Consider the following 113,908-nt stretch of genomic DNA (forward strand, 5'->3'; position numbering starts at 1 on the left):
CTCCATGTGATGAATGACAGGGAGCTGATCAGCTTTAAGGTACGTGAAGAGGACTATGGGTTTCAGGAAAAGGAAATGATCCCTTTCTGGGAGAGACGTTCCATCCGGCACCGGATACTGGAAAAAATGACTCCGGAGTGGAAGAAAGCCTATAGATGTGGTATTTTTACTGAATTTATGGAACAGAGAGGTCCGGGGCATACCGTGGGTTCCGAAAACATTTATAAGCGGGGGATTCTGGACTATAAGGAGAAGATACGGGAAGCGCTTGGACATCTGGACTACAGCCGGGACCCGGAGGCGCTGGATAAAGAGAATGAGCTTCGTGCCATGGATATTGCTTGTGATGCGGTGATCCTTCTGGGAAAACGGTATCATGACTATGCCCTTAAGCTTGCCCAAAAAGAAGAAAATCCGGTACGCAGAGAGGAACTTCTGCAGATTGCCGAAAACTGCAAGGTTGTGCCGGCACATAAGCCGGAGACATACTGGCAGGCACTTCAGATGTATTGGTTTGTGCATCTGGCTGTGACAAGTGAGTTAAACCCGTGGGATGCCTACAGCCCCGGAAGACTGGATCAGCATCTGATATCTTTTTACAGACACGATGTCAAGGAAGGGATTCTTAACCGGGAGCAGGCAAAAGAACTGCTGGAGTGTCTGTGGGTAAAATTCAACAATCAGCCGGCACCTCCAAAGGTGGGGATTACACTGAAGGAAAGCGGCACATACACAGACTTTGCCAACATCAATACCGGCGGAGTGACACCGGAGGGACATGACGGTGTCAATGAGGTGAGCTATCTGATCCTGGAGTGTATGGATGAAATGAAACTTCTGCAGCCCAGCTCAAATGTGCAGATCAGTAAAAAGACTCCTCAGGAGTTTCTCATAAAAGCCTGCGAGATATCCAGAAAGGGATGGGGACAGCCTGCTTTTTACAACACAGAGAGTATAATTCAGGAGCTTTTAAACGCAGGGAAATCCATTGCAGATGCAAGAAAAGGCGGCACCAGTGGATGTGTGGAGACGGGCGCTTTTGGAAACGAGGCATATATTCTGACCGGTTATTTTAATCTGCCCAAAATCCTTGAGATCACCCTTCACAACGGATATGACCCGGCCGCCGGGGAACCGCTTGGCCTGGCGCTTGGAAAAGCGGAGGATTTTAAATCTTATGAGGAGCTTTTTGAAGCCTATAAAAAGCAGATTTTGTATTTCCTGGATATCAAAATGCGCGGCAATCATGTCATTGAGGGGATTTATGCCCGCTATATGCCGGTACCGTTTCTCTCCGTGATCACCAATGACTGTATTGCCAAGGGAAAGGACTACAATGCCGGGGGAGCCAGATATAACACCAACTATCTGCAGGGCGTGGGAATCGGAACCATTACAGACAGTCTTGCTGCCATAAAATACAATGTTTTTGACAAACAGAAATTTACCATGTCTGAGCTGATGCAGGCGCTGAATGACAATTTTGAGGGACATGGGCGAATCTGGAATCTTGTCAGCAATAAGACGCCGAAATACGGCAATGACGATGACTATGCAGATGATATTATGAAGGATGTATTTTCATTCTACTATGAGAGCGTGACCGGACGGCCGAATATGAAAGGCGGAAAGTACCGCATCAATATGCTGCCAACCACCTGTCATGTCTATTTCGGGGAAGTGATGATGGCAAGCCCCAACGGACGTCTGGCCCATAAGCCTGTATCCGAAGGGATATCCCCGGAGAAAGGGGCAGATGTGCACGGCCCTACAGCGGTAGTGAAATCCTGCTCCAAGATGGATCATCTGAATACAGGGGGAACTCTGCTGAACCAGAAGTTTACGCCTCAGGTGGTATCCGGTGAAAACGGACTGATACAGATGGCAAATCTGGTCCGGACATATTTTAACCTGGACGGGCACCACATTCAGTTTAATGTGATTGACCGCCAGACACTTTTAGACGCGCAGGCACGTCCCGAGGAATACAAGGATTTGATCGTGCGTGTGGCTGGATACAGCGACCATTTCCGCAATTTAAGCAAAGCGCTGCAAGATGAGATCATCGATAGAACAGAGCAGTCCTTTGGATGATTTTGAACGCCCCGGAAGGGCAGGAACGGTACATTTTCTGCAGGAACCTTCCGGGGCGGACTTTTTGTCTGCCCAGATATTTCCACACCTTCAGCCTGAAAACACCTGGAAATACAGTGGTATAGGGACGGCAGAGGACAGATTCAAAAAACATAAAACTTTTATAAAGTCATTGCATCCGCCGGAAAATAAGAATATAATAAGTCTGCATTTGTTGTTTACATGTAACGATTCAGTGAATACCTGTTGCTGGTACTCTTATGCTCGGTCAGCGAAGCAAATGGGCCGACTTAACTGAACAGTTACATATACATTTCTAAATACAAGTTTCTATTTATCAATGGCGTTTCAGCCAAAAGTTCAGTGTGAAACATATGGAAGGCAGATAGGAAAAACAGAATTGAAATGCAATGTTATATATTGTATAATAAAAGAAAAAAACTGCATGATTTTCGCTGTGTCATATCAGCACAAAAACTGTCTGCTTTCCTGAAGGAGGCCGGATGGAAAAACAAAGGTTAGCTGCATCAGTATTAAATGCAAAGGATGAAGATGTTTACAACTGTCTGTCAGATAATGAAGTATTTGCGGATTTGTTTAACGGTGCAGTCTTTCAGGGAGAGCAGGTGATCAAACCTGAATATCTGGAAGAAATGAATGAGAAAAAACAAATGAAAGTACCGGGGAAAGACGGACAGCCGGCAGTGATCAAAAAGCTGCGCGATGTACAAAAAGGAAGCGGACTGGAAGAGAGCATTCTCGGTATTGAGCTTGCTGTTGAAGGGCAGCGAAAGGTTCATTATGGAATGCCGGTCAGACATATGCTCTACGATGCGGTTGATTACACGAAACAAATACAAAACCTGGAGAAAAAGCACAGAAGCAGCAGGGATTTGTCACCCGGCGCGGAATTTCTGTCAGGATTAAAAAAGGAAGACAAGCTGCGCCCCATAATAACACTGGGATTATTCTACGGAGAAGATCAGTTGTGGGACGGCCCTATGTGCCTTCATGATATGCTGGAATTTCCCAAGGTATTGGAACCCTGGAAACATTACATTCCAAATTATCCGCTGAATCTGGTGTACAGCGGAAATGTCAATCCCGGGAACTTTAGAACCGGTCTGCAGGAAGTCTTCGAGCTGTTGCGGGTGGCAAAAGATAAAGATGCCATGGAAGAATTCCTTAAGAAAAACCAGGAGCATTACAAAAACTTAGAGTGGAAAAGGGGCAGGCTGGTCGGGAATTTTTTGGATATTCCATTGATCAAAGAAAATGCAGAGGTCATACGAACAGAAGAAGGAGGGATAAATATGTGTACAGCGTTTCAGCAGATGCGTATGGAAGGAGTACGGGAAGGAATCATTGAAGGGGAACGAAGAGGCAGAAATTTTGGAGAAGAAAAATTAACAAGGCTAATACAGCTTCTTTTTCATGATAACAGAATAGATGATTTACAGAGGGCTTCTTTTGATACAGAATACAGAGAAAAGTTATATAAAGAGTATGGACTGGAAAATGAGAATTTATAACCGTTCAGAAAAGCTGAATCGTTACGAGAATTTGCTGAATCAGGACATTAAAATGCAAGATAAAGTATACAAATATTCCTTCCTGCGTTATGATATAAAAGTTAAGAATAAATGAGAAAAGGAATATGATGTAACAATGAAGAAGGATCTGACAACAGGAAATATTATTAAAACCATGCTCATATTTGCAGGCCCCATGATTATAGGAAATCTCCTGCAGCAATTTTACAATATAGCGGATACGCTGATCGTGGGCAGATTTGTAGGAGCCGATGCCATGGCATCTGTGGGGGCGGCCTATACACTTATGACATTTCTGACTTCTATCCTGATCGGATTATGTATGGGCAGCGGTTCTCTGGTTTCCTTTTATTTCGGAAAACAGGATAAAGAAAAGATGGAAGTATGTGTGCAGGGATCTTTTCTGCTGATAGGCGGAGTTACGGTAGTCATAAATGTTCTGGTGTTTGTATTTATAAATCAGATTTTACGGATACTGCAGATACCGGCAGAAATATTAGAGATGTCACATGAGTATGTAAAAATAATATTTGCCGGAATATTTTTTGTGTTCTTATATAATTATTATGCCTATCTTTTGAGGTCTATCGGAAATTCTGTGATACCGCTGGTCTTTTTGGGAACAACATCCGTTCTGAATGTTGTGCTTGATATTATTTTTGTTGTAACTTTTGGCTGGGGTATCGGCGGTGCTGCGCAGGCCACTGTCATATCCCAGGCTATATCCGGGGTTGGTATATCCATCTATGTGTGGATCAAGGAACCCGTATTCAGGCTCCGGCTGTTTGGAAAGAACCGGATATTCCTGACCAGGGAATCTATGCAGGAAATAACAAGATTTTCATTTGCAGCATCTATACAGCAGTCTGTAATGAATCTGGGTATCCTCATGATTCAGGGGCTGGTAAACAGCTTTGGCGTTGCCGTTATGGCTGCCTTTACAGCCGCAGTCAAGATTGATTCTTTTGCCTATATGCCTGCACAGGAATTCGGCAATGCCTTTTCCCTGTTTATTTCCCAAAATCACGGTGCCGGAAAAGAAAACAGGATCCGGAAAGGAACAAGACAGGCATTTGTTGTTTCAGCACTGTTTTGCGGGGTGATTTCTGTATTGGTATTTTTGCTTGCAAAAAATCTTATGTTGTTTTTTGTATCCCCCTCTGATACGGAAATCATACAGATCGGTGCGGGATATCTGCGGATTGAGGGCGCATTCTACATAGGCATCGGCATTTTGTTTTTATTGTACGGTTATTACAGGGGAATAAATATTCCTGAGATGTCCCTGGTTTTAACCATCATTTCCCTGGGTACCAGAGTGATTCTGGCTTATATACTGGCACCGATAGAAGCAGTCGGTGTTGTGGGAATCTGGTGGGCGATACCCATCGGATGGTTTTTAGCAGATATTACGGGGATTATTTATATGCGGCACAGAGAACGTAAAAAACTTCTGAACTGAGGATGGAAATCCTGGGGTTAGTTATACAATTGCGTAAATCAGACACAGAACAAAAACAGGCACACCAATTTATCCATCAATGGTGTGCCTGTCCAAGTTATCCTTTGACCCGTTTAAAACATACACTTCCCTTAGCCTTTTCTCCCGTTATCGTTATGTTATAAGTTCCGCTTTCTTCAATAGGAACCTGAAACGTAGTGGAGAGATCAATCTTTTCTTTTTCATATATGGGTGTTTCATCATCTTTTTGTATTTTGACAGAAAGCCTGCCGGAATCACACACGATTTCGGCGTCAATGACATCCCCTTTTTCAAGTTTCAGCGGCTGTGAATCCGTAGTATTGAATATGCGGTATTCCATAATGAGATGATTCTCATTTCCGAGTCTGCTGCCTTCATAAGCCGAGCCAGTACAGGATGTCAAAGCAAAAGTACATAACAGTGTGAAAAAAACGATTATAATTTTTTTCATATCCTCACCCCCATTATGAAAGCATATCCTGATTTCTTAAAAAACCGCATCATATAAATCTAAAGTTTTCCTAAAGAAAGACAGTAAAATTGAATATTTATTAAAATACACAAAAACAATGTTTTTGTGAGAAAAAATATGATTTCTGCAATAATTTTATGGACATCGGAAAATATAATGTTATAATTAATACAAGAAAATGAATGAAAATGCATGGCTTATTCAGAAATGGGGTGTAATTGGAATATGGCAGAATACAGGAATGATATAATGAAAAACGATGATTTTATTTGCCGCTATAAATCTGATGACTTCGCTTACTGGAATTGCAATTACATCTGCAGGGAAGCCTTCCTTTCAAGACAGCAGGCTTTTTTACTTACCCAGCTTCAGGAAACGAAATGGCTGCCGGTATTTCGCCTTGTAGTCTTGTATGAGACAAGCCATATACATGTGCAGGAATATAAAAATGTTTTTTATATGTCCAGCGGAATGGAGACGGAGGAGGAGATAAAGGAGTCAGGGGATAATCTGAATTATTTGTTTCAACTGGGGCTTTTAAAAGCTGATTTTTCAGAGCGGAACCGGTTATACATATATCACTTTCTGGAACAGGGAGATATTTTCCGGACATTTTACTCTAAATATAAGGGAATCCCGGATACGCGTCCCATAGTGGAACGAGGTACGGTTATACTGACAGAAGCGGGGAAAACGGCTGTCTTAGTTGGCAGAGAATAAACGGTGCCGCATAAAAATCCGATTATAAAAATCCGATATCGGTGGATCATAACCGATATCGGATGCATTTTACAAGTCTGAACTCTTTTTCTATTCAGTGAATTCTTTTAGAGCTTTGCCCATACGCATAATTCCATCAGATATTTTGTCCTCCGGCATATTAGAAAAGTTTATCCGAAGGGTATTGCGCTTTTTCGTGTTGGGGAAAAAGGAGTTTCCGGGGACAAAGGCCACGTTGTGTTCAAGACATTTTTCGAGCAGCTTTACAGTGTCTGTTTTTTCATTCAGCTCAATCCAGAGAAACAGTCCGCCCTCGGGCCTGGTGAATTTAATATCTGAGGGAAAAGCGCGGTGTATGGCTTCTATGGCTGTGTCGCGCCGTTTCCGGTATACTTCACGTATTTTATCAATATGAGCGTCAATATCATATTTTTCCAGATAGGCAGAGATGACCATCTGGGCTATGGTGTTGCACTGTAAATCCACACCCTGTTTTACCAGGACATATTTGCGGATGACCTCTTTTTCTCCTGCAATCCATCCAATTCGATAACCGGGGCAGAAGATTTTTGAAAAGGTACCGGTGCACAGGACATTGCCTGTTCGGTCAAAGGATTTGATGGAGGGCAGGAATTCACCTTCATATCTCAGCTCACCATAGGGATTATCCTCTACAACTGCCACATTGTATTTTGCGGAGATTTCAGCAAGCTGCTGTCTGCGCTTGAGACTCCAGGTCCTTCCTGTGGGATTTTGGAAATCAGGGACCACATAGATCAGCTTTGCGGTGGGGTTTTCCTTCAAAGCTTTTTCCAGTTCAGATATGATCATTCCGCTGTCATCTGTGGGAACCTCCGCAAAGCTGCATCCATATGCCTTGAACGCACTGATGGCGGCAAGATATGTAGGACTTTCGCACAGTACCACATCTCCTTCATCCAAAAATACCTTTCCCGAAAGATCCAGGGCCTGCTGGGAACCGTGCGTGATCAGTATGTTTTCATGGCAGAAGGAAGTGCCAAGCTGTGCGTTCATACGTGCGGCGATCCACTCCCGGAGGGGCTGATATCCTTCTGTGGTCGCATACTGCAGAGCGTGTTCTCCGTTGTGGTCCAGCACATAATTGTTGGCAGCTTTGATCTCCTCAATGGGAAACAGTTCAGGAGCCGGCAGGCCTCCTGCAAATGAAATGACTTCCGGCTGTTCTGTGAGTTTTAAAAGCTCCCTGATCTCGGAAGCGGTTACATATGACATTCTTCTTGCGTATTTATATTCCATGGAAATACTCCTTTAAAAATAATTATAATATTGGGTTTATTTCGTTTTCTGTTAAGGGATCACTCTCTGCGTGGGCTGTGATCAGTTCCCTCATCACATCACATAAAATTTTTACGCCGCGGACGATCCTGTCCCTGGGAGGAAAGGTATAGTTTAACCGGATATAGCTTTCCCCTTTCTGTTTGGTCAGGTATGCAGGCATGCCGGGCAGAATGGCAACACCGTTTTTGGCAGCCTGTGAAGCCAGCTGGTCGGCTGACAGGCCATCCGGAAGTCTGCACCACAGATAGTATCCGCCGTTTGGTATATTCCAGGAAAGCCCGCGGGGAGCATATCGGTTCAGGGCCTCCACCATCATATCCCTTCTATCCCTATATTCCTTTCGTATGAATTCCACATACTTTGCCATCTCCCCATTGACAATAAAACGCTCCACGATCTGTTGTGAAATGCAGCAGGAATGTAAATCTATAAGCTGACGGATACCGGAAAAATGGTGGATCAATTTCCTGTCTGCACAGATCCAGCCCAGACGCAGCCCGGGATAGATGGTTTTGGAAAAAGAACTGAGATAAATCACATTTCCGTTGGTGTCCATGGATTTTAAGGGGGCTGTGGTCTGGCCTTCAAAACTCAGTTCACTGTAGGGGTCATCCTCCAGAACGGGCACAGAATATTTGGCAGCCAGCTCCAGCAGCCGGACTCTCTTGGCAGTGCTCATGGTCACGCCGCAGGGGTTATGATAAGTGGGCATGGTGTAGATCAATTTCGGATGGTAGCGCATTAAGAGCTGTTCCAGAATCCTTACATCCATTCCGTCATGCTCCATGGGGACTGCCATAAGCCTGGCACCCATGGAACGGAAGCTCTGAATCGCCGGGAAAAAGGACGGTTCTTCAATCAGCACAATATCGCCGGGATTCAGAAAGGCACGTGCCGCAAGGTCGATACCTTCCTGGGCACCGGAAACGAGCATGATCTCGGAGGGATGGCAGAAACAGGAGCGCTTCTGCATGTATGAGGCCATGACCTTGCGCAGGGATGAAAAACCTGTCACAGGAGAGACCAGCATTCCCTTCGGGTTGGATAACAGCTCATGTTCAATTCCTTTGAAAGCCCGGACAGGCGGATTTTCAAAAGAGGCAATACCGGCGGCAAAGGATATGACATCCTTTTGATTCGCCATTTCCAGATATTTGTTGACATCAAAGGTGTCGCGGTTTTTTAGATAGTCGCTGAACAAATACTCCCACATGGGTTCTCTGCGGGAATCCGTTTTGCGGATTTTTTGGTCAGTTCCTCTGACGGCTGTGGTGCCCCTTCCCACATGGGAGGCCAGCAGACCATCCGCTTTTAATTCTTTATACGCGTTCAGTACAGTTGTCCGGTTCACGCCCAGTGTATCCGCTAACTGACGTTCCGATGGGAACTGAAAGCCATCCGGGATCTCACCGGAAATGATCTGGGCCTGAATTTGTTCTGTGATCTGTCTGTATAAAGGTGTCTTTTTTGATTTGTCTATTTGAATTTGCATGGGTTCCTCCAATTGGTTTGGTCCAATTTGTATTATATACAAGGATTGGTGGGGCATCAACCACCAATTGAACTTAATTTTTTACAACCAATTTGAAAGATGGGAGGGGGACTTTTGTTTTATATGCCGCCTTTATGCAAAAGCAGGACCATATTTTCGCTGAAGAAAGTAAATCCGGACCGGAGTATGACCAGCGTTCTTCAGGGGATTGTTTTATTGCAGACAGAAAATATGTATGCTATATTTTATATAATCCTAAGGATCGTAAATGTAATATATACAGCATGATTTTTTATCCGAAATATGAGTGAAAGGAGTGTATTACCGTTCTCTATGCCGCTGCCGGAATGCAAAGTGCGCTGGTGTATGCGGGGTGAACGGTAACAGTGGTATTTTATTATGTATGAACTGATACAGATCGGAGAGCGGAGTTATTATATCCAGAGTCCGGCAAAAATCGGGATCTATCTGGCAAATGATCAGGAGGTTTATCTGATCGACAGCGGCAATGACAAGGATGCAGGGAGAAAAATCCGTAAAATTCTGGAGCAGAACGGCTGGTCATTGAAAGCTATCCTAAACACACATTCCAATGCAGACCATATCGGCGGCAACCGTTATCTTCAGCAGCAGTACGGCTGTGACATATTTGCAAATGGGATGGAGGCTGCCTTCACAAAATACCCGCAGCTGGAGCCGGCGCTTCTGTATGGCGGATATCCCTTTCAGGATTTAAGGCATAAATTTTTGATGGCAGCTCCCAGCGAAGCGAAAGAGCTGACAGACAGCGGCTTTCCAAAGGAGATAGAAGTGATTCCTCTGCCGGGGCATTTCCTTGATATGGTAGGGTTCAGAACTCCGGACCAGACAGTGTTTCTCGCTGACTGCCTAAGCAGTGCAGCTGCTCTGGAGAAATATCAGCTCACTTTTATTTATGATGTGGAAGCGTACTTAAATACACTGGAACGAGTAGCGGCTATGCAGGCGGAGATATTTGTTCCGTCTCATGCAGAGCCTGTAAAAGATATCCGTCCGCTGGCAGAATGCAACAGGAAGAAGGTTCTGGAGATTGCAGATCATATCACAGAGATCTGCCGGGAGCCAATCACATTTGAAGCATTGCTGCAAAGGCTCTTTTCCGATTATCAGATTACCATGACCTATGAGCAGTATGTGCTGGTAGGAAGTACAGTCCGTTCTTATTTATCTTATTTGAAAGACAGCGGAAAAATAGAGGGATACATTGAGAACAACAGTCTGTTGTGGAAAAAAATTCGGGAGGAAGGGTAACCATGTCGGAAAAACATCTGAAGTTCAGATACGCGGAAAGAAAAGACACAGCTCTTATACTGAAGTTTATAAAAGAGCTTGCCGCTTATGAAAAGATGGAACATGAGGTGATCGCCACAGAAGCGGTTTTGGAGGAGTGGATATTTGATAAAAAGAAAGCGGAAGTGATTTTTGCAGTGGTAGATAAGGAAGAGATAGGATTTGCGCTGTTCTTTCATAATTTTTCCACCTTTTTGGGGCGTGCGGGGCTTTATCTGGAAGATTTATATGTAAAGCCAAAATACCGGGGAAATGGATATGGAAAGGGCATATTGAAAAAACTGGCTCAAATTGCAGTGGAGAGAGGCTGCGGGCGCCTGGAATGGTGGTGCCTGGACTGGAATAAACCAAGCATCGACTTCTATTTATCATTGGGAGCGGAGCCAATGGAAGACTGGACCGTTTACCGTATTGCCGGTGATACGCTGAAGCAGTTATCCGTAAAATAGAAAAACAGTTACTTTTATCATGGCCCAGAGGGCTGCCGTACCACCACGGCAGTCCTTTTTGTTTTCATAAATCATAAGCACGTCGAAAAAATGTCGAAAAACGTCGGAAAAGTGATTGACAATATTGAATACAAGAAATATAATAACTGTATACAGGTGATATGCGGGAGGAGGAATATTATGGAGTTAACGCAGGAACAACAGAATATGCTGGACGGTAAGTATGGGGAAGGTACAGCATACGCAATGAAAATCCAGGTGGCAATCGGAGAATCCTTTGATGCGCCCCGGATGGTGCCTATAACAAGGGCACATGTAGCTCTGTCCAATCAGGACGCAGATTTGTGGTTCGCGGAGAAGCTGCTGAATGCGGGAGCATACTGCAGAGTCTCACCGACAGTGAACCCGGGGTTCTGTATTTCGTTCTTTCAGGAGCGGAATATGGTGTCAGAGGAGGATGCTGATTTTATGCAGAGGACACATAACGCATACAAGGGGTTAGGTGCGACTCTGACATATAACTGCACTCCCTATGTTGCAACGAATGTCCCTAATTTCGGAGAGATTGTAGCTTTCTCGGAATCCAGTGCGACACCCTATGTGAATTCCGTGTGGGGAGCTAGAAGCAACCGGGAAGGAGCAAACAGTGCGTTATGCGCAGCCATCACGGGCTTTGTGCCGGAGTACGGCCTGCTTCTTGATGAGAACAGAAAGGGAAATATTCTGGTGGAAGTTAAGGCAGACATGAAATCTGATTTTGAGTATCATCTTCTCGGATACTGCGGACGAAAGATTGGAAGCGGGATTCCCGTATTTACCGGGCTTCCGAAACACATAGGGAAGGAAGCACTGACCAATCTGGGAGCCCAGCTCAATACTTCCGGTGCTTATGGCATGTACCATATTGTCGGCTGTACACCGGAAGCCCGGACTTTGGAACAGGCTTTTGGGGGAAAGGAACCGGAGCGCACAGTGACTATTACCAATGAAGATTTAGAGGAGATTTTGGAGGAAATTTCAGCAGAAGGAAACAGGGAAATTGATTTCGCAATGTTCGGATGTCCCCATTTTACATTGGAACAGGCGAAGCATATCGCCGGAAGATTACAGGGAAAGAAACTGAAAAAAGAGATGTGGATTCTCACATCCTATCATGTAAAGGAATTGGCTGACAGGATGGGTATTACAGAGGTGATCGAGAACGCCGGTGGGTATATCGTACCGGATTCCTGTCCTGATCAGCCCTGCTGGAAACATTTACAGGGAAAGACAGGCGTTACGGAATCACCAAAGTGTGCTTATTATCCCAAACGCAGAGGAATCAATTTCGTTATACGTGATTTGGACACATGTATTGATGCAGCACTGAACGGGGAGGTGGTCTGATGGAAAAGAAATTCAGATGTCATAAAATTTCAGAGGGGATTGTAGAAGGGGAAGCCTTGGTATCAGGTGATAATATCATGTTTTATCTCATCGAGCCGGACACGGGTAAAGTCATTGAGCCGGCCCATGCACTGGAAGGGCAGAGTATAGCGAAAAAGATCTTGATCTTCCCAAGTGGTAAAGGCAGCTCCGTAGTTCAGGCAGACGGTCTTTTTCAGCTTAACAAAAAGGACAATGCGCCGAAAGGGATGATCATCAGATACCCGGAAACCGTTCTTGTTTCCAGCGCCATCATTATGGATATCCCCATGGTGGATAAGGTGGATGAAGCGTTCTATGAAACAGTAAAATCAGGGGATCACATTCGGATCAATGCCGATGCAGGTGTAATAGAAATCTTAGATTAATGTTTCCGCGCGGGATGCGCAAGGAGGATAAAGAATGAAAAGATTAGCGGTTTTATTGGCTTGTGCACTTTGTGTTACCACTCTCTACGGATGCGGCAGCTCCGGCAGTGATGAGAAGAAAGAGGGGGCATCTGACACAAAACAGGAGCAAAAAGAAGAAGGCCGGCAGGAGGAGAGCCAGGAGGCGGATGCAGAGCTTGACGGGCTGGACCCTATCACCATAAAGTTTGCCAGTATAGGACCCGAAAGCGGTACCACACAGGCGGACGGGGAAGCTAAGTTTATAGAATATGTGGAGAAAGCGTCAGGGGGAAAGATTAAAGTGGACCATTATCCCAACGGAGCGCTGGGAGGAGATACGGAGATGCTGGAGGGCTGTGCCATGAATACGATCCAGGTCTGTAATCCTGCTATCTCTGTACTGACCACATATGATGAGAAATTTGGTATTCTGGATATGCCGTTTTTGTTTGATGACTATGAGTCCGAATTAAAGGCAGTGAACGAAGGTAAGCTGGGTGATGAATTTGACAAAATGCTGCAGGGCACTGGAATCCGCATCGGCGATACTTATTATTTTGGAGGTTACAGAGGGTTAAGCAACAGTGTGCGCCCGGTAGAATCGCCGGATGATATGAAAGGTCTTAAAATCCGTGTTATGGAGAGCCCTGTATATATTACAGCCTTTACGCTTATGGGAGCAAATCCCACACCGATGAGTTTCTCAGAGCTGTTTACAGCACTTCAGAACAAGACCGTGGACGGACAGGACAATGACCCGTCACTGACTTATACTTCACAATATTATGAGGTGCAGAAATATTACAGCAATCTGGAACATACCATATCCATCGGCTGCCTTGCCATGAGCGAAGAGTGGTACAACGGTCTGCCGGATGCCTATAAGAAAATTATTGACGAAGGGATTAAACAGCAGTCTGAGCTTGTCACAAAAGAGAGCCTCGAAATGTATGAATCCTACCTGAAACAGCTTGAGGATGCAGGCATGGAGGTGACAAAGATCACAGATGAAAACCGTGAAAAATTCAAAGAAGCGGTAGAGCCCATGTATGAAGAATATAAAGAAAAACTGGGGAACGAAATTTTTGACATTGCACAGGAGTTTAACAAGTAGACCGGACGGCAGCAAAAGGGGGAAGTTTTTTGAAGAAGGCTAAAGTTCTTGTTACCATATGGAATAAAATCGAAGAATACTTTCTCGTTTATTCCTTGATCCTGATGGTGGCGCTTGTTTTTATTCAGGTCATTATGAGGTACATATTTAATAATTCCCTGAGCTGGAGCGAGGAGCTGGTCCGCTATATTTTTATCTGGCAGATCTGGCTTGGCGCCAGCGTGGGGGCAAAAAACAATGACCACATCAGGATTGAAATATTCAGTAATAAATTAAAGCAAAAACCAAGAGAGGCACTGGAGATTGTCATTAACCTTATGATCTTTGTATTCTACCTGTTTCTCATATGGCAGGGGATTCAGTATCTAAAGACCGTGATCTCTACAAGTATGACTTCCACAGGACTGCAGATACCGTTATGGATCGTGTATATTTCACTGCCGGTTGGGTCAGCGGCTGTGGCAGTCCGTCTTGCCTGCAGGGTGGTATATGAAATCACACATTTCGGACATCTTCCTGTGCAGGAGACATCACAGGCAAAGGGGGTGGAGTAGAGTATGGAAATAGCAGTATTGTTCGGCAGTTTCTTTATCCTGCTTCTTTTAAGCGTTCCGGTGGGACATGCCATCGGAATCTCGGGTTTACTGAGTTTTCTTTTATGTACAGATTACTCACCTATGGTATTTATTAAAAGTTCCCTGTCAGGTACAGATTCCTTTACGCTTCTGGCTGTTCCGTTTTTTATGCTTGCCGGAAATCTTATGGCAACAGGCGGAATTGCCAAAAGAATCGTGAACTTTGCCGACAGCCTTCTCGGCTGGATGACAGGAGGTCTCTCTATTGTGACCACGATTGCCTGCATGTTTTTCGGCGCTGTTTCCGGTTCTGCCGTTGCGACAACCTCTGCCATCGGCTCTTTCATGATACCGGAGATGGAGAAAAAAGGATATGACAAAGACTTTTCAGCAGCATTAGCGGCAGCGGCGGGTTCTGTAGGCGTTATCATTCCGCCCTCTGTGCCTCTTGTCATTTACGGTGTGGCTGTCAATGCATCTGTCAAAGACCTGTTTACAGCAGGTATCTTGCCGGGCATCATGATGGGCATTGCCATGATTATCGTCTGTGTCATCACCTCCAAAAAACATGGATGGAAAGGTGACGCAAAACGCCCGGAACTGAAGAAGGTGTGGAAGGCATTCAGGGAAGGGTTCTGGGCACTGCTGATGCCGGTTATTATCCTGGGTGGAATCTACAAGGGTATCTTTACTCCCACAGAGGCATCTGTGGTATCGGTTGTCTACTGTATCTTTGTCAGTATGTTTGTGTATAAAGAAATGGACCTGAAGGGCCTGTATAAAGGATTTCTGGGAATCGTGAATCTTTGCGGCATTACCCTGTTTATGATGGGGTTTGCCAATGCTTTTTCCTATTTCCTTACCATTGAGCAGATCCCTAACAGACTGACGGAACTGTTCCTGGGAATCAGTCATAATAAATTCGTGATCCTGCTTATGATCAATATTCTGCTTTTGATCGTGGGATGTGTGATTGACAATATTCCGGCTACAATCATTCTGGCCCCTATTCTTCTGCCGGTCGTAGAAGCGATTGGGATGAGCCCTATTACATTTGGTGTAATGCTCACCATGAACCTGGCGATCGGATTCATTACCCCGCCGTACGGCATCAATCTTTTTATGGCAACTGCCGTTTCGGGGGTTCCCATGGATGCCATGATGAAGAGGATAGGCGGTCTGCTGGTATCGCTTCTGGTGGTATTGATGCTGATCACCTATGTGCCATGGTTTACAATGGGATTCCTGGGATAGGAGAAGCCTAAAGGAAAGCGAGGTTGGAAATGCCGCTATTATTGCCTGAAGATTATGATATAAAAATCCCCCCTCTTTACAAAGTACGCCAGGTGTTCGGCAGAGATACTCTGCCGGACATCAAGGCGGCAGTGCAAAAGGAGTTTCAAAGGGAAGAGATACGTGATAAAATAAAACCGGGAATGCGTGCAGCAGTTGCTGTAGGCAGCCGTGGTATCCGCAATTTGCCGCTGATCATAAAAACGATTCTGGAGGAACTGAAAATACTTGGCGCAAAGCCCTATATTGTCTCCGCCATGGGCAGCCATGGAGGGGGAACCGAGGAGGGACAGAGAGAAGTTCTGTATGGCTATGGGATTACGGAGGAAGCCATGCAGGTACCGATCATCACTACTACAGAGGTGGTATGTCTGGGAGAGATTTCAGGCGGAAGAAAGGTATATTTTGACAAATCCTCTTTGGAAGCGGACGTGATCATTCCGGCCAACAGAGTGAAGCTGCATACGGATTTTGTGTCCGACATACAGAGCGGCCTCTGTAAAATGCTTGTCATCGGTCTGGGTAACCACAGGGGATGTACGGAGATTCATGAGGCTGATTTTTCCATATTTGGGGAAGTGATAAAAGAGGCAGCATCCTTGATATTGGAGAAGGCACCGGTTGTTTTTGGGGTTGCCGTTTTGGAAAATGCCTATGATGAGACTTGTCGGATCGAAGCTGTCCCGGCGGAGATTCTGATCAGACGGGAAAAAGAGCTGGTGAGGGAAGCAAGAAAAAATATGCCGGTTCTGATGATTCCGAAGATTGATATCCTCATAGTTGAGGCTATCGGAAAAGACATATCAGGAGCCGGATTTGACCCCAATATCCTTGGGAAAAGTTATATTCTTAAAGAATTTGTCCTGCCGGTTCCAAGGATAGACAAGATGATACTTCTGGATATATCCCCGGCCTCCCATGGTAACGGAATCGGTCTCGGGATATTTGATATCATCACACGGAAAGTCTTTGAGCAGCTTGATTATGAAGCTATGTATGCAAATGCGATTGCGGTAAAATGTGTGGACGACTGTAAAATCCCACTCATTGCCGAGGATGAGGAAGAGGCGGTGAAAATCGCAGTAAAAATCCTGAGAAATGCGGATAAAGAGAATCTCAGAATCGTAAAGATAAAAAATACCATCGAGCTGGAAGAAATTATGGTATCCCATGCGCTTCTGGGGGAAGTGGAAAAAAATCCCTGCCTGGTTCTGGAAAATAAGTCGTGAGATGAGGAGGCCGAGATGAAGGTCAAAGAAAATTTGTGGGAAACGATCCGATATGGAAAGCCGGATGCCCTGATCAATGAATGGGAGGCATTCTCTTTTATATCGGATCCTGTTACAGCATATATGTCTGTAGCTGAGAGGGGAAAAACGAAAGTAAATCCATGGGGAGTGACCGTATACTGGGGGGAAGACGAACCGGGCTCCATGCCTCTGATCAATGATAAGACAAAGGTATGTAAAGATATCTGCAGATGGAGGGAATATGTGAAGGTACCGGATATCAGAAAGGTTCCCATGGACTGGAGTAGAGCGGTGGAAGATACCCGGAAGATACGCGGGGAAGGCAGGCTTTCTATAGCTATGATGGCCTCCGGTTTGTTTGAACAGACCCATGCGTTAATGGGATTTGAAGACGTTTTTATTGCCATGCTGGAGGAACCGGAGGCCATGCATGAACTTCTGGACTGCATTTTGGATTTTAAATTGAACTGGTGCCGGATGTTGGTAGAAAACTGCAGGCCTGATGCCGTTCTCTTTCATGATGATTGGGGTTCTAAGAAAAGTCTTTTTGTAAGCCGGGATACATGGGTTGCATTTTTTAAAGAGAGATACAGAAAAATATATGGTTATCTCAGAGAAAACGGGGTACTTGTCATCCACCACGCGGACTGTTACTGTGAGACGATCGCAGAAGATATGGCAGAGATCGGTGTGGATGTATGGCAGGGTGTTACTCCTGAGAATAATATTCCGAAAATGCAGAAACGCCTCAGAGGGAAAATGGCTTTCATGGGCGGACTGGATGCATCCGTGATCGATGTGCCGGATCACAAGGAGGATATCATAAGGGGGGAGGTAAGAAGGGCCTGTGAGGAATACGTGCCTGGAGGAGGATTCATTCCCTGTCTGACATACGGAGGTGATGACGGCAGTATTTATCCGGAAGTGGATGAGATTGTCAAAGATGAGATTGCAAAGTGGAGCCGGGCATATTTCCACAGTTAATGACCGGGATTTACAAAATGCGTCAGGAATGCGGCTTGACGGAGCAGTATAAATGATGCTAAACTAATCCTAGTCTAAAAGCAGGTGGTAAAATATGGAAGTCAGTAATTTTGTAAAGAAAGGAAGTACCAGAAATCGTACGGAGATTGCCTATGATAAGATAAAGGATTCCATATGCAGTGGTGCGATTAAGCCGGGGGAGATTCTCAGTGAATCCCAGATTGCGGCAGAGCTGGAAATGAGTCGGACGCCTGTCCGGGAAGCGCTGCGCATACTGGCCAGTGAAGATTTGGTAGTGATTAAAAACGGCATTGGAGCCTATGTGACAGAGATATCGGAGAAAGGAACGAAAGATTTGTTCGCCGTCCGTAAGCCTCTTGAGATATTGGCATCCAAGTCTGCCATCCATAACATAACAAAAGAGGAAATCCGGCAGATGGAAGAAATCTTCCAGAAGCTGCGGGTACTGGATGAGTCAGGGGCCCGGGTGGACAAAAAGATGTTCACGGATATGGACTGGGCTCTTCATGATTTGATCATTGACAAGTGTGACAATCAATATGTAAAAAATATTATGGCAAACATCAATGCCAATATTAAAAGGCTCCAGATATCGTCCTTCTATGCATTAAATGATATGCAGGAAAGTACGGCCCAGCATCTGAGGATTTTGCGTCTTCTTGAAAAAAAAGAAGAGGACGCGCTTGAGAAGGCGCTGGCGGATCATGTGGAGTGGTCTATGCGGGCGCTTCTCAGAAGCTGAACATAAGAGCTGTTGTAAATAAGGCTGTCTATGATAAGGAATTTATCATAGACAGCCTTATTGTATACCGCATTGTTCATTTTACAGGGAACCGGTATCAAAAACCGGCTCAATATATTCTTTGATCAATCCAATCCTGTCTTTTGCCTTTGGTGTAAAAAGAGCGGCGATGGAAACCACCAAGTTTTTCTCTTTGTTCACATAGATCGTATTTCCCCCGTCTCCCATGGCAGCAAAAGTATTCGCATTCTCATCGCATAGCCACCATAAATATCCATAGGGAAGATCCTGTTTTTTCCATCGGCTGTGTTCTTTTGTACTCTCGTCTATCCAGCTTTTGGATACGATTTCCCGGCCCTCCCACATGCCGCCGTTTAAATATAATTGTCCTATTTTTGCCATATCAGCCGGTGACAGGGTAAGCCCCCAGCCCGCTGCGTTGTTGCCGGCTTCATCCGAGACCCAGCCGCTTATATCCGTGGCGCTGTTGAACGCCATCTGTTCCTCTTTGCTGTGAAAAATAATATTTTTTTCAACAGTGATTCCCAGAGGAGAGAATAAATGTTCGGATGCAAAGGCAAAGACAGAGCAGCCCGAGGTCTTTGCGAGGATACCGGATAAAAGGTCCGGCCCGATGAGCGGTGCATAACGGAATTTACCGATCTGTCCTTTGCCGCCCAATTGCTCAAGGCTGAATTTCACCCAGTCATCGCTGGTAAAATATTTTAGGTAGGGGGCAAATTTGTATTTGTAGGGTGCAGTCATTGTGAGCAGGTTTTCAAGGGTAATGTTCCGGATGGAGTCCATAGTATTCTTCACAGTGTATTCCGGGAAAAAATCCAATACCTTCTGATGAATGCTTTTGATATATCCCCGGTCCAGCGCGATTCCGATCAATATGGACAGAATGCTTTTGGTGACTGAGTAAACATGAATGCGGCAGTTGGATGTGCAGCCGTTAAAGTAGTTTTCATATTCTGTTCTGCCGTTTTTTAAAACAACGATGCCTGCAGTATTGCTGTAATCCCTGCAGATGGTTTTTTCAAGTTCTGTAATCTTTTCCTGATTCATTTTTTCTCCTTACTGTTTGGGTGAAGTGATGCCTTTTTCTTAACGGGATAATAAATTTCCGTGGTCAGTTCGCTTTCCGATGAGACCTGGGAGGGGTCGGTGATGTACACTTCGCAGAGCGGGCCGTTTCCCTCGTATCCTTCCATCTCTGCCCATCTCCGCTGCTTTGCATAGACAGAGGGCAGCGCGGAGTAGGGACCGTGCAGGACAGTTTTTAGGCAGAGACCGGGAGTGTGGTCCCTTGTCCCTGTGACATATTCTTTAACCGGAATGGCAAATTCGGTATCCAGGCCAAAGGGACTGAATTCCTCACTGTGGAACAGTACCATTGGGGGCGCGGTGACTGTCAGTTTATTCTCCCGGATCACTTTGAATAATCTTCCGTAGCATTTTGCATATTCCTGTGGATACTCGCCTTCCCGTACCATCTTCCGGACAGACAGAAGATACATTTGGGGAACCTCCGTGAGCTGGATCTCAATGGTATCCAGATAGGACATAATGGATTTTCCCTGCTTTAGGTTTTCTATATCCTGATTCATCTGTTCCAGGGTTTTTTCATATTCCAGGAGCTGTTTTTTCATGTCCTGCTCCTTTTTTATAAGCGCGAGGCAGAGAGCTTCCTCCGGCAGTTCTTCGGAATGAAGAATGGATTTGATCTCATCCAGAGAAAAGCGGTAGGATTTCAGACGGTTGATGAAGAGCATGGTTTCCAGCTGGCTGATAGAATAATACCGATATCCGTTTTCCGGATCGATTTCTTCCGGATGGATCAATCCGATTTCCGCGTAGTAGCGGAGTGTCTTGGCAGACACCTTGCAGATGGATGAAAATTCACCTATTGATAACAAAGCATATCCTCCTTGCGGCGTGTTTCTGATCACCCTTATGTTACACCTTGCCCTAAGGGCAAAGTCAACAGGGAATATAAAAGAAAAGATGTAAATTTCTGTCAATATTTGTTATAATGAATCTGTTACAAATTATGTGGTAAAGTAGATGAGAAGATGGGATTATTAAAGTTTGAATCAGAACCGGAGTTTGGGAAACTGGCGGAATATGTATCTGCCTGTCAGCCCTGCGGCGCATTAGAGGCAGAAGGGTACTGTGCGCCGGAGAAAAGGCTTTTTCGGGAATATACCGGGTTTACTGTGGATTTTCTGTATGCATCTGTGCAGTTGGATGACAAAAAGATATTTGAGGACTACGTTTTGTGGTTTTATGAGCTTCTCTGTCCTGTTATGGCAGATATGCCGAAACATAGAGTGCGTGCCCTTCTTCTGCGCCACTTTTCAGTAGTCGAAAACGGCGCGGAGCAGATTTTTGCCGGGGCAGGGCTTAAAAAACTGAAAAGGTTTATCGGGTACGGGAAGAGGGCTGCAGCAGACGCCGAAGTGACAGAGAAATCTCCGGAGCCGTTAAGGTACGGGAAATACGAAAAAGAGCGGCAGCGGTACTTAGATGCGCTTATGCGGTCAGATACAAAAAGTGCAGTCGCTGTGGCAGCGGAGTTTTTACAGACCGGAATTCCTGTTGAGGATATTCTGGTGGAAATCCTGGGGGAAACCATGAGAGGGGTGGGAGAGCTATGGCACAGCCATCAGATTTCCGTGGACATGGAACATTATTGTACATCCACCACCCAGCTTGCGTCAGCGCAGCTGTATCCTGTTATTTTTCGGCAGAGGCGGAAGAAGAAAAAGGTACTGGCAGCATGCGTGGGAAGTGAGCTGCATGAAATGGGAGCCCGCATGACAGCGGATCTTTTTGAATACAATGGATGGGACAGTATCTATCTGGGAGCGGGGGCAGATATTTCTTATGTCCTGAAACAGATACAAGACCACAGGCCTGATCTGGCGGCGTTTTCAGTGACTATGCCTCAGTATTTGGTTCAGTGCCAGGAGATGGTTGACAGGCTGAAAGCATGTTATCCTGACCTGAAGATCGCAGTGGGAGGCAATGCGTTTCAGAGTTTGAGTAAAATACAGGGGAACTGGAGGATAGATGTATATGCCCGGGATGCAAGGGAACTTGTGCGGTGGGCGGATGATACATTTGCAGATGAGATATGATTGGTTATCTTGCATTATGTGATTTGCACTGGAAGATTACGAAAGTAATCCGCAGCATTCCTGTAAGCCTGGCAGAGCCGGGACAGGATGCAAGGGAGATTTTTGCGGACAGGGAGGTTCTGGACAGGCTTTTGGAGCAGGATACAGAACAGATGGTTTCTGCCCGCAGGCAGCTTCGTGGAAAAGAGCACCTATCTGTGTTTGTCACAGTAAAGCCTGTCAGGGAACAGGTACTTCTGTCTGTATACGATATGGAAAATGCAGACTGGCTGCCCCGGATGGCAGAGCTGCAGCTTTCTGCCCTGGATGAATTGGCTTCTCTTGGAACAGGACCTTACGGGGAGTCATATTTTGAAATCCAAAAGGTAAACAACCGGCTCATCAATTCCCAGAGAGCGCTTGCAAAAGCAAATGTACTGCTGAAAGAGACGCTTGAGGAGATGCGCAGGGCGGAAAACACCATTGAGATCCTTAAAAGAGATCCGGTTACCAATCTTCTCACGGAGAAGATATTTTATGAACGGGCACAGGTAATGCTTGAGGAGAATCCGGGACAGGCGTTTGATATAATCGCAGTAGATATAGAGCGGTTTAAAATTATCAATGATGCATTCGGAACGGCTGCGGGAAACCAGCTCCTCAGCGATCTTTCCGTCTGCTTACTGGATATCAGAGTGGACGAAAAGTCTCTGTTTGCAAGGATAAGGGCAGACCTTTTTGCGGTGCTGGTTCCCCGTGAAGAAGGGGGGTATGGAAGGCTGGAACACAGTCTTAACTGTTTTTTGAAAACTTATCCGCTGCCTATGCGCCTCACTGTAAAAATCGGCGTTTACCAGATTGAAGAGCGGGATATTCCTGTGGAAAGAATGTGTGACAGGGCATTTATCGCAGCAGGCAGCATTAAGGGAATGTATGCGGAAAAGATAGTCTTCTACAATAATGCCATGCGGGAAAAAATGCTTTTTGAACAGAAGATTTTAGATACCATGGTTGAGGCGCTTGAACAGGGACAATTTCAGATCCATCTGCAGCCAAAGGTCAGAGTAAACACAGAGGAAGTAGTTGGCGCTGAGGCTCTGGTGCGATGGGAACATCCGGAGCTGGGGCTGCTGTCACCGGCTGACTTTTTGCCTGTTTTTGAAAGGAATGGATTTATCTATTCCCTGGATCTGTATGTCTGGCATAAGGTCTGCTCTGCCATGCAGCGGTGGAGGCAGATGGGAGGAGCGGATATTCCTGTGGCCGTAAATGTTTCACGCATGGACATCTATCATGGAGACCTTCCGTCCCTCTTTACTGAACTGGTAAAGGATTACGGCCTGGAGCCGAAAAACCTTCATCTTGAGATAACGGAATCCGCATACATATCAGATTCCAGGCAGCTTCTTTTGGTAGTGGAACAGCTCAGAAAAACAGGATTTGTGGTTGAGATGGATGATTTCGGAAGCGGATACTCGTCCTTGAATATGCTGTCAGAGCTGCCGGTTGACGTGTTGAAGCTGGATCTTAAATTTCTGCGCACAGGGACAGATGCCGGTCGAAGACACCGGATCATGCAGGCGGTCATTGACTTGGCCCATACGCTCCATCTTCTGGTCATAGCGGAAGGTGTGGAGACAAAAGAAGAATCTCTGCTCTTGGAAGAGATGGGCTGTCAGTATGCACAGGGATATTATTATGGGAGGCCTGTGCCGGAAAATGAATTTGAGAAACGTTTTCTTCATTTGGAGTGCCAAAAGAAAGAGTATTAAATCCCGGAAGGTATATAATAAGAATATGGATTTATTAAGGTACCCTGAATAAAAATGGAGGAAACAATGAGTAAGAAGCTTAAAATAACAATACGTTTGGTTTTACTGTTTTTCATATTAGCGGTGGGAGCGGTCATTCTGTATATAAAAAAGACAGCGCCGCCCGGTGAGGAATGGATCGCATACAACAATGATAAGGTCATAGAAGCCATTGACAGACAGCTTCAGGCCATAGATACGGATTCCCTGATCAGAGAAAAAGAGCAGTATGTGGTAGGAAAAAGTATTGAGGAGATCCAGAAGGCTGTAAAAGAAGGGCAGATCACCTATGAGGAGCTTACAGCGGTGTGCTTATACCGTATAAAAACGCTGGATCAAAAGGAAAAGGGGTATAATTCGGTCATATCCATCAATGAACATGCTATGGAGGAGGCAGTAAAAAGAGACTCCGGTATCAGGGAAACAGGGAAAGAGACCTCCGGAATTTACGGTATCCCTGTCATGCTTAAGGATAACATCAATACTTCTGACATGCCGACCAGTGCCGGAGCGGAGGCATTTTCCGCTTTCTGCCCGTCTGAGGATGCCGAACTGGTAAGAAAGCTGAAGGAAAATGGTGCGGTTATTTTAGGGAAAAACAATCTGTCTGAGTTTGCAAACTATGTATCCAGTGTTATGCCATCCGGATACAGCGGAAATAAAGGGCAGACGGTCAATCCATTCGGGCCGCTGAAAATATCTCCCTCCGGTTCAAGCAGCGGCAGCGCGGTGGCGGTTACAGCGGATCTGGTTCCGGTTTCCGTAGGTACAGAGACGGATGGCTCGATTGTGGCCCCGTCCTCCGCTAACTCAGTGGTAGGATTCAAGCCCACCAGAGACAGCATATCAGGGGAGGGAATCTTGCCGCTGATCAGGAAAATAGATACAGCCGGGCCCATTGCAAAAAGTGTGAAGGATGCCGCCATCGCTTACGAGGGGGCGACAGGTGCACAGATATCCCAGGATTTTGACAAAGATGCTTTGTCAGGAAAAACCATCGGCATTGTCTCATATGAATATAACGATGCCGGGATGCTGTCAGAATTAAAAAAGAAACTGCAGGAACTGGGGGCAGACACTGTTGACGTGGAATTAGATGCCGGTAAGGTTACTGTTTTTAATCTCATCCATCTTACCTTCCGAAAAGATTATGAGGATTACGCGGCAGAGTATGGCCTTCCCATGAAGACTTTAAAGGATTTGCTGAGATACAATGAAGAAGAACCAAAGAGAAGAATCAAATACGGGCAGGACTGGCTGGAAGAAGCGGAAAATGCTCCGGGTACGGATGATGAGATCAGCAAATCCATTCAGACTGCAGATCAGGTATTAGACACACTGTTCCGGGAAAAAAATCTGGACGGAATCGCCTTTTTGAACAGTACGGCTTCCACATACCCCGCAGCGGCCGGATATCCGGAATTGACGGTACCGTTTGGTGCGGATAAGAACAACGTACCGCAGGGAATAACCTTTGCGGCTCGGCCGGGAGAGGATGAAAAGCTGTTAAATTTGGGGTATAGTTTTGAGAGCCATGTAAATGGACGTTTAACACTTTAGGGAAGAAAGCCGCCGCGGGGAAGTAAAACATGTCCCCATGGCGGCTGTTTTCATACTGTTTTATCCACGTTCCAGAGATTTTCTGAGGTATCTGGCGGTGATGGTATCGGCGTTTTGGACCATTTCCTGAGGTGTTCCGGTAAATACCACTCGGCCTCCGCCTGTTCCGCCGTCAGGCCCCACATCAATAATATAATCTGCCTGTTTCATCACGTCCAGATTGTGCTCGATCACAATGACTGTGCTGCCGCGCTTTACAAAGCTGTCCAGAAGTCTCATGATATTCTTCACGTCTGAGGCATGCAGACCTGTGGTGGGTTCGTCCAGCAGATAGATGTTTCCCTTTTTATCCAGGTGTTTTGCCAGCTTTACCCTCTGACGTTCTCCTCCTGAGAGGGTGGACAGGGGCTGGCCGAGGGTCAGATAGGACAGTCCTGCCTCTATCATGGCCCGGAGCTGTTTATGGATTTTTTTGTTGTCCCAAAAGAACTCTGCAGCCTCCTCAGCGGTCATATTTAAAATGTCCAGTATGTTCTTTCCCCTGAAGCGGTAGGACAATGCCTCGTCGCTGTACCGGCTTCCCTCGCAGACCTCGCAAACAGTGGTGACAGGGTCCATGAAGACCAGTTCTGTTACAACCACACCTTTGCCCTTGCAGGCAGGGCAGGCTCCCTTGCTGTTAAAGGAGAAGAGGGCGGCATCTACTCCGTTTTCGGCAGCCAGCAGTTTGCGGATATCGTCAAAAAATCCCAAAAAAGTGGCGGGAGCGGAGCGGCCCGTGGCAGTGATGGGAGACTGGTCCACCAGTACCACACGGTCTTCGTACTGCTTTGCGAATACATCCCGGATAAGACTGGATTTGCCGGAGCCGGCCACGCCTGTGACCACGGTCAGTACATTGGTTGGAATGTCAACAGATACATGCTTCAGGTTGTGGATATCCGCGTTCCTTACGGGAAGGAACTCTTTTGCTGTTCTCGGATTTTGTTTGACGGGAATGTATTCTGACATGGCGTTTCCCGTCAGGGTTTTTGACCGGAGCAGTCCTTCATAACTGCCCTGGTAGAGAATCTGTCCGCCGTTTCTGCCTGCCAGAGGGCCTACATCAATGACCTCATCGGCTATGGAGATCACATCCTTGTCGTGCTCCACCACGAGGACCGTGTTGCCTTTGTTCCGCAGGCTCTGCAGAAGTTTGGTCATGCGGTGGACATCCCGCGGATGCATTCCGGTGCTTGGCTCGTCAAAAATGTAGGTCATGCCTGTAAGAGAACTTCCCATATAGCGCACCAGCTTCAGACGCTGTGCCTCACCGCCGGAGAGCGTTGTGGATTCCCGGTTCATGCTCAAATAGGGAAGTCCGATCTCAATCATGCGTGTCAGGGAAGCAGTCAGGGTATTGACAATGGTTTCGCCTCTGGGGTCTTTGATCTCCTGCAGGACGGTGCAGAGTCTGGTAAATTCCATATCACACATTTCATCAATGCTGTACCCGTTTATGCGGCAGGAAAGCGCTGCGGGATTCAGGCGCTTTCCACGGCAGACAGGGCATTCACGTTCTTTTACCAGCCTCTTCAGACGGAGGAGGGAGCGGTCACTGGAGTTTGACAGGTCACGTTTGATGAGCAGACGGTTCAGGTGGTTGTAGATGCCTTCTATCTTTTTGTTTACCTGTGTTCCGCCTTTTTCATATGCTCCGTACAGCAGCAGGTTTTTCTCTTCTTCGGAATAATCCCCCCACTTTTTATCAAGATCAAACAATCCGCTCTGTGTGTATTGCTTCCAGTACCAGTTGCCGGAATGGAAGGCAGGCAGTTCCACCATACTTTCATTCCAGCTCTTATCCGGATTCAATACCTGGTCCATGTCCAGATCCAGGATCTTTCCGATACCGGAACATTCCGGGCACATACCGTTGGGGTCATTAAAGGAAAAATAAGATGCCGTCCCCACGTAAGGTTCTCCGATACGTGAAAAGAGCAGGCGCAGCGCAGAATACATATCACTGATGGTACCCACTGTGGAACGCGCGTTCCCGCCCAGCCTCGTCTGGTCTATGATAACAGAGGCAGTGAGATTGTCTATAAAATCCACTCGCGGTTTTTTGTATTTGGGCAGCCTGCCCCGGATAAATGCCGTGTAGGTTTCATTCATCTGCCTTTGGCTTTCCGCGGCTATGGTGTCAAATACAATGCTGGATTTGCCGGAACCGGAAACACCGGTAAAGACAACTATCTTTTCTTTTGGTATTTCTAAAGATACGTTTTTTAAGTTATTCTGCTTTAATCCCTGGATGATGATCTTATCCTTATGAGACATATCGTTCCTCACTTTCATTTAGACATATGATCCATTATAACAGCATAAGAAATAAATATCCTGACTTTTTTTGCTGTTTTATGACAAGAGCAGAATAAGCCTCCGGTCAGACAAGGATTCCGTCCTGTACGGTTATGATCCGGCTGCTGCTTTTGGCTGCTTCGGGCGAATGGGTCACCATAAGGATCGTCTGCCCGCTTCTGCGGTTGATATCACGAAGCAGGTCCATGATTTCCGCTCCGGTTTTGCTGTCCAGATTTCCTGTGGGTTCATCCGCAAAGAGGATTTCAGGGTTTCCGATCAAAGCGCGGGCGATGGCCACACGCTGCTGCTGGCCTCCGGATAATTCCCGGGGCGTATGCCTGCGCCGGTCCGTCAGACCTGTGACCTCCAGAATCCGGGAGAGCTGTTCTTGGTGATTCGCTGTCTTTTGGCCGTCCAGAAGCAGGGGGAGCATAATGTTCTCTTCCACATTCAGATTGGGGATGAGATTGTAGAACTGAAAGACAAATCCAATTTTCCGCCTTCGTATCCGGCTCATCTTTTCATCATCAAAGCCTGAAATATCGGTTCCGTTCAGATATACATGGCCGCTGGTAGGCGTGTCCAGCCCGCCGAGAATATAGAGCAGTGTGCTTTTCCCGGAACCGGATGGTCCCATAATGGAAACAAATTCACCGCGTGTCACCTGCAGGGAAATATCTCTCAGCACTTTTGTGACCGCATTTCCCATGGGAAATTCTTTTATGAGATGTCTGCCCTCAATGGCAGTTTCGCTGACTGTATGTTTCATGTTATATCCTCCCGTTAATATATTATTCACTTTTGATCTCCTCCACCAGTTTCATCCGCCTGCTTTTGATGATGGGCACAACTGAGCCCAGCAGTGTGATTACAATTCCCATTGCTGCGGAAAAAAAGAAAGTGCCGGCATTTAGTCTGGGAACCATTGAGATTTTGGGGCCGGCTACCAAAAAGATGGTTTGTATTTCAAGATAAGAGACAAAGACAGCTATGGCAGCACCGATCAGTCCGGAAGAAAAGCCTTCTGTCAGTGTCATTTTTATATTCTGGCGGCTGCTTAACCCTACAGATTTATACATGGCAGTAATTCGCCGCTTTTGGATATAGTTGATCAGCAGATTATTGATGATACCTACGGCGGCCAGCAGTAAAATAAAATAAGTCATGCTGTGCATGGGCTGTAAGAAGGTGCCCACAGTGGAAAGGGCGTCGGTGTTGAATTCCTTCACCGTCCGGCTCCAGTTTGCCGTTTCACCAAACAGACTGCGGATCTGTACCATGACTGCATCCGGGTCAGCGGCAGTGTAGGCGAGAAAGTCATATGCCTGAGCTCCAAAATCCGAAACTGCGCAGACAGAGGGAATGACTGCCTCCGCATCGGTAGCCCTTGATTTGAAACTGCCGATCACCAGATAATGATACCGGTTTGTGCCGTTTGACAGAACAAGGGTATCTCCCTTTGAAAATCCGGTCTGCTTCATACAGTCTTCGCTGAGAAGGATGACGCGTTCAGACCCAAAAGCAGCGGCAGCCCGGGACTGCTCTGTATTTTTCGTATAATGGATGGCAAGCATGGAGCTGTACAGGTCCAGGTCATCCGCCGCCTCCACACGTCCCAGGGCGATACCTTCTGCCTGCAGCCGGTTATCCAGGATATGGAGCGGGAGCACTTTTTCAACCCCATCCATCCCTTTTACCTGTTCTACAAATGCCGGTTCCATATGCCCGTCAGCAAATCCCTGAAGTTCGGCGCCCCTGAATACATCGCTGACGTAAGTGGTTACAAAATCCCCCACAACGGATATGGCAATCACAGCGGAAATGCTGATGAACAGAAGTGTGATATTTTGTATCACATTTTTATTGCCGCGCATATTGCGGGCAGCCAGTTTCCCTTCGTTTCCCAGAATGATTCCGTAAATACGCTCCAAAACCACGGCAGTCCGATCTGTGAGCAGGGGTATAAGGATAATGGCAGCCGCGATCAGTCCCAGAAGGGATATGCCTCCCATGAGGTACAGCATATTTCCGGAGACAGTCCTTGGAAGTATGACAGAGAACAGGAATAACAGGATGCCGGCCGCGGCAGTCAGGCGTCCGGATATCTGCTTTTCCTCCGTAATACCCAGAACCACTTCTTTTACAGGCAGGCGGCTTGTCCGGTGTATGGGCAGCCACGCAGATAAAAGAGAGGCGCTTACAGCCACAGCAAATGAGAAAATAACGCTGAAAGGGGTGATGACAGCCGGAATCTCAATGCCTTGTGAGAGGGAGCGGCTCATGCCCTGCAGAATGCATTTCAGGACCAGTATCCCTGTCGGAATGCCGAGCAGTCCGCCGATACATCCGTACAGGCTGCTTTCCAGCATGAGAATGCCTGTGAGGGTTTTTTTTGCTGCCCCGATGCTGCGGAAGGTTCCGATTATGGGGAGTCGTTCCAGGGTTATCACTTTGTAGCTGCTGTAAATGATGAATATACTCATGGTCAGCGAGAAAAAGCTGATGAGGAAAAAGGGCATGGACTTTTGCCGTGCATCGGCGGTTACCTGGTCTTCGCTGAACGTTTCGGTTATCAGGTATGTTTCAGCCGGCAGGGCTGTTTCCAGATCTTTTTTCAAAGTCTCTGCGGAAACTCCCTGGGAGGGCTTAATGAGAATCTCACTGTATCCGTCTGTATAACCCAGGAGGCTGTGCAGAAAGGAGAGGGGAAGCAGCGCGGTGGCCCCTCTTGTATGCCGCAGGAAGAAGGTGTCATAGGCGGCAATCTCAGCTACATCCAGTTTTATGGATTCCCCGTTTATCTGCAGGGTTATGGCATCTCCTTTTTGAATGCCGTATTTTGAGGTGAATCGGTCCGGCAGAATGATTCGGCTGCCGGAAAAATCCGAGATATCTTTCCCGTCAGCGAGCCGCGGGGGATTGATCTTTTTAAGTTCTGAAAGCTCGGCGGCTGCCAGGTCAATGGTCTCGTAATAACCGTTTTCGTGGTACAGAGCACTGCCCTTTAGTATACCGGCTTTCGCGTCAATGGACAAAAGATCGGGAATCTCATCGGTATGGATGAGACCTTCTTTTGCGGACACGGAAACCGCCGCGCTTCCCGCCATTCCCCGTGCCATTTTTTGCTGGGCACTTTCATAGGAAGCGCCAATGGAGAAGGAAACAAACAGCAGAGTGGACGACAGGAGTATGGACAGGATCATAACGCCTGTCCTCATCTTTTTTTCTTTCACATTTGTCAGAATGTATTTTATAATAATCTTCAAGATACACCTACTTTCTGCCGGAGGAATCCTTTGATTCCTTCAGAGCGTTTAGAATTGTTGTATGTAGTTTCCAGATGCATACGGCGGTCTTTTTCCATTTCACTTTCTCACCTCCCGGTATTAATGAAAAAGGCTGACAGTTATCATAGATACATGATAAACTGTCAACCTTAACGGGAGTTGCAGATAACCTTAATTAACCTTAATGCAGAGGAAATGCGATCGTAAATACAGTTCCCGTGCCGGGAGAACTGGAGACGGAAATCCTTCCGCCGTGGAGTTCCACAATATCTTTTGCTATGGCAAGGCCAAGCCCGGTTCCTTCTCTTTTCTGGTCTGTGGAGGTTCCACGGTAATACCGCCGGAAGATCTGTTTCGTTTCCGCGGCGGTCATCCCTTTTCCGTTGTCACTTACAGTTATCTGCAGTGTGGAATCGGGGACAGAGACGGAAATGGCAGCTTCCGTATCCGATGTTCCGTGGGCAAAAGCATTGAGAATCAGGTTTTGGAATGCTCTTGTGAAAAGTGTCCGGTCAAAGGAATAGGGAATCGTCTCCGCGGCAGCTTCAAAGCGGATCGTGCGCTGTTCATATTCCGGGGAGTTGAGAAGATCGATCACCAGCTCTTTTAAAAAGCGCACAATATTTTCTTCCCGGGGGTCCATGGGAACCATATTGTTTGTCAGCTGATAAGTGAGCTTCAGGTCATTGATCAGTGTTTCCATGTAGGCGGAGTTTTTCAGTATGATGTCTGCATACTGCCTGCACTGTTCTTGGTTTATACTGCCGGAGTCCAGAAGCAGTTCCGCATAACCTTTTATCGGTGAGAGGGGTGTTTTCAAATCGTGGGTGATATTGGCGATCCATTCCTCCCTCATCCGGTCCGTTTCAGCCTGCAGGCGGTCGCTCTCCCTGATTTCTTGGTCCATCCGGTTCAGGCTGTCATAAATCTCGAAAAAAGTTCCCTTTCCCTGAACGGGAAGATAGCTGCGCACAGCGATCTCCCGGATGGAGTCAGTGAGCTGCTTCACGGCCTCAGCGGTCCGAAAGCCGTAGAGCATGCCGGATATAGAGAGGACGAGAAAGAGTATGGCTGTCACCGGCAGGATCACAGCCTTACCGGCAGTAAAATGCTCTCCGTTCAAATACATGGTGACTTTAGAAACTTTCACAGGAAAGAAAAGGATGTAACTGTATTCTCTGTCCTTAAGTGACAGGGTTTTTATAACTGCTGTAAGGCTGCTGCTTTTGAGCCTGCCTGTCTTGGAGATGGAAAGCAGGCTGGCAGCAGAGTAGGATTGCTCAGCCTGACTCGGTTTTTGATAATGAAAAAGCTCAAAACCGGTGGAGTCGAGAATCTGAATGCCGATTTCATTTTCCCGAAGAAGTTCTAAGCCGTTTTGCTTAACCCCGGGGCCATCCTCTTTAAAAATGATCTGCTCCTGGAAGCTGTCGGAAAACTTCACGGGCCAATCACTCCGCACAAAGGTACCGTCGGGTTTTCGTAAGGTGATAAGCCAGCAGATGAGCGCTGCCGCTGCAAGAAGGGTTCCCAGCAGAGACAGGAAAAAAATGAGATACATATGAAACATGGTGCGGCATCCTGATTTTTTCATCTAATCAGTCCTTTTCCTGAGCTTGTATCCCAGGCCTTTCACTGTGATCAGTTGTCTGGGTCTGGAAGGGGCATCCTCTATTTTTTCCCGCAGATGGCGGATGTGTACCATAATGGTATTGTCACAGATGCTGCTGTACTCCCCCCATACCTGTTCATAGAGACGCTCTTTGCTGATAATTTTATCCGTATTTTCCATAAAATAGGCGAGGAGAAGAAATTCCCTTCCTGTCAAGGGGAGCTCCGCACCGGATTTGTATGCCCGTCCGCTCTCCCTGTCAATGGTAAGAGGACCCGCACTCAGAACAGCGGTGCTGCAGGAGAGACCGGCCGCATATTTCTGCCGGCGCAGCTGAGCCTTGATTCGGAAAACCACTTCCCGGGGGCTGAAGGGCTTGGTGATATAGTCATCACCGCCGCAGGAGAGCCCTAATATTTTATCAATTTCATCGTTCTTTGAGGAGAGGAACAGGATGGAACAATAGGAGAATTCCCGGATCTTCCTGCAAACCTCCAGTCCGTCAAGGTCCGGAAGCATAATGTCCAGAATCATCACATCGGGCTGAAATTCCCGGCAGACTGCCAGCGCATCCATTCCGGTACAGGCCTTCCGGATGTTTCGGAAACCGTCCTGTATCAACACCTCTTCCAGCAAATCAGCGATATCTTTTTCGTCATCTACCAATAGGATCTTTTCGTCCATAATTTCCACCTGTTCTTTCTGCGTAGGGATTTGTGCTGCTGTTATGCAATATTATATTTCGTAAATGAAAAAGATACAAGACTAAAGATGCGCGGGACGTAAGACCTGCGGATTAAGCAGAAATTATGCCATAAATCAGGGTATCCGAAGCAGCACGTCTCACGGACTTTCCATGATATAAGTCCGTTTATATCGCGGTGGAATGTCAGGAGAGACTGGATATGAGCTGTTTGGAGACAGCGCGGACGGTTCTGTCATCTGGCATGAGGTGGCAGAAGCAGGAAAAGAATTTGGCCTTCGCCAGCTGGGAATGCGCAGTCTGATGCTGAATCATCTGCAGGCGTATTTTCCGACTATCTGGGTAGATTTTATTCCGGCGGTTGTTCCTGGCGCAGAAGCACTCCATCGCTCTCCTGTGGACTTTGGCTGGGAACATCTGGTGGATAAAACCCGGGATTTTCCGGGTAAGGATGCTGTTTTAGAGGAAGCGGCTGATCCGAAAACAAAATGTGTGACCCTGGAATGGAATACAGAGGACTGTATAACTATCTTCACATCTCTTTTTGATGAAGACGAGGAACCTTTTGAACAGATGGGGCTGCCAGTAAATACCTCTGATTTTTCAAGTGCAATCCCTCAGTTTATTCCGGCATTTAATAAGAAACATGAAATGATAGGTCTTGTATCCAACCGGGGATACAGCTGCCAGTTCAGAAAGGTAATCTCCTTGGCAGACCTTGACATCCGTTATACTCAGGAAGGAACCGAAGTTTATGTACTGTACGGTTCTGAGGGCTGCCGTCAGATGATGGTCCGCGCAGTAGTTACCCGCACACCGTACAAAAAGGATAATCGAAAATAAAGAATGCAGGATGGGACAGAAAGGCGGATGGTTTGCATCCGCCTTATATGATTTGTAAATGATCAGAGCCCCGTTACTTTTTCCGTCTTTTGCCAGCTTAAGAATCAGCTATGTATCCATCTCAGAACGAATTCCCCAATCGTCATAACCAATAGAGTCTATGCACACTGTTACTGCACATGACTTAACCCGGCATGCTCTGCTGGGTTTTTAGGGGCTTTTTGCTGTTATATCTGCAGAACCATTTCTGCCGGAGCGCCTCATGAACTTGCAGGAGAAAAGCAGAGCATAAAGAAGCCCATAGTATTTCCTACCCCGTTTTGGTATAATAAATACACTTACATAAAACTAGTTCAGTTAGCTGAACAGTCAGATAATACCAATGAAATATGAAAGTGAGAGCAGAGAAATGATAGATCTGTATTACGCGGAAGATGACGAGACTGTTGCACAGGCGGTAAAAGAATATCTTGAGCAGGAAAACTTCCGGGTAACGGTTTTTTCCATGCTTGCGGGCATGAAACAGGCATTGAGAAGCAGGCAGCCGGACCTGGTCCTTTTAGACTGGAACATGCCGGATGGGCAGGGGAACGAATTGTGCGGCTGGCTCCGCGCGAGATGGCCCTGGCTGCCTGTGATCTTCCTGACTGTCCGCGGCGATTCCCATGACGTGGTTGGCGGATTTCAAAAAGGTGCCGATGATTATGTTGTCAAACCCTTTGAACTGGAGGTGCTGCACTCGCGTATCCTTGCTTTGCTGCGCCGTACAGGCCAGGTGAAAGTGAACTGTTATCATTGCGATTCCCTGACACTGGATATGGATAAGATGTCTGTTTTCTGTGATGGCGAGGAACTTGTTTTAAGCCAGCCGGAATACCAGATTCTTCTTCTTTTGATGGAAAACAAAGGAAAGACCGTAACAAGGAAACAGCTTCTGGAAAAAGTATGGGATAGCAACGGTAATTATGTGAATGATAACACACTGACGGTGACCATAAAACGTTTACGGGAAAAACTGCATCAGCCTGCATGTCTGAAAACCATAAGGAGTTTTGGCTACCGTATGGAGGATACGCTATGACACAACAAAAGAAACAGATGCTGATGACCATACTCCCCATAGTGGTCTGCGCAGCAGGAATCCTGTTTTTGAACAATATGTGGCAGTGCCGGTATGAGAGGGATTCTTACAGGGGTATTTCAGCGCTTTGCCAGACCATACTGGAAAATGACCCGGGAGCAGAAGAGCTTTTACTTTCTTCTCTGAAAGAATATCAGTCACAGGAAGAGTGGAAAACCGGCGGAAATGTATTCCTGGAGCAGTTCGGATACACGGAGGAGGATTTTTCCGGCAGTAAAGGCTGCGGTGTATTATTTGCAGTCAATGCTGCTGTTTTAATATCGGCAGCATTTTTTCTGTCCTCCCGGTCTGCAAAAAAGCACATTGAGGCGAGGGTATCCGGGCTTACGAAATATCTGGAACAGGTTAATGCGGGAAAAACAGGGACCATTGTTCAAACTATAGAAGATGAATTTTCTCATCTGCAGGATGAAATTTATAAAACCGTCACCAGCTTGTATGTAACAAGAGAAAATGCATTAAAAGCAAAAGAACGTTTTGCGGATAATCTGGCCAACATTGCTCATCAGCTTAAAACACCGCTTACAGCGGCACTTCTATCCCTGCAGCTGATGGAGAAAACAGCTCCGAATACTTATACAAAACCTATCAAGAATCAGTTAGAGTGTCTGAACCGGCTGGAAGAATCCCTGCTGACTCTGTCTAAGATTGATTCCGGGGCACTGCTGCTGGAGCATTCACCTGTGGATGTTTACACTGTACTGAATCTGGCTGTCGAAAATCTGGAAGAGCTGATGCGCAGGGAAAAGGTCATGGCAGACATTCCGGACAAAGGATGCGTGGAATTTCAGGGGGATATGGAATGGACCATGGAGGCTTTGATGAATCTGATAAAAAACTGTGCGGAGCATTCTCCAGAGGGAGGCAGGATTCACTGTGATTATTCCAAAAATCCACTTTATACGGAAATTTTAATCTGGGATGAGGGGCAGGGGTTTGCCCCGGAAGATATTCCCCATCTTTTTGAACGGTTTTACCGGGGGAAGAGAGCCGTTAAGGGCGGAATCGGAATCGGGCTGGCGCTCGCCTGCTCTTTATTTGAACTGCAGGGCGGCACCCTTTCAGCCAGGAATCTGCCGGCAGGAGGCGCTTGTTTTGAAATCCGGTTTTACAGTCACTGAGATGTCATCTTTCTTTGTTATAATATAGCTGCGGGGCAATACAACTGCTTTCCCGCAGTTCGCAGACATATTTTACAGAAGGGAGAGATGAACTTTGGAAGTGTTAAATTGTATTGGAGTAAGGAAAATATACGGCAAGGGCAGCAGTCAGACAGCGGCTCTTAACGGGATTGATCTGTCAGTGGAAAAAGGAGAATTCGCAGCTATCGTGGGGGCCTCCGGTTCCGGAAAATCCACTCTGCTGCATATTCTTGGCAGTGTGGACCGGCCCACAGAAGGGAAGGTCATAGTGGAGGGAACGGATATCTCTTCCATGAATCCCACGCAGGCCGCCATTTTCCGGCGGAGAAAAGTGGGGCTGGTCTATCAGTTTTATAATCTGATTCCAACGCTTACGGTCGAAAAGAATATTCTTATGCCGCTTTTGCTGGATAAAAGAACTGTGGACAGGGAGTATTTTAAACAGGTCATTACCTCACTGGGGATTCAGGACAAACTGGATGCCCTGCCCAGCCAGCTGTCCGGCGGGCAGCAGCAGAGAACGGCCATAGCAAGGGCGTTGATTTACCGTCCGGCTATCCTTTTAGCTGATGAACCAACCGGAAGTCTGGATCGGAAAAACTCCAGGGAGATCATTGATCTGCTGAAATTATCCAACCGGAATCTGGAACAGACGATTCTGCTGATTACCCATGATGAAAAAATAGCACTGGAAGCAGACCGTATCATTGCCATTGAAGATGGCCGCATTGTCAGCGACCGGAAGCGGGGGTAAAAGGTTATGTGGAAAGAATATTCCAGGAGTTACATAAAAAACAACCGGTCATCCGGTATCTCCGTCATGGTGGCTGCTTTTATATCCGCGTTGTTTCTGTCACTGCTCTGCAGCCTGTTTTATAACCTTTGGAAATATGAGGTCGAGAGGATTCAGATAGAGGAAGGAAGCTGGCAGGGGCGTATAGAAGGGAGTTTCGATGAGGATACGCTGGCTGCTGTGAAGAATTTTCCCAATATAGAAAAAGTGGTCATAAATCAGGAAGGGACAGAAGGGGAGAAGGCTGCAGTTGATCTTTATTTTGAAGATATGGGAACGATTCTTGAAGATCTTCCAAAAATCGCCAAATTAGCAGAGGTACCGCCGGAGGCAGTTTCCTGCCATCATTCCCTTTTGGCCATGTATCTCATTCGGGACCCGCAGGATACTGCTCCCAGACTGATCTTTCCGCTTTTTCTGGCGATAACCGCTATGGCCTGTATATCTCTGGTCATGATCATACACAATTCCTTCGCTGTGACTATGAATGCCAGGGTGCATCAGTTTGGTATATTTTCCAGTATAGGAGCTACACCGGGACAGATTCGGACCTGTCTGCTGCAGGAGGCTGCCGCATTGTGTGCAGTACCGGTAGTGTCCGGTAATTTACTGGGTATTATGATTGCAATGGGGCTATTGAAACTGGCAAATATCATGGCGGGAAATCTGGCAGAAGGACGCCATGAAGCAGAATGGGGATATCATCCTCTGGTATTTATATGTACATTTGCTGTTACTGTTTTTACTGTCTGGCTCTCGGCCTGGTATCCTGCAAGAAAACTGAGCCGGCTGACACCACTGGAAGCCATCAAAAATACCGGTGAACTTCCTCTGTACAAGCGGAAGAATTCACGATTATTGTCCTTTTTCTTCGGGTTGGAGGGCGAACTTGCCTCCAATGCGCTGAAGGCACAGAAAAAAGCATGGCGTACTGCTACTTTATCTTTGACCTTTTCTTTTATGGCTTTTACGTTAATGCAGTGTTTCTTTACCCTTACTGATATCAGCACGCGAATGACGTATTTTGAAAAATACCAGAATGTCTGGGATGTGATGGTCACGGTAAAGGATACAGAGATGGATACATTTGGCGGGACAAAACAAATGCAGGAGCTTTTGGATGTGAGAAGCTGTACCGTATACCAGAAAGCGGAAGCAAAACGGTTGATCACAGAGGAAGAAATAAGCGGGCAGTTCCGTGCTGCGGGCGGTTTTGAAAACGCAGATCAGACCTTTGTGTCAGATACAGACAGCGGATGGATGATCCATGCGCCTGTGGTCATATTAGATGATGCCAGTTTTCTTTCGTATTGTGAACAGATTGGTGCAGAACCAAGACTGGATGGCGCTGTGATCTTGAATCGGATCCGGGACAGCAGGAATCCCAATTTCCGCGATCCTGATTACATTCCGTACCTGAAAGAAGACCGGGGAATTACTGTCCTGAGAAGTACAGCAGATGATAAGATGGCAGCAAAGATCCCTGTGATCACCTATACACAGGAGGTTCCTGTTCTGCGGGAGGAGTACGGTACATTGGATTATTATGAACTGGTACATTTCCTTCCGGTTTCCCTGTGGAAGCAGATAAAAACGCCGATTGGCGGAGCAGAGGAAGATTTTTATATCCGGGTACTTGCCGGGGAAAATGCGGCGATGGATGAACTGGACAGATTGGAAAAGGAGGTCACCCGGCTTGTGGGCAGCGGATATACAATAGTAAGCGAAAACCGCATACAGGAAAAGCTTTCCGATGATAAGATGAAAGATGGCATGATGTTGATCTTTGGCGGCTTTTGTGTACTGCTTGCTTTCATTGGAATCGGCAATGTGTTTTCCAATACGCTGGGGTTTGTGCGCCAGCGAAGACGGGAATTTGCCCGTTATATGTCCGTGGGGCTGACACCCGGAGGGATAAAAAAGATGTTCTGTGTTGAGGCTCTGATCATTGCCGGACGCCCGGTATTGGTGACCCTGCCTCTTACCATCCTTCTGGCTGCGCTTATGCTGAAGGCAAGTTACCTGGAGCCCATGATTTTTATAAGAGAAGCTCCGTTCATACCTGTGCTGGCATTTATAATCGCTGTTTTTGCTTTTGTGGCGCTGGCTTATTATATTGGCGGGAAAAAAGTTCTGCGGTATAAGCTGGCTGATATTTTGCGGGACGATACCATGAACTGAACCGGCAGAGTGTTCACATGATCCCTGTCATGGGAATGCTGTACAAAATGACCCGCATGGGCACAGCTAAAAAAGTTACCTCTGTTTTTGAGGATATCATGGGGAAAAAGCCGCAGAGTTTTTGACAGTTTGTAAAAAAGAATCTATCAGCCTGGAAACAGTGAGGAACATATGGGAGTATCGCACATAAAACTAGTTAAGCTTCCGAAACCCCAAAGGCGTGACCCCGGTTATTTTCCTGAAGATAGAGATAAAATGGCTCGCATCCGCAAACCCCACCTTATGCGCAATATCCTGCACTTCCGTACGCGGATTTGTGAGCAGATACTCCTTTGCCTTGTTGATCCTGTAAATAGTCAGGTATTCATAAGCGGAGCATCCCAGAAAACGGTGGAACAGCCGTGACAGGTACTGGGGCGAGATGTATACCTGGCGGCTGAGTTTCTGTACGGTCAGCTCGGAATGATAATTTGTTTCGATTTCCCGTATCACCGGGGCCACATACCTCTGATACAGGGAATCTTCCAGTAGATCATGGGTATAGATACCGTCTGCAAGAAACATCAGGAGCCGATAGCAGTCTGCAGATAAGGCTTTGACATCCATGGGCGGGTTCTCATATTTCTTTACTATGCCGGAAATAAAAGACGCTATCTCGGCACCCTGCTCCTTTCCTATAAAGATAAACGGCCTGTTTCCTAAAAGTCTGGGAATGCTGCTTTCAATAGTCCCTGTAAAGGTGGCAAACAGGGTGAGCCATTCCTCTGTCTCCTTTCCATAGGAATGCTGGATGAACGGCGTGATCAATACACCTTCTCCCTCCAGCAGAAGGTATTCCTTTCCCTGTATGGTGATTCTGCCGCTTCCCTTTTCGGACTGGAGATAGTGGCAGAGCGGATAGCCCTTGGGACGGGAAGTGTGTTCCTGTACCCAGTGGTTTCCTATGGAATCAAAAGTAAACGGTTCGCTGACCGGTGTATTTCTAAAATGGATCGGCATTGTTCTCACCTGTTTCAAAATGTTATATTATTTAGCTTAACATATTACACAATCCTTTGTCTATCTATAATATAATTAAACTAACCGTAAGAGAAAGCAGAAGTAACGGTTCAGCTTGTCTGAATTGTTACAAGCAGAAATAAGGAGACAGGTGACATGAAAGGTAAATTTAAAAGAATTTTATACGGCGGGGATTATAATCCAAACCAGTGGCCAAAGGATATCTGGCAGGAGGATATGAGGATATTTAGGGATGCGCGGATCAACAGCGCCACCATCAATGTATTTTCCTGGGCAAAGATCCAGCCCTCAGAGGAAGTCTATGACTTCAGTGAACTGGACGAGATTGTGGAGATGCTGAGCCGGGAGAATTATGACATTGTGCTTGCCACATCCACGGCTGCGCTTCCCGCATGGATGGTGAAGCGGTATCCTGAAGTTGCAAGAACAGACTATGAGGGAAGGCATCACAAATTCGGACAGAGGCACAATGCGTGCCCGAATTCTCCGGTCTATCAGAAGTATGCGGAGGCGCTTGCAAAAGAACTGGCAAAGAGATACGGAAGCAATGAACATATTGCGTGCTGGCATATTAATAATGAATACGGCGGCGAATGCTACTGCGAGAATTGTGAAAAGGCATTCCGCATCTGGCTGAGGAAAAAGTATGGAACCATAGAAGCTCTGAATAAAGCGTGGAATCTGGAATTCTGGGGACATACCATTTATGACTGGGATGAGATCGTACTGCCTAATGCGCTGAGTGAAGGGCTGGGGAGCGATAAGACGGCATTTGCGGGGATCTCTGTGGATTACCGCAGATTTATGTCAGACAGCATGCTGGGTAATTATGTGATGGAGCGGGATGCGGTCCGCTGTTATGATAAAGAGACTCCGATCACCACGAATCTCATGGGAACCTACAAGGGGCTGGACTATTTCAAATGGGCAAAAGAGATGGATGTCGTGTCCTGGGACAATTATCCCAGCTATGACACACCGTGGAGTCAGACCGCTATGTGCCATGATCTCATGCGCGGTCTGAAGGATGAATCTTTTATGCTGATGGAGCAGACACCGAGCCAGCAGAACTGGCAGCCATATAATTCTCTGAAAAGGCCGGGACAGATGCGGGCCCAGAGTTATCAGACCATTGCTCATGGTGCGGATACCATCCAGTTTTTCCAGCTTCGCAGAAGCGTTGGCGGATGTGAAAAGTTCCACGGGGCAGTCATTGCCCATGTGGGTACAGAGGATACGAGAGTGTTCAGAGAGGTACAGCAGCTCGGACAGGAACTGGAGATGCTGGGAGACCGGACACTGGATTCCGTCAATGAGGCAGAGGTGGGCATTGTCTTTGACTGGGATAACTACTGGGCATTGGAATATACCAGCGGACCGAATGTGGATCTGACATATGTAGACCAGATCCACCAGTATTACCGGTATTTTTATGAGCGCAATATTCCTGTCAATATGATACCCTTTGACGCGGATTTTAGCAGGTATAAAATGGTTGTAGCGCCTGTTCTTTACATGGTGAAAGCCGGTATGCAGGAAGCCCTGGAGGATTTCGTAAGCAAAGGCGGCGTTCTGGTCACTACATATATGAGCGGAATCGTGGACCAGTCGGATAATGTATATCTCGGCGGCTATCCCGGAGTTCTGAGCAAAATGGCCGGAGTGTGGGTGGAAGAGATTGACGCCCTGGCACCGGAGCAGGAAAATACGGTGATTTTTGACGATGGTGTCAGTGTGCCCGGCAGATTGGTATGTGATATCATACATCTGAGAGGGGCAGAATGCATCGGCCGTTACGGAAAAGATTTCTATGCAGAGAGCCCGGCAGTGACCAGGAATCTGTTCGGGGACGGATCCGTATATTACATCGGAACAGAAATGGACTGCCGGGGGCTTGCGAAGGTCCTTGACATGGCAGCAGAAGATGTAAGCGTTAAACCGGTTGTGGAAGAGAAGACAGGTCTTGAGATCACCTGTAGGAAGAAAGACGGACAGAGATATTATTTTGTGATCAATTTTAAGGATGAAGATTTTGAAATTCCCTCCTGCTTTGTGGGAAACACAGATGTGCTGACAGGGGAATGTGTGAAAAGCGGCGAGATGCTTTCAAAATATGATGTAAAGATTATCTGCACAGAAGATTAGATATTAGAATTATCATAAAGTTTCTGCTAAAAGAGGACAGTGGCACTGAGAAGTGTGCGCAGTCCTCTTTTGGCATAGACGATGTATGGCCTATATGGATTGACAAAACCGAAAGATGGGATATAATGAAAATAGATTGAAACATAAACGGATTTATATAAATACATTTTTAGAGAAGGTGAGATATTGCCGCGGACACAAATCCCAAAAGAAGCCATATTGAAAGCCGCCCTGAGGAAACTGATCCGGGATGGGTATTCCAGCTTGAACATCAAAAGTATTGCGGAGGAGATTGGCTGTTCCACACAGCCCATTTCCTGGCATTTTGGCAATATGGAGACACTGCGCAGAGCGCTGGCAGAATTTGCTTTGAACTATGCCAATGAGAAAATGTACAGAGGCGGGAAACAGGGGATGGATGCCTTCTTTCATGTGGGCAGGGCTTACATAGAGATGGCATTTGATGAACCTAATCTTTTCCAGTATCTGTTTATGAACGGCGGAAGCGGAAACCGTGGAATCGGATTTAGACAACTTGTAAATACGGATGAGAAAAAAGAGATGATACAGCAGATCACAGTTGATCTGCAGATACCGGAAGAAAAGACCAGCCAGTTTTTTCATAATATGATAATCTACACACACGGTCTGGCCTCTTATATTGCCACAGGACAAATCACAGCACCCAAAGAAGAGGTGTGGGATATGCTCAAAAAAGCCGTCTTTTTGTTTCATGAGGAACAGGCGCAGTCAGAGAAGGGAAAAGAAGGATGAAAAAAACAATTTTATTTGTAATACTGGAGCAGTATGCGGATTGGGAATCAGCCTACCTGGCATCAGCGCTCTATATGCTGGGACAGGGAAAATATGAGGCAAAGACAGTATCCCTGACAACAGACAGGGTGGCATCCATCGGCGGTTTTCATGTGGTACCGGATTATGATATCTACTCAGTGCCGGAGGATTATGAAGCTGTCATTCTGGTTGGAGGCATGTCCTGGAGAAATGCAGAGGCCGGGAAAATCGCACCTCTGGCAAAACAGTGCTTTGAAAAGGGAAAGGTTCTTGGTGCAATATGTGACGCATCAGCTTTTCTGGGAACCATTGGCCTTTTGAACCACGTTGAACACACAAGCAATGATTTAAATGACTTAAAACAATGGGCAGGTGAGGCATATACAGGGGATGCTAATTACATTGCAAAACAAGCTGTGAGCCATAAAAATGTGGTTACCGCCAACGGCACAGCAGCGCTGGAGTTTGCAAAAGAGGTACTGCTCGCTTTAGAAGCGGCACCGGAGGAGAAGATAGTGGAATGGTTCCAGTTTCACAAACTGGGATATTATGCTTCCGCAGTGCCTAAGGACGCCAATAGCTGGAACGACTAGAGAAGAGGTGAGGTGCGGTGAAACGTTGTATTGCAGCAGCCGGAATAGCTGATAAACCAAATTGTGATTACAGGAGGATTTTTTATGACTATTCCGGAGAAAGAAATTTATCCCAGAACAGGCGATAAACAGACGATTTATTTAAAGAACGTGATCCATGATCCCAATATAACGGTTGGGGAATACACGATGTATAACGATTTTGTCAATGACCCGGTGCTGTTTGAGAAAAATAACGTATTATACCATTATCCCATCAACAGGGATAAGCTTATCATCGGGAAATTCTGTTCCATTGCCTGCGGCGCAAAATTTTTGTTTAACAGTGCTAACCACACATTCCGTTCGTTGTCCACATACCCGTTTCCTCTTTTCTTTGAGGAGTGGGAGCTGGATAAAAAGAATGTAACGGATTCCTGGGACAACAAGGGAGATATTGTGATCGGCAGTGATGTGTGGATTGGTTACGAGGCTGTTGTAATGGCCGGCGTAACTATCGGTGACGGGGCAATCATAGGGACCAGGGCAGTGGTGACAAAGGACGTTCCGCCCTATACAATCGTAGGGGGGATACCTGCGAAACCTATACGAAAACGTTTCTCGGAGGAAACCGTTCAGGCACTGCTTGACTTAAGGTGGTGGGACTGGCCGAAAGAAAGGATCATGCAGAATCTGCAGGCCATTCAGTCCGGCTGTATAGAGAAGCTTTGAAAGTGGGGCCCTTCGGGGCCCTGCATGAATATCTCTGCCTGCCGGGGTATGGAACCGGCTGCCAGGGAAATATCAGCGAACGGCAGAGCTGTCCGCAGCGTTTTGCAGATATGGAGTGACTATGGAAAATGAGAGAAGAAACAGACTGACGGATCATCTGGATAAACTGCATACAACAGAGTTAGGGGCAATGCGGATCAGAAGGAATCTTGCCCTGGATACGGATCAGGTGACAGCATGGTGCAAAGAAAAAATAAGGTCGCCCCATGCTGTTATCACCAGAAAAGGAAAGAACTGGTATGTAAGCGCTGATGGCTGCGTCATTACGGTTAACGCCGGCAGTTGGACGATCATTACAGCACATCGGGAAAAACATAGAGCGGATACATCCGTAAATTATATCAGCGGAAATAAAGCGGCATGGGAGGAAGCCTTTGAGCACAGGCATCCCGGCTGGGGAGAGGAAAACCATGTAAAATTAATGCATGAGAGGCTGCCGTTTTTCTGTCCGGATGTTATAAAAGAACTGGAACAAATAGATTTTAAAGAGAAAACCATATCCCAGTTTTGCTGCAACAACGGACGGGAACTGCTGTCCCTGATGCAGCTTGGGGCCAAAAATGCGGTGGGGTTTGATATTGCGGAAAATATTATAGAGCAGGCAAGAGACACCGCGGAGAAGGCCGGCATGGACAACTGCCGTTTTGTCTCATGCAATATACTGGAGATTCCTGAAACATATAACGGTCAGTTTGATTTTATTTTGTTTACCATTGGAGCGCTGACGTGGTTTGAGGACCTAAAACCGCTTTTTCGGAAAGTGTCAGACTGCTTAAAGACAGGGGGAATCCTGTTAGTCCATGATTTTCATCCGGTGATGAACATGCTGCCATTGCCGGGGGAACCGGAATTTGACGAGAAACATTTGAATAAAACAGCGTATTCTTATTTCAGAAAAGAGCCATGGAAAGAGAATGAAGGGATGGGATATATGTCAGAGACATACGAATCCAAAACCTTCACCAGCTTTTCCCATACAATGGCTGATATTATCAGTGGGGTAAGCTGTGCAGGGATGCGCGTGCTGAAGCTGGAGGAGTTCGATTATGATGTGGGCTTGACTGAGGCATATGATAAAAAAGGATTACCGCTGTCTTTTCTTCTGACCGCGGAAAAATAACGGCAGGAGTGGAGCAATGCAGGAAAATAAAGAAGCAGAACGAAACAGGATCATATATTTGATATGGATCATAGTGACCATGATACTCGGCCTTTCATCAAGAAAATTCGGTCCTTATCTACCGGCATTTGTCAGGGATTATGCGGGGGATACTCTCTGGGCATTGATGGTATTCTGGGGGATTGGATTTCTATTTGTAAAAATGTCCACAGGAAAGGTGATGGCCGCAGCGCTTCTGCTTTCCTACGCCATAGAATTTTCTCAGTTATACCAGGCAGATTGGATCAACGCACTGCGCCATACCACTTTGGGCGGTCTGGTATTGGGGTTTGGTTTTTTATGGAGTGATCTAGTGTGTTATACTGTCGGAGTCCTGGCAGGCGGGCTGATGGAATATCTGATAAAAAGGGACAGGTGAAAATGGAAGCTAATGGCCTTGACCCTGTATTTGAAGCATATTTCCTGCGAGTGAACGGGTTTATCAGGAAACCATCCGGACATTGAGAGCGTCGCCAATCACAAGTCTGCTGCAAGTGGGCATCATTGCGCCTGTGATTGAAGAAATCTGGTGTCATATATCGCTATTATGACAGATTCTGGGCAAATACTGTATTTTATTCCGAAGCAATTTTTCTGACAGCATCAATGGCTGCCTGCACTTCCTCCTCTGTGTTGTAATAGGAAAAACTGAACCGTACAGCGCCCTGTTCGACTGTTCCCAGTGCCTGATGCAGTCTGGGGGCACAGTGTGCTCCGGGCCTGGTGGCAATATCATAGACCTGGGACAGTTCATCACTGACTTCTGACGAATCATAATCCCAAATATTCAGAGCTACAATAGGAGCGCGCATCCACGTGGAAAAGTCCCCGTATATCGTTACGCCATCTATATCCTTTACCCCCTCATAAAAGGTTCGGGTAAGTCTCTGCTCATGTCTGAAAATACGGTCCATCCCGGTTTTTTCAATAAATGCGGCGCCGGCGCCTAAACCGGCGATCCCATGTCCGTTCAGAGTACCCGCCTCAAGGCCTGTCGGCAGTTCTTTCGGATGTATCCTGTCAAAGGTCCGGATTCCGCTTCCTCCCACTTTTAAAGGTCTGATCTCCAAGTCACCGCACACAGCCAGTCCGCCTGTCCCCTGAGGGCCGAAGAGACTCTTATGTCCGGTAAAACACAACACATCAATGTGCATTTCCTGCATGTCAATGGGGAACACACCTGCAGTCTGGGAAGCGTCCAAAATAAAAAGTGCGCCGTATGTATCTGCGATTTTACCGACTCTGGCAATATCGACTAAATTACCTGTAAGATTTGAGCCGTGTGTACAGACGATAGCTTTTGCGTTATCTTTTACAAGAAGCTCCAAACGGTCATAGTCAATACATCCCCTTGTGTCTGATTCTGCAAAAGAAAGCCGGATACCCTTTTCCTGTTCCAGCCGATAGAGGGGTCTGAGAACAGAATTATGCTCCAAATCTGTCGTGACAACATGCTCTCCGGGTCCGATCAAACCCTGTATTGCAGTATTTAATGCCTCTGTAGAGTTTAGGGTAAATACAACATTCTGAGCCTGCGGACAGTGAAACATCCCTGCCAGGATCTCCCTGGTTTCATAAATCCTTCTGGAAGCTGTGAGTGCCTCCTCATGGGCGCCCCTGCCGCTGTTTCCCATATGCATCATAGCCTGCAGCACTGCCTCTGCCACCTCCGGGGGTTTATGCAGTGTAGTAGCCGCATTATCAAGATAAATCATTTCCTTCTTGTATGATGTTTATAGAAGCTAAAACATCACATTTTCCTTTCTTTTAGTGATGTGACATAATACATTCAGATGCTGTGGACTTTTGATTTTCTTCTGTAGTCCAACTACTTAAAGGAGTGTATTGCCACGGTTTTATCTGAATCATTTATAAGCTGGATATTGCCACGAGGGAATTCCTTCCCGAGCACTTATTTCAATCAAGTCTATGAGGGTAAACACCTGTGGAATTGTCACAGTATCACACTCAGAAAGGAGATCTTATGATTTACGTAGGCATTGATATTGCCAAACTCAACCATTTCGCCTCTGCCATTTCTTCAGATGGTGAAATTATGCTTCAACCGTTCAAATTTACAAATGACTATGATGGCTTCCATCTGCTGCTTCACAAGCTCGATTCTTTCGATCCTGACAGCCTCATCATAGGTCTTGAATCAACGGCTCACTTTGGCAACAACCTTTTTGAATTCCTTGTCAAACATAACTACAAGGTCTGTGTCATAAACCCTATCCAGACCTCTGCAATGCGAAAGAACAACATTCGCAAAACAAAAACGGATAAGGTAGATACTTACATAATTGCTAAAACTTTAATGATGGATCCTCACCGTTTCTTTTCGCAGCATGATCTTTCAATCATGCACTTAAAGGAATTGGGGCGTTTCCGCATGAAACTAATCAAGAAACGTACCCAGGGCAAGATTCAACTAATGTCGTATGTTGATCAGGCTTTCCCTGAACTGCAGTATTTCTTCAAATCTGGCATCCACCAGAAATCTGTGTATGCAGTTCTTAAAGAAGCACCTACGACCAAAGACATTGCTTCTATGCACCTGACCCATCTGTCACACTTGCTTGAGGTTTCCTCCCACGGTCATTTCAAGAAAGACACAGCGACTGAATTAAGGATTCTGGCACAGAAGTCTGTCGGTTGCAACGACAGTTCTATATCTACTCAGATAACTCAGACCATTGAACTGATCGAGTTACTGGATAGCCAGGTTCATGACGTTGAATCTGAAATGGAATTGATTGTCAATTCTTTGGCTTCCATCATTATGACCATTCCGGGCATTGGTTTTATCAATGGCGGAATGATACTGGGCGAGATTGGCGATATTATGCGCTTCTCCAGCCCATCAAAAGTGCTTGCATTTGCTGGTCTTGATCCGACTGTCTATCAGTCTGGAAACTTTAACGCCAGCCATACCAAGATGTCCAAACGTGGGTCTTGTCCCCTTCGCTACGCTTTGATAAATGCAGCACATAACGTTGTCAAAAACAACAAAACCTTTAAAGATTACTATGATCAGAAAATCTCAGAGGGAAAGTCCCATTACAATGCCTTAGGTCATTGTGCCGGGAAGTTGGTTCGCATCATTTATAAAATGCTCACTGACAACGTTTCGTTTAATTTGGATTAATATCTGACCGTTCATATATATATTTAAAAAGCACCCTATGGGAGCTCTATTAAAGTTAGCCATTTTTCCGGTCAGAAAATAAATATAATCTTTTGCTAATTTAGGGTTGACTTTTCATAGCTGGTCTCCTTTTACCAATACTGTTTATTTTTATATTATACCAACAGCAATGCACAGGAAGCAATACCCTTTGCGTATTCCTTTCGCGATATATTACAATCGTACTTCGTTTGTTTCCTTCGAGTGCTTGACTCTCACCTTACGTGATACAGTATAATCAGAAAAAAACAGACACACCGGTGTATGTTTGAAAGGCGGGATGTAATTATGAAGGAAAATCTGGATATGAGCAGGTATTTTGCTGCACTGGAGGCATTCAAAGAAGAACATCATGATGAGGTGATCAAATACTGGAAAACGGAGAAAGCCTTTGACAACATGATAAAACAATTCAGGAAAAAAGAAAAACAGATGGCCAGGGACGCCATAAAAAGCTTTGGGAGCATAGACAAATACACGGATGCCATGATAGAAAATCTCGGGCATCTGACAGAAGTCGTTGAAGAACTCATGCGTATGTGATAAAATAACCCTCCACTATAACACCAGACTTGATATCTATGTTACGGTAGTCTTTGTAAGGAGGCATAAAAAAATGAACACATACAGGACTTCGGAAATCGCAGAAATCATCGGCGTACATCCCAATACGGTGCGTTTGTATGAAGAACTGGGGCTGATTCCAAAACCCGGACGGCTTCCAAATGGCTACAGAGTATTTACAGAGCTTCACATAGAGCAGTTCCGCCTTGCCCGTCTCGCATTTCAGATCGAAGTGCTGCAGAACGGGCTGCGGAAGAAAATAGTACAGATGGTAAAAGTGTCTGCGGCAGGTGATTATGAGAAGGCACTGGAACTCACACGGGAATATCTGCTGCAGATTCGGCAGGAGATTGCCAACGCGGAGGAGGCCACCCAGATCGCTGAGCAGATTTTAGACGGCAGAACAGAAGAAAATCTGCACACCATGAAACGGAAGGAAGTGTCCGAATACTTAAATGTTTCCATGGATACCCTGAGAAATTGGGAGATGAACGGTCTATTGACAGTCAGACGCAGGCAGAACGGGTACCGCGTTTATACAGATGGAGATATCAAGCGCCTGAAGATTATCCGTTCCCTTCGGTGTGCCAACTATTCGCTGGAAGCTATTTTGACCATGCTCGGGCAGGTATCAAAAAATCCGGGGATAGATATCAAGAAAGCGCTGGATACACCGAAGGAGGATACCGAGATCATTACAGTGTGCGATAAACTGGTGACCTCCCTCACCGCGGCAGAGTTAAATGCGGAAAAAATAATGGAGAAGCTCACGGAAATGAAAATCAGATTTTCTGAACCCTCCATTTAACCACCAATGTTTTTTCCTGTGATATCCTTGTCCTTGATAAAACAAGGAGGTAAAAGATATGCAGGAAGTAATCAAAGTAGAACAGCTCACCAAATCCTACGGTAAGCTGCATGCAGTGGAGAACATAAGTCTGTCCGTTGACAGGGGAATGGTATTTGGCCTGCTCGGAGCAAACGGCGCAGGAAAATCCACCACGATCGAATGTATCCTGGGAACGAAAAAAGCCGACACAGGGACGATTCGCATTCTGGGAGCAGACCCTTTTAAGGACCGGAAAAAACTCTTTGAAAGGGTAGGGGTACAGTTCCAGGAGAGCAGTTATCAGGAGCAGATCACAGTGGCAGAGCTGTGCCGGGTGACTGCCTCATTATACAAAGAAGCCGCTGACCCCTTTGCACTGCTTGCTCGGTTTGGAATTGCGGATAAGAAGAACAGCCCTGTCAAAGATCTGTCCGGAGGACAGAAGCAGCGTCTGTTTATTGTTCTTGCGCTGATACCTGATCCGGAAGTAGTTTTTTTGGACGAACTGACAACCGGGCTGGACGCAAAAGCACGGCGGGAGGTATGGAAAATACTTTCTGACCTGAAAGAAAAAGGTCTGACCATTTTTCTGACTTCACATTTCATGGATGAAGTGGAAGCTTTATGTGACGGTATCTGTATTTTGAAACGAGGAAAGATCGTTTTCTATGGAACAGTTTCAGAGGCGATAGAAAAAAGCCCGTATGAGAAATTTGAGGACGCTTATCTTTGGTATACAGACGAGGAGGAACAGGCCAATGAAAACATTTAGAACCATGCTTAAGACAGAACTGAAATTATCACTGCGGGGAATGGATATGTTCATATTTGCCATCTGTGTCCCTGTTGTGGTGTTGGTGATACTGGGAATCATATACGGAGAAAAGCCGGCCTATCCGGGGGCAGACTATACCTTTTTGGAACAATCCTTTGGCGCCATTGCCACTATATCTATTTGCGCCGGCGGGGTAATGGGACTGCCCTTGGTGGTCTCGGATTACCGGAGTAAAAAGATTCTGAAGCGCTATCAGGTCACCCCGGTCAGTCCGGCCATGATCCTGTTTGTGCAGGTAGTCATTTATACCCTGTATGCAGTGGTTTCTTTTTTGCTGCTGTATCTTACAGGTGCGCTCTTTTTCGGGTATCGGTTTAACGGGTCAGTGCTTCATTTTCTGGGAGGCTACCTGCTGGTGCTGGTATCCATGTTCAGTATTGGCATGATGGTGGGAGGCATAGCGCCGAATACGAAAATAGCGGGTGTGATCGCCAGTATTCTCTACTTCCCCATGCTGATATTTTCCGGGGCAACACTTCCCTATGAAGTTATGCCGGCAGCCATGCAGAAGGCAGCCAATATCCTGCCTCTTGCACAGGGGATAAAATTACTGAAAGCAGCATCTCTTGGGCAGGGCACAGAAAATGTGACGGTATCGGTCCTCATTATGATCGTGATCGCGGTACTCTGTACAGGGATAGCTTTTCGATACTTTAAATGGGAATAAAGCGGATGCATCAGTGCTTTGTATAGATTTTGCAGACCGTCTATGATACAATGAAGAATATTAGAAATTCAGAACCCGGTCCTATACAGGAAAAGCCGGTATGACTTTTTGATGTTGGAACTGTGGTATCTTATAGAAAGCGAGACTGCATTATGAGCGAACCTATACTTTTTAAGACACGTGAGGAGTTCAGGGATTGGCTGAAAAACAATTGTATGACCAGCGGCGGCGTCTGGCTGCTTTTCGGAAAAACGAAGGAGCTGGTAACCGTCAAAGCCGGAGAAGCACTGGAAGAGGCTCTTTGTTTCGGCTGGATTGACGGCCTTATGAAACGGGTCGATGAGAAATCTTATGTGAAATACTTTTCTGCCCGCAGAAGCGGCAGCAAATGGTCAGAAAAAAATAAGGCGCTGGCAGAGGCTCTTGAAAAACGCGGTTTGATGACGGATTTCGGAAGAGCAAAGATTGAGGAAGCAAAGAAAAACGGGCAGTGGGAGGGCACTGCCCCAAAAGTGGTTATAGGTAAAGAGCAGATAGACTCTGTGGCGGAACTGCTGAAAGGAAATGAACAGGCATATGCAAACTTCCTGAATATGTCCCCGTCAGTGCAGAAGACCTATACCAGAGCATATCTGGATGCCAGGACGGAGGCCGGACGCGTCAAACGGCTGGCGTGGATGACTGAGAGGCTGGAAAAGAATTTAAAACCCATGTGAAGGTTTTGCTCCGGACTGCCTGATCTGTCAGATTTAATTCTCAGCGGGAATCAAATTACTGTTGTATTTGGTTTTGCCCGACATAACATCATCATAAAAGGTCTGTTTCCAATCTATGTAGTCAATGGAATCCTGAAGTTCCTGCATAGAGAGGAGCAGGTCTTTTCTTTTTTGCTCCAGAATGACTTTCCGCTTAGGTATGGAAGACTGCCCCTGGAGGCACAGAGCGAGATATTCTTTCATTTCTTTCAGGCTCATACCGCATTTCTTCAGACAGGTCAGGCTTTTGATCCATGCAATATCATGCGCATCAAAGACACGGCGATTTGTCTTGTCACGTTTTACATTGGGAATCAGACCCTCATTGCAATAGAATTTCAGTGTTTCATAATGCATGCCTGTTTTCTCACAGGCCTGTTTCATTGTATACATGATAACCTCCGTAAAATAGGAAAACTTAAAAAAGCTATTGACCGGTAGCAGCTACCGGAGAGTACAATGCAAATGATATCAATGGAAATGCAGAATGTCAAGTTTGCAGTATGTTAAAAAACAGGAGGATTTGCTGATGTATAATATTAAGAAAAATTTTGGCTTCGGATGTATGAGGCTTCCCATGATTGACGGGGAGGTGGACCAAAGGCAGTTTTCAGAGATGGTGGACACTTTTTTGGAGGCCGGATTTAACTATTTTGATACGGCACACGGGTATCTGGGAGGCAAAAGCGAATTGGCACTAAAAAGCTGCCTGACCAGCCGGCATCCCCGGGACAGCTATATCCTTACCAATAAACTGACGACGTTTTTCTTTGAAAAGGAAGAGGAGATCCGGCCGTTTTTTGAAAACCAGCTTGCGTGGTGCGGCGTGGAATATTTTGATTTTTATCTGATGCATGCCCAGAGTGCGGAAAACTTTGCAAAATTCAAACGCTGCCATGCGTATGAAACGGCATTGGAACTAAAGAAAGAGGGAAAAATCCGCCATTTCGGCATATCCTTCCACGACCATGCAGATGTGCTGGAACAGATTCTGACGGAATACCCGCAGATTGAAGTCGTACAGATACAATTCAATTACCTGGATTACGATGACCCTGCAGTACAGAGCCGGAAATGCTATGAGGTCTGCCGCAAATATGGAAAGCCGGTGATCGTTATGGAGCCGGTAAAGGGCGGTAATCTTGTCAATCTGCCGGATGAGGCCGGAGCCGTATTGGATGAGTTAAAGGGCGGCAGTCCGGCCAGCTATGCAATCCGGTATGCAGCCGGATTTGACGGTATGATGATGGTGCTTTCCGGTATGAGCACCCTGGACCAATTGGAAGACAACATCAGTTACATGAGAGAGTTTCAGCCTCTTTCCCAGAAAGAAATGGACGCAGTGGATAAAGTACGGAATATTTTCCGCTCCATGAATCTGATCTCTTGTACTGCCTGTCGGTATTGTACAGATGGATGTCCGAAACATATATCTATCCCTGATTTGTTTGCCTGCATGAATACAAAACAGCTCTATCATGACTGGAACGCGGATTATTATTACAATAACGTCCACACAAAGAAAAACGGAAAAGCATCTGACTGCGTAAAATGCGGAAAATGTGAGGATGCCTGTCCGCAGCATCTGCAGATCAGGAATCTCCTGGAAGATGTTGCAAAAGAGTTCGAGAAAACCTGCCGTTAGGCAGCAATTATCTCCAAGAGACAACAGCGGGTTATCAGTGTGGCACAGCACGCTGCGCCTGAACCATCCGATTTTTGAGCAGACAGTTGTAGATGGAAGAATAGGATTGCAGTGATTGTGTGTGATAATGTATAATAAAGATAGTAAAAGATAGAAACAGAAATTCAAGAATGGAGTTTTTCGGATTATATGAGTATCTTCAGGACGAATTCCAGAAATTATTTTAGGAGATTGCTCATATGGAGAATTATGGAAGTATTGAAGTGAAGATTGATGAAATGCTCGAAAAGAGAAATTTAAGTAAAAATAAATTATGTTTTAAAGCACAATTAGAACGGAAGCAATTAAATAAACTTTACAAAAACGAAGCGGTAAGAATTGATTTCGGTGTTCTATGTCGAATATGTTTTGCTTTGGATTGCGACATATCAGATATATTGATATATAAAAAGCCTGAGTAAAGGCCAATAATAAAAAGATGTAAAGAGGGGATTCTACTAATGAAGATACTAAGTATATCAGCAACCAATATTCAACATTCCCAAAAGAACAGCATGTCACTATTACTATGCAACAAAATAGCGGAATTTTTGAATTGTAAAGAAATACAATGTGAAGTAATCGATTTAAGAGACTATACTTTGCATCCGTGTATTGGATGTGGTAAATGTTTTAGTAGTAAAAGATGTAGTGCTGATTCAGATTTCAATAAGATTTACAATAAAATTACCAGGTCAGACGGAATCTTTTTTATTTCACCTCATTATGCTCCCATTCCTGCCAAACTTAGTATGGTGCTGGAGAAAATGGAGCAGATCACCTTTTTACATTGGTGGAAAGATAATACATATAAGTCTGAATTATATGGACTGCCCGCGGGAATAATTTCGCATGGTGGTGGGTCTGATTGGGCATTAAAAAGCTATAAAGCAATGGTTAATGATACAATCGCAAATGCTTTAGACACAATTCAATGTAATGTAGTACCATATGACGAAGAATGGAATACTGGAATTTCCATACCAGTACAAAGAGTTATGGAAGATAGCGATATCTTCCCAATACAAGAATATGATTGGCCTATGATCGATCAAAAAATAAAAGATTATATCGAAATTTTCTTGAGAAAGATTTAATATTAATGAAAGACAGATGTTATTGTTGAATGTGTATCAGACGGCAATAATATTTAAAAAGAAGATAGGAATCACCGTTTCTACTGTTAATTGATTCGGTGATTCCTGTCTTGTTTATCTGTAGTTCTCGCTACATAATTCTTTCGGCATCTGTATGAAGAGGTGCAAAAAGTTGTTTTATCCCCATCGGATATATCGGAAATCTTAAGCGGAGGCGCAGGTTCTATTGAGGTAAAATAAAAGCAGGCTGTCTATGGGTGGTGTATGACATGGCATAATGCATCTGACAGCGTTTCAGAAAACTCTTTTTTCCTGTCAATGAATGGAATATGTCCGGTGTTCCTTATTGTTATAAATTTCTTATAAGGTGCGGAAATAGCATTAAAATATTTAACTGCCATAGGATAAGGTGTTGTCCAGTCGCAGTCACCGGCAATGATGATAACCGGAGTTTCATACTGCAGTGTATAATCGTACATGGTTGATTTTTGGTCCGCTAAAAGTGTCTCATAAAGCGCACTGTTTGCTGCAATGAGACTGCCAAAACTGAACATCCATCTTAAATTTCGGAAGGTCATATACGGAGAAAAAAGCTGTAGGATGAGCATTTTACTGCTGTATTGGGAAGGCAGATACTTCTCTTTTAACTGACGGAATTTCAGCAGTTTTGCTGCTTCCGGTTTATCAAATTTTCGGCACTTCATTATCGGTTCAAGCATTTTTTCTATTTCATATGCATCCTGAGGGCGGCCCGCTGCATAAGCCAAGTGGACGGCTTCCTGTGCGGATACCTGTTCTGATTTTTTAAAATCCAGCATTTGGCTGACGGAAATACAGGCCAATACCTTTTCAGGGTGCTGACCCGCATAAATAGCACCGGGAAAGGTTCCCCACGAGTGCCCCATGAGGATAACCTTTTCTTTTTGAAACTCCAAACGAATATGATCGACAAGCTCATCTAAGTCCGACAGCAGTAAATCCAGAGTAGGTTTTGCGGCTGTTTTATTCTGATAAAAGGTATTTCCACAGCCCCGCTGGTCCCAGTGGATCACGGTATAATCCTGTTCCAGCTCTGCCTGCCAATCATAGGAATAATATGCCATCGGATTGCCTGGCCCTCCGTGCAGCATAAGAATAACCGGATTGGAACTATCCTGTCCCCGGATTTGTATGTACTGTTTTATTTTGCCTATGGTTATATATTCAGATCTTTGAATCCCTGTTTTTGAACGGATTTTATATTGATGGGCAAAAGTGATTTTGCCTGTAATGATCGTGAGTACAAATAATAATATACATCCCATCAATAGGAGCAGTATGCTTTTCATTGACTTTCATCCTCTAATACCCTTAATATTTCTTCAATAAACTGCTGCTGCCTGCGGATAATGGCAAACATGTTTTCTATAGTGATCCTGGAGATTGGAGAAATCGGTTCATTAGCATTTTCGTTACTCTTTTCCCCCTGTTTCAGTTCGCTGTATTCCATTTGCAGCTTCTCTTTTTGTGATTCCAGGGCCTGCCGGGCATTTTCGCGGGGGATTTTATCGATGAGAGATAATCCGCTGTACAGTGTTGTAGGATATAGGACAGAGGAAGCGCCCAGTGCATCAAATATTAAGGATTGCAGATAAGCTGTTCCCTTATCTGTGATTTTATATACAGCTTTTTGCCGGTGGCCCGTGTATTCCACATCAGCTATCTCAATATAGTTATCCTGTTCCAGTTTTTTTAACGCATGATATATGGAACCAACCAATACACCGCCCCATCTTTCAGCATCTGCCATGCTTATCTTTTGCTGAATATCGTAGCCGGACATAGGGCGTTCCTCTAATAAGCCGAGTACCAGTAACTTTGTCACAGTTTCTTTACCTCCGATTCATATACTCAATATTGAGTATACAACAATGAGGAAATTTGTCAAGGTATTTTACAAGACTGCATTATCCGTAATACTTTATAGGATTACTTGACAGAATCCACATTAGAATTTACAGTTAAAGACAAATGATAAGTTTTTCTAAAGGCTGTTAATATAGTGGAAGAACTGATAGGAAAAATGCTATATGCTTATATTTGACAGAGTATGGAAAAATACGGGTAAAGGATGAATATTATGAAAACAAAACTGGTTTGTTTTGATTTAGATGATACATTGATCAGAGGAATCCATTCAGTTATGCTCCCCTGCATCTTGAACGGCAAAGAGGAGGAACACGCCATAATCCAGAAACAGGAAGAAAACTGAAAAATAAGCAGGAGCAGAAATATATTATATGAATGTTTATGACAATATTTTCAAATTTAAAGGTTCCTGGAGATCCTACCAGGAACGGGTATTAAAACATGCGGATACATATCTTCAGGATGGAAAAATACATATTGTGGCGGCTCCGGGGTCAGGGAAGACAACCCTTGGTATTGAGCTTATAAGGAGACTGGGGTGTCCGGCGCTTATCCTGTCGCCCAGGCTTGTTATCCGGGAACAATGGCTGGAACGTATTCGGGAGGCGTTTTTGACAGAAGATGCGGAACACGGAAATATTCTGTCAAATGATCTGAAGTCTCCGGGATTGGTGACCTCCATAACATATCAGACCCTGTACAGCGGAATGAACCGTTATAAGGGTGAGCTGCAGGAGGAAGATACGGCGGGGGGCAGCCAGTCTGTGGATTTTTCCGGATTTGATCTGCTGGAGGCAGTCAGGACAGCCGGGATACGGGTGATTTGCCTGGATGAGTGCCATCATCTGCGCAGCGAATGGTGGGCTGCGCTGGAACATTTTATGCATGAGATGGAAAACGCCGGGGTGAAGGTCATATCTCTGACGGCAACACCGCCCTATGATTCCACGCCGTCCCAGTGGGAACGGTATATACAGCTCTGCGGACCGATTGATGAGGAGATCATTGTTCCGGAACTGGTTCGGGAAGGGAGCCTATGCCCGCATCAGGATTATGTCTATTTTAATTTTCCTACCGGTGAGGAGGAAGAAAAAGTCAGGGACTTCAGAAACCAGGCGGAATCATTGCTTCAGAGCCTGATGGCAGACCGTGAATTTTTAAATATCATGGCTTCCCATCAGAAGATGCTGGATTATGATACATATGCGGAAACGATGCTGGAGGAACCGCCGTATGTATCCGCAATGCTGATTTTTTATACCGCAGCCCGGATTCCTTTTGATACAAGATGGAAAAAGCTTTTAGGCGTCAGGAATTTTCCGGAAATGGATGTGCACTGGATGGAAATATTACTGCAGAAGCTGCTGTTTGATGACAAAGACAGTTTTGTATGCGATGCGTATTACCGGGAAACACTTACGAAACAGCTGAAGAAGCAGCAGTTCCTTGTACGGCAGAGAGTCGGTCTTGTATTCAACAGTGGGATACAGAAATTACTCACAAACAGTCTGGGAAAGCTGGAAAGTATCAAGGCAGTTGTGAAAACAGAATTCAGGTCCATGAAATCAGAGCTGCGGATGCTGATACTTACCGATTACATACGGAAGGAATTTAAAACAATCATTGGAAACCCGGATGCGGAGGTCAAAAGTATCGGCGTAGTTCCCATTTTTGAGATGCTTCGCAGGGAAGCGGCACCGGACTGCAGACTGGGGGTTTTGTGCGGCAGCATGATCATTCTTCCGGTCACAGCGCTTCCCTGCCTGGAGGCCCTTTTGCGGGGAAGCACCGAAAACTGCAGTATGTCTGCCAGGGAGTTCGCAGACCGGGAAGGCAATCCGACGGGATATGCCCAGATAGATATCAGCGGCAGAACCTCTGATACGACAAAATGGATCACACAGGTTTTTGAAGCAGGATATGTGCAGGTTTTAATTGGCACAAAGTCACTGCTGGGAGAAGGATGGGATTCCCCGGGAATCAATTCCCTGATTCTGGCCAGTTTTGTGGGTTCCTATATTTTAAGCAACCAAATGCGCGGAAGAGCGATTCGTGTGATGCAGGGCAATCCGGAAAAGACAAGCAATATCTGGCATCTGGTCTGCATTGAAAACCAGAAAGAAGTGCGTGCAATGCGCAGGCTGGGATGCGATGAAGAAATGCTGTCGGAGGACTTTGCCACACTAAAACGGCGTATGAAGGGATTTATCGGGGTCAGCTATGATGGGACCAGTATTGAGGACGGTATGGAGCGTCTGGATATTATCCAAGGTCCTTTTGACAGGAAACGAGTTCTGGTGATCAATCAAAAAATGGAGGAACTGGCCGGGAACCGTGAGGGGCTGCGACAGAAATGGAAGGATGCCATCTTGATGTATGACGGTATGGAGGTCATGGATGAAGTGGAAGTGGAACAGGGAAGGTTAAAGACAAAAGCTGTATTTTTCAATATTATGGGGCTGGTCTTTCTGGATGTAGCTTCTATGGTTATTATCCAGGGCATCCATATATGGGGAGAAAGTGCCGGCAAAAAAGATGTTTTTTCCCTGCTCCTGTATCTTGCTGCTATGCTGTTTCTCTCAATAGGCATGATTTTTCTGGTGTGGAAAGGGATAAAATATCTGACGCCGCTTCGATATTTACAGCTCATTGGAAATGGGGTGCTTAAGTCCCTGGAGTATAAAGGGCTGATTTTATCAGCGTCGCGGGTGGAAGCCAGTGACTTAAACGGCGCGTTTTATGAAGTATATCTAAAGGGCGGAAGCGTACGGGAAAAAGATATTTTTTCAAACTGTGTGGAAGAGTTTTTTGGTGTAGTGGATAACCAGCGCTATCTGCTGTACAGAAGGCACGCGGGTGTGGGAATGATGAAATATTTCTGTGTGCCGGAAATCTTTGCAAAGTCAAGGGAAGATGCCCTTTTGTTTTCAGAGTGTATGAAAAAGACAATGGGAAGTTATAAGCTTATTTATACCAGAAACCCGGAAGGGCGGAAGATTTTAATACAGGCCAGGGCCCATGCCTATGCAAACCGGGCTGACCGGGAACTGCAAAGGCTGGTAACCGGGAGAAAGCGGAAGGTGAAGAGCAGGCTGGAATAAAAATAACCGATATACGAAAGTTTCCTATAACAGATATTCGTAGAGCATGTAGTCCGTCAATCCGGTGTCTTCATAAAACAACTGAATGGTATCCCTATATTGAAATCCCATGCTGCTGTAAAGTTTCTGCGCAGGGATATTGGTGCCGAGCACGTCTAAGCGGACTGCTTTTTGGCCGTTTTCCCCGGCAGTCCGAATGGCTTCCCGTACCATGAATTTCGCGATGCCCTGTCCCTGAAAAGCGGGAAGTACACCCAGTGCGTGCACTACGGTTACTTCCCGGGGATTGGCGGAAATACTCCACTGTATTTTTTCATATCCCTCTGTACTTTTATGATTTAAGATCATTGCAGCCGCATAAGTGCTGCCGGAGAGAAGTACATACAATTCTTTCCCGCGGATCGAGCGCATCAGAAGTTCATCCGATGGATAAATCCCCTTTTTCCATCCCGGTTTATATAAGGCAGAGTCCATCGAATCAATCAGCTGCCAATAAAAATCCCTCACTTTTTCCCATTCCGTTTCGTTTGCTGTATACAGTTCCATATGCAGAATCCCTGTCCCTTTAATTTTATACAGCAATTGTATCACAACAGGTAATAGCAAAACAAGTACGGAACTTTTTTATTTTGACTGAAAATTGACTTTTCTGTGTTATAAGTCAGGTTATCATTTATAAGAAAAGGAATGTGATAAATATGAGCAGAACATACAAAATATTACTGATTGATGATGAGCAGTCAATCTTAGATATGCTGGCGCTGCAGCTTCAGTCAGAGGGATATAAAGTCTATACAGCGGCAAATGCAGATCAGGGACTGGAAAAGCTTTCCTGTGAGCCGGATATGATTCTTCTGGATATTAATATGGCCGGCATGAACGGGCTGGATCTATGTGCAAAGATCAGAGGATTTGTTGTCTGCCCCATTCTGTTTCTGACAGCGAGAATAACCGAACAGGATAAGGTAAACGGTCTGCTTGCGGGCGGTGATGACTATATCACAAAACCTTTTTCCATGGATGAGCTGCTGGCAAGAATGACAGCACACTTACGGCGGGAGGAGAGATATCACACAAAAACACAGGGCAGGTTCTCAGAAGAAATGATGATTGATTACGGTAAAAGAAAGATTTATATCAAGGGAAGTCCTGTAGAACTGTCAAATAAGGAATTTGAGATCATTAAGCTGCTATCCAGGAATGCGGGACAGGTATTTGATAAAGAACGGATCTATGAACATATATGGGGATTTAACGCGGAGGGTGACTGCAGTGTTATCAAAGAACATATCAGGAAGATCAGGATAAAGTTTGCCGAATATACCGATAAAACTTATATTGATACCGTTTGGGGAGTGGGGTACCGATGGAAAAATTAAACGGAATGATACAAAAAATGTCATTAAAAAAAGCACTTTTATCTATATCAGCCGTCAGTATTATTCTGGTAGCGGCTTTATCTGTTATGACCATCTTTTTACTGCTGAATTTGAATCAGAAAATTTTAAATACCAGGCCCATCACCATCAGAAATTCGGATATACAGTATGAAGCCGGCGAAAAGGAAGAAGGTGATTCACTGCAATATATCGTAAAACCGGATCAGTATGTATATGGAAAACTGACGGCGGAAAATCAATTGAGATATAATGTAATAACGTTTCTCATGGCAGCACTGCCGGTGTTGTATGTGGCCATCGGTTCCCTGGCAGTTGCCGTTTTTTATTATCAGGTAAAGCTGCGCGTTCCCATAGAAATCCTGAAGCGGGGGATCAGTCATATAGCTGACCAAAACCTGGATTTTGAATTGCATTACCATGCGGAAGATGAACTGGGTATGCTGTGCAGTACCTTTGAAAGTATGAGAAAAGAGCTGTACAAAAATAATCAGAGGATGTGGGAGGCGATGCAGGACAGAAAGGCTCTGACAGCTTCCGTATCCCATGATCTGAGAACACCGATTACGGTAATCAAGGGATATCTGGATTATCTCTCTAAAACCATGCTTAGAGAGCAGCTGACCGAAGAAGTATTAGAAATGACGCTTCATAACATGATGCAGTCAACAGAACGCCTTGAAAGATATGTAAGCTGTATCCATGACATTGAAAAAATAGAAGAAATAGAGATTGAAAAATCTTCTGTCTGCATGAAGGAGCTGGTGTCATGTCTGGAAAAAGATTTTTCACTTATGGCTGAACAGCGAAATATCACTTTTGTGCTGGATAATAAAGCAAAACAGGAAGTGATATACACAGATAAGAATATGCTGTTTAAAGTACTGGAAAATCTGTTCAATAATGCCTTACGGTTTACAAGAGACAGAATTCTGCTGACCATCACGGAGCATGAGGATGCGATCGCGTTTGTCATGGAGGATAACGGAAACGGTTTTTCACAGGATGAACTGGAGCATGCCGCTTCTCTGTTCTACACTTCCAAAAGAAATGCAGATCATTTTGGACTGGGACTGTCAATATGCAAAATCCTCTGCGGGAAACTGGGCGGCAGCTTACATTTGAAAAATTCCCCGGACGGTGCCAGTGTCATAATTAAAATCAAAAAGCAATAGAACTTTTCGAAAAATTGACTTTTCTATGAAAAAATCTCCTTATACAAAGCGTAAGGAGGTTTTTTTATGGAAATCAGAATCGAACATTTATACAAAAAATATGGCGGACAGGAAGTTTTAAGAGATGTCTCTTTCAGGATTCCCGCAGGCATGTATGGCCTGCTGGGGAGCAACGGAGCCGGAAAAACGTCGTTCATGCGCATTCTTGCCACCATTTCAGAACCTACAGCAGGAGCGGTGACAATAAATGATATGGATATCCGAAATAAAAAAGAGATCAGAAAAATAGTAGGATATCTGCCCCAGGAGTTTTCTGTTTACCCATCCATGAAGGTTTATGCTGCGCTGGATTATCTGGGTATTTTAGCTGAATTACCGAAAGCAGTGCGGAGACAGAGAATAGATACGGTTTTAAAACAAGTGAACCTGGAATCAGAGAAAAATAAAAAGTTTAAAAACCTTTCCGGCGGTATGAAAAGACGCTTCGGCATTGCGCAGGCGCTGCTGAATGAACCGGAAATACTGATTGCCGATGAACCGACAGCAGGTCTTGACCCGGAAGAACGCATACGGTTTTATAATCTTTTTTCCGAACTTGCAAAGGACAGAATCATACTTCTGTCAACACACATTGCCGGTGACATTGAGGCGGCCTGCTCCCGAACGGCGGTACTGGACCATGGAAAAGTCATGTTTGAAGGAAGTATTGCTGAAATGCGGAGGCTCTCAGAGGGAAACGTATATCTGACGGAAATAAAGCCCGGGGAAATAAATGATTTTAAAAAGAAATATAAAGTGATTCATCTGCAGCAGAATGGTCCTGATATCCTGTGCAGGTTCCTTTCCGACACAATACCCGCTGTAACACATGTTTTGTGTGAACCGACAGTGGAAGACAGTTACATGTATCTGCTGAAACAATGCGGGGAGGGAGAATGATATGCTGTACTTCAAAGAGTTGAAGAGAATTTGTTTTAGTGTTGTGTATGGTCTGTTTTTATTTCTGCTTGTTTTCGGATGGTATCAGAATTTTTATCATGCGACAGATAAGGAAATTCTCGCCTCCAAAGATAAGGATACCTCTTACCAGTCACAGATCACTGGAGGCTCCATTCTGGAAAAACCGGATAAAAATGCAGGATCATTCGGCAGGAAGAGGAAGGAGGTGCCGGATACCGTTATGCTTGGCGGAACAGACCATCTGCTGATGGAGTACCGTGAAAATTCTTATGCGGTGTATCCTTTTGGGTACTATAAAGAAGTTGTCTTAGATGACGCGGAACAGGATGAAATATTAAAAATATTATGTGAGATAACAGGACTTGACGAAGAGAATCTTTGGAATCTTCCGGATGATTATTTCCCGTATGTAAACGGTAATATCGTTCATTTTAAAGAAGATAACCCGGATGAAAACGGAACCATAACCATAGAGGCAGGGGAAAAAGAAGAACGTATACAAGAGGCAGAGGATAAGACAAAACATTTTGTTCCACAGGTATCCTATGACAGATTTAAAGAGCTTATGAAAAAAGCGGAGGATATGATCGGCAGAGGTTCTAATTACTCCATGGATATGCTTTTGACGTATTATGGGCAGGCAGAAATGAATTATGAAGAAGCAGCAGAAGAGTACCGTAAGACGATTTATGAGGATAAAGTCAGCAGAGCTTTTGCAAGATTATTTTGTGATTATATAACGCGGTCTCTGGGGCTGTATCCTGTATTTGTGGCTGTTGTGTTCTGGATGAAGGACAGAAGAAATAAAATGAATGAGCTGATTGACAGCAGGCAGTTCGGTACTGCCAAACTTGTCATGGCAAGGTTTCTGGCTATGCTGACAGCGTGTATGCTGCCTGTATTCTTATTGAGCTTTGAATCCCTGCTGCCGCTCCTGCAATACTTTTCGGAATCCGGGATTTCAATAGATGCGCTTGCTTTTGTAAAATATATTCTCTGGTGGCTGCTGCCCACAGCGGCAGTTGTCCTATCGCTGGGAACATTTTTGACGATCCTTACATCTGCCCCGACTGCTGTTTTGGTCCAGACCGTATGGTGGTTTATGGATACCGGTATGACCGGATTGTGGGGAGATACAGGGTATTTTACATTGATGATACGCCATAATACACTGCGTGGTTCTGAACTGATAAGGCAAAACCTTACAACCCTGTGGGTGAACAGAGGAATCATGCTATTTTTTACTTTTATTTTTATACTGCTTTCCTGTGTCATTTACGAGAGAAAAAGAAAGGGGAAATGCAATCGTGGGTATCAAGGGCAGAGATATTACGGGATTCTTAAAAAGAGATTTTTTACTGGCGTTCAAAAATAGTGTGATACTTGTACTCCTGTATCTTTTCTGCATTCCGGTAATAAGAGGCGTGAAAAACCTGGACAGCATACAGTCAGCCCAATGTCTGGAACAGTCGGTATCCCTTATTGGGATCATACTGTTTGTTCCGGTTACGAGATGGGAATACAGCCTGGGAATTAAGGAATTGATTTGGTCTAAACCATGGACGTATGAAAAGACAGTTTTTGTCCGTCTGCTGTCTGCGTTTTTTCTCGTTTCCTCCATGGTATCCGGATTCGCTTTCATGATGTGGCTGAACCATTGTGAATTTCCTTTTTGGAGGTTTGTATCTGTGGTGATCCTGCTTTCCTGTTTTCTGGGAATTTCCGGACTTTTTGTATCACAGATATGTCAGAATGTGGTTGTTGGGTACTTGTGGGCACTCGGATATTTTGCACTGTGCAAAATGGATGTTCTGAGCGAAGGAGATACACTGTATTTATTTGGGCTGAGCGAAAGTGCGGAATCCGGCGGCAGGTTATGGTGCTTTTTGAGCCTGTCGATACTATTTTTGTTTTCGCTGCTGCTCCTTATCCGAATACAGAAAAGATGAGCTTTTCCTGTGTTCATTTCTTGACGCAGAACGGTAAAAGGATATAGAATGAAAGTAAAGAAAGGAATCAAAAATATGATATACACAACAGAATATAACTCACCGGTGGGACGGATCATGATAGCGGCGAAAGACGAGGCACTGACTGGTCTTTGGATAGAAAATCAAAAATACTATCTGGCATCTGTGAAAGAAGAAATGAAACAATGCGATGATCTGGCAGTTCTCGTACAGGCCAAAGACTGGCTGGACCGTTACTTTGCCGGAGAAAAACCGCAGATCAGGGAATTAAATCTGGCGCCTGCCGGAAGTGAATTTCGCAGAGCTGTATGGGAGCTTCTCACAGAAATCCCATACGGTGAGGTCACTACATACGGAAAAATAGCCGGGAAGGTAGCAAAAAGTCTGGGGCTGGACCGGATGTCTGCCCAGGCTGTAGGCGGAGCTGTGGGACATAACCCCATCTCCATTATCATACCCTGCCATCGCGTGGTTGGCACAAACGGCAGCCTGACGGGTTACGCCGGCGGAATAGATAAGAAAATAGCATTGCTGACACACGAGGGCATTTCCATGGATCGATTCTTCGTGCCAAAGAAGGGAACTGCTTTGTAGAGAAAGCAAAATGAATAAGGAGGATAAGATATGTCCATAGCAGTTGTATGGTCAAGTGCAAATACAGACGGGCTGACCGCGTCGGCAAAGGATGCATTTATTGAGGGAATCCGGGAAAACGGTACGGATGTGGAGGAAATCTATTTAAATGGACTGAAGCTGGAGCACTGCCGCGCCTGCGGCAATGGCTGGGGTGCCTGCCGGGCTAAAGGCGTCTGCATTATAAAGGATGATTTTGAGGAAACCTATAAAAAACTGGCAGAGGCAGACGGTATTGTGTGGATCACTGCCGTTTACTGGCATGATACAACAGAGGTCATGAAAGCATTTGTGGACCGCCTCAGAAGATGTGAAACGGCGCATAACGGCTATTTAAGCCAAAAGAGATGCTTCCTGGCTGCCTGTGCAGGAGGAACCGGGCTTGGGGCTGTGGAATGCCTTCACAATATGGAGGAAGCACTCAAGCATATGGGAATGCGGGCTTATGACCGTGTTCCGGTGATTCGCTTCAATAAGGATTATATGCTGCCTGCACTCAGGGAGGCAGGAAAGATATATGCCGGGCGTCTTGTGGAAGGGTTTGATATGAGATATTAGAATACCGCACATTTATTTAAGGATAAGACGCCTCCCCGGGAGTACGGGGAGGCGCCAATATTAATAGTTTTCTTTCCTTACTTCAAAATAACTCTGTGAATACTTGCAGACAGGGCATACCTCAGGTGCCTTTTTCCCCATAACCAAATGTCCGCAGATACGGCATTCCCACATGGTTTCCTCCCCTTTTTCAAATACCTGCTGCATCTCTACATTTTTAAGAAGGGCACGGTAACGCTCTTCATGGGACTTCTCGATTGCGCCTACTCTGCGGAATCGTTCTGCCAATTCCGGGAAGCCTTCTTCTTCGGCGTCTTTTGCCATGCGGTCATACATGTCCGTCCATTCATAGTTTTCTCCTTCGGCTGCTGCCAGCAGATTCTGGGCGGTGTGTCCCAGATGCCCCAGCTCCTGATACCAGATCCGGGCATGCTCCTGTTCATTGCGGGCCGTTTTAAGGAAGATTTCCGATAACTGGTCATAGCCTTCCTGACTTGCAATATTGGCAAAATAGGTGTATTTGTTGCGTGCCTGGCTTTCACCGGCAAAAGCTTCCATCAGGTTTTTCTCTGTTTTCGTTCCGGCATAAGGATTTTCGGATGAAGCCTGTTTTTCTTCGATTTTTTCAAATGCGGTTGCCGGCTGTTTGCACACAGGGCAGGTAAAGCCTTCTGTTAATGGTCCTTCATGTATATAACCACAGATTTTACAGCGATATTTCTCCATTGTTTTTCCTCCCAGATCTTTGCTTCTGTCTATATAGTTTGTATGTAACATTTCTTCTGCCAGCCTGCTGAGCGGCTGGCCGTAAAATTCTCGATACAATTGCTGGATTTCAGCATTGTCATGGCTGTTGCGCAGCTTCATCTCATCATCGCGCTTATATAATCCGGCAATCCGTTCTTTGCGCAGTTCGTCTCCCTTTAACAACGTTCCCTTTGGCTGGCCGCCGCCGCCGATGCAGCCGCCCGGACAGGTCATGACTTCGATAAAATGATAGGTTTGTCCGCTGCTGCGCCATTTTCGGATGAATTCTGTGGCTGCCTTTGTGCCAAAGATGACAACAGCTTTTAATTTGAGCGGGCCGATGGTCACTTCTGCTTCTTTTACGGATTCCATACCGCGGACGGGTTTTAGATTATAAAAATCAGCAGGGGCGGGATTGCCTGTAATGAACTGATGGGCAGTGCGCAGAGCAGCCTCCATGACACCTCCTGTATTTCCGAATATGACGCCTGCGCCGGAGGCCTCCCCCATAAAGGAATCGTAGTCTGAGTCTTTCAGGGACGCAAAATCAATGTTTTCTTCCTTCGCCCATTTTGCCAGTTCCCTGGTGGTGATCACATAGTCCATATCGCGCATATCCTCAATATCAAGATATTTGGAGGCTGCGTTCATTTCCCCGCGGCGGATCTCGAATTTCTTGGCAGTACAGGGGGTGACAGCTACATTGACGATTTTTGCCGGGTCCAGCCCCATTTTTTTCGCAAAATAAGTTTTGACTGTGGGACCCTGCATACCGATAGGACTCTTGGATGAAGAGATATGTGCCAGGATATCCGGATGATAGGTTTCTGCGTATTTTACCCAGGAAGGGCAGCAGCTTGTGAACTGGGGGAGAGGCGCAGTCTTCTTTGTAACACGCTCAATTAACTCACTGGCTTCCTCCATGATTGTCAGGTCGGCTGCAAAATTGGTGTCCAATACATAATCACCACCCAATTTCCGCAGTAAAGCGATCATTTTTCCCTGTACAAAACTTCCGCCGGACAGATCAAATTCTTCCCCTAAAGCGATTCTTACGGAGGGGGAGGTGTTGAAAATGACAATTTTATCCGGATCAGCGATTGCATTTCTTACATCCTGGTATTCATATTTTTCGGTGATACTGGAGACAGGACAGACATTTGCGCACTGACCGCAGTTGATACAGACTGCCCGGTTGTTCGTATCTTCTAATTCGTAGGTATCATGAACACCTATATAATCTGTGCAGATGTTCTTGCACTGTCCGCATTTTATGCACAGCGATTCGTCACGCATAATGGATGGGTTATCCGGCTCGATGGGGACACGCACACTCTTTGGTAAATGATTCATGGAAACCTCCTTTGATAAATGATAATTGTTACTGTTATTATTATATTATACCAAAATTATCCAGTTTGTCAATGAAAATGGATAAAATTAGTTAGGTAAAAGTGAACGCTGAAAAGCGCTTGCTTTTTAAGCGGGTTATTGTATACTACTTTATAAAGTCGTACATAACAGATAAACTTTTAAAACCCAAAAGAGGAGAATGCAAATGAATACAAAAATTTTTCAGGAGGCCATGGAAATACAGGAGGAATTGACAAAATGGAGACATGAGCTGCATAAGATACCGGAAATCGGTCTTGTACTTCCAAAGACCAGTGCCTTTGTTCAGAAAAAGCTGGCGGAATTTCAAATTCCTTTTGAGACGAAAGTAGAAGGAAATTGTGTTGTGGGATGTCTGGGAAAGGGAGAGCAGTGTCTGATGCTCCGGGCAGATATGGATGGGCTGCCTATGCAGGAGGAGACAGGACTGCCTTACGCCTCAGAGAATGGGAATATGCATGCCTGCGGTCATGATCTGCACACAGCAGCCCTTCTGGGAGCAGCAAAATTGCTGAAAGTGCATGAGAGGGAACTGAAAGGATGCATCAAGCTTTTATTCCAGCCTGCGGAAGAAACTTTCCTCGGGGCAGAGGCAGCCATACATGACGGTGTATTGGAAAATCCTAAAGTGGATGCAGCGGTTGGTCTCCATGTAGCCTCCGAATTTCCGGCAGGTGTTGTGGCATATGGAACACAGGAATACGCTTCTGTCTATGGATTTAAGATCATACTGACAGGAAAGGGAACTCATGGAGCCATGCCGCAGAATGGTATCGATCCTATCAACGCAGGAGTCCACATTTACCTGGCTCTGCAGGAATTGATGGCGCGTGAGTGTGATCCTGCGGAAGAGGCGGCGCTGACGATCGGACAGTTTACCGCCGGAAATGCAGCGAATGTGATTCCTGAGCAGGCAGTCCTCCAGGGTACGCTCCGGACATTTGATGAAAAAACGCATGTACAGATGATCCGGCGCATTGAAGAAGTTGTCAGCGGGGTAGCGGCCACTTACCGTGTCCGGGCTGAAATTGAAGTGCTCAGTGATGTTCCGGTCCTCAACTGTGAGGAATCACAAAATGAACATTTTGCCAAAGCGTTTAAGGAAATGTCTCCGGAGCTGAAAATTTTCCCCGATGTTCATACCATGGGCTCCGAGGATTTTGCATTCTACGCACAAAAAGTACCCTCCTCCTATTTTATGGTGGGAGCAAAGCAGGAGGAGACTGCTATATCCTATGCGCATCATAATCCAAAAGTCTGCTTCAGTGATAAAGCGCTTCCCATAGCGGCATCCATCTATGCCTGCGCTGCGCTGAACTGGCAGATTGAGTAAGAGAAGCTAACCGTTTCCCCATTTCAAACACCGTTTGGCGGACAATGAGATGACATGCAAAAAGCTGCCGGGCTCTCCGAAAAAGAGCGGCAGCTTTTTGCTATTTTATAAAGGTTTATTCTGATTTGCGACTACCGCCGGTTTTTAAAACATTCCGGCCGCTATATGTACAAGCAGTGCCGCAATCCAGGCGATCACGCATTGCCCGGCAACAACTGCACAGGCCCATTTTCCGCCAAGTTCCCTTTTGATGGAGGCAACCGCCGCTACGCACGGCGTATACAACAGACAGAAGACAAGAAGAGCAGCTGCGCCTGCGGTTGTCAGTGTGCCGAGCAGCATATCTGTCCTGCCAAAAAGAACGGTCAGTGTAGAAACAACGCTTTCTTTTGCCATAAATCCACTGACCAGAGCTGTGGAAATCCTCCAGTCTCCAAACCCAAGGGGTGAAAAAACAGGAGCGATCACACCGGCAATGGCAGCAAGAATACTGTCTTTGGAGTCTGAGACCATATTCAGACTCATATCAAAGCTCTGCAGGAACCAGATGATAATGGTTGCAATAAAAATAACGGTAAAAGCCCTTTCAAGAAAATCCTTTGCTTTCTCCCAGAGCAGCTGTCCCACGTTTTTTGCTCCCGGCATGCGGTAATTGGGAAGCTCCATCACAAAAGGAACCGGTTCTCCCCTGAACATGGTACTCTTAAAAAGCAATGCCATCAGTATGCCTGTCAAAATCCCGAACACATACAATCCGATCATTACAAGCGCTGCCCGATCCGGGAAAAATGCCTCTGTAAAAAACGCATATATGGGAAGCTTTGCAGTACAGCTCATAAACGGGGTCAGTAAAATGGTCATCTTCCGGTCTCTCTCTGAAGACAGAGTCCGGCTGGCCATCACGCCGGGAACCGTACAGCCGAATCCGATCAGCATGGGAACGATACTTCTGCCGGATAAGCCGAGTTTACGCAGAAGCTTATCCATAATAAACGCAACTCTTGCCATATAGCCGCTGTCCTCCAGAAGGGACAGAAAGAAAAACAGAGTCACAATGATGGGAAGAAAGCTTAGCACGCCTCCCACACCGCTGAAGATACCGTCAATGATAAGAGAGTGTACAGCTTCATTTACGTGTGCTGCCGTCATGGCGCTGTCTGCAAGTTGTGTCATCCATGTGATCACCGCTTCCAGCGCACCCTGAAGCCATGCGCCTATCACATTGAAGGTCAGCCAGAAGACCACAGCCATGATTCCGATAAAAGAGGGAATCCCTGTGTATTTTCCGGTAAGTATGCGGTCCATTCTTTTGCTCCGCAGCCGTTCCCTGCTTTCTTTTGGTTTCATGACTGCTGTGTCACAGGCGCGGTTAATATAGGCAAAACGCATGTCCGCCACTGCCGAGGCGCGGTCCATCCCTGTCTCTTCCTCTGTCTGGATCACAATGTGTTCCAGCATTTCCTTTTCATTCTGGCTTAAATCAAGCTGCTCCAGAATCCGGTTATCGCCTTCCATGATTTTGCTGGCTGCAAAACGTATGGGAATGTTTTCGGTCCTGGCGTGGTCTTCGATCAGATGCATCACTGCGTGGAGTCCTCTGTGAATGCCGCTTCCGGTGTCTGCGCAGAAATCTGTTTTGGCAGGAGCTTCCTGATATTTGGCAACATGGACTGCATGTTTTACCAGTTCTTCGATGCCTTCTCCCTTAGATGCGGAAATGGGCACTACCGGCACACCCAGAAATGCTTCCATATCATTGACCTTCACGGAACCTCCGTTCTCCAACAGTTCATCCATCATGTTTAACGCTACGACCATGGGCATGTTTAATTCCATCAACTGCATGGTCAGATACAGGTTGCGCTCCATATTGGTGGAATCCACGATATTGATGATTCCTTTGGGTCTGTCTTTCAACAGAAATTCCCTTGTCACAATTTCTTCGCTGCTGTAAGGCGACATGGAATAGATACCCGGAAGGTCTGTGATCCGTGTGTTTTTATGGCCTTTTATCACCCCGTCTTTTCGGTCTACGGTAACACCGGGAAAATTTCCCACATGCTGATTGGAGCCGGTCAGCTGATTAAACAAGGTGGTCTTGCCGCAGTTTTGGTTGCCCACAAGCGCAAAGGTAAGGATTTCACTGTCCGGAAGGGGATTTTCCTGCTCTTTTACGTGGTATTTTCCGCCTTCTCCGTATCCGGGATGGGGTGCTTCCGTGATCTTTATTTTTTCCTCTTCTTTTTCAGAAGTGCGGTGGATTTCTTCCACCTGGATTTTTTCCGCGTCATCAAGCCGGATGGTCAGTTCGTATCCGTGGAGCTTTAATTCGATGGGGTCTCCCATAGGTGCGTATTTGACAACCGTTACCTCCGTCCCCTGAATCAGTCCCATATCCAGAAAATGCTGGCGCAGCGCCCCGCTTCCGCCGACAGAATGTATAATGGCTGTTTTTCCAATCTTCAGTTCTTTTAAAGTCATTTCGTTTCTCCTTATGTTAGCGTCTTCTAACTTTATGTTCCTACTATATTTCAGCGGCTTTGTTTGGTCAACTGATTCCGGTGTCATCCTTCCATTTGGGTAAAAAGTATTTCCGATTGGATTAATATTATATTTTTTCTCATAAAAATCAGGTGACGGAATAAAAACCATATGGTAGAATTGAGCCTGAGAATACGAGGGAAAGAGGAGAGATTATGAAAGATAGTTTAGAGGTCCTTCCCGGGATTGAATTGTCAGTTATCCATTTTCATTCTGAAAGGTTCACCATGCACCATGAGCTGTTTTCTGATGTTCTGGAGGTGAATTATTGCCATAGAGGAAGGATCGGATGGGATATGAGGGACGGTTCTTCTGTCTTTTTAGGTGCCGGTGATTTGGAAATCCACACAATGGACTGCTGTGCTGATTCCACGATCACTCTGCCCCTGGGAGGTTATGAAGGGATTACCGTTCTGTTTGATATGGAAGTTCTGGAAGATCATGTTCCGGAATTGCTCAAGGATGCCGGCCTGAATGGCAGGGCACTTTTGAAAAAGCTCTGTCCCGGGCAGACACCGCTGTCCCTGCCTGCAAGTCCTGAAATCTCCGGCATTTTTTCCTGCCTTTTTGAAGTTCCCCAAAAGTTGCTGCCTTCCTACTACAGGATCAAAATGCTGGAGCTTTTACTTTACCTGGAGCAGCTTAAACCGTCCCATGTGAACAGGCTGACATCTTATCAGTCAGAATTAACGGTTCTGATCCGGGAAATCCATGATTTTATAACCGCTGACTTATCAAAGCGATTTACCATAGAGGAATTGTCAAAAAAATATCTGATCAATACCACCACCCTGAAAAAGATTTTCAAAGCTGTGTATGAGAAACCCATAGCTGCTTATATGAAAGAGTACCGCATCCGCCAGGCCATGCTCCTGCTTTCTCAGACGGATGACAGCATGGCGGATATTGCCGGGCAGGTAGGGTATGTGAATCAGGGGAAATTTACGCAGGCTTTTAAAGAGCAGACACAGATGCTTCCAACGGAATATAGAAAACGCTGCCGGTTACGCAAAATGGAAAAAGAATAAACATTAAGCGGTATCGTATTTTATTGACCACATTATTCCCGCCGGGGAGGAAAATCCACACTGCAGGCCGGAATCTATCCTCCGGTGCGTCAGATCCTTAAGATACGGCTAATGCCTTCCTTCGTTATAGTTATCCGCTGACGAAATATATTGTGTTTCCCGTTTTAGACGATAATCAAAGTAAGCGGCAAAAAAAGCCATGACAACAAAGGTAAGGCATTTCGTTATTAAGGCCGGTATGGGTATTGAAATACCTGCGGACAGTTGGAAAAAAGTCTGAACAGGGAGCATAATACCAATACACATACATATTTTAAAGATCATTCGGAGAAAAACATATCCGATAAAATCTCCATGTCTGACTAAATAATATGTAATGAATATTAAGGGACTTATAATGCCCATATCGAGTACATATGTGATTTCCGTTGTGTATACTTCAATCAATTCCAGCGATGTTCCTTTTGCAATGGATATTATAATATCGGGAAGCCATGCAGCAAACAGTGAAATGCCTGCCGCCAGTAAAAATACCTTCATTCCTTTTGTAAAAGGATATGAGCAGACCTTTCCCTGCCGGACACCGGCTGCATGAAATTTTGCAAATAATACACTTACGCTGAAAGAGCACATACCAAATAGTGCGATATATATTAAATGTAAACGGTTATAGGTAACACCAAAGGCCAGACTTGCAGAATAGTAAAGCAGCAAACTGACAATTCCAAAACTGCGTATATCATATTCCATACTCTGTTTTTTCTTTGCTTTAAAAAAAGTGACAATTGACAGCGGAACAACAAATAACAGGATTGTAAAATCAGAGCCAATAAAAATAGGTGCTTTAAAATAAGAATCATGAGCATAGATACCGGCTCCCCACATTTGTACTTTCTGGCCATATTGATTCACAAACTCATAGGAAAATGAAGTATGAAAAGAACATACACCTAAAATTGTTACAATCAACAGCAGCAGAATTATGAGTACATCTAAATACTTAATGATTGGTTTCGTATTATCCATATCTTTACCTGTCCTTCCCATAAGTTTCAAAACAACCGAGTAATTTTTCAAGAGCATAAATGAAACTGTCAATTTCATTGACTGAAAATGATGAAAATAATCGGTTGGCTTCACAAGCAGTGGGTTCATTATTTTCAGCAAAATACTGATATGCTTTTTCTGTCAGTTCAACTTTTAAAGCCCTCGCATCTTTCTTGGATTTTCCAATCATCACATATCCCTTGTTTTCCAATGGCACCAGCATTTTTTTGACATTTTGTCTTGTGGTTCCTACAAATTCAGCAATATTATTGAGATTCTTATCCTGGAGTTCCATTTTAGAAATCATCATCAGCAAGAACCATTGCTTGAAAGTGATATCAGGGAATATAGAATCCCCAAACAGTGTTATTTTATTTGAAAGCAAAGAAATACTTCCGATTATAAACTCTTCTTTTTCTGTTCTGTTCATAAACACGCCTCCGATATGCAACTGGTTACCTATTCATTATATGCAACTAGTTGCACAAAGTCAAGACTTATATAATAAAACCATTTAGCTGACTTTATATTGAATATTGTGTCATCTTCCGGTGTGGGAACACAATACAGTTTAAACATGGGGAAAACAGACAGCAGAACCGTAAGAATATTCATTGGTAAATGTAACGCAATCGGATGAAAATAAGCTCTGTATATGTTATCATAGAGTTAGCCGTATCAAGGGCAGTATGCCGGAAAAGGAAGAGATAACAGAGGCAAGATACCCCGGTTGGAGAAGGAGAATTTCAGAATGAAAGAAATTATTAACTTTATTGAGGCGAATGTGAATGGCAGAACGCTGTTTACAGAGGAACTGATTTACAAATTGGAAAACGGTGCGCTGCAGGGTGTATACTCGGATCAAATATCTTTTTCTAATCTGAAATATTCTCAAAGTGGATTTCAGTTGGATATGTTTATCATATCAAATGAGAAAATATGGCTTATGGGAGAGGATGGCCAACGGGAGGAACTGCGAAAGGATTTTAGTGCGGTATCCTTGTTCCGATTTGAATTGGCAGAACGGAAGAGCACGAATGCTGTGACCGGATTTTTTCGGTTTGTTTCAGCTTCAGGAAAAAGTGTGGCGGCAGAGGCTGTGGTAAGTGGGATTTATGATGTCCGTCTTGAAGATAATGTGCTGAAATTATCAGAAGATCAGGTGCTGTATCGGGATCAACCCATACAAGGTGAGCGCTTCAAACCTGTGGCGTTTCAAGCGGAACATCGTTTTTATAATGAAGACGGAAAACTGCACTATGAATACAATGGCAGATGTTTTGATGTGCACACAGAAACAATGCAGCGCAGCCGGAGTTCCGATACCTTTCCCCCGTTTCTTTCAGTCGAAAAGTAAACGGAGGCATTGTCAGACAATATTAACTTGCAGAACAGGAAAATCGTGGAGGCAGCAGGATGAGAAAATGTATTAGATGTGAGGTTGAACTAAAAGAGAATTTTGATGTAAAAGTGGAAGGCGCGGCATATGGACTGAAAATAACAAAGCCCGGTATTTTTAAAGAAACTCTGGGTAAGGTACATTGTGCAGTATGCCCGTCCTGCGGATACATTGAGTTTTATTTGGATGATCCTTCTAAAATATCAGAAAGTTAAATATCCGTGAGAACAGGTGCATAGCAGACTTATAAATGCGAAGACAGCAGCGAAGAAGATTTTGGAACACTGCCAATAACAGTTTCGTGTGGGTTCACATTGTTTGATTCCGAAAACAGCCGCTATGATCTTTATAGAAAACCATGATATAAAAGCGGGAATTCGGGAAGGATGGAAAGCAATGAGGAAAATGTGGAAGTTCATTTGAGCTGTCGGCATTATAGAACATAAGGTGTAGCGAAAAGGGGTAAATTGTGAAAGGGGCAATAGATGATTGGAATATATTTTAGCGGAACGGGAAACTCGAAATATTGTATTGAGAAGTTTCTACAGGAATATGATTCGGGAGCAGAGGCGTTCAGTATTGAAAATGAAGAACTGCTCATAAAAATCAGAGAACATGAGGATCTCGTATTCAGTTATCCCGTACAGTTCAGTAATCTTCCGAAAATCGTGAAAGATTTTGTGGATCAGCATCATCAGCTGTGGAAGAACAAGCGGGTTTTTGTCATTGCAACAATGGGCCTGTTCAGCGGTGACGGAGCCGGCTTGCTGGCACGTATGTTACATCAGCACGGTGCTGTGATCACTGGTGGGCTGCATTTGAAAATGCCGGACAGTATCAGCGACGAAAAAGCACTCAAACGTTCAATTGAGAAAAACAGGCATCTTGTTGCAGATGCGGGAAAAAAGGCCGCTGAAGCCGCATACAAAACAAAAAATGGAACTCCGCCTCAGGAGGGCATCGGACCCTTTTATCATCTGGCAGGCCTATTTGGACAACGGCTTTACTTTTATAACCGGACAAAGCACTATACAAATCAATTGAAAATAAATACTCATAAATGTACCGGCTGCGGACTATGCGCGGCAGTGTGTCCCATGAAAAACATTACTCTGGTGGATGGCAGAGCTAAGTCGGGTAATCAATGCACAATGTGCTATCGCTGCATCAACCGCTGCCCCGGACAGGCCATCACATTGTTGGGAAAACGCGTTGTAGAGCAATGCAGGATAGAGAACTATCTCTGATAGAAAGCGTATCTCCTACAGCGGAATAGAAGTATGAGCCATGAAGCTATAGAAGTGATTTTCAGGTTAACCGGTTGAATATTTGAAAGTGTGAGGATAAAATATGTTCCATGATAAGAGAAGTAAAAAAGTTGTTTTTATTGCACATTGCCTTTTAAACCAAAATTCTATTTCCGATGGAACGGCGGTATATCCGGCAGCATTTAAAGAGGTTATTGATTTTTTCTTAAATTCTGATGTTGGTATCGTCCAAATGCCTTGTCCGGAGTTTTGCTGTTTAGGACTTGACAGGGGAAATATCTACGGAGCAGATAGTCCGGTAGTGGTAGAGAATACAAGAATACGTTCAGCAATGAAAGATGACAGCTTGAATATAAAACTGGCAGGGCTGGCAGATCTTGTAGTACAACAAATTGTGGAGTATAAAAAATACGGATTTGAAGTTATCGGCATGATTGGGGCAAACCGATCTCCAAATTGTGGTGTAGACACAACATCAGACTATAATGCAGAAATCAATGGAATGGGGTTATTTGTAGAAAAAATTGTTAAGCGGCTTTCGGAAGAGAACATATCTGTTCCTATGATAGGTATAAAAGGAACTGACAACATTCGGGAAAAACTTCAGCAGTTAATATAGGAATAGTGTTGCATGCTATTGCCATGCAGAAAAAGAATGAAAATGTGATCTCAATTGCTGCCTTTTTGACCAATTCTAATATTTCTTCAATATCTCATCTGCTTGTTTGCACAAGGTCATTCCTTCTTCTGTCAGAGTGACCTTTCGTGAATCGTTTGTTCTCCATATCAGAAACTGCTTGCCAAATTCCTCCTCCATATTTTTAATTTATGTCGAAAGTATTGAAAGTGCTGGCTGGGAGAGGAAGCGATGCAGCTGTCCTTACAATACTCTATTTTCTTGCTATCTCCAGAAAATCATGAAGTATCCGTAATTCCATCTGGAAATTTCCTTTACAATTAGATTTATAATACATTAACACAAAATAGTATAGGTTTTAACTATAACAATCAATATAATATAAGTATTGGCTATTTTATTATTTACAGATTATACTGATATGGAGAACAGAAGTTGCCGTATATTGCCTGAAAGATCAGAGAGAAGGTGACGATAGTAGAATGATAAATCTTGAGACCAGAGAAACAGTTGTTCAAAATCTCAAAGATGCGGGATGCAGTATAGATATGATTGAATATTTCATGAAATGCTATGACTCGGAAAATTTGAGTGAACAGCTGTTTTTACTGGAAAAACACAGAAAGCAGCTTCTAAGCAAGGTACATAAAGAGGAAGAACATATCTCCTGTCTGGATTACCTTGTTTACCAGCTGAAAAAATAAACAGCTTATAGAGTGAGTAGAAAGAAGGGCATTTATGAATATCTTAGTGTTGAACGGCAGCCCCAGAAAGAATGGGAATACTGCCGCATTGGTCTCGGCTTTCTTAGAAGGAGCGGCAGAGAAACATCACAATATCACAGTTATCCCGGTCTGCAGCAAACATATATCCGGATGTCTGGCATGTGAATACTGCCATACAAAAGGAAACGGAGTCTGTATACAGAAGGATGATATGCAGGAGATCTATCCCCTTTTATCAGAAGCTGAAATGATCGTACTGGCATCCCCTGTTTATTACCACAGCTTTACCGGACAGCTGCAATGCGCCATTAACCGCATCTATGCCTTAGATAAACCAAAGAACCTGAAAAAAGCGGCGCTGATTTTAAGCTCCGGCAGCGACAAGGTTTATGACGGAGCAGTCTATGAATATGAGAATTCATTTCTGGATTATCTGAATCTGGAAAATATGGGAATCTTTACGGCATTTGACAAGCAGAATAAATCCGAAGAGAAGTTGGACGAATTAAGAGCGTTTGGAAGAAGCTTGTAAACAGGAATTCAGCAGATTAAAAAAGGAGCTTTGAATATTATGGAAGCAAAAATGTTAGATGGAAAAGTGGCAATGATTACCGGGGCAAGTTATGGAATGGGGCAGTCTATGGCGGAACTGTTTGCCGAAGAAGGCGCCAGTGTTGTGCTCACTGCCAGAGGAAGAGAAAAACTGGATCAGGTAGTAGAAGGAATACGTCCACAAAAGGGGCACTCAATACCCTGACAAAAAATGTTGCCATGAGGCTGGTAGATACCAATATCAGATGCAATGCGGTGGCTCCGGGGGCAACGGTTACGCCGGCGCATCTGGCAAACAGGGCTGGTGAGCAGCCGGGCGGAGCAAAAATGCTGGAATACAGCGGACATTATGTGTATTTTCCGGGACCGGAATGCGACCCTATGGATCAGGCGTATGCCTGTTTATATCTTGCGAGCAAAATGGGAAAAGCAGTCCGGGGACAGGTGCTGCAGGTCTGCAATGGGACATTTCTATAAAATTGGCATTTTCGTGATGAAGCTCAGGTTCCGCCCCTTTTGTATTGACCGGGCGGCCAAGGCAGAGCACAGAGCCGATTCCGTACACCACTATAAATGCCCGGAAAAGGTCTGCTCTGCCGGAATCAGGAGGATGGATATGAAAAGAATGATAATTTTAATCGCTGTAATATTCCTGCTGCTTGGGATGACCGGATGCGGGAATTCAAACAGCACGGGAATCCCGTATAACACATCCGCGGATCCGGCACAGCAGGACAATCCGGAAAATCATAAAGCAGTTGAAAAAAATGATATACAGCAGACGGAACAGAATGAAAGCGGACCAACAGACAAAGAGGAGAACAATACTATGAAAATATCTGTAAAATCAGCGAATTATGAAATGATTTATAAACTGAACAACAGTCAGGCTGCCAAAGCATTGTATGCACAGCTGCCGCTGACAATGGAAGTGAAGCCTTTCAGCAGCAATGAAATGACTTTTTATCCTCCGCAGAAGCTGGATACATCGGGTACCCCGTTAAGCGGTGGTGAAACCGGATCTTTGTCCTACTACGAACCGTGGGGAGATGTAGTGATGTTCTATGCTCCCTGTGACCCGAACAGCAGCCTGTATGAGCTTGGAACTATTCTCTCCGGTAAAGAGGATATTGATAAACTGAATGGTACCATTACAATTTCAGTTTATAAGGAATAGGATATCCCTTCCGATTCGGAAACCGTGACATCGGAAAAGGCCGGGGAAGTCTATTACTCGGACCCTAACCGTATTGTATTGTTTTACCGGGACGCTGAAATTACGGGAGAATATACCAGGATAGGGACATTTGATGCAACGGATGACTTTGTGGCCGCGGTAGAAGAAAAACAAAATGATAATATTTCAAAATAAAAGGAGAGACAGGAAATGAAAGAAATCAGACAGGAGTATCTAACAGGGGAACGTGCACTTTTTAATGGTGAGAATTTAAAAATATACGACACCATATTTGCAGATGGGGAGTCACCGCTGAAGGAAAGTCATGATATTGAACTTTACGGCAGCATGTTCAAGTGGAAGTATCCCTTATGGTACTGTAAGAATATTACCGCTGAGGACTGTACATGGTTTGAGATGGGCCGCGCTGGTGTTTGGTATACAGACAATATCACGGTAAAGAATGCAGTTATTGAGGCACCGAAGAATTTCCGACGATGTCATGGCGTGACCCTTCAAAATGTGAATTTTCCCAATGCAGCAGAAACTCTGTGGAACTGTGAAGATGTTATTATGGAGCAGGTAACAGCCAGGGGTGACTACTTTGCCATGAACAGCCGGAATATGAAGCTTCGGGATTTTCAGTTAGTTGGTAATTATTCCTTTGACGGGGTTAAAAATATGGAAATCCATAATGCCAGACTGCTTTCAAAAGATGCTTTCTGGAACAGCGAAAACGTGACTGTATATGATTCCTTTATTTCAGGGGAATATCTGGGCTGGAATGCCAGGAACCTGACTCTGATCAACTGTACGGTAGAAAGTCTGCAGGGAATGTGCTATATCGACAATCTTGTCATGAAAAACTGTAGACTGCTGAATACCACCCTTGCATTCGAGTATTCTACTGTGGATGCAGAAATTAACGGGAAGATTGACAGCGTCATGAATCCGTCGGGAGGAAGCATCCGGGCGGATTACATTAAGGAATTGATCATTGAAAAAGATAAAGTAGATCCGGATAAAACAGTCATTACCTGCATAATGGACCAAGATTCGGAGAAGATGGCGGTTTAGCAAAAAAAATCCGGCAGATGAACAGACAGGAATGGAGAGGAAGGAACAGATGGGCATTTTTTCTGCTTCAGCATGAAAGTGTTATGAACATGATCGGAAGCTGTTTGATTCTGGGCATAGGCATCAGCATGTTCACGAAAATAAACGCAGGATCCCAGGATATGCCGGACAACGCCGGAGGTTTCCGGATGTTCGCGGCTTCCTTTGCAGTGGGAATCACAAACCCGGCAGCCATCCTTACGTTTCTGTTTGCGTTTTCCTGGTTTGGTATTGATGGACGGATGGAACCTGCGGATGGAATCGGATTGGTTTGCGGTGTGTTTATCGGAACTTATATTTGGTGGGGAACGCTTTCCGGTGTGGTTACCTTATTAAAGAAAAAAGCCGGGAACAATCATCTGTCAGCCATGAACCGGATATTTGGAACGATCCTGATCCTTTTTGGGGCAGTGGTGCTGGTTCGGAGTTTTCTTCACTGAGGATATGAGTTTGGCAGTATCCATACAGGAGACATTATGCTCTTTGGCTCTGACTGCCTTGTCTTTTTTTGAGGACTTCAGCACATCTTACAGCTATACCAGGATCGGCCATATCGAAGATGCAGGAAATTTTGCAGACACCCTGGCAAGCGGAACCGTAGAAGTCATGTTTGAGACAGGGGAACAGGAGGAGAAGAAATGAAATTTCTATTTGATGAAAAGATAGACCGCAGAAATACAGGATCCATGAAATGGGATGTGAATGAAAATGAACTTCCCATGTGGGTGGCTGACATGGATTTTCAGACAGCGCCGGAAATAACGGCAAGTATGATGGAAAGAGCCGGACAGGGAGTATTCGGATATACGATAGTGACAGATGAGTGGTACGAGGCTTACAAGAATTGGTGGAAAAACCGGCATCAGTTTGAAATCAGAAGAGAGTGGCTGGTTTTTTGTACCGGTGTCGTACCCGCTATATCCAGTATTGTCCGTAAGATTACGACTGTCGGGGAGAATGTGATAGTAATGACTCCGGTATATAACATATTCTTTCATTCCATCGTGAATAATGGCAGGAATGTACTGGAGAATCGACTGAAATATGATGGAGATGCCTATCAGATTGATTTTACAGATTTGGAAGAAAAACTCCAGGATACCCAGACGACCCTTCTGCTCTTTTGCAATCCCCATAATCCGGTAGGAAAAATCTGGGACAGAGAAACACTTCAGAGAATCGGGGACTTATGTGTCAAATATCACGTGACGGTTTTATCGGATGAGATACACTGCGATATTACAGAGCCTGGTTATGACTATACATCGTTTGCCTCTGTATCGGAGAACTGCCGGGATAACAGCATCACATGCGTATCCCCTACAAAGGCATTTAATCTGGCGGGGATTCAGACGGCTGCTGTGATTGTTCCGAATGACAATCTGAGGCATAAAGTTGTTCGAGGACTGAATACTGATGAAGTGGCAGAGCCTAATGTATTTGCAGCCATAGCCCCGATCGCGGCATTTGGCAGGGGCGGTGAATGGCTGGATGCCCTGAGAGAATATCTGTGGGAGAACAGGAGGTATGCAGAGGGGTACATAAAAAATGAGATTAAAGGTGTATCCGCCGTTCCCGCCAGGGCAACATATCTGCTCTGGATTGACTGCAGGTCTATAACTGGAGATTCATGGGAACTCTGTCGTTTTATCCGCAGCCACAGCGGCTTATACCTGTCAGACGGAAACGATTACCGGAACGGGAGTGGCTTCCTGCGTATGAATCTGGCATGTCCAAGGCAGCAGGTGGAAGATGGAATGAAACGTCTGAGGGACAGTGTGAAAGCTTACGAGTCATGGGTCTGTGAACCGAGTTAAAACCATGCGTGTATTTTAATAAAGAGAGAACATATATTCGACAAAGCCTTGATTTAAGTGAATAAATATACTATGCTATATAATATAAAAAACTATTCAGATATGCCTTATACATTGTGTAATCAGTATGGAAACACTGAGGCAGAAAATGAAGGAGGAATTTTATGTGACCGGTAATCGTACTTATATAGCTATAGATCTTAAGTCCTTTTACGCTTCGGTGGAATGCCGCGAAAGACAGCTTGACCCATTGACCACAAATCTTGTTGTAGCGGATGCAGGCCGCACGGAAAAGACCATATGCCTTGCTGTGTCACCATCCCTAAAAAACTATGGGATTCACGGACGGCCAAGATTATTTGAAGTAGTGCAGACCATGCGAAAGGTTAATGCCCGACGTTTAAGTGCATCGCCCGGGCACACCTTCACAGGTTCCTCATATGATGCGAATGAATTAGATGCGTCACCGGAACTTTCAGCGGACTATATCATTGCTCCGCCGAGAATGTCCTGCTACCTGGAATACAGTACACGTATTTATGATATTTATTTAAAATATATTGCCCCCGAGGACATCCATGTCTATTCGATTGATGAGGTTTTTATGGATGTTACAAATTATTTGAGCACATATGCCGTTTCACCCCGTAAACTTGCAAAAAGTATCATGCAGGATGTGCTTAAAAATACCGGTATAACGGCAACGGCGGGAATCGGAACCAATATGTATCTGGCGAAAGTTGCCATGGATATTGTTGCCAAGCACATCCCCCCGGACAAAGAAAGGGTCCGTATTGCAAGCCTGAATGAAATGTCTTACAGAAAAATACTTTGGGACCATCAGCCGTTGACAGACTTTTGGAGAGTCGGAAAGGGTTATGCAAAAAAACTGGAACAAAATGGACTGTATACCATGGGAGATATCGCGCGCTGCTCCATGGGAAAACCAAATGAATACCATAATGAAGAGTTGCTGTATAAGCTGTTTGGAGTTAATGCGGAATTATTGATCGACCATGCCTGGGGATGGGAACCCTGCACGATCGCTGATATTAAAAATTATAAACCGGCTGAAAAAAGTATCGGTTCCGGCCAGGTGCTGCCGTGTCCATATGCATTTCAAAAGGCAAGGCTTGTCGTTCGTGAGATGACGGACCAGCTGGCACTTGACCTGGTTGACAAAGAGCTTGTGACAGACCAGCTTGTGCTGACTGTTTCCTATGATATAGAGAATCTGAAAGACCCTGACATTAAAAAGATGTATAAGGGTGAAATTTCTGCAGACCGCTATGGCCGGAAGGCTCCAAAACATGCCCATGGCACAATAAATCTAAAGAAAAAGACGTCTTCTGCAAAGCTGCTCCTGAATGCGGTTACTGAGCTGTATGACAGAATTGTTGACAGAAATCTGTTAGTAAGAAGAATGTATATTTCTGCAAATCGTTTGGCTGCAGAAGGAACAGCAGAAATGGGAGAGGAAGAATATGAGCAGCTTGACCTATTCACTGATTATGAGGCACTGAAAAAAAAGAAGGAAGAGGAAGAAGCGGAGCTTCAGCGGGAAAAGAAAATGCAGCAGGCGCTGCTGAGTATTAAAAAGAAATACGGGAAAAATGCAATTCTGAAAGGCATGAACCTGGAAGAAGGAGCGACAGCGGTAGAACGCAATAAGCAGATTGGCGGCCATAAGGCATAGAAGGGAGATAAATGATGTTAAATAGAAATTCACATGCTTATGACGATATTATCAGTCTGCCGCATCATATCTCATCCCACCATCCTCAGATGCCGATACATGACAGGGCAGCGCAATTTGCTCCGTTTGCAGCTCTCAGCGGACATGAAGCCGCTATTTGGGAGACGGCAAGACGGACAGAAGAAAGAATGGAGCTGGATGAGGATGCAAAGGCTGTTTTGGACGAAAAAATGGCAATGTTACAGATACTGCTTCCCAGACAACCACAGATAACCGTGACTTATTTTAAGCCGGACGAAAAAAAGAGCGGCGGCTCCTATATTACGGTAACCGGGAATATAAAGAAGATAGACGAGTATGAGGATACCATAATGCTGGCTGATGGTTTGAAGATTTTTGTGAAAGAGATATGCAATATCGAAGGGGATATATTCACCGGGAAACTGCCGAAAACGCACAACATACGCTGAAAGAAATTATAAATGAAAGTCTTGAGGAAACTAAAAAATTTTACGATGAAAGATACGCAGCAAAATATGAATTACCACAAGCATACGCATACGCCATTTGCCTTAAAAGTGATAACCTTCCGATCGGTTATATTAAAGTTGATATGGAAGAACATCACGACTTTGGTTATGGACTCCGAAAGGAATTTTGGCATCAGGGAATTGTGTCAGAGGCGGCGAAAGCTGTTGTTGAGCAGGTAAAAAAAGATGGTCTTCCCTATATCACGACAACTCATGACAGGAAAAATCTGAGAAGCGGAAAGGTTATGCAAAAAGTAGGCATGAAATATTGTTATTCGTATGAAGAACAGTGGCAGTCCAAAAATATTCCCGTAATATTTAGAATGTACCAATTAAATTTTAACGGCAATGAGGATTTTGTATATAAAAATATTGGGATATGTATGAAAATCATTTCATTGAAGAATTGTAAACGGACCGCGTAATACAAAGCCCGGCTTTTCGGGATTAAGAGTTAGAATTTTCGTTAATAACTGCCGGACCAGGAAAGATTCCGGCAGTTGGTGTAAGATCCATTCTTGTTTTATACTTTATATTGTTTTCTTATTTCCGGCGAATCCAATCACCGTAAATGCCACTGCCAGTACAAGTAATATAATAATAGAGAACAGCATGGCTCCCTGTGTTCCGGATAGTTTCCCGGAAGCTGCAAAGGCTGCGCCGCCGGCTGTCACCAGGTACGGGCACACGGTCATACCTGCATTCTGCATGCAGGTGGCAATGGAAACTGCCATACCGGAAGAAGCCTGTGGAACCGCTCCGCCTGCGCCGTTTAAGATGCACGGCATACAGATGGAGAAGGCAAGTCCGCAGATAAACGCGCCCAGATAGGACATGGGAAGGTTAGCGGCAAATGTCATGATCAGGAAGGATAATGACAGTACCACACAGCCAACGGTAAGCGTAAGTTTCTTGAATATATCTGCAATTTTGCCGAAAATAAATCCCATAACAAATCCGCCAAGGGCGAAACATGCCAGTGAATAACCGGCTGCCACCGTGTCACCCAGACCTTGTTCCGTGATGAGGGAGGACGCAAAGTTGGCATATGTCTGTGCACCGGACATATAGACAAAGAACGCCGCGCACCATACCCACATCATAGCGGTAGGCCGAAATTTTCCCTTTTCACCGGAAGAACTTGTCTTAACCGGCTGCTTGTAGGGGATACAGGTGACAGCGGCTATCAGGGATACCATTGCGATGAGATGAACTAAAAACGCAATATTCCAGCTGATTCTGCCCAGGTTGCCTGATACCAATGAAAAGAAGATCGCACCGAGCATCTGGAATGCGGTCATATTCCCCATGACTTTCGCCCTCTCGGCCGGGTCTTCAAAATTCTCAATAACCAGTGCCGGACAGAGGGACTGGACGATTCCCACGCCTACGCCGAAGATAAGGCGCATGACAAGGATCAGCCCCAGACTGTCCATAAAGTAAGGCAGAACTCCCCCCACAAGCCAGAAGAGAACGCCTGCAATCATCAATGTCTTTTTCGGGACAAAATCCATCAGTTTTCCTGTAACCAATGTGACCAGTATAACCACCAGACAGGGCGCGGAAATCAGATATGCGACAACTTTTGTCTGGCCTGCCTCGGGGAAGGCTGCGGCAATACTTGCAATATTGCTTGCCACAGCGATAGCCCCCATCATCAGGATGGCACACAGGTAAATGGCGGTTTTCACCCTTCGGTTGCTGCCTTTTTCCATAATGTTAATCCTTTCATGTTCCAATATGGAGTAGTTAAGTCATAAATCGAGTCTTTAAATATCAATTGCCCGGTAATAACCCGTAGTGACAGCTTCCACAACACGTCCTGCCTTGATACAGTCACCTGTTTCAAATACACGCGGTGCTGCATTGTAAAAGCTTTCGGCAGCTTTGCGGTCAGCTTTCATTCCGGCTGCCAGCAGGATATTATCTGCGGGGATAACAAGCTCGCCCTCAGGAGTCTGGCATACAAGGCCTTTGTCAGTGATTGCCTTTGCAGTGGTATTCACATGGATCTTGATGTTGCTGTCGCGCATATAAATCTTCATGGCATTTTTGTGCATGAAATAGGAATCTGCTGCCCAGTCCTCTTTCATTTCTACGATCGTTACGTCTTTGCCGAGTCCGTCCAGGTAAATGGCGCATTCGGAACCGACAAGTCCTCCGCCGAGGATGACAACCTTCTGTCCAAGGGCCGGTTCCGGCTGATGAAGAGCGGTAAGCCCCACAACTTTTTCATTGTCAATTCCCGGAATCGGCGGAACAATGGGTTTGGCACCGATGGCAGTGATGATAACGTCAGCATTTTCTGCGGCTGCCTGCTCTGCGGTCAGCTCTGTGTTCAGGCGGACATCCACACCTGATTTGGCAAGGCGGCCTTCCAGTACTTTGACAAAATTATACATATCCTGTTTAAATGGTATGTACTGCTCGGAGAGAAGCTGTCCTCCGAGACGGCTGTTTTTCTCGTAAAGAGTGACAGAATGTCCCCGTCCTGCGGCTGTGATGGCTGCTTCCATACCGCCGGGGCCGCCGCCCACTACGATGACTTTCTTCGGTGTTGTAGGCGGAAAGGCATGTTTGTGTTCCAGCTCATTGCCGACAACCGGATTGAAAGCGCAGCAGAAGGTTCTGTTTGTCAGGTAGTTGTAGAAGCAGGTGAAGCAGCGGCAGCAGCGGGTGATGTCGTCTTTGTTGCCGGAAAATGCTTTTTCCGGGAAGTAGGGGTCACAGATGGACTGACGGGCAATCTCTATGATATCCGCTTTGCCTGTGGCGATGATTTCCTCCATCATATCCGGGTCGTTGAGGCCGCCCAGGGTAGCCACCGGTGTCTTGACGTGCTTCTTGATCTCTGCGGCCAGATATACGTTGCAGCCGTGCTCAATGAACATGGACGGATGTGTACGCACAAATACTTCCGGGTCTTCGTGAACGCCGGCGGATACATGGATAATGTCAACTTTGCCGTCTATGGCTTTTGCCATCTCGATTCCCTCTTCGATACCGTATCCGCCTTTGGTAAACTCGGCACCGCTCATACGGAATTCGATGGGGAAATCAGGACCTACGGCTTCCCTTACTTTTTCAATGACAAGAAGAGAAAAACGCATACGGTTTTCCAGGCTGCCGCCCCATCTGTCTGTTCTGTGGTTCATAGCCGGGGAGCTGAACTGTCCAAGGAGCCAGCCGTGTCCGCCGTGAATCAGTACCATATCGAATCCGGCTTCCTTTACCAGTTTGGCAGCCTGACCAAAGCAGTCGGCAACTCTGTAGATGTCTTCTTCCGTCATGCTGCGGACCGGATGTCCTTCTCCGTTGATCTCGTCGTTGGGGCCGATATTGACACCTTCTGCGCTTCCATGGCCCCGGGCATTGGCGAATTTGCCGCCGTGGGCAAGTTCCATAACGGCATTGCAGTTATGGCGGTGCATGGCGTTAGCAGCTTCCTTCAGGGAGGGAAGCGACATAACATCGTAGAGCTTGACTTCCTTCGTGTGGGAACGTCCGATGGCATCCACGATGCCAAGACCGATGGCAACGCCTGCCAGGCCGCCGCGGGCACGGTTCTCGTGAAATGCGATTTCTTCCTTGCGCATATTACAGTCAGAGTCTAATTCGGGATTAGACATGGGAGCGCCCAGGATTCTGTTCTTGAATGTCAGGTTGTTGATGGTGATTGGGCTGGCAAGATGCGGATAATACTTGTTTTTCATTGAGAAACCTCCTTAGTTTCGTTTACGTTTGTTTGATAAGTTAAATATATAACAAATTCCGCGATTGAAAAAGAAGAAAAAGCATTGTACTATTACAAGGAAAAGGTTGTAGTGGTAAAGGGAGCCTCAATATCTTTTCCGGCAGAGCGTTAGAGGCATTCTTTCTGATTTAGACAGGAGATTAGGACATGACATTCAGGCAAATGGAGTTATTCGTAGCGGTATGTGAATATAAGAGCATTAATAAGACATCTGCGGCGTATCATATTTCGCAGCAGGGGATATCAAAGACCATCCGGGAAGTGGAGGAGGAGCTTGGTTGTGTGCTTCTGAACCGGGATATTAACGGTGTGTCGCCGACAAGGTTTGGGACGTATTTTCTGAATGAGTGCCGTATTATTCTGGAGAGGAAGAATTATGTGTGCTCCCATATCACGCAGATTGAGGATATGCCGCAGGAAACGATTTATCTGGGTATGGCATTCGGGGTGGTTTCTTCGCTGCCTTACCGGCTGATAGGGGATTTTGAAAGGCTGCATCCCCATGTGAAGATCGAGTATTCAGACCATACGGATTACTATCTGGAAAGTCTTGCGAAGAAGGATGAATATGATTTTTGTATCACGACGGGAGTGGTGGACAGGGAGAGGCTTTCATCGGAGCTGTTGTTTCAGGAGGGCGTGTATCTGTGTATTCCGTGTACCCATGAATTGTATGAAAAAGAAAAGATTACCATGGAGAATTTGAAAGGGCAGAGATATGCCATGTTCAGCACGCAGTTTCATATCCGCCATAATTTTGACACTGCCTGCAGGAATGCGGGCTTTGAGCCGGAGATAGTGATTGCGTCCAGTGATTTTAATTCGCTGAAAGAGATTGCCCAGCACAATAATCTTCTGTTTGTGGTTCCGGGCCATACGATTCGGTCGGATGATGCCAGGCTTCGGTATGAGAAGTTCCCTGATGCCAGATTTACCTGGGATGTGAATTTTGTTAAGAAAAATAATAAAGTGCTGACAGAGAATATGATGGCATTTTACCGTTATCTGAAAGGACAATTTCCGAAAAAAAATGTGCCCCCTTTGGGGGAGGAATCACCGGTAAGTAATCTCCCTGCGGATTGTTGATGATTCCGGTGTTTTGCCTGCACAGACCAAATTTTACTTGAAGTTCTTCCTCAAACTGCGTATAATTGAACAAGTATGCATCACAGTGATATAAATTGTGTTTGTGAGGCAGCATTCATATGGACAGTATACTGCATGGAGCTATAATTGTGTCGGCCTGTGTTGAGATGTGGGCTGAAGGAATAGTTTGATATTGTGTATATTTTAAAAAAATATCAAGGAGATATAATGAGAAAATTAGCTTTAAGTGATGAAATATTACTAAAAATCGAGAAACCCGCCCGCTACATTGGTAATGAGGTAAACTCGGTAAATAAGAACAAAGATGAGGTGGACATACGTTTTGCCATGTGCTTCCCGGATGTGTATGAAATCGGAATGTCCCATCTGGGAATACAGATATTATATGATATGTTTAATAAAAGAGAGGATGTATGGTGTGAACGTGTCTACTCTCCATGGCCGGATTTAGACGCGGTTATGCGCAAAAAGCAGATTCCGTTATTTGCGCTGGAATCCCAGGATCCCATAAAAGACTTTGATTTTCTCGGTATAACCATCCAGTACGAGATGTGTTATACGAACATTCTGCAGATTCTGGATCTGAGCCATATGCCCCTTCGCGCGAAAGACAGAGGGGAAGAATACCCCATCGTCATAGGCGGAGGTCCTTGTACCTATAACCCGGAACCGCTGGCCGAGTTCTTTGATGTGTTCTATATCGGTGAGGGCGAAACGGTTTTTGATGAATTTCTGGACATCTATAAGGAATATAAAAAAGTTGGAAAAAGCAAAAAAGAATTTTTAGAACGCGCTGCCGAAATACCGGGTATTTATGTTCCGGCATTTTATGACGCGTCGTACCATGAGGATGGGACACTTGCGTCCTTTACCCCCAATAATCCGCATGCCAAAGAGATAATTGAAAAACAGGTTGTCATGAACCTCTCAGATGTCTGTTATCCGGAAAAGCCGGTGGTGCCGTTTATCAAGGCCACACAGGACCGTGTTACCCTGGAAATCCAGAGGGGATGTATCCGGGGATGTCGTTTCTGCCAGGCAGGGATGATTTACAGACCGACCAGGGAGCGCGATGTGGAATTCCTGAAAAAGACGGCCCAGGCTATGCTTGAAAGTACCGGGCATGAAGAAATTTCCCTGAGTTCCCTAAGCTCCAGCGATTATTCCAAACTGCCGGAATTGATAGATTATCTGATTCAGGAGTGTTCCGCAAGAAATGTGAACATCTCCCTTCCTTCCCTGCGTATTGACGCCTTTTCTCTGGATGTTATGAGCAAGGTTCAGGATATCAAGAAGAGCAGTCTGACTTTTGCCCCGGAGGCGGGAACACAGCGTATGCGCGATGTGATCAATAAAGGACTGACAGAGGAAGTTATCTTAAACGGTGCGGCAGAAGCATTTGCGGGAGGCTGGACCAGAGTGAAGCTGTATTTTATGCTGGGACTCCCCACGGAGACAGAGGAGGATATGAAAGGCATTGCCCATCTTGCTGAAGAAGTCGCCAAGAAATATTATGAAATACCAAAAGAACAGCGCCGGGGCAGATGCCAAATCGTAGCCAGTACGTCCTTTTTCGTGCCGAAACCGTTTACCCCTTTCCAGTGGGCTTCCATGTGCCGCAAAGAGGAGTATCTGGCAAAAGCAAAAGTTGTGAAAGATGAGATCCGTGCGCAGCTAAACCAGAAGAGTATCAAATACAATTACCATGAGGCAGATGTCACGGTGCTGGAAGGGATTTTGGCAAGGGGTGACAGACGTATCTGTGATGTTCTGGAGCTGGCCTACAAAAACGGGGCTGTTTTTGATGCATGGTCCGAATATTTCCGTTATGATATCTGGATGAAGGCCTTTGAAGAACTGGGCATTGATCCGGAATTTTATACGCTTCGTGAGCGTCCGGCTGATGAATTGTTCCCCTGGGACTTTATTCACGCGGGGGTGGCAAAAAAATTCCTTCTAAAAGAATGGGAGAGAGCAAAAGAGGGAGTTGTGACACCAAACTGCCGGGTAAAATGTTCCGGCTGCGGAGCAGCTTCTTATAAAGGAGGTGTCTGCATTGAAGGTTAGAGTGAAATTTGCAAAAGAAGGGGCCATGAAATTTATCGGTCATCTGGATATCATGCGGTATTTCCAGAAAGCTGTAAAACGCGCAGGACTGGATGCGGCATTTTCAGAAGGATACAGTCCTCACATGATCATGTCCTTTGCCTCACCTCTGGGTGTGGGGATAACCAGCACAGGTGAATACTTTGATTTAGAGCTTAAGAGTGCCTCTTCATCAGAAGAAATGGTAAAAAGGCTGAATGATGCCATGGTGGAGGGAATGCGCATTTTAAGCATCCGCCAGGTAGAAGAAGGCAAGGCGGGAAAGGCCATGTCTCTTGTGGCTGCTGCTGACTATGTACTCACCTTTCGGGAGGGAAAAGAGCCGTCAGAGGACTGGAAGAAGAAAATTGCGAAATTTACGGCCCAGCCATCCATCACAATCTTGAAAAAGACAAAGAAAAGTGAAAAGGAAGTGGACATCCGCCCCTTTATATATCATATGGAAGAAAATGAGGGGAGCATTTACCTGACTCTGGCGGCGGGAAGTTCCAACAACACCAAGCCTGAGCTTGTAATGGAAGCTTTCTGTGCATTTTTAGGTGTGCCTTACGATGAATGGGCCTTTATGGTGCATAGAAGCGAACTTTATGCCGACAACGGCACAGAGGAGGAGCGGCATCTCGTGCCGCTGGAAAATTTAGGTGAGGAAATTGAGTAAGCTGATTCTGACGCCTATGGATATTTCCGGCAGAAAACGGCTGGCGGCGGCCCTTGTGCAGGACGGGCGTGTCTGCCAGCTTGACTTGTGCCGGTTTGAACATAAGAATATTTTGGGCAATATTTATGTGGGAAAAGTAAAAAATATCGCTGAAAATATACGTGCGGCCTTCATAGAAATAGCGGATGGCATCATGTGTTATTACTCTATGGACGAAAAGGCAGTCCCTATCTATACCAACCGGAAAAAAAACGGTAAGCTGAAGCCGGGTGATGAACTCCTGGTGCAGGTGTGCAGAGAGCCCATCAGGGGAAAGCTTCCCTGTGTGACCTGTGATCTGAATTTCTCGGGAAGATATCTGGTTGTGACCGCTCTTAAGGCTGTGCCGGGGTTCTCGGGGAAATTAAACGCAGAGGAGAAAAAGAGGCTGAAGGAAATACTCAGTCCCATTCTGCCGGATGATGCCGGTATCATTGTGCGCACTAACAGCAGAAACGCATCGGAGGAAGAACTGCAGTCCGAGCTGGAACGGCTGATGAAATGCCTGCATCAGGTAAAAGAAAAAGCCCTGACAAGAACCTGTTTTTCCCTGATACATGAAAATCTGCCGGAATACCTGCAGGTTTTGCAGAATGTGTATGAACAGGACCTGGATGAGATCGTCACAGACGACAGAGAGCTTTGTGACCAGGTTTCACGCTATCTGGAATACTATGGAATGCCGGCTGATAAGCTGCGTTTCTATGAGGATAAGCTTCTGCCTCTGTCACGCTTATATTCACTGGAATCAGTACTCAAAGAGGCGGTTTCTGAAAAAGTGTGGCTGAAATCAGGGGCGTTTTTAGTGATCCAGCAGACAGAGGCATTTGTCTCCGTTGATGTGAACACCGGAAAATATACCAGTAAAAAGGATTCCCAGGAGACCTTCCGGAAAATTAATCTGGAGGCAGCCAAAGAGATCGCAAGGCAGCTCCGTCTCCGCAATCTGTCCGGAATGATCTTAATAGATTTCATTAATCTGAAAGAGCAAAAAGATAAAGATGAGCTGCTGCAGGCCCTGCAGAGATACCTGAATCAGGACCCGGTCAAGGGGAATGTGGTGGACATTACGAAACTGAATATTGTGGAAGTGACCCGCAAAAAAATAAGGAAATCCCTGGCAGAAGAGCTTCGGGAAGAATATCAGGAAAGTGTAAGGTAATCATAGTTATGAAAGTAAAATCCATGCTTACAACGCTGTGTTATATTGAGAAAGGCGACAGCTATCTGATGCTGCACCGGATTAAAAAAGAGTCTGATGTAAATAAAGACAAATGGATTGGTGTGGGCGGACATTTTGAGGAGGATGAAAGTCCGGAGGACTGTCTTTTACGGGAAGTAAAAGAGGAAACGGGCCTGACGCTTACTTCCTACAAATTCAGAGGCATTGTCACCTTTATTTTCAAACCCCTGACAGGGGAACCGGACACAGAATATATGTGTCTCTACACAGCAGATGGATATGAAGGCACTCTGTGTGCCTGCAATGAGGGCACTCTGGAATGGGTACAGAAAAAAGAAGTGCTGAATCTGAACCTTTGGGAGGGGGACAAGATATTCTTCAAGCTTTTAGATGAGGACCATCCTTTCTTTTCCCTGAAATTAATGTATCAGGGAGATACATTACGTGAGGCGGTGTTAGATGGAAAACGGATACGATGATTTCGGAAACCTGCAGAAGAAAAAACTGAAGCCTGTACACGGAATACTCCTGTTTGTACTGGTTATGGCTTCCTACTATACAATTATTGCCTGGATGCAGATGAAGTTCGGTATGTACGGGCTGGCAATGACGGAGCTGTACCTGCTTTTGCTGTCCGTGGGAATCACGGTGCTTTGCGGTGCGAATCTTGCAGAGGTCTTTCCGGTCAGAAAACCGGCATGGAGCAAAGTCTTCGGGACACTGCTTTTGTGGGCAGGAGTCTACGCCCTGGTTCTGCCGGCTACCATGGTGATCGCATGGCTGTTTCCAAGGCAGATGTTCGGTACCGGCAGCGCTCTGAATGATATGATCGCCAGTGTGCCGCTGCTGCTTTCTGTATTCATAACGGCTGTAATGCCTGCTGTCTGTGAGGAGGCAATGCACAGAGGCGTGATTCTGCACAGCCTGAAAAGCCTGAAACGCGAATGGCTGATCGTGCTGGTCATGGGAATCCTTTTCGGCCTGTTTCATGGCAGTGTATGGCGCTTTGTGCCAACTGCGCTGCTGGGCGGAGCCTTGTCCTGGCTGATGCTTAAAACAGAGAATATGGTTTATCCGGCACTGTTTCATTTCGCAAATAATTTTCTGCCGACGCTTCTTACTTTTGGACAGACTGAAAATGATGCAGCGGCAGGTGCGGAATACCTCATGGAAGCAGGTATCCCCATGGCAGCACTGGGAATCTATGTGGCGATCGGCTGCGTGGCACCATTTGCCATTTATACGGCGGGTTATCTGATACGAAGGGAAAAAGGAAGAAAAGTGCCTTATTTTCCAAAAGAACATCAGACATTCTGGATCGTATTTCTCACCATCTGTTCCGTGATACCGGCAATGATAGGCGGCGTGTTATTTTTGTATGGGATTTTCTTTGATGACTCCCTGTGGGAGATGATAAGGCAGAGTCCGGTGGAAAATTTCACCGTTTTTCTGAAATACCTGTAACGGTTCGGTACAAACCTCCTTTGGTGATGGCTTTTTTGTACAAAATTCTTACAAAATTTTCAAGAATATATTGACGAACAGATATTCTTGTGCTATTATAAGCGAGTATGCCGCACAAAGAGGTTTGAAGCGCTGTGAAATAGTCAGCCACCATAATTTGGCGAGTAATGATAATAGGAGGTGCCATATGTACGCAATTATTGCAACAGGTGGTAAACAGTACAAAGTAGCCGAAGGCGATGTTATCAGAGTAGAAAAACTTGGAGCAGAAGCTGGAGAAACTGTTACATTTGACCAGGTCCTTGCCGTAAACAATGATGGGTTAAAAGTTGGTGAAGACGTAGCAAGCGCTACTGTAACCGCGTCTGTAGTTGAAAACGGTAAAGCAAAAAAGGTTATCGTTTACAAATATAAACCGAAAACCGGATACCACAAGAAAAACGGTCACAGACAGCAGTACACCAAAGTTAAGATTGAAAAAATCAACGCTTAATTATGACGTACATTACGTTTTATCAGGACAGTGACGGTGTTGTGACAGGCTTTGACACCAGTGGACATGCCGGGTATGCTAAGCAGGGTGAGGATATCATCTGTGCAGCTATTTCCGCTCTTGTCATCAATGCGGTGAATTCCATTGAAGAGTTTACAGAAGATGCTTTTAAAGTGGATGTAGACAGAGAAAATGGCGGTATCGTATTCAGGCTGGAGGCAAAACCTTCCAAAGAAGCAGCATTGTTGCTGAATTCCCTCATTCTCGGATTGCAGAGAATGGAAGACGAAGAAGAAAACAGACAATATATTGATGTCATATTCGAGGAGGTGTAAGGACATGTTAAGAATGGACCTTCAGTTTTTCGCTCATAAAAAAGGTGTGGGTTCTACCAAGAACGGTAGAGATTCCGAATCCAAAAGACTGGGCGCAAAGAGAGCAGACGGACAGTTTGTAAAAGCCGGAAATATCCTTTACAGACAGCGCGGAACAAAAATTCATCCGGGTGTGAATGTAGGACGCGGCGGCGACGACACTTTATTTGCATTAGTAGATGGTGTTGTTCGTTTTGAGAGAAAAGGCAGAGACAAAAAACAGGTTTCTGTAGTACCGGTAACAGCAGAGTAACAATGGAATCTGCGCTTGCAGGTTTTCTATTGTCATGAATTAAGGGAGGCTTCAAATCGTTCTGGTTTGAAGCCGCTTTTTTTAGCAATATATCTGCTAAGGCAGATTTAGAAAGTCAGAGGTTTTTATGTTTGCAGACAGAGCAAAAATCACAATCCGTTCCGGAAAAGGCGGTGACGGCCATGTGAGCTTCCGAAGAGAACTTTATGTTCCAAACGGCGGTCCTGACGGCGGCAACGGCGGCAGAGGCGGAGACGTTATCTTTGAAGTGGATAAAGGTCTGAATGCCTTGACCGATTATCGGCATAAACGAAAATACGCGGCAGAGAACGGACAGGAAGGCGGCAAGAAGAGATGTCATGGCGCCGACGGAAAAGATATTATTTTGAAAGTTCCGGAAGGAACCGTGATCAAGGAAGCAGCTTCCGGAAAAGTCATTGCTGACATGTCCGGAGAAAACAAAAGACAAGTAGTGTTAAAAGGCGGAAGAGGCGGCAAAGGAAACATGAACTATGCCACAGCTACCATGCAGGTGCCCAAATATGCCCAGCCGGGACAGCCGTCCCAGGAGCTTGAGGTGATGCTGGAACTGAAAGTGATAGCAGATGTGGGACTTATCGGATTTCCAAACGTTGGAAAATCCACCCTGCTGACAAGAGTGAGCAATGCCAGGCCGCAGATAGCCAACTATCACTTTACAACTATCAATCCTCATCTGGGAGTTGTAGATCTGGAAGGCTGTGACGGATTTGTCATTGCGGATATTCCGGGTCTGATCGAGGGTGCATCAGAAGGTGTGGGACTTGGCCATCAGTTCCTGCGTCATATTGAGAGGACCCGCGTACTGATCCATCTGGTGGATGCAGCGTCCACAGAGGGAAGAGATCCCATAGATGATATTTATAAAATCAACAAAGAACTGGAAGCTTATGATCCAAAACTCATGGAGCGTCCCCAGGTGATCGCTGCCAACAAGACAGATATGATCTACAGCGAGGACGAAGATCCGGTTGAACGCATCAGACAGGAGTTTGAACCTCAGGGAATCCGAGTGTTTTCCATATCCGCAGCTACAGGAAAAGGTCTGAAGGAACTTCTCTATTATGTGAAGAGTCTTCTGGACAAGATTGACAAAGAACCGGTTATATTTGAACAGGAATTCTTCCCGGAAGATGTGCTGATCACAGAGAATCTTCCGTATACCGTAAAACAGGATGAAGAGGACGAGCACTTGTTCTATATAGAAGGGCCGAAGATTGAGAAGATGCTGGGATATACCAATCTGGATTCAGAGAAAGGATTTTCTTTCTTCCAGAAGTTCCTTAGGGAGAGTGGTATTCTGGCTGACCTGGAAGCAGCGGGAATTGAAGAAGGCGACACTGTACGGATGTACGGCTTTGATTTTGATTATTACAAATAGGAGATAACATGACAAGTAAACAGAGGGCGTATTTAAAAGGTCTTGCAATGACCATGGACCCCATCCTGCAGATTGGGAAATCCAGCCTGACACCGGAAAACACGGCGTCTGTCGCTGAGGCGCTGGAGGCCAGAGAACTGATCAAGATAAATGTTCTCCAGAACTGCATGGATGATCCGAGGCAGATTGCAGAAATGCTGGCTGAGAGGACTAAATCCCAGGTGGTACAGGTGATTGGCAAGAAAATTGTTTTATATAAAGAAGGAAAAAAAGAAAAGAAGAAAATATTTCTTCCATAATAGGATATCCTGATAAGAGGAACAGTCATGTGCGAGAAAAGAAAACGAGTGGGCATCATGGGCGGGACTTTTGATCCCATCCATATTGGACATCTGATTTTGGGCGAGACAGCCTATGAGCAGTTTGACTTAGACCAGGTACTTTTTATGCCTGCAGGAAATCCTCCCCACAAGAGGAATCGTCTTCACCGGGCAACGGATGAACAGCGCAGTGAAATGGTGAGAAGGGCGATCGCTTCCAATCCGCACTTCTCCCTCTCTTTGGAGGAGATGAATGAGGATGGATTCACCTACACTTACAGAACGCTGGAACGTCTGAAGGCTGAGCACCCGGATACAGATTATTTCTTTATTCTGGGGGCTGACTCTCTCTTTGATTTTGACAAATGGAGAGAACCGGGCAGAATATGCAGAGCGTGTACTGTGGTGGCGGCGACCCGGAATCATACCAGTCAGGAACGGCTGGATGAGGCGATTCGTTTCCTGGAGGAAAAATACAGCGGAACCTTCCGCAAACTGAATTCCCTGAACATAGACATTTCATCGGCTATGCTCCGCTCCTGGATAGCAGGGCAGAGGACTATAAAGTATTATGTGCCTGACAATGTCATTGCATATATCAGGGAGAACCATATTTACGAGGAATGTGATACGGATGAACTATGATTTGAAAGCCTTTTCAAAAAAGCTGAAAAAGCATCTTGATGAAGAACGGTATGTGCATACTCTTGGGGTTATGTACACAGCAGCAGCATTGGCTATGGCCCATGGCTGTGATTTGGAAAAGGCGCAGACAGCAGGCCTGCTTCATGACTGTGCGAAATGCATACCAAATGAGAAGAAGCTGAAGCTGTGTGAAAAAAAGAATATTCCGGTATCTGAGATAGAAGAGAAGGCACCCTTTCTTCTTCACTCGAAACTGGGAGTTTATATAGCAAGAAAAAAGTATGAGGTAGAGGATAAGGAGATTCTGTCTGCTATCCGCTGGCATACCACAGGCAGGCCGGAGATGACACAGCTTGAAAAGATCATCTATCTGGCAGATTATATTGAACCGGGCAGGGATAAGGCACCCAATCTGGATAAAGTGCGCAGGCTGGCCTTTGAGGATCTAGATGCGTGCATGTATGAGGTGCTGAAAGATACCCTGGATTATCTAGGGAGCAATCCGAAGACACTGGACCCGGCTACAAAAGAAGCATTTATCTATTATGAAGAAATTTATAACAGAAAAACACAGAAGGAGGCAAATATATGAACAGCAAGGAAATTGCACGGATGGCGTGTGAAGCACTGGAAGACAAAAAAGCGCTGGAAGTAAAGATCATTAATATAGAGAAAGTCTCCACTTTGGCAGATTATTTTATTATTGCCAGCGGCAGCAACCGGAATCAGGTGCAGGCCATGGCGGATAATGTGGAAGAAATTCTTGGAAGAGCGCAGATTGAGCCAAAACAGATTGAGGGATACCAGAACGCAAACTGGATTCTCATGGATTACAGGGATGTGGTGATTCATATTTTTGATGAGGAAAACCGCCTTTTCTATGATTTGGAGAGAATCTGGAGAGATGGCTCCCTGATCGAAAAGGAAGAACTGGATAAATAAAAAAGTTTCGTGTTTTGGATAATTTGGTATTTTAAGGGGCTGCCGTACAGATGGTTATTTCTGTACGGCAGCTTTTGCTGTCCTATAAAACGATTATCACCCAACAGGACTTTTTGTTTATTTGATAACTCTGCTATATGTATATCCTTTAGATAGTACGGATTCTGAACCTTTATTTCATAAAACGGAATACTCCGATCACTTTGCCGAGAACCTGAAACTGCTGGTCCGGTGATATGACAATGGGGTCCATAAAATCATTTTCCGGCTGCAGACGGATATGATCTTTTTCTTTGTAGAAGGTCTTGATCGTTGCGGAATCCTCCACAAGTGCAACAACCTTATCGCCATTTTCGGCATTCTCCTGCTTCTCCACCACTACATAATCCCCGCTGAATATTCCGGCATTGATCATGCTGTCACCCTGTACGACCAGCATAAAAGTCTGCTTGTTGGGCATGTATTCGGACGGAATAGGGAAGTAGCCTTCTACGTTCTGTACTGCCAGAAGCGGTTCGCCTGCGGCAACCTTTCCGATGATGGGTACATTTACGGTCTCTCTTCTCACCAGATTGAAGTTGTCATCCACAATTTCGATTGCCCGCGGTTTGGTGGGGTCCCTTCTTATATAACCGTTTTTCTCCAGCGTCTCCAGATGGGAGTGGACAGAGGAAGTGGATTTTAAATTGACTGCCTCGCAGATCTCGCGTACAGACGGCGGGAAACCGCGGTTCAGGATTTCATTTTTCATATATTCTAAAATTTCGGATTGTTTTTTACTGATTTTTCCATATGACATAAGTGATACCTCCGGTTCTGTTTGAGTGGGGTTTATGATCGATGTGATATTGTCTGATACTCTCACAGTTATTTAAAAATATAATAACATATTTCGGCATGAAATGCAAACAGATATTCGGAATATTTGTTCGATTCCTATTGACAAACATGTGTTCTTGTATTATGATGGGTTATAGAAAAAGAACGCATGTTCGCGAACATATATTTGCATGTACGGAGGAGAAAACTATGAGGGAAAACAGGAGAAGAGTAAGAAAACAAAGGGCAGACAGAGCAAAACTTTTGGGGATTGGTTTTTTGGCTTTGGTGATAACATTGTTTTTTTCTGTCAGGGCAGCCGCTACAGCCAATGCGGGAACCGCTGACAGCAGCCGGACCAAATATTATACCAGTATTCAGATTGAAAAAGGTACCAGTCTGTGGGATATTGCCGGGGATTATATGACGGAAGAATACGCCTCGCAGCAGGAATATATTGATGAAGTCATGCAGATGAATCATCTGAAAAGTGATGTAATATATGAAGGGGCTTATCTGTGCGTTCCATATTATTCCGCCGAACAAAAGTAAGACTAGAGTGTGTTTGAAAATTGCTTTCAGCAAACTGGGGCGTGCAGATTGTCGGAATGAATTTTCAAACACGCTCTAGCAATGACTATTTGACTATTCAGTAAGTCTGCGCATTTACTGCGCTGACCGTAAGAAAACATTTAGGAGTCAGGCGAAACCCCATCGCCAAAGGCGATTTTTCTTGTATTTTGTTTTGTGACTGTGGGGGGGACATAACCGTTACGACTTACAGAAAATATGCGGGAGAACATGTAATGAAAAGAGAATTAGGTATTGCAAGGTGCGGACTTGCCTGCTGTTTGTGTTCTGAGAATGTAAATTGCGCAGGCTGCAATTCCGGTGAATGTCCGGATAAAGAATGGTGTGAAAACCGAAAGTGTTCATTTGATAAGAATATCAGTCATTGCTTTGTGTGTACTGAGGATTGCAAGAAAGGGTTATTGGAAAAAATCAAGCCGTATGGATTTACACGGTTTATGAAACGATATGGGGAAGAGGGATTGCTTGATTGTCTTGAGAAGAATGAAAAGAATGGTATTGTTTATCACCGGGAGGGCTTAAAGGGTGACTATGATGATTTCGATGATGTGGAGGAGCTGATCGAATTTATCAAAACAGGAAAGAGATAACTTTTATTTTTGAGATAACACAATAAAATATCAGTTTATATACATATGATTCTGGTCACGCCTGCTTTTTTGTGATAATATAAAAACCAAAGTAGAGAGCAGTCTGCGGCGGCAGCCATGGAAAACGATGGGTTTATGGTATGCAGACAAAGTATGACACAGAAAAGAGCACAGTATAAAAAGAGCTGACGAGTACAGAGGAAAGTTTATGAATCGAAAGAAAGTGACATCAACGGATGTGGCAAAGAGAGCAGGGGTTTCTCAGGCCACGGTATCTATGGTTCTGAATCAGAAGTATAACGTTTCTTTTTCCAGGGAGACAATTAAGAAGGTGGAACAGGCAGCAAAAGAGCTGGGATATACCAATGAGAAAAAGCCGCGTACCTCCAGAATACGCATGCGCGGTACCATATTTGTGGTCTGTCCGAACTTTACGAACCCCTACTATTTTTCTCTGATACAGGGGATTGAAAAAACGGCACAGAAAAATAAATTTGATGTTTTTTTGTGTAATACCAGAAGGGATTACCAGACAGAGGAGAAATATCTGAAAAAAATAGAAAAGCTGAATCCTTCAGGGGTTATCTATACATTTGCCCCCACTTTTCCGGAATCGCTGCAGCATGTGGCAAAGAAAATACCTGTTGTTCTGATTGGTGAGAAGGATGTGGTTTCCGGGATAGATACCGTGGAGCTCAACAGCGAAAAAATGGGACGTATGCTTGCCGAATATTTGCTGGGATTAGGGCATAGGAAGGTTGGCTTTATTTCCACACCCTTGACAGAGCGCCAGTCTGCCAGGAGGGCGAGGATCAAAGGGTTCTGTGATGCTTTTGCAGATGCGGGCTGTTCTGATGGTGTGTATGTGAGAAGTCTTCCAAAAGAGATGGATATTATGTTCCAGGAAATTGATATGGAGTACAGGACCGGATATGAACTGACGCTGGAGCTGATTCAGCAGGTGCCCCAGATTACAGCTATTGCAGGAACAAACGATATGGTCGCTCTCGGTATCAGGGATGCACTGCTGAAGGAAAAGTACAGAATACCGGAAGATATTTCAATCATAGGCTGCGATAATCTTCTTTTTTCCGGATTTAGAGGAATTGATCTGACGACAGTGGAACATTATGTGTCGAAGAAGGGCGAGGATGCCTGTGAGATCCTGATTCAGGAAATGGGGGAGCAAAAAACGAAAAAGAGCAGCAGTGAAGAGAATATGGTCCATCACATAGAATATGAACCAAGGCTGGTTGTGAGAGGGAGCAGTTCCTATCCGAAAGTATAGAAATGTCTGTAACTGCCTGAAAATATTCCGTTGTTAGAATGGCTATCCATATAGTAATGAATGATTCGTACATGAAATATATCTTATATTATAAATGAGCATTTTCCAAACCGGATTTTCTGCATTATATTTTATGAATGCAGAAGGGTAGGGTTGGAAGATGCTTTTTGTTTTGGAGAATTCATATTTGTTTGGGCATGGAAACAAATTATTTATACTGCGATGTGATTTGCGGTGAGGGGAATCAATTGGTGATTGATGATTTACAAATGAAAAAGATGAATTTAAATTTTGAAAGAATTTAGGGCGCTTCTTATTTGTGCTTGAAAACAAATGAGATTAGGCGTATGATATTCTTGTATTTATTCATAAATAAGGACAAAATAGCACAAACAAATGTGTATGAGAATATATTCGTCAAAATAAGATGCAAACAAGTACAAATGAGAAAAAATAAATACAAACAAGAAAGCAAAAAATAAACAATAAATCAGAGCCAATTATAACAGGCAATTATAGAAAATAGCAAGTGGAATCGGTATTATATAAAAGTAAAGTTACTTCATTTTCAGTCTGCAGTCAGAATTACCCAGGATGCGAAGCATGTATTCAGGTATCACATGTAGGTACCACATGGCAGAGATATGCCGGATATGGTTTTCTGCCTGCAGAATCACAGAAAGGAGCGGTAAGGCATGTTTATGGAAGAACGGCAAAAGCTGATTGTGGATATGGTTAATACGTCCGGTCACATTACAGTGGCGGAAATACAGGAACGTTTTCAAATATCTTCGGACTGTGTCAGAAGGGATCTGCGTTCTTTGGAAAGCAGAGGGCTTTTAAAGAGGACGCATGGCGGGGCGATCAGTGCCGGTCCCAAGGGAAAGTATCCAAAAGAGCAGTACAATCCCAAAGAGAATACAGATACGGATGAGGCATGTCTGGCGGCAGCTAAAAAAGCGGTGGAGTATATTTCGGAAAATGACGTGATATATCTGACTACCTCTGCAGTCGGCTATTACATGGCAAAATGTCTGCCCACAGAGTTTTCATTTACAGTTGTGACGAATTCCGTGACGGTGGCCGATGAACTGCGGAAACATCTGAATGTGTCCACGATTTTACTTGGGGGTGAGATGTCTCACCGTGGACACTGCCATGATTACTATACAATGCAGATGATGAAAAATATAAGTCTGGACAAAGCGTTTCTGTCCCATACAGCTCTGTCCATCGAAAATGGTGCTTCCATACACAACAGTGCCGGTGTGGAGCTTGGAAGACTGATCATGAAAAACAGTTCCATGAATATAGGGGTATATCCGTCCGAGAAATTGGGAAGAAAGTCTATCCACTCAGTCTGTCCGATCACAGCCTATGATCTTCTGATCACGGATGACCAGGTTTCTGAGGATTTTGTTATGCAGGCGGAAAAGTTGAAGGTGAAAGTAGATATTGCCATGCTATAAATCGGCTGATTCACAGAAATACACTCTGATATGAGGAGGAGGAAAATGTATTGTATATTAGTGACCGGGATTCCTGCATCCGGCAAAAGCACCATGGCAGAGTACCTGTCTGAGGCTTTGTGTATTCCTATGCTGTCAAAGGATAAAATCAAAGAAATTTTGTTCGATACCATCGGATTTCACTCCAGAGCAGAGAAAGTGGCGCTGGGAACCGGGGCGATGGAAATTATGTATTACTTTGCCGAACAGATGATGAAGACCCGGCAGTCCTTCATACTGGAGAATAATTTTGAAAATGTCTCAAAGCCGGGTATCCAAAAGCTGCTCAGCAGATACGGCTGTCAAGCAGTGACCGTACGCCTTTCTGGTGACGACTCTGTCCTTTATGAGAGAATGGCAAGAAGAAATGATTCCCCGGACAGACATATGGGCCATATTGTCAATGACTGTTACCCCAGACCGGAAGGGGAAACGGGGAGTATTATCCATCCGGTCCCCGCACAGGAGGACTTTATCCGTGGAATCACAGAGCGAGGCATGGTGGATTTCCGGCTTCCGGGTCCTCTTATGGAGATTGACACCACGGATTTTTCCAAAGTAAATCTGCAGAATATCGCAGAGGAGCTGCGGGGGATCATCTCCAATCTTTCACTGTCAGAAAACAGCAGCGAAGAAGAAAGAAGAGCCATGGGCATTAATAATTTAAAATATTAATAATACTATAAATTAATAATTTGATTCCCGGTTTGACATTCTGTTGGAATCTGCTATAGTAAAAACAGAAATGAAGTGTCCTGCAGTCTGTGTTCCGGCTGTAAAGGATGACTTTTTATCCAAAGCCCTAATAATATAGAACCAGACTTTCAAAAAAGAGAATCTGACGGAAAGGATTAGAACAAAATTATGGAAAAGACAAATTGGAAAAAATACCTGGAGAAGCCCTATCACTGTTCCTGTGGGAAGACCCATGTGTGCAGCATAGAAGATATTATCATTGAGGAGAACGCAATTGAGCGTCTGCCTGAAATTCTCGGCAGGCACGATTATAAAAAACTCTGCATTGTCTGTGACATCAATACAAAAAAGGTGGCAGGGGATAAGGTCTGCGCAGTGCTGGATGAGACCGCGTATACATATCAGACAATCGTCTTCCAGGACAGGGAACTTGTGCCGGATGAGGAGGCAGTTACCTATTTTCTGACAGAGATTGACAGGGACTGCGATTTGATCATTGGGGTAGGCTCCGGTACGATTAATGATTTGTGCCGTTTTATCAGCTACAAGATGAATCTGGATTATTATATTGTGGGTACCGCACCGTCCATGGACGGCTATGCATCCAATGTATCACCGCTTATTATAAAGCATCTGAAAACCACATATGAGGCACATACGGCCAAAGTGATCATCGGAGACCTGGATATTCTGGCTCAGGCACCTTTATCCATGATCGCGGCAGGTGCCGGCGATATCCTGGGAAAATATGTATGCCTGACAGACTGGCAGCTTGCCCATATCATGAATGGGGAATATTATTGTCCGGAAATGGCAGATATGGTGAGAGAATCTATCCAGAAGGTAGTGGACAATGCAAAAAAAGCGGCCGAAAGAGACAAAGAGGCCGTTGCAGCCATTATGGAAGGGCTTGTTCTGAGCGGTATTGTCATGAGCTATATCGGCAATTCCAGGCCGGCGTCCGGCAGTGAGCACCATATGTCACATTACTGGGAAATGATGTTTTTACTGGATCAGCAGCCGGATCCCCTTCACGGTACAAAAGTAGGGATCGGAACGGTAGCAGCCATTAAAATGTATGAAAAACTGAGAGTTCTTGGCAAAGATGCAGTGCCGGACAGTGCTCCTCATTTTGACTACAATACCTGGAGCGGTGAAATCGAGGCAGCTTACGGACCGGCAGCACCCGGTGTGCTGAAGCTGGAGCAGTCCATCGGCAAAAATAAGGATGAGGAAGTCGCAAGAAGAAGAGAGGCGTATCTTGAGAATCTGGATAAGATCCAGGCACTGATCGATGAACTGCCAAAGGCTGAAACCATCATGGATATTCTGAAGTCCATGGATGCACCGTATTATCCCGATCAGATTAAGGTGACAGCAGATGTTTTCAAGAGAAGCATCTATTATGCAAAGGATTTGAGAAACCGGTTTGGTCTTCTGCAGCTCTTATTTGACCTGGAGCTTCAGGAGAAATTCAGCAGCAGGCTGATCGAAGAAATATATCAGGCATAAATCACATTGCACGGTCCGTCCTGTTTGTGATAAACTGTAAGCAAAGAACTGGAAAAAGGAGCTTAGAGTTTATGAGACAGGTTTTAGAAAATGAATATCTGAAAGTATCCGTGGAAGACCATGGCGCTGAACTGGTCAGTGTATATGATAAGGAAAATGAAAGAGAAGAACTTTGGCAGGCAGAGCCTCCTTACTGGAATCGCCATGCCCCCATTCTCTTTCCGAATGTGGGAAAACATCATGACAATACATATCGTCTGAACGGAAAGGAATTCCGCACCAGCCAGCACGGGTTTGCCAGGGACAGAGAATTTGTATGCATCAGCAAAACAGCATCGGTTCTCACCCACAAACTGGTTTCAGATGAGGAGACCAGAAGTTACTTTCCTTTTGATTTTGAACTGTATATCACCCACCGCCTGGAAGAAAGGCAGCTTTCGGTAGAGTGGAAAGTGGTGAATACGAGCGGAGAAATCATGTATTTTACCATTGGCGGCCATCCCGGTTTTCGGGTTCCCATATGGGAGGGCAGCAGACAGACGGATTATTATCTTCTGTTTCAAAAGGGACCGGCACTTAAGTACAAACTGGTATACGGTGACAGCGGTACAGCAGACGCTGCCAGAGAATATACACTGAATCTGGAGGAGGCGGATGGATATTACAGATGCCCCATCACAGAGCATATGTTTGACAGGGATGCCCTGATTTTTGACGATACCCAAGTTGAATGGGTGGGAATCGGTTATCCTGACGGGACGCCTTATGTAGTTATGGAATGTGAAGGATTTACAAATTTCGGAATCTGGACAATGCCGGGAGGACCTTATATCTGCCTGGAGCCGTGGATGGGACGCTGCGATGATTATGGCTTTGCGGGAGATATTTCCGATAAAAAGGATGTTATCACCCTTAAAGAAGGGGAGACTTTTGATAAAAGTTATCGTATGACATTTTATAAGTAGACCCGCTTCATGAACAGACAGAACCGTAGAAAAAAGCATAAACCAGAAATGAAAAAGCTGCAGAGCAGAAATGTTCGGCAGCTTTTTTAGTCCGGCAGAAAGTGCGAAAAATTTGTAGGGATTTTATAGAGAATTTTTTGTTATCCTTATTACAATATCTGTGTATCGCGAAACGTGTTGCCGGGCATGCATTGTCTGTGCATCGCGAAGCGTGTTGCCGGGCATGCATGGAACAGTAACCATACCGGTTCCGGATGAGATACAGGCAGACAATAAGTACAGGATGGGAGGAAATATGGCTGAGAAAATTTTGATCGTGGATGATGAAAAGGATATCCGCTGTATGCTGAGAGATTATTTTGAACTGCAGGGATATGAGATTTATACTGCAGCAGACGGGGAGGAAGCTCTGGATAAAATGAAGATACAGCCGGACATGATCCTTCTGGATATCAATATGCCGGGTATGGACGGCTATGAGGTGTGCAGAAGGATCAGGGATTACGTGAGCTGTCCCATTCTCTTCCTCACAGCAAGGGTGGAGGAACAGGACCGGGTCAATGGCCTGATGATCGGCGGAGATGATTATATTATGAAACCGTTCAGCATGGATGAACTGGATGCCAGGATCATGGCGCACCTGCGGCGGGAGAAGCGTATGGCATCCAGAGAACAGCTTCGATTTCAGGGAAAACTGGTTATCAACTACTCGCAGAGAAAAGTATTTTATGACGGGGAACAGATTTCCTTCACCAAAATGGAGTTTGACCTGATAGAATTTTTGTCCATGCATAAAAAGCAGGTCTTCAGCAAAGAACGCATATATGAAGCAGTTCGAGGCTATGACGGGGAGGGGGACAGCAATATTATCATGGAGCATATCAGAAGAATCCGGCAGAAACTGAAAAAACATACAAATCATGACTATATAGAAACCGTTTGGGGAGTGGGATACCAATGGATTGGATAGAGGAATACCTGGAGAATCTGAGAACAAGGATCAGAAACCTGAATCTGAGAAAGTCTCTGCGCCTTTATATCTTTGTGGCTGTGCTGGCAATCTGCCTGGCTTCTGCCATGACCATACAGACCTGTAATGGATGGAAACGGATCATCGAGACACCATATGGGCATAAGACATCAGAGAACGTATTCAATAAAGACCAGAATGCTGTCTTTACTTTGGAATATTTTGTACCGGAAAAAGAACTGACGAAAATGGATGTCATCCTTCTTGAAATCATCAATCTTCTGCAGTATGGATGTGTGCTGCTGTATTCCGTTCTGGCTATCGCCTTTGTGTCCAGGCTGTACTACAGAAATAAATTGAAGAAGCCCATTACCATCATGACCAATGCAGCACAGCACATATCCAGAAATGATATGGGGTATTCCTGCAGATATGACAGTGCAGATGAAATGGGGCAGCTCTGCAGATGCCTGGATGACATGCGTCTGAAAATCATCTCATATCAGGAGAATCTCTGGAAACAGGCGGAAGATCAGAGAACACTCAATGCGGCGTTTGCCCATGATCTGCGCACGCCTCTGACGGTTATGCAGGGCTATGTTGACCTGCTGCTTCGCTTTTATCCGGATGGACGTCTGCCAAAGGAGAAGGTCATAGAGATTCTTAAGACCATGCAGGAACAGCTTGGACGGCTTAAAAACTTCGGCGGAACCATGAAGGAAATCCACAGTATGGAGGAGCGGGCTCCCCAGTTAAAAAAGATACCGCTTTCCCTACTTTACGACAAGACCCGTGAGACGGCAGCTGCGCTTGAAGAGACCGGCGGTATGGAGATTGAGGTGAAGCTGAAGGGAAATCCCGCAGCAGAACTGCTGGCAGATGAGTTTTTTGTGCTGGAAGTGGCCGAGAATCTTTTGTCCAATGCGCTCCGTTATGCGGATAAGAAGATAGAAGTGCTTCTGGAAGCAGAACGTGAGGAAGGACCTCTCAGGCTGTATGTAAAGGACGACGGAAGAGGATTTTCAAAAGAGGAGCTTACAAAGGCTGTCTCCCCGTATTACAGGGAGAAGACAGAGGACGACGGTCAGGACAGCAGCCATTTCGGCATAGGCTTGTCCATCAGTGCCCTGCTCTGCAAAAAGCACGGGGGAGAGCTGGAGCTTGCCAACAGCATTCACGGAGGTGCCATTGTCTGTGCAGTATTTTCCTGTATGTAGGGAAAATATAGAGATTTCTCTTTTATGATAAGACGCAGACAAGAAGAAAGGAAGTAGGGATATTGTATGGATACGAAGATCATGATCAAAAATCTGAGTAAAAATTATGGGAAAAAGCAGGCTCTGAAAAATGTGGACCTTACCATCCGCCAGGGTATGTTCGGCCTTCTGGGACCTAACGGTGCCGGCAAGACGACGCTTATGAAAATCATAGCCACTCTGCTGCAGAAGACAGAAGGAGATGTGCGCGTATGCGGCATTGATATTAACAATGACAGGGAAATCCGGCGGATCATCGGGTATCTGCCCCAGGACTTTTCCATGTACGGAAACATGTCCGTGTACGAGGCCATGGATTATCTCGGCGTATTGTCCGGGCTGTCCAGGCAGCAGAGAAAGGATCGAATACCGTCTCTGCTTGAACAGGTGAATCTGACAGATGATGTAAAAACAAAAGTGCGCGCCATGTCAGGCGGGATGCGAAGAAGACTCGGCATTGCCCAGGCGCTGATTCATGATCCTAAAGTGCTGATCGTGGATGAACCCACTGCGGGACTTGACCCGGAGGAGCGGGTGCGTTTCCGCAATCTGCTCAGTGAGACGGCAAAGGACAGGGTGGTCATCCTGTCTACACATATTGTAGGGGATGTGGAGGCTACCTGTGAGGATATCGCCGTTCTGAACCGGGGGTGCGTGCTTTTCCAGGGGACAGTCACAGAGCTTCTGGGGGAAGCCAGCGGCAGGATATACAGCGCCCAGGTGTCCAGAATGGAACTGGAGAGTATCCGGAACAATTATACAGTCACCAGTATAATGATGCAGGGAAATCATGCGTATGTCCGCCTGATCTCTGATGAAAAACCTTTCGCTGATGCACAGATATGCGATGCCAATGTGGAGGATGCCTATATGTATCTGATGCAGGAGGAGAGGAGGGGAAAATAATGTTTTTTAAACTCTTTGCCAAAGAATGCGGACAGATGTTAAAAAGCCTGATCTATTACCTGTTTCTGGCTGCAGTCGTGTTCTTCTATGTAAGTCAGGTGGGAAGCTTTACCACCTATTCGGAACCTTTAAAGGGACAGGAGGAGAGCTATGGTATAAAAGCAAGTTCTGATAAGCAGCAGATCATGGGAGCCACGCTGGCCTTACTTGCGGGAGAGTATGAGGCGAACAGTTACACGGCTTATCCGGTGGGATTTTATAAAAATGTAGTTCTGACAAAAGAAAAACAGGAGAAGATTCATCAGATTCTCATGGACTGTACCGGTCTGGAAGAAGGCTACACAGATGCCATACGTGAGTCATCAGAGGAGGCGCCGCAGACAGAGGACGGTTCTTATATACAGATCGCAGGAATCAATCCGCCGCTTCTGCCGCCCGCAGAGGATCTGTCCTATGACAGGTTTTTGAGATATATGACAAAAGCGGATAAGATCATCGGAGGAGGTTCCAGCTACGCTTCTGATAATGTGAAAAATAATGCCAAGACGTATGCCACATACGAGGATGCGAAAAAAGTATATGACGCCAGCCTGTACACGGACCGTATTTCCAGAGGAAAGGCAAGGCTGTTCTGTGATTATATGGGCATTGTCCTGGGACTACTCCCTGTATTTCTGGCGGTTACCAGAACACTCCGTGACAAACGTTCCATGGCACAGGAAGTGATCTATGCCAGGAGAGCGTCCTCTGTGACCATTATCGCGGCCCGGTATTTTTCAGCCATGTTCTTGACGATCATGCCGCTGTTTCTGCTGTCTTTGACACCTATGCTGCAGTGTATCTACTATGGACACCAGCTTGGTGTGTCCGTGGATGTGCTGGCCTTTGGAAAATATATTCTGGGATGGCTTCTTCCGGAAACCGCCTTTGTACTGGCCTGCGGATTCTTCCTGTCTGAGTCAGTGGGAGGGCCTGCAGCCATACTGGTGCAGGTGGTCCTCTGGATGGTGAGCATCAGCACAGGCGGAACCAAGCTTGTCGGCACGGTAGGATGGAATCTGATACCCAGGTTTAACAATGACCAGGCCACAGATGTATGGCTGTCCGTGTTCGGGCAGATGGTCAGGAACCGGCTTCTGTATGCCGGGCTTGCTCTGCTTTTTATGGCAGGTACGGTGTTTATTTATCACATGAAGCGGAAAGGAGTGCTGGGCGGACGTGGAAAGAATTTTATCCATAGAAATAGAACACTTTAAAAACCATTATGCGGGGCATTTGGCAGCAGCTCTTCTGCTTAGTCTGCTGGCTCCGGTGATCATGGGAATGGAGGCGCTGAACCAGTATCAGGCAGGCCAGATTCTGGATGTGTACTTTTCCCTGCTGGGGACCGTGCTTCTGACACCGCTTTTTATGCCGGAGCAGAATAAGGATATCCGGGATCTGCTGGCGAGCAGGGAGTATCCGCTGAGAAACATCCAGCTTCTGCGCCTGCTGCAGGCAGTTGTCATTCTGGCAGTGCTGAACCTGCTGGTCTTATTTCAGATGAAACTGGGGGAGTGCACCTTTCCTTTTGGAACTTATTTTTGGTGCGCCATGGCGAACTGTCTCTTTCTGGGGGGCCTTGGCATCTTCACTTACGGGATCACGGACCATCTGGTGATTGCCTATATGATACCGGTATTTTATTATATCTGCTGCTACGGCGCAGGACAGAAATATCTGGGTAAATTTTATCTGTTCTCTCTCATGACCGGTGATCTGGAAAATAAGATATGGCTGGGGACAGCAGGCATTTTGCTGACTGCAGCAGGTATTGTGATAAGAAACAGAAAGAAATAGAACTGTAAAAGCCGCTTCTGACAGGCTAATCCTGTTGGAATGCGGCTTTTTCTGTTGTCAGTTCAGGGACATCCATACATCCTACATAGCGGCCTACGCGGCGGTATTGGTAATAATCTGTGACCGAAATATCGTCAATTGTCCCGTTTAAGGATT

Annotated in this window: 114 protein-coding genes and 1 pseudogene (1 of these 115 only partly in view); 92 read left to right on the forward strand and 23 right to left on the reverse strand. The window is 45.3% G+C overall.

Going from position 1 to position 113,908, the window contains the following annotated elements; genetic code table 11:
- The 3 genes from hypD to V8Q34_RS16965 form a co-directional block, all read left to right on the forward strand.
- Positions 1-2,094, forward strand: the 3' portion of a protein-coding gene (hypD, locus tag V8Q34_RS16955; RefSeq protein WP_335835948.1) for a trans-4-hydroxy-L-proline dehydratase. Its footprint begins 279 nt before the window's first position; 2,094 of the gene's 2,373 nt are visible here — the last part of the coding sequence; its start codon lies off the left edge, out of view; the stop codon is at positions 2,092-2,094.
- Between the two features lie 503 nt (positions 2,095-2,597).
- On the forward strand, positions 2,598-3,626 hold the full coding sequence (locus V8Q34_RS16960) for a hypothetical protein (RefSeq protein WP_335835949.1): 1,029 nt from the start codon (positions 2,598-2,600) through the stop codon (positions 3,624-3,626).
- Between the two features lie 136 nt (positions 3,627-3,762).
- On the forward strand, positions 3,763-5,109 hold the full coding sequence (locus V8Q34_RS16965; RefSeq protein WP_033139491.1) for an MATE family efflux transporter: 1,347 nt from the start codon (positions 3,763-3,765) through the stop codon (positions 5,107-5,109).
- A gap of 97 nt (positions 5,110-5,206) precedes the next feature.
- Here the strand turns inward: V8Q34_RS16965 and V8Q34_RS16970 are convergent, their stop codons facing one another.
- Positions 5,207-5,581 (reverse strand): hypothetical protein, encoded by a 375-nt coding sequence (locus V8Q34_RS16970; RefSeq protein WP_148392697.1) that lies wholly within the window; start codon positions 5,579-5,581, stop codon positions 5,207-5,209.
- Positions 5,582-5,851: 270 nt separating this feature from the next.
- Here V8Q34_RS16970 and V8Q34_RS16975 point away from each other — a divergent pair, with 270 nt between their 5' ends.
- Positions 5,852-6,322 (forward strand): hypothetical protein, encoded by a 471-nt coding sequence (locus V8Q34_RS16975; RefSeq protein ID WP_227244693.1) that lies wholly within the window; start codon positions 5,852-5,854, stop codon positions 6,320-6,322.
- A gap of 90 nt (positions 6,323-6,412) precedes the next feature.
- On the opposite strand, the gene V8Q34_RS16980 is transcribed toward V8Q34_RS16975, so the two are convergent.
- Together V8Q34_RS16980 and pdxR are read right to left on the reverse strand one after the other, a co-directional pair.
- On the reverse strand, positions 6,413-7,600 hold the full coding sequence (locus tag V8Q34_RS16980; protein ID WP_244806676.1) for an aminotransferase-like domain-containing protein: 1,188 nt from the start codon (positions 7,598-7,600) through the stop codon (positions 6,413-6,415).
- A gap of 22 nt (positions 7,601-7,622) precedes the next feature.
- The gene (gene pdxR / locus V8Q34_RS16985; protein WP_335835950.1) at positions 7,623-9,134 is read right to left on the reverse strand and encodes a MocR-like pyridoxine biosynthesis transcription factor PdxR; all 1,512 of its coding nucleotides are present in this window, start codon (positions 9,132-9,134) and stop codon (positions 7,623-7,625) included.
- A gap of 399 nt (positions 9,135-9,533) precedes the next feature.
- On the opposite strand from pdxR, the gene V8Q34_RS16990 reads away from it, so the two are divergent.
- The 10 genes from V8Q34_RS16990 (at position 9,534) to V8Q34_RS17035 (ending at position 18,705) form a co-directional block, all read left to right on the forward strand.
- A complete protein-coding gene (locus tag V8Q34_RS16990; RefSeq protein ID WP_227212192.1) occupies positions 9,534-10,424 on the forward strand; it encodes an MBL fold metallo-hydrolase in 891 nt (296 codons plus the stop codon).
- Positions 10,425-10,426: 2 nt separating this feature from the next.
- Positions 10,427-10,912: a GNAT family N-acetyltransferase gene (locus tag V8Q34_RS16995; protein WP_335835951.1), complete on the forward strand. Its 486-nt coding sequence runs from the start codon at positions 10,427-10,429 to the stop codon at positions 10,910-10,912.
- 180 nt (positions 10,913-11,092) lie between these two features.
- Positions 11,093-12,298 (forward strand): aconitase X catalytic domain-containing protein, encoded by a 1,206-nt coding sequence (locus tag V8Q34_RS17000; protein WP_335835952.1) that lies wholly within the window; start codon positions 11,093-11,095, stop codon positions 12,296-12,298.
- Positions 12,298-12,705 (forward strand): aconitase X swivel domain-containing protein, encoded by a 408-nt coding sequence (locus V8Q34_RS17005; protein WP_103730979.1) that lies wholly within the window; start codon positions 12,298-12,300, stop codon positions 12,703-12,705. Before V8Q34_RS17000 ends, V8Q34_RS17005 begins: the two co-directional genes overlap by 1 nt.
- Positions 12,706-12,739: 34 nt before the next feature.
- On the forward strand, positions 12,740-13,840 hold the full coding sequence (locus V8Q34_RS17010) for a TRAP transporter substrate-binding protein (protein WP_148392691.1): 1,101 nt from the start codon (positions 12,740-12,742) through the stop codon (positions 13,838-13,840).
- 29 nt (positions 13,841-13,869) lie between these two features.
- On the forward strand, positions 13,870-14,394 hold the full coding sequence (locus V8Q34_RS17015) for a TRAP transporter small permease (protein ID WP_054351325.1): 525 nt from the start codon (positions 13,870-13,872) through the stop codon (positions 14,392-14,394).
- Between the two features lie 3 nt (positions 14,395-14,397).
- On the forward strand, positions 14,398-15,669 hold the full coding sequence (locus V8Q34_RS17020) for a TRAP transporter large permease (RefSeq protein ID WP_103730981.1): 1,272 nt from the start codon (positions 14,398-14,400) through the stop codon (positions 15,667-15,669).
- A gap of 29 nt (positions 15,670-15,698) precedes the next feature.
- Positions 15,699-16,937: a lactate racemase domain-containing protein gene (locus V8Q34_RS17025; RefSeq protein WP_335835953.1), complete on the forward strand. Its 1,239-nt coding sequence runs from the start codon at positions 15,699-15,701 to the stop codon at positions 16,935-16,937.
- Between the two features lie 15 nt (positions 16,938-16,952).
- Positions 16,953-17,942, forward strand: coding sequence for a uroporphyrinogen decarboxylase family protein (locus V8Q34_RS17030; protein WP_335835954.1), 990 nt, complete (start codon positions 16,953-16,955; stop codon positions 17,940-17,942).
- Between the two features lie 94 nt (positions 17,943-18,036).
- Positions 18,037-18,705, forward strand: a complete 669-nt coding sequence (locus tag V8Q34_RS17035; protein WP_103730983.1) for a GntR family transcriptional regulator — start codon at positions 18,037-18,039, stop codon at positions 18,703-18,705.
- A gap of 81 nt (positions 18,706-18,786) precedes the next feature.
- Here V8Q34_RS17035 and V8Q34_RS17040 read toward each other — a convergent pair whose 3' ends face one another.
- Together V8Q34_RS17040 and V8Q34_RS17045 are read right to left on the reverse strand one after the other, a co-directional pair.
- Positions 18,787-19,776: a serine hydrolase gene (locus V8Q34_RS17040; protein WP_033139498.1), complete on the reverse strand. Its 990-nt coding sequence runs from the start codon at positions 19,774-19,776 to the stop codon at positions 18,787-18,789.
- Positions 19,773-20,627: a MerR family transcriptional regulator gene (locus V8Q34_RS17045; protein WP_227210463.1), complete on the reverse strand. Its 855-nt coding sequence runs from the start codon at positions 20,625-20,627 to the stop codon at positions 19,773-19,775. Before V8Q34_RS17045 ends, V8Q34_RS17040 begins: the two co-directional genes overlap by 4 nt.
- 156 nt (positions 20,628-20,783) lie before the next feature.
- Between V8Q34_RS17045 and V8Q34_RS17050 the strand changes: the two genes are divergently transcribed.
- The 3 genes from V8Q34_RS17050 (at position 20,784) to V8Q34_RS17060 (ending at position 25,201) form a co-directional block, all read left to right on the forward strand.
- A complete protein-coding gene (locus V8Q34_RS17050) occupies positions 20,784-21,851 on the forward strand; it encodes a cobalamin B12-binding domain-containing protein (protein ID WP_335835955.1) in 1,068 nt (355 codons plus the stop codon).
- On the forward strand, positions 21,848-23,602 hold the full coding sequence (locus V8Q34_RS17055) for a putative bifunctional diguanylate cyclase/phosphodiesterase (RefSeq protein ID WP_335835956.1): 1,755 nt from the start codon (positions 21,848-21,850) through the stop codon (positions 23,600-23,602). The genes V8Q34_RS17050 and V8Q34_RS17055 overlap by 4 nt, the downstream gene beginning before the upstream one ends.
- A gap of 66 nt (positions 23,603-23,668) precedes the next feature.
- Complete coding sequence (locus V8Q34_RS17060; RefSeq protein WP_227244703.1) at positions 23,669-25,201, forward strand: amidase family protein; 1,533 nt, start codon at positions 23,669-23,671, stop codon at positions 25,199-25,201.
- A 60-nt stretch (positions 25,202-25,261) separates the two neighbouring features.
- Here the strand turns inward: V8Q34_RS17060 and V8Q34_RS17065 are convergent, their stop codons facing one another.
- From V8Q34_RS17065 to V8Q34_RS17085, 5 genes are all read right to left on the reverse strand, one after another.
- On the reverse strand, positions 25,262-27,520 hold the full coding sequence (locus tag V8Q34_RS17065) for an ATP-binding cassette domain-containing protein (RefSeq protein WP_244806669.1): 2,259 nt from the start codon (positions 27,518-27,520) through the stop codon (positions 25,262-25,264).
- 106 nt (positions 27,521-27,626) lie between these two features.
- Positions 27,627-28,313 (reverse strand): ABC transporter ATP-binding protein, encoded by a 687-nt coding sequence (locus V8Q34_RS17070; RefSeq protein WP_033139503.1) that lies wholly within the window; start codon positions 28,311-28,313, stop codon positions 27,627-27,629.
- Between the two features lie 22 nt (positions 28,314-28,335).
- On the reverse strand, positions 28,336-30,762 hold the full coding sequence (locus tag V8Q34_RS17075; protein WP_442893853.1) for an ABC transporter permease: 2,427 nt from the start codon (positions 30,760-30,762) through the stop codon (positions 28,336-28,338).
- Between the two features lie 250 nt (positions 30,763-31,012).
- Complete coding sequence (locus V8Q34_RS17080; protein ID WP_335835958.1) at positions 31,013-32,425, reverse strand: sensor histidine kinase; 1,413 nt, start codon at positions 32,423-32,425, stop codon at positions 31,013-31,015.
- Complete coding sequence (locus tag V8Q34_RS17085; RefSeq protein ID WP_054351336.1) at positions 32,426-33,127, reverse strand: response regulator transcription factor; 702 nt, start codon at positions 33,125-33,127, stop codon at positions 32,426-32,428.
- 196 nt (positions 33,128-33,323) lie between these two features.
- Between V8Q34_RS17085 and V8Q34_RS17090 the strand changes: the two are divergent.
- From V8Q34_RS17090 to V8Q34_RS17110, 5 genes and pseudogenes are all read left to right on the forward strand, one after another.
- Positions 33,324-33,989, forward strand: a pseudogene (locus V8Q34_RS17090) (hypothetical protein); the annotation flags it as partial.
- A 409-nt stretch (positions 33,990-34,398) separates the two neighbouring features.
- On the forward strand, positions 34,399-35,070 hold the full coding sequence (locus V8Q34_RS17095) for a response regulator transcription factor (protein WP_227210538.1): 672 nt from the start codon (positions 34,399-34,401) through the stop codon (positions 35,068-35,070).
- A complete protein-coding gene (locus V8Q34_RS17100; protein ID WP_335835959.1) occupies positions 35,067-36,251 on the forward strand; it encodes a sensor histidine kinase in 1,185 nt (394 codons plus the stop codon). Before V8Q34_RS17095 ends, V8Q34_RS17100 begins: the two co-directional genes overlap by 4 nt.
- Before the next feature lie 94 nt (positions 36,252-36,345).
- Positions 36,346-37,026, forward strand: a complete 681-nt coding sequence (locus V8Q34_RS17105; protein WP_227210473.1) for an ABC transporter ATP-binding protein — start codon at positions 36,346-36,348, stop codon at positions 37,024-37,026.
- 6 nt (positions 37,027-37,032) lie between these two features.
- Positions 37,033-39,246 (forward strand): ABC transporter permease, encoded by a 2,214-nt coding sequence (locus tag V8Q34_RS17110; protein ID WP_244806665.1) that lies wholly within the window; start codon positions 37,033-37,035, stop codon positions 39,244-39,246.
- Positions 39,247-39,438: 192 nt separating this feature from the next.
- On the opposite strand, the gene V8Q34_RS17115 is transcribed toward V8Q34_RS17110, so the two are convergent.
- Positions 39,439-40,245: an AraC family transcriptional regulator gene (locus V8Q34_RS17115; protein ID WP_227210475.1), complete on the reverse strand. Its 807-nt coding sequence runs from the start codon at positions 40,243-40,245 to the stop codon at positions 39,439-39,441.
- A gap of 156 nt (positions 40,246-40,401) precedes the next feature.
- On the opposite strand from V8Q34_RS17115, the gene V8Q34_RS17120 reads away from it, so the two are divergent.
- From V8Q34_RS17120 to V8Q34_RS17150, 6 genes are all read left to right on the forward strand, one after another.
- On the forward strand, positions 40,402-42,411 hold the full coding sequence (locus V8Q34_RS17120; protein WP_227210476.1) for a beta-galactosidase: 2,010 nt from the start codon (positions 40,402-40,404) through the stop codon (positions 42,409-42,411).
- A gap of 186 nt (positions 42,412-42,597) precedes the next feature.
- A complete protein-coding gene (locus V8Q34_RS17125; RefSeq protein WP_103732182.1) occupies positions 42,598-43,185 on the forward strand; it encodes a TetR/AcrR family transcriptional regulator in 588 nt (195 codons plus the stop codon).
- Positions 43,182-43,799, forward strand: coding sequence for a DJ-1/PfpI family protein (locus V8Q34_RS17130; RefSeq protein ID WP_148392673.1), 618 nt, complete (start codon positions 43,182-43,184; stop codon positions 43,797-43,799). Before V8Q34_RS17125 ends, V8Q34_RS17130 begins: the two co-directional genes overlap by 4 nt.
- A gap of 84 nt (positions 43,800-43,883) precedes the next feature.
- The gene (locus tag V8Q34_RS17135) at positions 43,884-44,510 is read left to right on the forward strand and encodes a CatB-related O-acetyltransferase (protein ID WP_033139519.1); all 627 of its coding nucleotides are present in this window, start codon (positions 43,884-43,886) and stop codon (positions 44,508-44,510) included.
- Positions 44,511-44,631: 121 nt separating this feature from the next.
- Positions 44,632-45,690 (forward strand): DUF3781 domain-containing protein, encoded by a 1,059-nt coding sequence (locus V8Q34_RS17145; RefSeq protein ID WP_442893852.1) that lies wholly within the window; start codon positions 44,632-44,634, stop codon positions 45,688-45,690.
- 16 nt (positions 45,691-45,706) lie between these two features.
- Positions 45,707-46,108 (forward strand): ribosomal maturation YjgA family protein, encoded by a 402-nt coding sequence (locus V8Q34_RS17150; RefSeq protein WP_335835960.1) that lies wholly within the window; start codon positions 45,707-45,709, stop codon positions 46,106-46,108.
- Positions 46,109-46,304: 196 nt separating this feature from the next.
- Here V8Q34_RS17150 and V8Q34_RS17155 read toward each other — a convergent pair whose 3' ends face one another.
- Positions 46,305-47,444 (reverse strand): aminotransferase class V-fold PLP-dependent enzyme, encoded by a 1,140-nt coding sequence (locus V8Q34_RS17155; protein ID WP_148392671.1) that lies wholly within the window; start codon positions 47,442-47,444, stop codon positions 46,305-46,307.
- Between the two features lie 269 nt (positions 47,445-47,713).
- Here V8Q34_RS17155 and V8Q34_RS17160 point away from each other — a divergent pair, with 269 nt between their 5' ends.
- The 6 genes from V8Q34_RS17160 (at position 47,714) to V8Q34_RS17185 (ending at position 52,527) form a co-directional block, all read left to right on the forward strand.
- Positions 47,714-48,877: an IS110 family transposase gene (locus tag V8Q34_RS17160; RefSeq protein ID WP_335835961.1), complete on the forward strand. Its 1,164-nt coding sequence runs from the start codon at positions 47,714-47,716 to the stop codon at positions 48,875-48,877.
- Between the two features lie 327 nt (positions 48,878-49,204).
- Positions 49,205-49,459, forward strand: coding sequence for a hypothetical protein (locus V8Q34_RS17165; RefSeq protein ID WP_148393628.1), 255 nt, complete (start codon positions 49,205-49,207; stop codon positions 49,457-49,459).
- Positions 49,460-49,532: 73 nt separating this feature from the next.
- Positions 49,533-50,288 (forward strand): MerR family transcriptional regulator, encoded by a 756-nt coding sequence (locus tag V8Q34_RS17170; RefSeq protein ID WP_033139525.1) that lies wholly within the window; start codon positions 49,533-49,535, stop codon positions 50,286-50,288.
- Positions 50,289-50,346: 58 nt separating this feature from the next.
- Positions 50,347-51,081 (forward strand): ABC transporter ATP-binding protein, encoded by a 735-nt coding sequence (locus V8Q34_RS17175; protein WP_103731868.1) that lies wholly within the window; start codon positions 50,347-50,349, stop codon positions 51,079-51,081.
- Positions 51,068-51,811 carry an ABC transporter permease gene (locus V8Q34_RS17180; RefSeq protein ID WP_054353646.1) on the forward strand — a complete coding sequence of 248 codons (744 nt, stop codon included), beginning with the start codon at positions 51,068-51,070 and terminating at the stop codon, positions 51,809-51,811. The genes V8Q34_RS17175 and V8Q34_RS17180 overlap by 14 nt, the downstream gene beginning before the upstream one ends.
- Before the next feature lie 152 nt (positions 51,812-51,963).
- On the forward strand, positions 51,964-52,527 hold the full coding sequence (locus V8Q34_RS17185) for a YdeI/OmpD-associated family protein (RefSeq protein WP_148393630.1): 564 nt from the start codon (positions 51,964-51,966) through the stop codon (positions 52,525-52,527).
- A 33-nt stretch (positions 52,528-52,560) separates the two neighbouring features.
- Here V8Q34_RS17185 and V8Q34_RS17190 read toward each other — a convergent pair whose 3' ends face one another.
- Positions 52,561-52,959 carry a MerR family transcriptional regulator gene (locus V8Q34_RS17190; protein ID WP_148393631.1) on the reverse strand — a complete coding sequence of 133 codons (399 nt, stop codon included), beginning with the start codon at positions 52,957-52,959 and terminating at the stop codon, positions 52,561-52,563.
- A 136-nt stretch (positions 52,960-53,095) separates the two neighbouring features.
- On the opposite strand from V8Q34_RS17190, the gene V8Q34_RS17195 reads away from it, so the two are divergent.
- From V8Q34_RS17195 to V8Q34_RS17205, 3 genes are all read left to right on the forward strand, one after another.
- The gene (locus tag V8Q34_RS17195; RefSeq protein ID WP_335835962.1) at positions 53,096-54,211 is read left to right on the forward strand and encodes an aldo/keto reductase; all 1,116 of its coding nucleotides are present in this window, start codon (positions 53,096-53,098) and stop codon (positions 54,209-54,211) included.
- A gap of 239 nt (positions 54,212-54,450) precedes the next feature.
- On the forward strand, positions 54,451-54,672 hold the full coding sequence (locus tag V8Q34_RS17200; protein WP_033139530.1) for a helix-turn-helix domain-containing protein: 222 nt from the start codon (positions 54,451-54,453) through the stop codon (positions 54,670-54,672).
- 39 nt (positions 54,673-54,711) lie between these two features.
- A complete protein-coding gene (locus V8Q34_RS17205; protein ID WP_335835963.1) occupies positions 54,712-55,347 on the forward strand; it encodes a flavodoxin family protein in 636 nt (211 codons plus the stop codon).
- A 251-nt stretch (positions 55,348-55,598) separates the two neighbouring features.
- Here V8Q34_RS17205 and V8Q34_RS17210 read toward each other — a convergent pair whose 3' ends face one another.
- Positions 55,599-56,675 (reverse strand): alpha/beta hydrolase, encoded by a 1,077-nt coding sequence (locus V8Q34_RS17210; RefSeq protein WP_335835964.1) that lies wholly within the window; start codon positions 56,673-56,675, stop codon positions 55,599-55,601.
- Positions 56,672-57,211: a PadR family transcriptional regulator gene (locus tag V8Q34_RS17215; protein ID WP_227210481.1), complete on the reverse strand. Its 540-nt coding sequence runs from the start codon at positions 57,209-57,211 to the stop codon at positions 56,672-56,674. Before V8Q34_RS17215 ends, V8Q34_RS17210 begins: the two co-directional genes overlap by 4 nt.
- A 255-nt stretch (positions 57,212-57,466) precedes the next feature.
- Between V8Q34_RS17215 and V8Q34_RS17220 the strand changes: the two genes are divergently transcribed.
- Positions 57,467-57,598: a hypothetical protein gene (locus V8Q34_RS17220; protein ID WP_255786172.1), complete on the forward strand. Its 132-nt coding sequence runs from the start codon at positions 57,467-57,469 to the stop codon at positions 57,596-57,598.
- A gap of 28 nt (positions 57,599-57,626) precedes the next feature.
- Complete coding sequence (locus V8Q34_RS17225) at positions 57,627-60,356, forward strand: DEAD/DEAH box helicase family protein (RefSeq protein ID WP_335835965.1); 2,730 nt, start codon at positions 57,627-57,629, stop codon at positions 60,354-60,356.
- Positions 60,357-60,380: 24 nt separating this feature from the next.
- On the opposite strand, the gene V8Q34_RS17230 is transcribed toward V8Q34_RS17225, so the two are convergent.
- Entirely contained in the window at positions 60,381-60,902 is a 522-nt protein-coding gene (locus V8Q34_RS17230; protein ID WP_033139534.1) for a GNAT family N-acetyltransferase, read from the reverse strand.
- A gap of 152 nt (positions 60,903-61,054) precedes the next feature.
- Here V8Q34_RS17230 and V8Q34_RS17235 point away from each other — a divergent pair, with 152 nt between their 5' ends.
- The 7 genes from V8Q34_RS17235 (at position 61,055) to V8Q34_RS17265 (ending at position 67,049) form a co-directional block, all read left to right on the forward strand.
- Positions 61,055-61,735, forward strand: a complete 681-nt coding sequence (locus V8Q34_RS17235) for a response regulator transcription factor (protein ID WP_033139535.1) — start codon at positions 61,055-61,057, stop codon at positions 61,733-61,735.
- Positions 61,723-62,928, forward strand: coding sequence for a sensor histidine kinase (locus tag V8Q34_RS17240; RefSeq protein WP_335835966.1), 1,206 nt, complete (start codon positions 61,723-61,725; stop codon positions 62,926-62,928). The genes V8Q34_RS17235 and V8Q34_RS17240 overlap by 13 nt, the downstream gene beginning before the upstream one ends.
- 66 nt (positions 62,929-62,994) lie before the next feature.
- Entirely contained in the window at positions 62,995-63,867 is an 873-nt protein-coding gene (locus tag V8Q34_RS17245) for an ABC transporter ATP-binding protein (protein ID WP_118594163.1), read from the forward strand.
- A gap of 1 nt (position 63,868) precedes the next feature.
- Positions 63,869-65,263, forward strand: a complete 1,395-nt coding sequence (locus V8Q34_RS17250) for an ABC transporter permease (RefSeq protein WP_335835967.1) — start codon at positions 63,869-63,871, stop codon at positions 65,261-65,263.
- Positions 65,264-65,312: 49 nt separating this feature from the next.
- Complete coding sequence (locus V8Q34_RS17255; protein WP_335835968.1) at positions 65,313-65,837, forward strand: hypothetical protein; 525 nt, start codon at positions 65,313-65,315, stop codon at positions 65,835-65,837.
- A 75-nt stretch (positions 65,838-65,912) separates the two neighbouring features.
- Positions 65,913-66,452: a methylated-DNA--[protein]-cysteine S-methyltransferase gene (locus V8Q34_RS17260; RefSeq protein ID WP_335835987.1), complete on the forward strand. Its 540-nt coding sequence runs from the start codon at positions 65,913-65,915 to the stop codon at positions 66,450-66,452.
- 30 nt (positions 66,453-66,482) lie between these two features.
- On the forward strand, positions 66,483-67,049 hold the full coding sequence (locus V8Q34_RS17265; protein ID WP_033139539.1) for a flavodoxin family protein: 567 nt from the start codon (positions 66,483-66,485) through the stop codon (positions 67,047-67,049).
- Positions 67,050-67,109: 60 nt separating this feature from the next.
- Here V8Q34_RS17265 and rbr read toward each other — a convergent pair whose 3' ends face one another.
- Entirely contained in the window at positions 67,110-69,149 is a 2,040-nt protein-coding gene (gene rbr / locus V8Q34_RS17270) for a rubrerythrin (protein WP_335835969.1), read from the reverse strand.
- Between the two features lie 205 nt (positions 69,150-69,354).
- Between rbr and V8Q34_RS17275 the strand changes: the two genes are divergently transcribed.
- Positions 69,355-70,521, forward strand: a complete 1,167-nt coding sequence (locus tag V8Q34_RS17275) for a M20 metallopeptidase family protein (RefSeq protein ID WP_148393649.1) — start codon at positions 69,355-69,357, stop codon at positions 70,519-70,521.
- 144 nt (positions 70,522-70,665) lie between these two features.
- Here V8Q34_RS17275 and feoB read toward each other — a convergent pair whose 3' ends face one another.
- The gene (feoB, locus tag V8Q34_RS17280) at positions 70,666-73,002 is read right to left on the reverse strand and encodes a ferrous iron transport protein B (protein WP_227210494.1); all 2,337 of its coding nucleotides are present in this window, start codon (positions 73,000-73,002) and stop codon (positions 70,666-70,668) included.
- Positions 73,003-73,217: 215 nt separating this feature from the next.
- On the opposite strand from feoB, the gene V8Q34_RS17285 reads away from it, so the two are divergent.
- Positions 73,218-74,090, forward strand: a complete 873-nt coding sequence (locus V8Q34_RS17285) for a helix-turn-helix domain-containing protein (protein WP_227210495.1) — start codon at positions 73,218-73,220, stop codon at positions 74,088-74,090.
- 108 nt (positions 74,091-74,198) lie between these two features.
- Here the strand turns inward: V8Q34_RS17285 and V8Q34_RS17290 are convergent, their stop codons facing one another.
- Together V8Q34_RS17290 and V8Q34_RS17295 are read right to left on the reverse strand one after the other, a co-directional pair.
- Entirely contained in the window at positions 74,199-75,116 is a 918-nt protein-coding gene (locus V8Q34_RS17290) for a hypothetical protein (RefSeq protein ID WP_103733096.1), read from the reverse strand.
- Between the two features lie 4 nt (positions 75,117-75,120).
- The gene (locus tag V8Q34_RS17295; protein ID WP_052098935.1) at positions 75,121-75,567 is read right to left on the reverse strand and encodes a MarR family winged helix-turn-helix transcriptional regulator; all 447 of its coding nucleotides are present in this window, start codon (positions 75,565-75,567) and stop codon (positions 75,121-75,123) included.
- A gap of 321 nt (positions 75,568-75,888) precedes the next feature.
- On the opposite strand from V8Q34_RS17295, the gene V8Q34_RS17300 reads away from it, so the two are divergent.
- From V8Q34_RS17300 to V8Q34_RS17380, 17 genes are all read left to right on the forward strand, one after another.
- Complete coding sequence (locus V8Q34_RS17300) at positions 75,889-76,494, forward strand: hypothetical protein (protein WP_033139551.1); 606 nt, start codon at positions 75,889-75,891, stop codon at positions 76,492-76,494.
- A gap of 59 nt (positions 76,495-76,553) precedes the next feature.
- Positions 76,554-76,751 carry a hypothetical protein gene (locus V8Q34_RS17305; RefSeq protein WP_033139552.1) on the forward strand — a complete coding sequence of 66 codons (198 nt, stop codon included), beginning with the start codon at positions 76,554-76,556 and terminating at the stop codon, positions 76,749-76,751.
- 270 nt (positions 76,752-77,021) lie between these two features.
- The gene (locus V8Q34_RS17310; RefSeq protein WP_335835970.1) at positions 77,022-77,783 is read left to right on the forward strand and encodes an EFR1 family ferrodoxin; all 762 of its coding nucleotides are present in this window, start codon (positions 77,022-77,024) and stop codon (positions 77,781-77,783) included.
- 103 nt (positions 77,784-77,886) lie between these two features.
- Entirely contained in the window at positions 77,887-78,423 is a 537-nt protein-coding gene (locus V8Q34_RS17315; RefSeq protein ID WP_335835971.1) for a CD3072 family TudS-related putative desulfidase, read from the forward strand.
- Between the two features lie 500 nt (positions 78,424-78,923).
- Positions 78,924-79,145, forward strand: coding sequence for a hypothetical protein (locus V8Q34_RS17320; protein WP_033139555.1), 222 nt, complete (start codon positions 78,924-78,926; stop codon positions 79,143-79,145).
- A 34-nt stretch (positions 79,146-79,179) separates the two neighbouring features.
- The gene (locus V8Q34_RS17325; RefSeq protein WP_033139556.1) at positions 79,180-79,698 is read left to right on the forward strand and encodes a flavodoxin family protein; all 519 of its coding nucleotides are present in this window, start codon (positions 79,180-79,182) and stop codon (positions 79,696-79,698) included.
- A 39-nt stretch (positions 79,699-79,737) separates the two neighbouring features.
- A complete protein-coding gene (locus tag V8Q34_RS17330) occupies positions 79,738-79,923 on the forward strand; it encodes an SDR family NAD(P)-dependent oxidoreductase (protein WP_033139557.1) in 186 nt (61 codons plus the stop codon).
- A gap of 14 nt (positions 79,924-79,937) precedes the next feature.
- Positions 79,938-80,195 (forward strand): SDR family oxidoreductase, encoded by a 258-nt coding sequence (locus V8Q34_RS17335; RefSeq protein WP_335835972.1) that lies wholly within the window; start codon positions 79,938-79,940, stop codon positions 80,193-80,195.
- Positions 80,196-80,334: 139 nt separating this feature from the next.
- Entirely contained in the window at positions 80,335-80,895 is a 561-nt protein-coding gene (locus tag V8Q34_RS17340) for a cyclophilin-like fold protein (protein WP_335835973.1), read from the forward strand.
- Between the two features lie 3 nt (positions 80,896-80,898).
- Positions 80,899-81,090 (forward strand): cyclophilin-like fold protein, encoded by a 192-nt coding sequence (locus V8Q34_RS17345; RefSeq protein ID WP_158587358.1) that lies wholly within the window; start codon positions 80,899-80,901, stop codon positions 81,088-81,090.
- A gap of 15 nt (positions 81,091-81,105) precedes the next feature.
- The gene (locus tag V8Q34_RS17350; RefSeq protein ID WP_335835974.1) at positions 81,106-81,972 is read left to right on the forward strand and encodes a DUF3737 family protein; all 867 of its coding nucleotides are present in this window, start codon (positions 81,106-81,108) and stop codon (positions 81,970-81,972) included.
- Between the two features lie 17 nt (positions 81,973-81,989).
- Positions 81,990-82,451, forward strand: a complete 462-nt coding sequence (locus V8Q34_RS17355; protein WP_335835975.1) for a LysE family translocator — start codon at positions 81,990-81,992, stop codon at positions 82,449-82,451.
- 10 nt (positions 82,452-82,461) lie between these two features.
- Positions 82,462-82,653, forward strand: a complete 192-nt coding sequence (locus tag V8Q34_RS17360; RefSeq protein WP_187370686.1) for a cyclophilin-like fold protein — start codon at positions 82,462-82,464, stop codon at positions 82,651-82,653.
- Positions 82,650-83,828 (forward strand): MalY/PatB family protein, encoded by a 1,179-nt coding sequence (locus V8Q34_RS17365; RefSeq protein ID WP_335835976.1) that lies wholly within the window; start codon positions 82,650-82,652, stop codon positions 83,826-83,828. Before V8Q34_RS17360 ends, V8Q34_RS17365 begins: the two co-directional genes overlap by 4 nt.
- A gap of 148 nt (positions 83,829-83,976) precedes the next feature.
- On the forward strand, positions 83,977-85,524 hold the full coding sequence (locus V8Q34_RS17370) for a Y-family DNA polymerase (protein ID WP_244806647.1): 1,548 nt from the start codon (positions 83,977-83,979) through the stop codon (positions 85,522-85,524).
- An 11-nt stretch (positions 85,525-85,535) separates the two neighbouring features.
- Complete coding sequence (locus tag V8Q34_RS17375; RefSeq protein WP_331526056.1) at positions 85,536-85,994, forward strand: hypothetical protein; 459 nt, start codon at positions 85,536-85,538, stop codon at positions 85,992-85,994.
- A complete protein-coding gene (locus V8Q34_RS17380; RefSeq protein WP_335835977.1) occupies positions 85,934-86,479 on the forward strand; it encodes a GNAT family N-acetyltransferase in 546 nt (181 codons plus the stop codon). The genes V8Q34_RS17375 and V8Q34_RS17380 overlap by 61 nt, the downstream gene beginning before the upstream one ends.
- Positions 86,480-86,584: 105 nt before the next feature.
- Here the strand turns inward: V8Q34_RS17380 and V8Q34_RS17385 are convergent, their stop codons facing one another.
- A complete protein-coding gene (locus V8Q34_RS17385) occupies positions 86,585-87,769 on the reverse strand; it encodes an MFS transporter (protein WP_148393663.1) in 1,185 nt (394 codons plus the stop codon).
- 54 nt (positions 87,770-87,823) lie between these two features.
- Positions 87,824-89,767: an oxidoreductase gene (locus V8Q34_RS17390; protein ID WP_335835978.1), complete on the reverse strand. Its 1,944-nt coding sequence runs from the start codon at positions 89,765-89,767 to the stop codon at positions 87,824-87,826.
- A 188-nt stretch (positions 89,768-89,955) separates the two neighbouring features.
- Between V8Q34_RS17390 and V8Q34_RS17395 the strand changes: the two genes are divergently transcribed.
- From V8Q34_RS17395 to rsfS, 14 genes are all read left to right on the forward strand, one after another.
- Complete coding sequence (locus V8Q34_RS17395) at positions 89,956-90,894, forward strand: LysR family transcriptional regulator (protein WP_335835979.1); 939 nt, start codon at positions 89,956-89,958, stop codon at positions 90,892-90,894.
- Between the two features lie 228 nt (positions 90,895-91,122).
- Positions 91,123-92,982, forward strand: a complete 1,860-nt coding sequence (locus V8Q34_RS17400) for a TIGR03960 family B12-binding radical SAM protein (protein WP_033139565.1) — start codon at positions 91,123-91,125, stop codon at positions 92,980-92,982.
- A complete protein-coding gene (locus tag V8Q34_RS17405) occupies positions 92,972-93,679 on the forward strand; it encodes a TIGR03936 family radical SAM-associated protein (RefSeq protein WP_335835980.1) in 708 nt (235 codons plus the stop codon). The genes V8Q34_RS17400 and V8Q34_RS17405 overlap by 11 nt, the downstream gene beginning before the upstream one ends.
- Entirely contained in the window at positions 93,663-94,880 is a 1,218-nt protein-coding gene (locus V8Q34_RS17410) for a ribonuclease E/G (RefSeq protein WP_033139567.1), read from the forward strand. Before V8Q34_RS17405 ends, V8Q34_RS17410 begins: the two co-directional genes overlap by 17 nt.
- A gap of 8 nt (positions 94,881-94,888) precedes the next feature.
- Positions 94,889-95,380 carry an NUDIX hydrolase gene (locus V8Q34_RS17415; protein ID WP_033139568.1) on the forward strand — a complete coding sequence of 164 codons (492 nt, stop codon included), beginning with the start codon at positions 94,889-94,891 and terminating at the stop codon, positions 95,378-95,380.
- Positions 95,361-96,365: a CPBP family intramembrane glutamic endopeptidase gene (locus V8Q34_RS17420; protein WP_335835981.1), complete on the forward strand. Its 1,005-nt coding sequence runs from the start codon at positions 95,361-95,363 to the stop codon at positions 96,363-96,365. The genes V8Q34_RS17415 and V8Q34_RS17420 overlap by 20 nt, the downstream gene beginning before the upstream one ends.
- A gap of 187 nt (positions 96,366-96,552) precedes the next feature.
- Positions 96,553-96,858 (forward strand): 50S ribosomal protein L21, encoded by a 306-nt coding sequence (gene rplU / locus V8Q34_RS17425; protein WP_033139570.1) that lies wholly within the window; start codon positions 96,553-96,555, stop codon positions 96,856-96,858.
- A gap of 2 nt (positions 96,859-96,860) precedes the next feature.
- A complete protein-coding gene (locus V8Q34_RS17430) occupies positions 96,861-97,193 on the forward strand; it encodes a ribosomal-processing cysteine protease Prp (protein ID WP_033139571.1) in 333 nt (110 codons plus the stop codon).
- A gap of 4 nt (positions 97,194-97,197) precedes the next feature.
- Positions 97,198-97,485 (forward strand): 50S ribosomal protein L27, encoded by a 288-nt coding sequence (gene rpmA / locus V8Q34_RS17435; RefSeq protein ID WP_018598162.1) that lies wholly within the window; start codon positions 97,198-97,200, stop codon positions 97,483-97,485.
- Positions 97,486-97,612: 127 nt separating this feature from the next.
- Entirely contained in the window at positions 97,613-98,905 is a 1,293-nt protein-coding gene (gene obgE, locus V8Q34_RS17440) for a GTPase ObgE (RefSeq protein WP_103732820.1), read from the forward strand.
- An 8-nt stretch (positions 98,906-98,913) separates the two neighbouring features.
- Positions 98,914-99,204 (forward strand): ribosome assembly RNA-binding protein YhbY, encoded by a 291-nt coding sequence (yhbY, locus tag V8Q34_RS17445; protein WP_033139573.1) that lies wholly within the window; start codon positions 98,914-98,916, stop codon positions 99,202-99,204.
- Positions 99,205-99,231: 27 nt separating this feature from the next.
- On the forward strand, positions 99,232-99,870 hold the full coding sequence (gene nadD, locus V8Q34_RS17450) for a nicotinate-nucleotide adenylyltransferase (RefSeq protein ID WP_256129853.1): 639 nt from the start codon (positions 99,232-99,234) through the stop codon (positions 99,868-99,870).
- Positions 99,860-100,462 (forward strand): bis(5'-nucleosyl)-tetraphosphatase (symmetrical) YqeK, encoded by a 603-nt coding sequence (yqeK, locus tag V8Q34_RS17455; RefSeq protein WP_103732668.1) that lies wholly within the window; start codon positions 99,860-99,862, stop codon positions 100,460-100,462. Before nadD ends, yqeK begins: the two co-directional genes overlap by 11 nt.
- Positions 100,459-100,812, forward strand: coding sequence for a ribosome silencing factor (gene rsfS / locus V8Q34_RS17460; protein ID WP_054353217.1), 354 nt, complete (start codon positions 100,459-100,461; stop codon positions 100,810-100,812). The genes yqeK and rsfS overlap by 4 nt, the downstream gene beginning before the upstream one ends.
- 172 nt (positions 100,813-100,984) lie before the next feature.
- On the opposite strand, the gene lexA is transcribed toward rsfS, so the two are convergent.
- Positions 100,985-101,611: a transcriptional repressor LexA gene (lexA, locus tag V8Q34_RS17465; RefSeq protein WP_033139577.1), complete on the reverse strand. Its 627-nt coding sequence runs from the start codon at positions 101,609-101,611 to the stop codon at positions 100,985-100,987.
- A 230-nt stretch (positions 101,612-101,841) separates the two neighbouring features.
- Here lexA and yneA point away from each other — a divergent pair, with 230 nt between their 5' ends.
- From yneA to V8Q34_RS17525, 13 genes are all read left to right on the forward strand, one after another.
- Positions 101,842-102,183 carry a cell division suppressor protein YneA gene (gene yneA, locus V8Q34_RS17470; protein ID WP_227244793.1) on the forward strand — a complete coding sequence of 114 codons (342 nt, stop codon included), beginning with the start codon at positions 101,842-101,844 and terminating at the stop codon, positions 102,181-102,183.
- Between the two features lie 20 nt (positions 102,184-102,203).
- The gene (locus tag V8Q34_RS27555) at positions 102,204-102,287 is read left to right on the forward strand and encodes a DUF6783 domain-containing protein (protein ID WP_353964003.1); all 84 of its coding nucleotides are present in this window, start codon (positions 102,204-102,206) and stop codon (positions 102,285-102,287) included.
- A 150-nt stretch (positions 102,288-102,437) separates the two neighbouring features.
- Positions 102,438-102,812, forward strand: coding sequence for a DUF3795 domain-containing protein (locus V8Q34_RS17475; RefSeq protein WP_244806644.1), 375 nt, complete (start codon positions 102,438-102,440; stop codon positions 102,810-102,812).
- Positions 102,813-103,020: 208 nt separating this feature from the next.
- Positions 103,021-104,100 carry a LacI family DNA-binding transcriptional regulator gene (locus V8Q34_RS17480; protein ID WP_103732666.1) on the forward strand — a complete coding sequence of 360 codons (1,080 nt, stop codon included), beginning with the start codon at positions 103,021-103,023 and terminating at the stop codon, positions 104,098-104,100.
- Between the two features lie 695 nt (positions 104,101-104,795).
- Positions 104,796-105,569 carry a DeoR/GlpR family DNA-binding transcription regulator gene (locus V8Q34_RS17485; protein WP_256129856.1) on the forward strand — a complete coding sequence of 258 codons (774 nt, stop codon included), beginning with the start codon at positions 104,796-104,798 and terminating at the stop codon, positions 105,567-105,569.
- Positions 105,570-105,614: 45 nt separating this feature from the next.
- Complete coding sequence (locus V8Q34_RS17490) at positions 105,615-106,283, forward strand: AAA family ATPase (RefSeq protein WP_227244797.1); 669 nt, start codon at positions 105,615-105,617, stop codon at positions 106,281-106,283.
- Between the two features lie 189 nt (positions 106,284-106,472).
- Entirely contained in the window at positions 106,473-107,816 is a 1,344-nt protein-coding gene (locus V8Q34_RS17495) for a sn-glycerol-1-phosphate dehydrogenase (RefSeq protein WP_054353225.1), read from the forward strand.
- Positions 107,817-107,887: 71 nt separating this feature from the next.
- Entirely contained in the window at positions 107,888-108,781 is an 894-nt protein-coding gene (locus tag V8Q34_RS17500) for an aldose 1-epimerase family protein (protein WP_118594131.1), read from the forward strand.
- A gap of 295 nt (positions 108,782-109,076) precedes the next feature.
- Positions 109,077-109,751, forward strand: coding sequence for a response regulator transcription factor (locus V8Q34_RS17505; protein ID WP_103732034.1), 675 nt, complete (start codon positions 109,077-109,079; stop codon positions 109,749-109,751).
- Positions 109,739-110,968, forward strand: coding sequence for a HAMP domain-containing sensor histidine kinase (locus tag V8Q34_RS17510; RefSeq protein WP_335835982.1), 1,230 nt, complete (start codon positions 109,739-109,741; stop codon positions 110,966-110,968). Before V8Q34_RS17505 ends, V8Q34_RS17510 begins: the two co-directional genes overlap by 13 nt.
- A 66-nt stretch (positions 110,969-111,034) precedes the next feature.
- A complete protein-coding gene (locus V8Q34_RS17515; protein ID WP_335835983.1) occupies positions 111,035-111,913 on the forward strand; it encodes an ABC transporter ATP-binding protein in 879 nt (292 codons plus the stop codon).
- A complete protein-coding gene (locus V8Q34_RS17520) occupies positions 111,913-113,169 on the forward strand; it encodes an ABC transporter permease (protein ID WP_335835984.1) in 1,257 nt (418 codons plus the stop codon). Before V8Q34_RS17515 ends, V8Q34_RS17520 begins: the two co-directional genes overlap by 1 nt.
- The gene (locus tag V8Q34_RS17525; protein ID WP_335835985.1) at positions 113,132-113,752 is read left to right on the forward strand and encodes a hypothetical protein; all 621 of its coding nucleotides are present in this window, start codon (positions 113,132-113,134) and stop codon (positions 113,750-113,752) included. The genes V8Q34_RS17520 and V8Q34_RS17525 overlap by 38 nt, the downstream gene beginning before the upstream one ends.
- Positions 113,753-113,908 lie beyond the last annotated feature (156 nt).

The organism is Blautia sp. JLR.GB0024, assembly GCF_037000545.1.
GTDB lineage: Bacteria > Bacillota > Clostridia > Lachnospirales > Lachnospiraceae > Blautia > Blautia celeris.

What these genes read in the sequence shown, in the direction of transcription:
- V8Q34_RS17190 (WP_148393631.1), bottom strand. Translation starts at nt 52,959, where the DNA reads ATGTATACAATGAAACAGGCCTGTGAGAAAACAGGCATGCATTATGAA.
- V8Q34_RS17430 (WP_033139571.1), top strand. Translation starts at nt 96,861, where the DNA reads ATGACGTACATTACGTTTTATCAGGACAGTGACGGTGTTGTGACAGGC.
- obgE (WP_103732820.1), top strand. Translation starts at nt 97,613, where the DNA reads ATGTTTGCAGACAGAGCAAAAATCACAATCCGTTCCGGAAAAGGCGGT.
- V8Q34_RS17395 (WP_335835979.1), top strand. Translation starts at nt 89,956, where the DNA reads ATGACATTCAGGCAAATGGAGTTATTCGTAGCGGTATGTGAATATAAG.
- V8Q34_RS17485 (WP_256129856.1), top strand. Translation starts at nt 104,796, where the DNA reads ATGTTTATGGAAGAACGGCAAAAGCTGATTGTGGATATGGTTAATACG.
- V8Q34_RS17210 (WP_335835964.1), bottom strand. Translation starts at nt 56,675, where the DNA reads ATGAAAAGCATACTGCTCCTATTGATGGGATGTATATTATTATTTGTA.
- V8Q34_RS17315 (WP_335835971.1), top strand. Translation starts at nt 77,887, where the DNA reads ATGTTCCATGATAAGAGAAGTAAAAAAGTTGTTTTTATTGCACATTGC.
- V8Q34_RS17065 (WP_244806669.1), bottom strand. Translation starts at nt 27,520, where the DNA reads ATGTCTCATAAGGATAAGATCATCATCCAGGGATTAAAGCAGAATAAC.
- V8Q34_RS17245 (WP_118594163.1), top strand. Translation starts at nt 62,995, where the DNA reads ATGGAAATCAGAATCGAACATTTATACAAAAAATATGGCGGACAGGAA.
- V8Q34_RS17295 (WP_052098935.1), bottom strand. Translation starts at nt 75,567, where the DNA reads ATGAACAGAACAGAAAAAGAAGAGTTTATAATCGGAAGTATTTCTTTG.
- V8Q34_RS17180 (WP_054353646.1), top strand. Translation starts at nt 51,068, where the DNA reads ATGAAAACATTTAGAACCATGCTTAAGACAGAACTGAAATTATCACTG.
- V8Q34_RS17490 (WP_227244797.1), top strand. Translation starts at nt 105,615, where the DNA reads ATGTATTGTATATTAGTGACCGGGATTCCTGCATCCGGCAAAAGCACC.
- V8Q34_RS17110 (WP_244806665.1), top strand. Translation starts at nt 37,033, where the DNA reads ATGTGGAAAGAATATTCCAGGAGTTACATAAAAAACAACCGGTCATCC.
- lexA (WP_033139577.1), bottom strand. Translation starts at nt 101,611, where the DNA reads ATGTCATATGGAAAAATCAGTAAAAAACAATCCGAAATTTTAGAATAT.
- V8Q34_RS17500 (WP_118594131.1), top strand. Translation starts at nt 107,888, where the DNA reads ATGAGACAGGTTTTAGAAAATGAATATCTGAAAGTATCCGTGGAAGAC.
- V8Q34_RS17235 (WP_033139535.1), top strand. Translation starts at nt 61,055, where the DNA reads ATGAGCAGAACATACAAAATATTACTGATTGATGATGAGCAGTCAATC.
- V8Q34_RS17155 (WP_148392671.1), bottom strand. Translation starts at nt 47,444, where the DNA reads ATGATTTATCTTGATAATGCGGCTACTACACTGCATAAACCCCCGGAG.
- V8Q34_RS17340 (WP_335835973.1), top strand. Translation starts at nt 80,335, where the DNA reads ATGAAAAGAATGATAATTTTAATCGCTGTAATATTCCTGCTGCTTGGG.
- V8Q34_RS17025 (WP_335835953.1), top strand. Translation starts at nt 15,699, where the DNA reads ATGCCGCTATTATTGCCTGAAGATTATGATATAAAAATCCCCCCTCTT.
- rplU (WP_033139570.1), top strand. Translation starts at nt 96,553, where the DNA reads ATGTACGCAATTATTGCAACAGGTGGTAAACAGTACAAAGTAGCCGAA.
- V8Q34_RS17120 (WP_227210476.1), top strand. Translation starts at nt 40,402, where the DNA reads ATGAAAGGTAAATTTAAAAGAATTTTATACGGCGGGGATTATAATCCA.
- nadD (WP_256129853.1), top strand. Translation starts at nt 99,232, where the DNA reads ATGTGCGAGAAAAGAAAACGAGTGGGCATCATGGGCGGGACTTTTGAT.
- V8Q34_RS17350 (WP_335835974.1), top strand. Translation starts at nt 81,106, where the DNA reads ATGAAAGAAATCAGACAGGAGTATCTAACAGGGGAACGTGCACTTTTT.
- V8Q34_RS17010 (WP_148392691.1), top strand. Translation starts at nt 12,740, where the DNA reads ATGAAAAGATTAGCGGTTTTATTGGCTTGTGCACTTTGTGTTACCACT.
- V8Q34_RS17075 (WP_442893853.1), bottom strand. Translation starts at nt 30,762, where the DNA reads ATGAGGACAGGCGTTATGATCCTGTCCATACTCCTGTCGTCCACTCTG.
- V8Q34_RS17055 (WP_335835956.1), top strand. Translation starts at nt 21,848, where the DNA reads ATGATTGGTTATCTTGCATTATGTGATTTGCACTGGAAGATTACGAAA.
- V8Q34_RS17005 (WP_103730979.1), top strand. Translation starts at nt 12,298, where the DNA reads ATGGAAAAGAAATTCAGATGTCATAAAATTTCAGAGGGGATTGTAGAA.
- V8Q34_RS17080 (WP_335835958.1), bottom strand. Translation starts at nt 32,425, where the DNA reads ATGAAAAAATCAGGATGCCGCACCATGTTTCATATGTATCTCATTTTT.
- rsfS (WP_054353217.1), top strand. Translation starts at nt 100,459, where the DNA reads ATGAACAGCAAGGAAATTGCACGGATGGCGTGTGAAGCACTGGAAGAC.
- V8Q34_RS17020 (WP_103730981.1), top strand. Translation starts at nt 14,398, where the DNA reads ATGGAAATAGCAGTATTGTTCGGCAGTTTCTTTATCCTGCTTCTTTTA.
- V8Q34_RS16995 (WP_335835951.1), top strand. Translation starts at nt 10,427, where the DNA reads ATGTCGGAAAAACATCTGAAGTTCAGATACGCGGAAAGAAAAGACACA.
- V8Q34_RS17495 (WP_054353225.1), top strand. Translation starts at nt 106,473, where the DNA reads ATGGAAAAGACAAATTGGAAAAAATACCTGGAGAAGCCCTATCACTGT.
- V8Q34_RS16980 (WP_244806676.1), bottom strand. Translation starts at nt 7,600, where the DNA reads ATGGAATATAAATACGCAAGAAGAATGTCATATGTAACCGCTTCCGAG.
- V8Q34_RS17230 (WP_033139534.1), bottom strand. Translation starts at nt 60,902, where the DNA reads ATGGAACTGTATACAGCAAACGAAACGGAATGGGAAAAAGTGAGGGAT.
- V8Q34_RS17320 (WP_033139555.1), top strand. Translation starts at nt 78,924, where the DNA reads ATGATAAATCTTGAGACCAGAGAAACAGTTGTTCAAAATCTCAAAGAT.
- V8Q34_RS17030 (WP_335835954.1), top strand. Translation starts at nt 16,953, where the DNA reads ATGAAGGTCAAAGAAAATTTGTGGGAAACGATCCGATATGGAAAGCCG.
- V8Q34_RS17335 (WP_335835972.1), top strand. Translation starts at nt 79,938, where the DNA reads ATGAGGCTGGTAGATACCAATATCAGATGCAATGCGGTGGCTCCGGGG.
- V8Q34_RS17165 (WP_148393628.1), top strand. Translation starts at nt 49,205, where the DNA reads ATGAAGGAAAATCTGGATATGAGCAGGTATTTTGCTGCACTGGAGGCA.
- V8Q34_RS17130 (WP_148392673.1), top strand. Translation starts at nt 43,182, where the DNA reads ATGAAAAAAACAATTTTATTTGTAATACTGGAGCAGTATGCGGATTGG.
- V8Q34_RS17085 (WP_054351336.1), bottom strand. Translation starts at nt 33,127, where the DNA reads ATGGACGAAAAGATCCTATTGGTAGATGACGAAAAAGATATCGCTGAT.
- feoB (WP_227210494.1), bottom strand. Translation starts at nt 73,002, where the DNA reads ATGACTTTAAAAGAACTGAAGATTGGAAAAACAGCCATTATACATTCT.
- V8Q34_RS17100 (WP_335835959.1), top strand. Translation starts at nt 35,067, where the DNA reads ATGACACAACAAAAGAAACAGATGCTGATGACCATACTCCCCATAGTG.
- V8Q34_RS17380 (WP_335835977.1), top strand. Translation starts at nt 85,934, where the DNA reads ATGCAATATCGAAGGGGATATATTCACCGGGAAACTGCCGAAAACGCA.
- V8Q34_RS17300 (WP_033139551.1), top strand. Translation starts at nt 75,889, where the DNA reads ATGAAAGAAATTATTAACTTTATTGAGGCGAATGTGAATGGCAGAACG.
- V8Q34_RS17160 (WP_335835961.1), top strand. Translation starts at nt 47,714, where the DNA reads ATGATTTACGTAGGCATTGATATTGCCAAACTCAACCATTTCGCCTCT.
- V8Q34_RS16960 (WP_335835949.1), top strand. Translation starts at nt 2,598, where the DNA reads ATGGAAAAACAAAGGTTAGCTGCATCAGTATTAAATGCAAAGGATGAA.
- V8Q34_RS17520 (WP_335835984.1), top strand. Translation starts at nt 111,913, where the DNA reads ATGTTTTTTAAACTCTTTGCCAAAGAATGCGGACAGATGTTAAAAAGC.
- V8Q34_RS17135 (WP_033139519.1), top strand. Translation starts at nt 43,884, where the DNA reads ATGACTATTCCGGAGAAAGAAATTTATCCCAGAACAGGCGATAAACAG.
- V8Q34_RS17170 (WP_033139525.1), top strand. Translation starts at nt 49,533, where the DNA reads ATGAACACATACAGGACTTCGGAAATCGCAGAAATCATCGGCGTACAT.
- V8Q34_RS17225 (WP_335835965.1), top strand. Translation starts at nt 57,627, where the DNA reads ATGAATGTTTATGACAATATTTTCAAATTTAAAGGTTCCTGGAGATCC.
- V8Q34_RS17475 (WP_244806644.1), top strand. Translation starts at nt 102,438, where the DNA reads ATGAAAAGAGAATTAGGTATTGCAAGGTGCGGACTTGCCTGCTGTTTG.
- V8Q34_RS17285 (WP_227210495.1), top strand. Translation starts at nt 73,218, where the DNA reads ATGAAAGATAGTTTAGAGGTCCTTCCCGGGATTGAATTGTCAGTTATC.
- V8Q34_RS17220 (WP_255786172.1), top strand. Translation starts at nt 57,467, where the DNA reads ATGAAAACAAAACTGGTTTGTTTTGATTTAGATGATACATTGATCAGA.
- V8Q34_RS17175 (WP_103731868.1), top strand. Translation starts at nt 50,347, where the DNA reads ATGCAGGAAGTAATCAAAGTAGAACAGCTCACCAAATCCTACGGTAAG.
- V8Q34_RS17195 (WP_335835962.1), top strand. Translation starts at nt 53,096, where the DNA reads ATGTATAATATTAAGAAAAATTTTGGCTTCGGATGTATGAGGCTTCCC.
- V8Q34_RS17415 (WP_033139568.1), top strand. Translation starts at nt 94,889, where the DNA reads ATGAAAGTAAAATCCATGCTTACAACGCTGTGTTATATTGAGAAAGGC.
- V8Q34_RS17375 (WP_331526056.1), top strand. Translation starts at nt 85,536, where the DNA reads ATGATGTTAAATAGAAATTCACATGCTTATGACGATATTATCAGTCTG.
- pdxR (WP_335835950.1), bottom strand. Translation starts at nt 9,134, where the DNA reads ATGCAAATTCAAATAGACAAATCAAAAAAGACACCTTTATACAGACAG.
- V8Q34_RS16970 (WP_148392697.1), bottom strand. Translation starts at nt 5,581, where the DNA reads ATGAAAAAAATTATAATCGTTTTTTTCACACTGTTATGTACTTTTGCT.
- V8Q34_RS17365 (WP_335835976.1), top strand. Translation starts at nt 82,650, where the DNA reads ATGAAATTTCTATTTGATGAAAAGATAGACCGCAGAAATACAGGATCC.
- V8Q34_RS17035 (WP_103730983.1), top strand. Translation starts at nt 18,037, where the DNA reads ATGGAAGTCAGTAATTTTGTAAAGAAAGGAAGTACCAGAAATCGTACG.
- V8Q34_RS17040 (WP_033139498.1), bottom strand. Translation starts at nt 19,776, where the DNA reads ATGAATCAGGAAAAGATTACAGAACTTGAAAAAACCATCTGCAGGGAT.
- V8Q34_RS17060 (WP_227244703.1), top strand. Translation starts at nt 23,669, where the DNA reads ATGAGTAAGAAGCTTAAAATAACAATACGTTTGGTTTTACTGTTTTTC.
- V8Q34_RS17305 (WP_033139552.1), top strand. Translation starts at nt 76,554, where the DNA reads ATGAGAAAATGTATTAGATGTGAGGTTGAACTAAAAGAGAATTTTGAT.
- V8Q34_RS17330 (WP_033139557.1), top strand. Translation starts at nt 79,738, where the DNA reads ATGGAAGCAAAAATGTTAGATGGAAAAGTGGCAATGATTACCGGGGCA.
- V8Q34_RS17000 (WP_335835952.1), top strand. Translation starts at nt 11,093, where the DNA reads ATGGAGTTAACGCAGGAACAACAGAATATGCTGGACGGTAAGTATGGG.
- V8Q34_RS17275 (WP_148393649.1), top strand. Translation starts at nt 69,355, where the DNA reads ATGAATACAAAAATTTTTCAGGAGGCCATGGAAATACAGGAGGAATTG.
- V8Q34_RS17050 (WP_335835955.1), top strand. Translation starts at nt 20,784, where the DNA reads ATGGGATTATTAAAGTTTGAATCAGAACCGGAGTTTGGGAAACTGGCG.
- V8Q34_RS16990 (WP_227212192.1), top strand. Translation starts at nt 9,534, where the DNA reads ATGTATGAACTGATACAGATCGGAGAGCGGAGTTATTATATCCAGAGT.
- V8Q34_RS17515 (WP_335835983.1), top strand. Translation starts at nt 111,035, where the DNA reads ATGGATACGAAGATCATGATCAAAAATCTGAGTAAAAATTATGGGAAA.
- rbr (WP_335835969.1), bottom strand. Translation starts at nt 69,149, where the DNA reads ATGAATCATTTACCAAAGAGTGTGCGTGTCCCCATCGAGCCGGATAAC.
- V8Q34_RS17420 (WP_335835981.1), top strand. Translation starts at nt 95,361, where the DNA reads ATGGAAAACGGATACGATGATTTCGGAAACCTGCAGAAGAAAAAACTG.
- yqeK (WP_103732668.1), top strand. Translation starts at nt 99,860, where the DNA reads ATGAACTATGATTTGAAAGCCTTTTCAAAAAAGCTGAAAAAGCATCTT.
- V8Q34_RS17390 (WP_335835978.1), bottom strand. Translation starts at nt 89,767, where the DNA reads ATGAAAAACAAGTATTATCCGCATCTTGCCAGCCCAATCACCATCAAC.
- V8Q34_RS17145 (WP_442893852.1), top strand. Translation starts at nt 44,632, where the DNA reads ATGGAAAATGAGAGAAGAAACAGACTGACGGATCATCTGGATAAACTG.
- V8Q34_RS17185 (WP_148393630.1), top strand. Translation starts at nt 51,964, where the DNA reads ATGAGCGAACCTATACTTTTTAAGACACGTGAGGAGTTCAGGGATTGG.
- V8Q34_RS17265 (WP_033139539.1), top strand. Translation starts at nt 66,483, where the DNA reads ATGTCCATAGCAGTTGTATGGTCAAGTGCAAATACAGACGGGCTGACC.
- V8Q34_RS17310 (WP_335835970.1), top strand. Translation starts at nt 77,022, where the DNA reads ATGATTGGAATATATTTTAGCGGAACGGGAAACTCGAAATATTGTATT.
- V8Q34_RS17510 (WP_335835982.1), top strand. Translation starts at nt 109,739, where the DNA reads ATGGATTGGATAGAGGAATACCTGGAGAATCTGAGAACAAGGATCAGA.
- V8Q34_RS17070 (WP_033139503.1), bottom strand. Translation starts at nt 28,313, where the DNA reads ATGAAACATACAGTCAGCGAAACTGCCATTGAGGGCAGACATCTCATA.
- V8Q34_RS17205 (WP_335835963.1), top strand. Translation starts at nt 54,712, where the DNA reads ATGAAGATACTAAGTATATCAGCAACCAATATTCAACATTCCCAAAAG.
- V8Q34_RS17250 (WP_335835967.1), top strand. Translation starts at nt 63,869, where the DNA reads ATGCTGTACTTCAAAGAGTTGAAGAGAATTTGTTTTAGTGTTGTGTAT.
- V8Q34_RS17325 (WP_033139556.1), top strand. Translation starts at nt 79,180, where the DNA reads ATGAATATCTTAGTGTTGAACGGCAGCCCCAGAAAGAATGGGAATACT.
- V8Q34_RS17240 (WP_335835966.1), top strand. Translation starts at nt 61,723, where the DNA reads ATGGAAAAATTAAACGGAATGATACAAAAAATGTCATTAAAAAAAGCA.
- rpmA (WP_018598162.1), top strand. Translation starts at nt 97,198, where the DNA reads ATGTTAAGAATGGACCTTCAGTTTTTCGCTCATAAAAAAGGTGTGGGT.
- V8Q34_RS17290 (WP_103733096.1), bottom strand. Translation starts at nt 75,116, where the DNA reads ATGGATAATACGAAACCAATCATTAAGTATTTAGATGTACTCATAATT.
- yneA (WP_227244793.1), top strand. Translation starts at nt 101,842, where the DNA reads ATGAGGGAAAACAGGAGAAGAGTAAGAAAACAAAGGGCAGACAGAGCA.
- V8Q34_RS17480 (WP_103732666.1), top strand. Translation starts at nt 103,021, where the DNA reads ATGAATCGAAAGAAAGTGACATCAACGGATGTGGCAAAGAGAGCAGGG.
- V8Q34_RS17260 (WP_335835987.1), top strand. Translation starts at nt 65,913, where the DNA reads ATGATATACACAACAGAATATAACTCACCGGTGGGACGGATCATGATA.
- V8Q34_RS17115 (WP_227210475.1), bottom strand. Translation starts at nt 40,245, where the DNA reads ATGCCGATCCATTTTAGAAATACACCGGTCAGCGAACCGTTTACTTTT.
- yhbY (WP_033139573.1), top strand. Translation starts at nt 98,914, where the DNA reads ATGACAAGTAAACAGAGGGCGTATTTAAAAGGTCTTGCAATGACCATG.
- V8Q34_RS17355 (WP_335835975.1), top strand. Translation starts at nt 81,990, where the DNA reads ATGAACAGACAGGAATGGAGAGGAAGGAACAGATGGGCATTTTTTCTG.
- V8Q34_RS17095 (WP_227210538.1), top strand. Translation starts at nt 34,399, where the DNA reads ATGATAGATCTGTATTACGCGGAAGATGACGAGACTGTTGCACAGGCG.
- V8Q34_RS16965 (WP_033139491.1), top strand. Translation starts at nt 3,763, where the DNA reads ATGAAGAAGGATCTGACAACAGGAAATATTATTAAAACCATGCTCATA.
- V8Q34_RS17385 (WP_148393663.1), bottom strand. Translation starts at nt 87,769, where the DNA reads ATGGAAAAAGGCAGCAACCGAAGGGTGAAAACCGCCATTTACCTGTGT.
- V8Q34_RS17200 (WP_033139530.1), top strand. Translation starts at nt 54,451, where the DNA reads ATGGAGAATTATGGAAGTATTGAAGTGAAGATTGATGAAATGCTCGAA.
- V8Q34_RS16975 (WP_227244693.1), top strand. Translation starts at nt 5,852, where the DNA reads ATGAAAAACGATGATTTTATTTGCCGCTATAAATCTGATGACTTCGCT.
- V8Q34_RS17370 (WP_244806647.1), top strand. Translation starts at nt 83,977, where the DNA reads ATGAAGGAGGAATTTTATGTGACCGGTAATCGTACTTATATAGCTATA.
- V8Q34_RS17400 (WP_033139565.1), top strand. Translation starts at nt 91,123, where the DNA reads ATGAGAAAATTAGCTTTAAGTGATGAAATATTACTAAAAATCGAGAAA.
- V8Q34_RS17505 (WP_103732034.1), top strand. Translation starts at nt 109,077, where the DNA reads ATGGCTGAGAAAATTTTGATCGTGGATGATGAAAAGGATATCCGCTGT.
- V8Q34_RS17150 (WP_335835960.1), top strand. Translation starts at nt 45,707, where the DNA reads ATGCAGGAAAATAAAGAAGCAGAACGAAACAGGATCATATATTTGATA.